This is a genomic window from Stenotrophomonas sp. HMSC10F06, assembly GCF_001807865.1.
GTDB classification, from domain to species: domain Bacteria; phylum Pseudomonadota; class Gammaproteobacteria; order Xanthomonadales; family Xanthomonadaceae; genus Stenotrophomonas; species Stenotrophomonas bentonitica_A.
In genome coordinates this window covers 174,617-271,707 of sequence record NZ_KV791261.1, presented here as the reverse complement: position 1 = coordinate 271,707, position 97,091 = coordinate 174,617, and the positions used below count along the sequence as shown (strand labels likewise).

The following is a 97,091-nucleotide window of genomic DNA, read 5'->3' as shown; positions in this document are numbered from 1 at the left end:
TGGGGAGCCGGCCAGCGGCCGGCACTACCCGGTCAGAGGCGGGGCAGAGCGGAGCCGGCCAGTGGCCGGCATTACCGGGTCAGGGGCCGGGCAACGCCCTACGCTATGCGTGACGGATCCACCAGAGCGTGGTCAGGCCGGCCAGCAGGATCACCCCGCCCCACGCACGCAGGGCGCTGCTGCGCAGCATCAACAGCTGCTCGGCCATGCGCTTCCAGGCCAACGGGGCGGCGAACAGGAACAGGCCTTCCAGCACGGCGACCAGGCACAGCGCCGAGAACAACTCTTTCATGACATCTCCACAAACAAAACGGGGACCCGGTCTGCACCGGGTCCCCGTGGATGACTACCGCCTGCGGCCTCAGCGATCGCTCTTGAGGTACTGCAGGAACGGGTCGTTCTTGTCGAGCACGATCACGCCGTTGCCGTCGGTCATGGAGCCACGGTAGGCCTCCAGGCTGCGGTAGAAGGCGTAGAACGACGGGTCGGCCGAGCCGGCCTTGCCGTAGATGCGGGCGGCATCGGCATCGCCGGCACCGCGCAGCTGCTGGGCGTCGCGCTCGGCTTCGGCCACGATCACGGTGCTCTCGCGGTCGGCCTGGGCACGGATGGTCAGCGACTGCTCTTCACCCTCGGCGCGCAGCTTGGCTGCTTCCTGCTTGCGCTGGGCGCGCATGCGCTCGTACACATCGTTGATCACCTGGCTGTCGGTCGGCAGGTCGATCTGCTTGATGCGCAGGTCGATGATCTGCATGCCGAGCGCCTTGACCGACTCGTTGATGCCGGTCAGCTGGTTGGCGATCAGTTCGCTGCGATCCCCGGAGACCAGCTGCTGCAACGAACGCGAGTTGATCTGGTTGCGCAGCGAGTCGGTGATGATCGGGGCCAGACGGGCGTTGGCCACGCGGGCATCGCCGCCGGTCGCACGGAAGTACGCGCGCACGTCGGAGATGTAACCGATGGCGAAGAAGTCGACGCTGACGTCCTTCTGCTCGGCGGTGAAGTAACGCGCCGGGGCGGTATCGAGCACCTGGAAGCGGCGATCGAACACGCGCACCGTCTCCACCAGCGGCACCTTGAAGTGCAGGCCCGGCTTGATGTCCGCACGGACCACCTTGCCCAGGTTCAGCACCATCGCGGTCTGGTCCTCACGGACCACGTAGACCGAACCCAGCAGGCCGAGCAGGACCGCTACGGCCAGACCAATCCACAGTGAACTTCTCATCGGCTGCCCTCCTCACGACCGGTCGGGCGCGTCGTCGGACGCTCCGCATTGCGAACGCCATCCACGGCCGTGCTGGCAGGCAGCGACGGCAGCATGACTTCCGGGGTCACCGCCGGAGCGGCGTTGGTGCTGGTGCGGGTGTCGCCCGGCATCGGCACGTAGATCAGCTGGCGGCCATCGCCGCCGATGATCTTGCGGTTCTCCGAGAGCACCGTCTGCACCGTTTCCAGCCACAGGCGCTTGCGGGTGACTTCCGGGGCGTCCTTGTACTGGGCCTGCAGCAGGCTGAAGCGCTCGGCATCACCCTCGGCCTTGGCAACCACGGCCTGCTTGTAGCCTTCAGCGGTGGTCCGGGCCCGCGAGGCCTGGCCGCGCGCTTCCGGGACCACCTTGGCCGCATAAGCCTGGGCTTCGTTGATCAGACGCTCCTTGACCTGCTGGGCACCGTTGACCTCGTCAAAGGCCGGCTTGACCTCCTCGGGCGGGCGGGCATCGGGCAGGGTCAGGCCGGTCACCGACAGACCGGTGCGGTAGATGCCGAGCGAGGCCTGCAGGCGCTCTTCGGCGGCCACGGCCAGCGGGCCACGGTTGTTGAGCACGTTGTTGAGGTCGGCACGACCCACCTGCTCACGCACCGCGCTCTGCGCGGTCTGCTCCAGCACCTGGTCGGCATCGACCGAGCCGAACAGGTACAGGCGCGGATCATCGATGCGGTACTGGACGTTGAGCGAGACGTTGACGATGTTCTCGTCGCGGGTCAGGACCGGCACCTGGCTGCTGAACGTCTTGATCTCGGTGGCATTGACCTTGGTGACCGATTCCAGCGGCCAGGGCAGCTTGAAGTTGGGGCCAGGCTGCAGGATGCGATGGAACTGGCCGAAGCGCAGGACCACACCGCGTTGCTGTTCGCCGATCAGCTGGAAGCTGGAGAACAGCAGCAGCAACACCGCAGCCACCGCGACCCAGCGCAGGATGCCGCCATCGAACAGGTCTTTCAACGGACCGGGCAAACCGCCCCAACCGCCGCCATTGCCGCCACCGCGAGGACCGAACGGCCCACGTCGATTCTCGTCGGGGCCTTGTCCGCCCTTGTTGCCGCCGGGTGTATTCCAGGCCATGCACGCTCCATCAAGGTAAGGTTGCCTGCGGGCCACTCCCGCACCGTCAACCGTTAAAACGTTGTCGATTCTACTAGATGGGGCAGATCGACAGGATTGGAAGGGGTCACGCATCTCCGGGAACGATTCATAACCGCAGCGGGTAAGGTAGTGGTTTCCCCCCGTCAGGCATCTTCATGGCAATTCCCGACCGGTTCAACGCCTTCCGCATCCACCAGGACGATACCGGCTACCACGCCGGGCTGGAACCGATCGGGCTGGCGCAGCTCAACCCGGGCGAGGTGGTGATCCGCGCGCACTGGTCCTCGGTCAACTATAAAGATGCGTTGGCTGGCACCGGCAAGGGCAGGATCCTGCGGCGTTTCCCGCTGGTCGGCGGCATCGACGTGGCAGGCACGGTGGTCGCCTCGACCGATCCGGCCTGCCGCGAGGGTGATGCGGTGCTCGCCACCGGCTGCGGGCTGAGCGAGACCCGCGATGGCGGCTACAGCCCGTATGTGCGCCTGGCCGCCAGCGCGGTGATCCGGCAACCGACGGGACTGACCCCGCGCGAGGCGATGATCCTGGGCACGGCCGGCTTCACCGCCGCACTGGCCCTGGTGCGGATGCTGGACAACCGGCAGACCCCTGCCCACGGGCCGCTGGCCGTGACCGGGGCCACCGGCGGGGTCGGCTCGCTGGCGGTGGACATCTTTACCCGGGCGGGCTTCGAGGTGCATGCGATCAGTGGCAAGCCCGACCAGGCCGACTACCTGCGTGGCCTGGGTGCGCGCGAGGTCCTGCCGCGTGAGGTGCTGGCAACCACCCGCCCGATGGAGTCGGCGCGCTTCGGCGGTGGGCTGGACAACGCGGGTGGCGCGATGCTGACCAGCCTGCTGGCCCAGACCGTGCCTTACGGGTCCGTGGTCAGTGCCGGCCTGGCCGCCAGCGCGGAGCTGGAGATGACGGTGATGCCTTTCATCATCCGCGGCGTGTCGCTGATCGGGGTGTCTTCCTCCAGTGCACCGCGCGAGCTGCGCGAAGCGGTCTGGGAGAAGCTGGGTGGTGCGTGGAAGCCGGCGCATCTGGACGCGATCTGTACGGGCGAAATCGGGCTGGATGGCCTGCCGGCGGCGTTCGATACCCTGCTTGCGGGCGGCAACCACGGCCGCACGGTGGTACGAATCGACTGAGCGTGGCAGCCGGGCGACGGACGGCACGCCCGGCGCTTCACGACGGCGCGATGCCCGCACTACACTGCGGGCATCACACGGGGAACACCATGGCACGCATTCTGATCGTCGACGATTCACCGTCGCAGCTGTTGGGGATACAGCGGATCGTCGAGAAACTCGGGCACCAGATCCTGACCGCCACCGACGGCGCGGCCGGGGTGGAAGCGGCCAAGGCCGAGCTGCCCGATCTGGTGCTGATGGACGTGGTGATGCCCAACCTCAACGGTTTCCAGGCGACCCGGACGCTGGCCCGCGACGCCTCGACCAGGCACATTCCGGTGATCCTGGTGACCACCAAGGACCAGGACACCGACCGCATGTGGGGCATGCGGCAGGGGGCGAAGGCCTACATCACCAAGCCGTTCTCCGAAGACGAGCTGTCGGAGGTGCTGGAGCGCGTTTTCAGCCACCAGGAACCGCCGACGGCGTGATGCCGATGCCTCACACCTTGTCGCCGAAGGCCTTGGCCAGCGCCTTGTAGGCCTTCTTCTGCGCCTCATCGGTGGGCGCCGGTGCGATGATTTCCAGCTCCACGATCTGATCGCCATCCGGGTTGCCCGGCAGGCCACGGCCACGCAGGCGCAGCTTGCGCCCGGCATCGGACTCTGCCGGCACCTTCAGGTCCACCGCACCGCCCAGGGTCGGCACGCTGATGCTGGTGCCCAGCGCCGCCTGCCACGGGGTCACCTGCAGGGTGTACAGGATGTTGCGGCCATCCACCTCGAACTGCGGGTGCTCGGCGTACTCCACTTCCAGCAGCAGGTTGCCGCCACCGGTGCCCTGCCCGGTCAGGCGGATCACCTGGCCCGGGCGGATGCCCTTGGGCACGCGCACATCCAGCTGCTTGCCGTTGACGTTGATGCGCAGGCTGTCGCCCTGATAGGCGGCCTCCAGCGGGACCGACAGCTTGGCGCGGGTGTCGCGGGTCGGCTGCGGGCCCTGGCTGGCACCGCCGAAACCGCTGGCACGCCCGCCGCCACCGCCGCGCTGGCGCGCGAACAGACTTTCGAAGAAATCGCTGAAGCCGCCGCCACCGGCGCCGCCGCCGAACACCTCCTCGAAATCATAGCCTTGCCCACCGCCGTAGTTCGGCGGGGTATGGAACTCCTCGCCGGGCCGGTAGCCCTGCGCCTTGAGCTGGTCATAGGCCGCGCGCTTCTGCGGATCGCGCAGCGCCTCATACGCCTCGTTGACCGCCTTGAATTTGTCCTCGGCCCCGGCTTCCTTGCTCACATCCGGGTGGTACTTGCGCGCCAGGCGGCGGTAAGCGGTCTTGATCTCAGCATCGCCCGCGGTGGGTTCCACCCCGAGCGTGGCGTAGTAATCCTTGAATTCCATCCAAACACCTCGACTAAGTTCGGCCACCCGCGTGGGCGGGCGCCGTCCGCGCAATTCTAGCTGCTGCGGGTCGGCCCACCGTGACGCCGGGGGCGAATGATCCTGCGCAATGCGGCGGACATCCAGGGCGGCTACGCTGCCCCCGTGGCCCGCCTTTCCCGCTGAAGATGGGTCTGCACGGCCGGTTTTCAACATGTTGACATGGCCATCCCATGCCCCTCACTACCCTGCCTGTGTCCAAGGAGTCCGCATGACCATCCACGTTGGCGACCGCATTCCCGAAGTCACCCTCAAGCGCATCCGCGAGGGCATGGAGACCATCGATACCCATGCCCTGTTCGATTCGCGCAAGGCGGTGCTGTTCGGCGTGCCCGGCGCATTCACCCCGACCTGTTCGGCCCGGCACCTGCCCGGCTTCATCGAGCAGTTCCCCGAATTCCGCCACCGCGGCATCGAGGTGTTCTGCATGGCGGTCAACGACCCGTTTGTCATGAAGGCCTGGGGCGAGAGCCAACAGGTCCCCGAGGGGCTGCAGATGCTGTCCGACGGCAATGGTGAATTCACCCGGGCGCTGGGCCTGGAAATGGATGCCAGCAGTTCGGGCATGGGCACGCGCTCGCGTCGCTTCGCGCTGTATGTGGAAGACGGTGTCGTGCGCGAAACCTTCATCGAGGAACCCGGAAAATTCGAGGTGTCTTCAGCGCAGTACGTGCTGGAGCATCTCCCCCGCTAGACCCACGCAACAAAGGAAACCGGCCAGCCATGTCCAAGCCAGCCAACAAGCAACACAACGCCGCTCCCGACAACGCCCGTCCGCCGGGCATCAGCGACACCGCGACCCTGCGCGCCAAGGCCCGCAAGGATATCGAAGATGGCGCGATCACCGACAGCTACAGCGCCGACCGCAAGGCGGTGATCAAGCTGCTCAACGATGCGCTCGCCACCGAGTACGTCTGCGTGCTGCGCTACTACCGCCATTACTTCATGGCCAAGGGCATGCTCGCCGATTCGATCAAGGCCGAGTTCCTGGAACACGCACAGCAGGAACAGGCGCATGCCGGCAAGCTGGCCGAACGCATCGTGCAGCTGGGCGGCGAGCCGGATCTGAACCCGGATACGCTCACCGCGCGCTCGCATGCCGAGTACAAGGAAGGCAGCGACCTGCGCGACATGGTCCGCGAGAACCTGATTGCCGAGCGCATCGCGATCGACAGCTACCGCGAGATGATCAACTTCGTCGGCGACAAGGACACCACGACCAAGCGCATCCTCGAAGAGATCCTCGCGCAGGAAGAAGAGCACGCCGACGAATTCGCCGATCTGCTGGACGGCTGGATCGGCGAGTAACCCCGGCCACGTACCGGCTCCGCGCAGGATCCGAACAGACGTGTAGTGCCGGCCGCTGGCCGGCTCCGCACAGGATTCGAACGCACTGCAATGCCGGCCAGCGGCCGGCACTACCGTTGATGGGATGATGCCGGCCAGCGGCCGGCACTACCCGATCGCGGGCAGCAACCCGTCAGTGCAGGATGCGGAACCGCACCTGCGTCCAGGCACCGTCGGCAGCCAACGCGGTCAACGTGTGCTCGCCCACCTCGTCGAAATCACGCTGGAACAGTCGCGCGCCTTCGGTGCGGGCGATCCAGCGGTCGTCCAGCAACCAATCGACCGTGGTCTCGTTGCCCAATGCGCGCAGTTGCAGGCGCACGCCGTGTTCGGCATTCGGTGCGCGTGCGAGGGTGGCCCGGTCGTTCAACCCTTCGATGTGCAGGGTGCCACCGCTCTCACGCCCATCGTCGCTGCAATCCGGCGACAGGGCCGGCAACTGCGAGGCCTGGCGCTGGGCCTGCGGCAGCCACGGTGACAACAGCGCCGGCCAGCGCGCGATCTCACGCGACTCCGCCGCATGCGGTCGGCTGCACTCCGGCGACAGCCGCAGCCCCGTGCGCGCATCCACCTGGAACCGCTGCAGACCCGGCTGCCACAGCCGCGCCTCGCGCTCGGCGAAGGTCGGCGGCACCGCCCCATCGAGCACGAACGCCGGCATCCGCCGCTGGCACAGCGCGGGCGCCATCTGCTCGGCCAGACCACCGGTCGGCCAGCAGATATCGGCCTGCGCCACGCTCGCCGGCATCGGCGCCGCACGGGCATCGCCGGCCTGGCGCGGCAGACTGTCGACCACCTCGAACATCAGCGGCAACGCGGTCACCGCGCCGTACTGCCCGGGCAGCGGCGTGCCATCCGGGCGCCCCACCCACACACCTACCGTGTAATGGCGCGTCGTGCCGATCGCCCAGGCATCGCGGTAGCCGTAGCTGGTGCCGGTCTTCCAGGCCACACGTGGGCGGCCGGTGACATCGAAGGTGCCGGTGCCGTAGCCCGGGCGGGGATTGGACTCGAGCACCTCGCGGGTGATCCACGCCGCGCCGGGGGACATCAGGCGGCGCTCGATCACCGCATCCCCGGCGGTATAACGCACCCGCCCGGCGATACCGTTGCGGTTGAACGCGGCGAAGGTGCCGACCAGATCCTCCAGCCGCGCGCCGGTGCCGCCGAGAATCAGCGAGAGATTGGGCGCACTGCCGTGCGGAAAGCGCAGATTGATGCCCGCATGCGACAGGCGTGCCGCGAAGCGCGCCGAGCCGACGCGATCCAGCAGGTCCACCGCCGGCACATTGAGTGACAGCCGCAGCGCCGTGGCGGCACTGACCGGCCCGTTGAAGGCCGCATCGAAGTTGCCCGGCCGATACCCGCCGAAGCTCTGCGGCGCATCCACCATCAGGCTTTCCGAATGGATCAGGCCATCATCCAGCGCCATGCCGTACAGGAACGGTTTCAGCGTTGAGCCCGGTGAGCGCCACGCCTGCACCATGTCCACATGGCCGAGCCGCTGTTTGTCGCCGAACGCCACCGAACCGACGTAGGCACGTGCCTCCAGTGTGCGGTTGTCCACCACCAGCAACGCCGCCGAGGTGCGCTCGGGCAGCTGTGAAAAGTAGGACGACACACGCTCTTCCAGCGTGCGCTGCAGGCCGATATCCAGCGTGCTCTCGATCCGCGCCGCCCGCGGCTGCGCCGAGCGCAGGCGCTGCGCCAACAACGCCGCATGCAGCGGGGGCTGCAGGGCGCGGGTGACCACCGGCTCGATGCGCGCATCGTCGACCTCCTCGCGTGACCACACACCGAGTGACACCATGCGTTCGAGCACCTTGTCACGCGCCCGCTGTGCCGCCTCCGGATGGCGGTCCGGACGCAACCGGCTGGGCGACTGCGGCAGCACCGCCAGCAACGCCGCCTCGGCATGCGACAACTGCGAGGCTGGCTTGCCCAGATAGGCCCAGCTCGCCGCCTCCACGCCTTCGATGGTGCCCCCATAGGGCGCACGTTCCAGATACAGCGCCAGGATCTGCGCCTTGCTCAGGTGCAGTTCCAGCTGCACCGCGCGCAGCAGCTGCTTGGCTTTGCCCCACGGCGTGCGCGTATGCGGATCGAGGATTCGCGCAACCTGCATGGTCAGCGTTGAACCACCGGAGACGATCCGCTGCTCGAACAGCCATTGCTTGCCCGCGCGCAGCAGGCCCCACGGGTTGATGCCGGGATGCCGCCAGAACCAGCGGTCTTCGTAGTTCAGCAGCGCCTGCAGATACAGCGGCGAGACGCTGTCGGCGGAGGCCGGGTAGCGCCACACCCCGTCCGCATCGGCGAACGCACGCAGCGGCGTGCCATCGCGCGCAACGACCAGGGTACTGGTGTCGCGTTGCCTGGGCAGCGGCGGCGGAAACGCGAGATCCAGCACCAGCAGCAGCGTGAGCACCGCAGCCGTACCCCAACGCAGGTAAGGCAGCACACTGCGCACCGCCGACGCCCACCACCGCTTGGAAAAAAGAGACGTCATGTCAGGTCAGCAACGAGGCAGGCGGGCCGTCACGCGGACGGCCCGCCCTGCGATCAGGGCTGCACCACGGTCAGCGATGCCGGGAGGCTGCGCCCTACGCCGCGCAGGTCCGGACGGTACATGTCCTCCACCAGCGGTGGCGGCACGCGGTAGGTGCCCGGCGTGACCGCACGTACCAGGTAGAACACCTTGGCGGTGCTGCCACGGGAGAGTTTCAGCGCGGCCACATAGCGATCGTCTCGGAACTCTTCGTGCTTGATGTTGGCCGCATCGCCGCGGTCGTTGACGCTCAACCCATCGACCACCACATCGGCCCACTGCTTGGCATCGCCCAGGTTGAAGTTCTCGATCTCCAACCCGGCCGGCAGCAGATCGGTCAGCAGTGCATCGGGCATGTCCACGTTCGGGGTGACGCTGACGCGTACGATCAGGGCCTCGCCTTCCTTCAGCGGCCGCGGCGTCCACGGCTTGCCGTCGGTGGTGTACCAGCTGCGCTCCACGCCCAGCGTGCGGCTGTCCGGTTCGGGCGGGTTGCGCGGAATGCCGGCCACTTCCAGGCTGGCGAACATCGGCGGCTCCCCCTGCGGGGTGAAGCGCACGCCCTTGGCCAGCGCGGCGTAGTCGACGCTGCGGCCGAACATGCGGCGCGCCGAGATGCTCTCGCTTTCGCCACCGACCACCAGTTCACCGGATACCAGCTTCTTCTGGTTGGCCGACAGCGCCTTGCCCATCCGCGCCAGCGCCACCTGCTCCTGGGTGCTCAGCCACATCCAGCCACTGTTGCGGCGGGCGTCCAGCGCGCGGCCGAGATCGACCGCACGTGCATCGTAGCCCGGCTTGGACAGCTTGCGCTCGTGCAGCAGCGCGATCATCAGCGCGTCATCGCGCACCGCGCTGCCGTAATCGCCGAAGTAGGCCGGGCGGTCGTCGGCGCGCTTGGCAAAGCCGGCGGCAATGGCCGCATCGCCGCGCTTGTGATCGCCCTGCAGCGACAGCGCGATGCCCAGGTGCACCAGCGACAGGCCGGTCAGCGACTTGCTGCGTTCATTGTCGTACAGCGCGCGCAGGGTACCCAGCGGTGCACGGTTGACCCGGGCCAGCACGTAGCCCGAATACGCCTGGTTGGCGAACTTCAGGTTCTCGCGGCGGTCCTCGCCGTAGAACTGGTTGCCACCGGACAGCAGATCTTCACTCAGGCGGTTCAGCGCTTTCTGCAGCACGTTGTCCGGTACGGCGAAGCCGGCGTCCTTGGCGTCGAGCAGGAACTCGGCGATATACGGCGTCAGCCACGGATTGATGTAGCCGTCGTCGCCCCACATCGAGAAGTTGCCGTTGGCGACCTGCATCGAGGCCAGGCGGCCGAAGGCACCTTCCATGCGCTCGCGGCGGGTCTTGGCATCCAGCCCGTCCGCACCCAGCATGGCCGAGGTCGCTTCATCCAGCATCAGCGCGGCATAGCCCTTGCTGGTGGTCTGCTCGGCGCAGCCATACGGATAGTTGAGCGCGCCATTCAAGGCACTGGCGAACGGAATCGGCGGCAGCGCGCTGACCAGCATGCGTGCGGTCACCGAGTCGTTCATCAGACCATCGGCCAGGCCGGCGTCCATCGTGACGGCGGCCAGCGGATCCAGCGTGCGGGTCTGTGCGCGCAGCACCTGCGGCCACGCCGCGCGCACCGGCAGGTCATAGCGGCGATCGACCTTGAAGCCGTTGCCGTCCACGCGCACGCGGACCTTGGCTACCGTGTAGCCCTCGCGGGCGGTCAGCGGGAAGCTCAGCGTGCTCTTGGCGTCGGCGTTGAGCTTGAGCGTGCGGCTGGCGTCGCCCAGGGTCAGCGGCCCGATGCCATCGACCTGCACCTTGAACTCGCCCGGCGTGCCGGTGAAGTTCTGCACATCCAGGGTGACCGTGCTGGTATCCCCGGGCGCCATCACGCGCGGCATGCTGGCTTCGGCCAGGATCGGCGCGCGCACCACGGTCTCCACATCGCGCTTGCCGTACTGGTCATCGGCGTACACCAGCGCCGAGACGCGCAGGGTGCCGTTGAAATCCGGCACCTTCAGCGCGATCCGCGCGATGCCCTTGGCATCGAGTTTCACCGGGCCGGAGAACAGGTCCACCGTCTGCACCCGCGCGGTCGGGCGCTTGGCCTGCGGCATCGCGGCCAGCGCCATGTCGCCACCGAACTTCAGCTTGCCGCTGCTGCCGTCGAAGCTTTCGATCACGCGGCTGTAGATGTCATACGCATCCACGCCCAGACGACGCTGCGCGAAGAAGTGCGCAGCGGCATCGGGCACCGGGAAGCGGGTGATGTTGAGGATGCCCACATCCACCGCCGAGACGGTCACATGTGCGACCTTGCCGGCCAGCTGCGGGGCGCTCACGGTGACCGGCAGCGTCTGCTCCGGGCGCATCTGCTTGGGGGCCACCAGGCCCACTGCGATCTGCCGCGCCTTGCGGTCCATCGGCACATGCACCACGCCGACCGCACGGGCCGGGGTGATCTTGCTCGGGGCACTGCCGCCACGGAACACCAGCGCCGTGATGTAGACGTCGTGACGTTCCCATTCGGCCGTGACCGGAATGTCGTAGGTGCTGCCCGGCTTGGCGTCGATATCCTGGACGTAGAGCATCTTGTCGCTCTCGACCATCAGCACGCCCTTGCCGGCATGCGGCGGGGTCACGGTGACGCGCACGGTATCGCCGGCCTTGTAGCCGGTCTTGTCCAGCGCCAGCTTGACCTTGTCCGGGCGTGCATCCAGGCCGCGGTTGTCGTCGTTCCAGCTCCAGCCGGCGTTGAACGGATAGCGGCTGGTCAGCCCGGTGGCCGGGTCGAACACCTCCAGCCGGTACTCGCCCCACTCCACCGGGAAATCAACACCGACCGCGGCACTGCCGGCGTCGACGGTACGGGTGTCCTTGTTCTCGAAGCGACGGGTGAAGTCGTAATCCCAGCGGTTGTCGTTGAAGGTCCAGTGGTAATCGCGCAGTTCGCGCACCAGCGTGACCTTCAGGCCCTTGGCCGGCTGCGGCTTGCCTGCCGCGTCCACGCGCATCAGTTCGAAACGCGCATTGCTGTTGGCATCGGCGCCGTCCTTGGGATCGAACAGCGGGCGTACACCCACCAACGCCGTGGCCGGCCACATCACCCGCTTCAGGGTGCGGGTCACGGTGCGGCCACCGGTTTCATACACGCTGCCGGAGAGCACCACGGCGATCGGTGCGGTCGGCTTGACCTCGGCCGGCAGCTCCACGTCCTGGCGCAGTTTGCCGTCGGCCGGGAATTCGGTATCGATGACGTCGCGCGCCTCGCGCGGCAGCGCGGTGGTCGGGTCGCCGAAGAAGTAGCCCGGCAGCGACTCGACCGGCGACTGCTCGGCCGCTACGGCCAATCGCGCGGTGAAGCGGTTGCCATCGGCCGGCGCACCGTACAGATACGCCGCATCGGCCTGCAGCTTGAGCGGCTCGCCCGGCTTGAGCGTCTTCTGCGCGCTGTCCAGGTCCAGCTTCATGCGCTCGGGCAGGAACTCCTCGATCCGCAGGGTCATACCCTGGATCGCTTCCTTGCTGGCCGGGTTGGTGCGGAACTCCACCTGCCAGCGCCCGGTCGGGGCCTCGGCGGGGATCAGCTGCTCGAAGCTGAAGTAACCCTGCTCGCCCGGGGTCAGGCGGGTCTCGCGGAAGGTCTTGCCGTCCGGCTGCTTCAGGCGCAGGAAGACGGGCTGCGGCTTCACCGGCTTGCCGTCGTTGTCGCGCAGCAGTGCGGAAATGCGCACGGTCTCGCCGGGACGGTACAGGTCGCGGCCCGACCAGGTGAACACGTCGAACCAGGCGTTGTCGCGCCCGGCCACGGCGAACTCGCTCAGGTCCAGCGCGGGCTGGTTGAACGGCAGCATCGAGGTATCGCCGCCACTGCTGGCGATCAGCACATGGCTGGCATCCAACGTGTAATTGAGCAGCGCATTGCCGTTGCCGTCGGTTGCGCCCTTGAGCACCACCTCACCCTTGCCATCGAGGATGCGCAGCTCGATCTTCTTCAGCGACGCCCCGCTCTGCAGCGAGGCGGTGTGCACGAACAGCTTGTCCTTGTAGGCACGCGTATGCAGGCCGATGTCGCTGACGGTGAAGAAGGCGGTGTCGTACTCGCCTTCGAACGAACCGCTGCGCTTCATCACCGCGAAATACAGGCCGGGCTGCTGCAGCTCCTTGATGTCCTGGGTCGGCAGGTAGGTGAGCACGCGCTCGTTCTGCTTGCCGCCGATCACGAAGCGGTTGACGTACACCGGCTCGGCCAACTGCGACATCGGCGTCTTGTCGCCGTAGTCGCTGTCCAGCTCCCAGCTGCCGCGGCGCCCGCCGCGCTGGTACTGGCTGAAGAAGTTCGGCAGTTCCTTCTCGCGCACGCGCAGGAACTCCACGTCCACTTCCGGCACGTTGACCGAGACCACCGGCAGGCCGCGGCTGTCCTTGGCGGGCAGCACGCTGCCCTGCGAGGCGAACCCGGCCACCGGCTTGAGCTCGCCGGTGAAGACCTTCTGGCGCAGCTCCTTGCCGATCCGGCTGCCATCGGCGGCGAGCAGATCGGGCGAAACGATCAGCGAATATTCCTTGGCCGCCTCCACGAACGGATAGCGCAGGGTCTTGCCGTCATCGGACAGCGACCAGCTGCTGTCCTCGGTGCCGACCTTCTCGGCGAAGCGGACCAGTGCATCGAAATCCTGGGTGCCGACCAGCGGGCGCGAGAACTCCAGCGCCAGCGACAGGCCGTCGCTCTTCTGATCGGGGTAGGCCCGGACCAGGGTGAACTCGGTGACCGCCTCGGCCTTGGCCGTGATCGGCGCGCCGGACGGGGCTGGTAGCTGGCCGCTGTCGTTGCGCTTGCAGCCCCCGACGCCGATGGCCAGGCCGGCGACCAGCGCCAGGCCCGCGATTCCCTTCCAGCTCCACTGCCCGAACCGACTGCGGCTAGCCATGACGTCACTCCTTGAACAAGGCGGCCAGTATACGGGCCGTCCCCGTCCGTTCACGGGCGACCCCGGGCGATCCGGGCGTCATGGGTGACCGGAAGGGCCACCGCCAAGGGCAGCCGCCAAGAGCCATCGCTAAGGGCAGCCGACCAACGGTCGGCTCTACCCGGCGACGTAGAGGTCGACGTACTCGTGCACCGGCATCGCTTCCAGCGCGACCGGGTCCAGCGACGCCTCGATGATCCGGCGCTGCTGCACGGTCGGGAACACCCCGGCCAGGTGTCGGCGGAACTTGTCCTCCAGCAGCGGGATGCCCTCGGCCCGGCGCCGCGCGTGGCCCAGCGGATACTCGACCACGGCCTCCATCGTGCTGCCATCGGCGAACGTCACGTGCAGCGCGTTGGCGATGCTGCGCTTGTCCGGGTCCAGGTAGTCGGCCGTGAACTGCGGCTCTTCCACGCAGGTGATCGTCGCCCGCAGCGGATCGATGCGCGGATCGGCCGCCACGTCGTCCTCGTAGTCCTCGGCAACCAGCCGGCCGAAGATCAGGCCGATCGCCACCATGTACTGCACGCAGTGATCGCGGTCGGCCGGGTTATGCAGCGGGCCGGGTTTGTCGATGATGCGCAGGCAGGCCTGCTGGGTGCGCAGGGTGATCTGCGCGATGTCTTCGCTGCGTTTGCCGCTGGCGCGCATCTGCGCATGCACCTGCATCGCCGCTTCGACCGCCGTCTGGCCATGGAACTCGGCCGGATAGCTGATCTTGAACAGCACGTTCTCCATCACGTAGCTGCCGTACGGCCGCTGGAAGCGGAACGGCTGCCCGCCGAAGGAGACATCGTAGAAGCCCCAGGTCGGCGCGGTCAGCGCGCTGGGATAGCCCATCTCACCGGCCGCGGCCATCAGCGACAGGCGCACCGCACGGCTGGTGGCATCACCGGCCGCCCAGCTCTTGCGCGAGCCGGTGTTGGGCGCGTGCCGGTAGGTGCGCAGCGACTGCCCATCCACCCAGGCCAGCGACAGCGCATTGAGCATGCGCTCACGATCCAGACCAAGCAGGTGTGACACCACCGCGGTGGAGGCGACCTTGACCAGCACCACATGATCCAGCCCGACCCGGTTGAACGCATTCTCCAACGCCAGGCAACCCTGGATTTCATGCGCCTTGATCATCGCCTCCAGCACATCGCGCATGGTCAGTGGCGCCCGGCGCAGCGCCTCGGCATTGCGGCTGAGCCAATCGGCGGTAGCCAGGATGCCGCCGAGGTTGTCGGAGGGATGCCCCCACTCCGCGGCCAGCCAGGTGTCGTTGAAATCCAGCCAGCGGATCATCGCGCCGATGTTGAAGGCGCCCTGCACCGGATCCAGCTCGAAGCGCGTCCCTGGCACCCGGGCGCCGTTGATCACCTGCATGCCGGGCACCAGCGGCCCGAGCAGCTTGCTGCAGGCCGGGAACGATAGCGCCGCCAACCCGCAGCCCAGCGTATCGATCAGGCAGTGCCGCGCGGTGGTGTACGCCAGCGGCGAGCTGACCGGGTAGTCGCGGACGTAATCGACGATGTCGGTCAGGACCGTGTCCCATGGCGGGCGCTGGTTGCTGTGGCTGTCATGACCGGACATCGCGATTCTCCTGTTGGGACTTACAAGGTGGCGGCAGGCACCCTTACCGCACCGTCCATCAAGACGCGGGCACTGCGGCTCATGATGGCCTTGGTGACCGTCCACTGACCGTCAACGAGCGCCGCCTGCGCGCCCACGCGCAACGTGCCGGAGGGATGACCGAAGCTCACCGATTCACGCTCACCGCCACCGGCGGCCAGGTTCACCAGCGTGCCCGGGATCGCGGCGGCAGTGCCGATGGCGACTGCGGCGGTGCCCATCATCGCGTGGTGCAGCTTGCCCATGGACAGCGCGCGCGCGTGCAGGTCGATCTCGCCCGCGGCGATCTGCTTGCCACTGGAGGACACGTAGTCCTGCGCCGGGGCGACGAAGGCGACCTTCGGTGTGTGCTGACGGGTCGCGGCCTGCTCGATGGTCTCGATCAGCCCCATGCGCACCGCGCCGTGCGCGCGGATCGCTTCGAAACGCGCCAGGGCGGCCTTGTCCTCGTTGATCGCCGGCTGCAGTTCGGTGCCGGTGTAGCCCAGATCAGCCGCCTTGAGGAAGATGGTGGGAATGCCGGCGGTGATCATCGTGGCCTGGAAGCTGCCCACGCCGGGCACGTCGAGCGTGTCGACCAGATTACCGGTGGGGAACATCGCCCCGCCCTCGCCATCATCGGAGGGATCCAGGAACTCCAGCTGGATCTCCGCGGCCGGGAAGGTCACGCCATCGAGGTCGAAATCGCCGTCCTCCTGCACCTGGCCCTCCACGATCGGCACGTGCGCCAGGATGGTCTTGCCGATGTTGGCCTGCCAGATCCGCACGGTGCACAGGCCGTTGTGCGGAATCCGCGCCGGATCGATCATTCCGTTGCTGATCGCGAACGGGCCCACCGCCGTGCTGAGGTTGCCGCAGTTGCCACTCCAGTCGACAAATGCCGTCTCGATCGCCACCTGGCCGTACAGATAATCCACGTCGTGCTCCGGCACCGACGGCGCGGAGATGATCACGCACTTGCTGGTGCTGGAGGTCGCGCCGCCCATGCCATCGGTGTGCTTGGCATACGGGTCGGGCGAGCCGATCACGCGCATCAGCAGCGCATCGCGGGCCGGGCCCGGCACCTGCGCGGCGGCAGGCAGGTCGCTCAGCTTGAAGAACACACCCTTGCTGGTGCCACCGCGCAGGTAGGTGGCGGGAATGCGGAGCTGGGGGAGATGGGTCATGAAATCATGTCCGTGCAGGATGGATGGGGACGAGCGGATGCGTCATCCGCTTGAATGGCGCTGCGTGCACCGGAGGACGGTCATGGCGTCTGATCCATCAATGCATCGAGCCCGCGCGAGGTATCCCAGACGCGAAGGATGTCAACGCGGTCCGGAAGGTCAAGGTAATAGATCAAATAGCGATCAAAGATGGGCAAGATCACGAATCGCAGTGGGACCGGCAGGTCATCGCTGACCCAAGCGTGCCGAGCGGACCCTGCCCCAGGAAATGCCGCGATCCGCAGCAGTGTGGCATCCACCGTCGCGATGAACCGTTCGCCCAGCGCCAACCCTCCCTGACGCGCGAACCAGAGCGCAGCGTCGGCCACGTCCTGTTCCGCGCGTGGCCGCCACTCAATCCGCTTCACGGTCCAACCGCTCTGCCAGGTCACGGCGCATCCGCTCGAAAGTTGCCGAGGTGACCGGCGCACTTGGGCCAGACGCCAAGCCCTCCGCAATCAACCTGCGCAGCAGCTCTTCGGCCTTTTGCCGCTGGCGCTGGCGGATCAGGTCGCGCACGTAGTCGGACGTACTGGAGTACCCCCCCTGGCTGACTTCCTCATCGACAAACTGCTTGAGCGGATCGGTGAGCGAGATGTTCATCGTGGCCATGATCAGACCTCTTTGGCAATTTTTGCCATAAAAGTGTGCACCTACATCTCATTGATCGCAACTCCGCCCCGTTCATCCCGCCGCTCCGCTGTTTCGGCTCCCGCGCTACGACGCTCCCAGCGGAACAGCCACAGGATCATCAGCTTGGTGCTCCCGCTGACCACGGCCAGCAGCAGCAACGGCCAGCCCAGACGCAGGCCCATTGCGAAGGCGAACAAGATGGTGGAGATGTCCAACAGCAGGATCAGCTGGCTCATCCGCAGCGACACCGCGCCCGTGCGGCCGGAGCGCCAGATCAGCAGGATCTGGTGCGCATAGCCCTGGGCCAGCAGCGCGGTAACGGCCACGATCATCGCCGAGGCGAGCACGCGGCCCTCATCCACGTGACGCTGCCCCCACACCAGGCCCAGCAGTGCGCACAACAGCGCCACGCACGCCACGACAAGGCTGGCGGTCGCAGCGCGGCTGCGCCGGTCCGTCCAGATCTCTCTCAGGATCAGCAGCACAAGCACCGAGGCAAGCAGGCGCGGCCACACGATGAAGTGGTTGAACGGCTGGATGCTGTAGCCGTAGACGAAGAACGACAGGTAGGCGAGGAAACCGACCGTGAACTGGTTGAGCGACAGGATATCGGTGGCGACTGCGCCCGCCGTCGCGCTCGCGCGGCGCTGCCACACCTTGCGCAGCTGGGCCCACACACCCACCAGGCTCAGCAGGATGAAGGCGGTATTGATCGCGCCCGCCACGGTGTAAAACATGTCGCCGCCTGTCCCGGTTATTGTGGAACCTACGCGCCGATGGCCCCATGCCAGCGACGCGCCAGGCCCGCACCTCGCGGGCGGGCCTGGCATACCGTCACATCACCTGCGCCGATTCCAGGAAGTCCTGGGCGAACCGCTGCAGCACGCCGCCGGCCTCGTAGATCGAGACTTCTTCAGCGGTATCCAAGCGGCAGGTGACCGGCACCCGCAGCTGTTCACCGTTGCGGCGGTGGATGACCAGGGTCAGCTCGGCACGCGGCACACGCTCGCCGAGCACGTCAAAGGTTTCGGTGCCATCGATGCCCAGCGTCTTGCGGTTCACGCCTTCCTTGAACTCCAGCGGCAGCACGCCCATGCCGATCAGGTTGGTGCGGTGGATGCGCTCGAAGCCTTCGGCCGCGATCGCTTCCACACCGGCCAGGCGCACGCCCTTGGCGGCCCAGTCACGCGAGCTGCCCTGGCCGTAGTCGGCACCGGCGATGATGATCAGCGGCTGCTTGCGGTCCATGTAGGTTTCGATCGCTTCCCACATGCGGGTGACCTCGCCTTCCGGCTCCACGCGCGCCAGCGACCCCTGCTTGACCTGGCCATCAACCACGGCCATTTCGTTGATCAGCTTCGGGTTGGCGAACGTCGCACGCTGCGCGGTGAGATGGTCGCCGCGGTGGGTCGCGTAGGAATTGAAGTCTTCCTCGGGCAGGCCCATCTTGGCCAGGTATTCACCGGCCGCGCTGCTGGCCATGATCGCGTTGGACGGCGACAGATGGTCTGTCGTGATGTTGTCGCCCAGCACCGCCAGCGGGCGCATGCCGGTGAGGCTGCGGGCACCGGCCAGCGCGCCTTCCCAATACGGCGGGCGGCGGATGTAGGTGCTCTGGGGGCGCCAGTCGTACAGCGGGCTGATCGGTGCACCGTGTTCCACCTTGAAGGTGAACATCGGGTCGTAGACCTTGCGGAACTGCTCCGGCTTGACGCAGGCCTTGACCACCGCGTCGATCTCGGCATCGCTCGGCCACAGGTCCTTCAGCGTGATCGGGTTGCCATCGGCATCGTGGCCGAGCGCATCCTTTTCGATATCGAAGCGCACCGTGCCGGCGATCGCGTACGCCACCACCAGCGGCGGCGAGGCCAGGAACGCCTGCTTGGCGTACGGGTGGATGCGGCCGTCGAAGTTGCGGTTGCCCGAAAGCACGGCGGTGGCATACAGGTCGCGGTCGATCACTTCCTGCTGGATCTTCGGGTCCAGCGCGCCGCTCATGCCGTTGCAGGTGGTGCAGGCGAAGCCCACGATGCCAAAGCCCATCTGCTCCAGTTCGGTCAGCAGGCCGGCTTCTTCCAGATACAGCTGCACGGCCTTGGAGCCGGGCGCCAGCGAGCTTTTCACCCACGGCTTGCGGGTCAGCCCGGCGCGGTTGGCATGGCGGGCCAGCAAGGCGGCGGAGATGACGTTGCGCGGGTTGCTGGTGTTGGTGCAACTGGTGATCGCGGCGATGATCACGGCGCCATCGGGCATCAGGCCATCGGCCTGTTCCTGCTTGCCCGAGGCGAGCTTGCCTTCGTCGGCGATGCCGCGGGCGGCCAGGTCGGTGGTTGCCACACGCTTGTGCGGGTTCGACGGGCCGGCCATGTTGCGCACCACGCTGGACAGGTCGAACTGCAGCACGCGCTCGTACTGCGCGGTGACCAGATCATCGGCCCACAGGCCGGTGGCCTTGGCATAGGTTTCCACGAGTGCGACCTGGTCGTCCTCGCGGCCGGTCAGGCGCAGGTAATCCAGGGTCTGCTGGTCGATGTAGAACATCGCCGCGGTGGCGCCGAACTCCGGCGTCATGTTGGAAATGGTGGCGCGGTCGCCGATGGTCAGCGCGTTGGCGCCCTCGCCGTAGAACTCGATCCACGCACCGACCACGCGCTCCTTGCGCAGGAACTCGGTCAGCGCCAGCACCACGTCGGTGCAGGTGATGCCCGGCTGCGGGCAACCGGTGAGTTCCACGCCGATGATGTCGGGCAGGCGCATCCACGAGGCACGGCCGAGCATCACGCTCTCCGCTTCCAGGCCGCCCACGCCGATCGCGATCACGCCCAGCGCGTCCACGTGCGGGGTGTGGCTGTCGGTGCCCACGCAGGTATCGGGGAAGGCCACCCCGTCGCGCACCTGCACGACCGGCGACATTTTCTCCAGATTGATCTGATGCATGATCCCGTTGCCCGGCGGAATCACGTCGACGTTCTTGAACGCCTTCTTGGTCCAGTTGATGAAGTGGAACCGGTCTTCATTGCGGCGGTCTTCGACGGCGCGGTTCTTCTCGAACGCGGCCTTGTCGAAGCCCGGGAATTCCACCGCCAGCGAGTGATCCACGATCAGCTGGGTCGGCACCACCGGGTTGATCTGCGCCGGGTCACCGCCGGCATCGGCGATGGCATCGCGCAGGCCGGCCAGATCGACCAGGGCGGTCTGGCCGAGAATGTCATGGCACACCACGCGCGCAGGGAACCACGGGAAATCCAGGTCCTGGCGGCGCTCGATCAGCTGGCGCAGCGAGGCCTCCAGCGTGGCCGGGTCGCAGCGGCGCACCAGGTTTTCGGCCAGCACGCGCGAGGTATACGGCAGCGTGGCATAGGCACCGGGCTGGATCGCATCGACCGCGGCACGGGTATCGAAATAGTCCAGCGCGGTGCCGGGGAGGTTCTTGCGGTACTGAGTATTCATGGCTGGCGATAGCTGCTTGTTGGCGGGCCGGGGCGTCGTGACACCGGCGAAGAAGGAGTAGCGACGCCGCAACGGAGCAGACCGGCATCGCGCCGGCCTGTTCCGCAAAGCACCCGCGAACGGGTGCGGTACGTCGGTCTTACTTGCGCTGGTCGATCGGCACGAAGGCCTGGTCTTCCGGGCCGGTGTAGTTCGCACTCGGGCGGATGATCTTGCCGTCGATGCGCTGTTCGATGATGTGCGCGCTCCAACCGGAGGTACGCGCGATTACGAACAGCGGGGTGAACATCGCCGTCGGCACGCCCATCATGTGATAGCTGACCGCGCTGAACCAATCCAGGTTCGGGAACATCTTCTTGATGTCCCACATCACCGATTCCAGACGCTCGGCGATGTCGTACATCTTGACGTTCTGCTGCTCGGCGGACAGGTCGCGCGCGACCTCCTTGATGATGTTGTTGCGCGGGTCGCTGACGGTATAGACCGGGTGGCCGAAACCGATCACGACTTCCTTGCGCTCCACGCGGGCCTTGATGTCGGCCTCGGCATCATCCGGGCTGTCGTAGCGCTTCTGCACTTCGAAGGCCACTTCATTGGCGCCGCCGTGCTTGGGACCGCGCAGGGCACCGATACCGCCGGTGATCGCACTGTACATGTCGCTGCCGGTGCCGGCGATGACACGGCAGGCGAAGGTGGAGGCGTTGAACTCGTGCTCGGCGTACAGGATCAGCGAGGTGTGCATCGCCTTGACCCACGAATCCTGCGGCTTCTCACCGTGCAGCAGGTGCAGGAAGTGACCACCGATGGAGTCATCGTCGGTTTCCACGTCGATCGCACGACCGTTGTGGCTCCAGTGGTACCAGTACAGCAGCATCGAGCCCAGGCAGGCCATCAGCTTGTCGGCGATGTCGCGCGCGCCCGGATGGTTGTGGTCATCCTTCTCCGGCGACACGCAGCCCAGCACGGAGACGCCGGTGCGCATCACGTCCATCGGGTGCGCCGACGGCGGCAGTTCTTCCAGCGCGGCCTTGACCGCGGCCGGGATGCCCCGCAGCGACTTCAGCTTGGTCTTGTAGGCCACCAGCTCGGCGCGGGTCGGCAGTTTGCCGTGAACCAGCAGATGCGCGATTTCCTCGAACTCGCTGGTGTTGGCCAGATCGGCGATGTCATACCCGCGGTAGTGCAGGTCATTGCCGCTGAGGCCGACGGTGCACAGCGCGGTGTTGCCGGCGGCGGTGCCCGACAGGGCGACGGATTTCTTCGGCTTGAAGCCGGGGGCGGTAGTGGTGTCGCTCATGATCCCTCCAGAAAACTAGTGTGCGGTCTTACTTCTTGGCGGCGAACAACGCATCGAGCTGCTGCTCGAAGGCGTGGTAACCGATACGGTCGTAAAGTTCCTCGCGGGTCTGCATCGCCTCCACCACATTACGCTGGTGGCCCTCGCGGCGAATGGTCTCATACACGTTCTCGGCCGCCTTGTTGGCAGCACGGAACGCGGACAGCGGGAACAGCTGGATGGCGACGCCGGCCGAAGCCAGTTCATCGCGGCTGAACAGCGGCGTGGCACCGAACTCGGTGATGTTGGCCAGCACCGGCACCTTCACCGCATCGACGAAACGGCGATAGGTGTCCAGATCGTAGGCGGCCTCGGCGAAGATGCCGTCGGCACCGGCCTCGACGCAGGCGATGGCGCGCTCGATCGCGGCATCCACACCGTCCACCTGGATGGCATCGGTGCGCGCGATCAGGAAGAAGTCCGGATAGGTCTTGGCATCGGCGGCGGCCTTGACCCGGTCCACCATCTCCCCCTGCGACACGATCTCCTTGCCCGGCCGGTGACCGCAGCGCTTGGCGCCGACCTGGTCTTCGATATGGCAGGCAGCCGCGCCGGCCTTGATCAGCGACTTGACGGTGCGCGCGATGTTGAACGCGCTCGGGCCGAACCCGGTGTCGATGTCCACCATCAGCGGCAGGTCGCACACATCGGTGATGCGGCGCACGTCGATCAGCACGTCTTCCAGCGTGTTGATGCCCAGGTCCGGCAGGCCCAGCGAGCCGGCCGCGACGCCGCCGCCGGACAGGTAGATGGCCCGGTAACCGGCACGCTTGGCCAGCAGCGCGTGGTTGGCGTTGATTGCACCGATCACCTGCAACGGGGATTCGGCGGCCAGTGCGGCGCGGAAACGGGCGCCAGCGGAGGAAACAGGGGTGCTCATGCGGCATTCCATCGTGGTTGACCGGTGGATAAGCGCAAGGGCCGTGCCAGCTCGCAAGTAACTGATTTCATTGATTCAACACCGGGACGAGGATGTTTCACCTTGAAACATTGAAACACCTGTAACATGGCTGGAACTGAAACACTGAAACACGCCCATGTCGATCAGCCTGCCCCGCCACCGCTCCCGCCTGTCTGATCCGGAGGCCGGCCAGCTGCCGGTGATATGGACGGTCAGCGTGTCGCGCTTGACCGGCCTGCTCGGCGATGTGATCCCGGAGTTCGACCGCCGCGCCCGCATCGTGCCCATCAACCTCGGCTTCGAGGAGGCGGTGGATGTGATCGGCCAGCGCCTGCGCCGCGAACACTGCGACGTGGTGATCGCCGGCGGCTCGAATGCGGCCTACCTGCGCAGCCGGCTGGAGGTGCCGCTGGTCCCGATCCAGGCCAACGGCTTCGACCTGATGGAAGCGCTGGCGCGCGCACGCCGGATCGCCCCCAGGATCGGCCTGGTCACCCATGCCACCGATGTGCCGACCTTCGGCAGTTTCCAGCACAGCTTCGGGCTGGACATCGAGCATCGCCGCTTCGTCACCCGCGAGGACGCGCGCGACTGCATCGCGGACATGCGCGCCAATGGCATCGAGGTCATCGTCGGCACCGGCATGGCGATCGACCATGCCGAGCAGGTCGGGCTGCCCGGCGTGCTGCTGTACTCGGCCGACTCGGTACGACAGGCCTTCGAACATGCGCTGGAGCTGACCCAGACCCTGGCCCGCTCCGGTGCGTCCTCGTTGCGGCGGCGGGCACCGCCCAAGCGACGCGATGCCGAGCATGCCCTGCTCGGCGACAGTGCCGCGATTCAGCAGGTGCGCGAGCACATCGCACTGTATGCGCCCTACGACAGCACGGTGCTGATCACCGGCGCCACCGGCACCGGCAAGGAACTGGTGGCCCGGCAACTGCACAGCGCCAGCGGCCGGCGTGGCCGCTTCGTCGCGCTGAACTGCGGGGCGATCAGCGAATCCCTGCTCGAAGCCGAGCTGTTCGGTTACAACGAAGGGGCGTTCACCGGCGCCCGCCGCGGCGGTCGCGTGGGCCTGGTGGAAGCGGCCGACGGCGGCACCCTGTTCCTGGATGAAATCGGCGAACTGCCGTTGCCGCTGCAGACCCGGTTGCTGCGCGTTCTGGAAGAGCGCGAAGTGTTGCGCGTGGGCGCCACCGAGCCGACGCCGGTGGACGTACGCGTGGTCGCCGCCACCCTGCAGACGCTGGAATCGCTGGTGGACACACAACGTTTCCGCCGCGATCTCTACTACCGCCTGGCCGCACTGCGCATCGCGCTGCCGATGCTGCACGAACGGCGAGAGGATGTCCCCTTGCTGGTGAGCCACTTCTTCCGGCAGCTCGCAGGTACGGACGCCCCGCTCTCCGCCGAGGCACTGGCGCGGCTGCGCGACTACCCGTGGCCCGGCAATGTACGTGAACTTCGCAACATGGTGGACCGGCTGCGCATCCACTGGCAGCAGCAGCCGGGTGAGCTGTCGTTGCCGCAGATGCTGCACTGGCTGCCGGAGCTGCATGCAGTGCACACCGTGCCCGCGAGCCGAGCCACCACCCCACCCGGGGCACTCACCGCTGCAACGGCGGCGCGGCCGGATGCGGACGCACTACAGCAACTGCTGGCCGACTGCGGCGGCAACCGCGAGCAGGCCTGCGCACAGCTGGGGGTTTCGCGGACCACGCTGTGGCGATGGCTGCGCGAGGCGACGCCAGGGTGATTACGGGAACAGCATCCGCTTGCTCCACTGGCCATCGGCGCCGACCTCATAGCACCAGCGCTCGTGCAGGCGGAACTGCGCGCCGTACCAGAACTCGATCCGCTGCGGCACCACGCGCAGGCCGCTCCAGCCGTCCGGGCGCGGCACATCGCGGCCGTCGAAGCTGGCCTCGGTGGTCGCCACGCGTGCATCGAACTCCTCGCGTGAGGCCAGCGTCTTCGATTGCAGCGACGCCCACGCGCCAATCTGGCTCATGCGCGGGCGCGAGGCGAAGTACGCATCGGCCTCGGCATCGCTGACCTGCTCCACCCGCCCTTCGATGCGCACCTGGATGCCGGCCTCGCGCAGGCTGCGCCACAGGAACAGCAGCGCGGCCTGCGGATTGGCCTGCAGCTCACGGCCCTTGTGGCTGTCCAGGTGGGTGTAGAACACGAAACCGCGTTCGTCGAACGCCTTGAGCAGCACCGTGCGCGCCGAAGGCTGGCGGTTCTGGTCGGCCGTGGCCACCGTCATCGCATTGGGTTCGACTTCCCGGCTCGCCCTGGCTTCTTCAAACAGCCCGGCAAAGGTGGACAACGCTTCGGCATACAGATCGGTCATGGCGGTTTTCTTGTCACGCGGTTTGGGTTTATTGTCGCTGTATGCCTGCACCTGCGTACATGCCCCCGACAAAAGGTTTTCCGGATGCGCTGGTCGCGCAGGCGCTGGATGACGCATTGAGCTTCGGTGCGGCCATCCCAGTATTGGCGATCAGCGGCCTGCAGGGGAGTGGCAAATCGACGCTGGCCGCCCAGGTCGTGGCGCTGGCGGAAACGCGCGGCCTGCGCGCGGCCATGCTTTCCATCGATGATGTCTACCTGACCCGTGCCCAGCGCCAACGCCTGGCGCGGCAGGTCCACCCGCTGCTGCTGACCCGCGGCCCGCCGGGCACCCACGATCTGGCCTTGGCCCATGCCACGCTGGACGCGGTCGCCGCTGGTGGGCCGGTCGCCTTGCCCCGGTTCGACAAGCTTGCTGACGAGCGCCTGCCCGAGAAAGACTGGACACGCATCGACGGTCCCCTCGACCTGCTGGTGTTCGAAGGCTGGTTCCTTGGCACGCCTGCGCAGGGTGAGGCCGAATTGGAGCCACCGCTCAATGCACTCGAGCGCGAGGCCGATGTGGATGGCCGCTGGCGGCGCTGGTGCAATCAGGCACTGGCCGAGCAGTACCCCGCGCTGTGGCAGCGGTGCGACCGGCTGTGGTTCCTGCAGCCGCCGGATTTCTCGGTGATCCCGCGCTGGCGCTGGCAGCAGGAGCAGAACCTGCAGGCCGCCCAACCCGACCGCAGCAGCATGAGCCGCGCCCAGCTGGAGCGCTTCGTGCAGTACTACGAACGGGTCAGCCGCCAGGCCCTGCGCACCCTGCCGGAACGGGCGGACAAGGTGATCGCGCTGGACGAGCAGCGCCGGATCGTCGCCACGCGCTGACTGGCGCGGAAGCCGAGCCCGCGGCGATCAGCTGACCAGGAAGGTCACGCGCAGGTTCACCCGCCACTCGGTGATGTTGCCTTCGCCATCGGTCACCACCTTGGTTTCATTGATCCAGGCGCCCTGGATGCCTTTGACCGTCTCGGAGACCTTCTTCAGGCCGCTGCGCACGGCGTCTTCGACGCTGGTCTTGGACGAGGCGTTGATCTCGATGATCTTGGCGACAGACATGGTTCGCTCCGGTGGCGCGCGGGACAGTCCGCACCCGCCCACCATGGGGGCCGCCGCGTAAAGGCGATGGCACGGAGATGTTAGGATCGAGGGTAATGAATCCCGCTCCGAACCTGATCCTGATTGGCCCGATGGGCGCCGGCAAAACCTGCATCGGGCGCCGGCTGGCCGAGCGCTTCACGCTGGACTTCGTGGATGCCGACCAGGCCATCGTGGACAGCACCGGGGCCAGCATTCCGGCGATCTTCGAACTCGCCGGGGAAGCCGGGTTCCGCCAGCACGAACGCCAGGTCCTGCACGCTCTGCTGGACGGCCATGGCCAGTTGATCTCCACCGGGGGGGGCGCGGTGCTGGACCCGGACAACCGCGCGGCCATCGCCCGGCGCGGCTTCGTGGTCTACCTGCGGGTCAGCGTGCCGGCCCAGCTGGAGCGGCTGGCCCGCGACCGCGGCCGCCCGCTGCTGCAGCGCCCGGACCGCGAGCAGGTGCTGCACGACATGGCCGCCGCCCGCGATCCGCTCTACCAGGGCCTGGCCGACCTCACGCTGGATACCGATCTCTACACGCCCGCCGAGGCCACTGCGCAGCTGGTGCTGCGCCTGGCCGCGCAGTGGCAGCGACAGGAAACACCCGAATGACCCCCGCCCCGCGTACCGTTGCCGTCAGCGGCGACACCCCCTACACCATCCACATCGGCCCCGGCCTGCTTGGCCAGGGAGAACTGCTGGCCCGCCATGTGCGTGGCCGCCACGTGCTGCTGCTCAGCGACTCCTCGGTCGCCCCGCTTTACCTGGCAGGGGTGAAGGCGGCGCTGCTGGCCACGCGCCCGGACCTGCTGATCGGCGAGCTGGTGCTGCCGGCCGGCGAAGCCTCCAAGACCCTGGCCCACTTCGGCGATGCGATCACCGCCCTGGCCGCCCTCGGCGCCACCCGCGATGCCTGCGTAATGGCCCTCGGCGGTGGCGTGGCCGGTGATCTGGCCGGCTTCGCCGCGGCCTGCTGGATGCGCGGCGTGGACTGCGTGCAGCTGCCCACCTCGCTGCTGGCGATGGTCGATTCCTCGGTCGGCGGCAAAACTGCGGTGGACATCCCCGAAGGCAAGAACCTGGTCGGGGCGTTCCACCCGCCGCGCGCCGTCATCGCCGATACCGCCGCCCTGCGCACCCTGCCGCCCCGCGAACTGCGCGCCGGCCTGGCCGAAGTGATCAAGTACGGCGCGATCCGCGATCCGCTGTTCTTCCAGTGGCTGCAGGCCGAGCATGCCGCGCTGCTGGCCGGCGATGACACCGCGCTGGCCCAGGCCATCGCGCGCAGCTGCGAGCACAAGGCCGAGATCGTCGCGCGCGATCCGCTGGAAAAGGGCGAACGCGCCCTGCTCAACCTCGGCCATACCTTCGGCCACGCGATCGAGACCGAACAGGGCTACGGCGCGCCGGGCAACGACAACCTCAACCACGGCGAAGCGGTCGCGGTCGGCATGGTGCTGGCCGCGCGCCTGTCGGCCCAGCTGGGCATGAGCGAGGAGGCAGACACCGAGCAGCTGCGCGAGCTGCTGCTGCGCTACGAACTGCCGGTGGCCATTCCGGCCGGCCTGGCGCCGGAGGCGCTGCTGGCCCGGATGCGGCTGGACAAGAAGAATGTCGCCGGCCGGTTGCGACTGGTGCTGTGGCGTGGCATCGGCCGCGCCGAAGTCGTCGCCGACGTCGACGAGGCCGACGTGCTGCGCGTGCTGGCCGCCGGCTGAGCGTGCGACGTTCCGCCGCACCTGCCCCGTTGCTGACGGCCGCCTCCGGCGTTCACGGCTACAATCGGGGCATGCGCGTCTTCCTGCACCAACATCCCCGCGGTGCCGATCCGGCCCGCTATCTCCAGCTCACCCTGCAACCGGACCTGTTCGGCGGCTGGGAGCTGCTGCTGGAGTCCGGCCCGATCGGCGGGCGCGGGCAACTGCGCCGCGAGCTGTACCTGCAGGAAGACGTGGCGCTGGCCGCGTTCGAAAAGGCACGCGATGCGCACCTGCACCGCGGCTACGAAGTGACCTACACCAGCAGCGACGCGCCGCACTGAGCGGCCACCGCCGCACTGACCCCATTCGGCCCCGCGCCACCAGATCCCAAGGAAGCGTTCCGTGACCAGCCCCTCCCGCCATGATCGCCTGCTGCGCGCCCTGCGCCGCGAACCGGTGGACTGCACCCCCGTCTGGCTGATGCGCCAGGCCGGTCGTTACCTGCCCGAGTACCGCGCCACCCGCGCCAAGGCCGGCAGCTTCCTGGCGATGGCCAAGAACCCGGACATCGCCTGCGAAGTCACCCTGCAGCCGCTGCGCCGCTTCGACCTCGACGCGGCGATCCTGTTCTCGGACATCCTGACCATCCCCGATGCGATGGGCCTGGAGCTGTATTTCGTCGAAGGCGAAGGCCCGAAGTTCCGCCACCCCGTCCGCGACGCGGCCGCCATCGCCAGACTGGCCGTGCCGGACATGGAAACCGAACTGCGCTACGTGATGGACGCCGTGCGCGTGATCCGCCGCGAACTGGACGGCAGCGTGCCCCTGATCGGCTTCTCCGGCAGCCCGTGGACGCTGGCCTGCTACATGGTTGAAGGCGGCGGCAGCAAGGACTTCGCCCGTATCAAGGCGATGGCCCTGAACGAAGCGGCCGCCCTGCACCAGCTGCTCTCGGTCGTCACCGATGCGGTGATCGCCTACCTCGCCGCCCAGCGCGCGGCTGGCGCCCAGGTCCTGCAGGTCTTCGACACCTGGGGCGGGGTACTCAGCCCGACCATGTACCGCGAATTCTCCCTGCGTTACCTGACCCGCATCGCCCAGGAACTCGAACGCGGTGAAGGCAGCGACCGCACCCCGCTGATCCTGTTCGGCAAAGGCAACGGCCTGCACCTCGGCGCCCTGGCCGACACCGGCGCCGACGCGCTCGGCGTGGACTGGACCCTGGACCTCGCCGACGCCGTCGCCCGCACGGGCGGCCGCGTCGCCCTCCAGGGCAACCTCGACCCGACCACGCTCTACGGCAATCCGGCCGCCATCGAACGCGCCGCCGGGCAAGTGCTCGACAGCTACGCCCAAGGCAACGGCGGCTCCCGCGAAGGCCATGTCTTCAACCTCGGCCACGGCATGTCCCCGGACATGAATCCCGAGCACGTGCAGGTGCTTGTGGAAGCCGTACATCGTTTGAGCCGACGCTGATCGCCATCGGCAGGTAGCCGGCCAGCGGCCGGCACTACACGGGCACGGCCGACGAAGCACGCGTTCTGCACCCAGGACGCGTGCTTTCGTTGTTGCACGCCCCAATGCTTCGGCTTCGGCTCTTGACCACACCCTGATCCCACATCGGCGATCATATCGCCCTCGTTGACGAAGGCCCCGCACCATGACGACCAGCAGCTACGCCTCGATCCGGCCCCTGTTGTGGCTCGTATCGCTGGCCATCTTCATGCAGATGCTGGACTCCACCATCGTCAACACCGCATTGCCCGCCATGGCCCGCAGCCTCGGCGAAAGCCCGCTGCAGATGCAGTCCGTCGTCTTCAGCTACGCCCTGGCCGTCGCCACCTTCATCCCCGCCTCCGGCTGGATCGCCGACCGCTTCGGCACACGACGCACTTTCCTCGTCGCGATCATCCTGTTCACTCTCGGCTCGCTCGCCTGCGCTCTCGCCCAGACCCTGCACCAGCTCGTCGGTGCGCGCGTCCTGCAGGGCATCGGCGGCGCCATGCTGCTGCCGGTCGGGCGCCTGGCCGTCATGCGCTCCGTCTCGCGCGAAGAATTCCTTCGCGCGATGAGTTTCATCGCCATCCCCGCCCTGATCGGCCCCCTGATCGGCCCGACCCTCGGTGGCTGGCTGGTCGAAGTCGCCTCCTGGCACTGGGTGTTCCTGATCAACCTCCCGATCGGCATCATCGGCTACGTCGCGGCGATGAAGATCATGCCGGACCACTACGCCGAACACCGCACCCGCTTCGACATCGCCGGCTACCTCATGCTTGCCTTCGGCATGGTCGTACTGTCCCTCGCGCTGGACGGCATCTCCGGCATGGCCACCCCGCATGCACTGGTCATGCTCATGACCGTCGCCGGCCTGGCCGCCCTCGTCGGTTACTGGCTGCACGCCGCCAACTCCACGGCACCGCTGTTCTCGCTGGCGCTGTTCCACGTGCCCAGCTACCGCATCGGCATCCTCGGCAATCTGTTCTCACGCATCGGCAGCAGCGCCATGCCGCTGCTGATTCCACTGCTGCTGCAGGTCGGCATGGGCATGAGCCCGATGAAGGCCGGCCTGTTGATGATCCCGGTCGCCGCGGCGGGCATGGTCTCCAAGCGCTACGCGGTCAAGCTCGTCGAGCGCTTCGGCTACCGTCGCGTGCTGATGGTCAACACCGTGCTGGTCGGCCTGGCGATGGCCAGTTTCATCTTCATGACGCCCGGCCAGCCGCTGTGGATCCGCATCATCCAGCTGGCCCTGTTCGGTGCGGTCAATTCACTGCAGTTCACCGTGATGAACACCGTGACCCTGCGCGATCTGGACCGCGACTTCGCCAGTGCCGGCAACAGTCTTCTTTCGATGGTGATGATGCTCGCGACCGGTTTCGGTGCGGCCGCGGCCGGCAGCCTGCTGGCCGCGTTCAATCATCTCGATGCGTCGCACGGCGCGACGGCCGCGCTGCACGCCACCTTCGTCTGCGTCGGCGCCATTACCCTGACCTCCACGCTGATCTTCTGGCAGCTGCCGGACACGCGGCCCTCGCCGCGCGATGTCGAGGAAGTCGCCGAGTAACCGCGGGCAGACGTCCTGCGGTCTGCGGTCTGCGGTCTGCGGTCTGCGGTCAGCTATAGGGACCGTCAGCGGACCAACGGTCCGCTGCTACCGGGAGCGTGCAGCACCCGCGCGATCGCCTCCACCAGCAGATCGCCGGTGACCGGCTTGCGCAGGAAGGCATCGAAGCCTGCGTCGCGGGCCTGCTGCTCGATCGATGGATCGGTGCGCGCCGTGACCGCGATCAGCGGCATCTCGAACCCTTGGCTGCGCAGATGCTCAGCCAATGCGATGCCGCCCAGCCCGGGCAGATCCAGATCCATCAGCACCACTTCGAACGGCGCCTCGCTGACCTCGCGCAGCGCCGACAACGCGTGCTCGGCATGCACCACCTGGTGGCCACGCGCCGACAGCAGGCCGCTGACCACCTCGGCCACGGTCAGATCGTCCTCCACCAGCAGGATGCGCAGTGGCGGCAACACCCACTGCTCGCCCTCGGCCGCACCCGGCACGCCGGTGGTTCCCTGCTCCAGGGGCAACGGCAGGGTCACCGTGAAACGCGTTCCCACGCCGAGCTGGCTCTGCACGCCGATCTGCCCCTGCATCGCCAGTGCCAGTTCGCGGCAGATCGCCAGGCCCAGCCCGCTGCCCCCGTACTGCGCGGCGGTGCGGGCGCCATCGGCCTGCTCGAAGCGGCGGAACAATCGCTCCTGCTGATCGGTGCTGATGCCCGGCCCGGTATCGGATACCTCGATGTGCAACCCGCGGCCGGCCGTGATCGCGCGCAACGTCAACCGTACTTCGCCGTGGCTGGTGAACTTGACGGCGTTGCCCAGCAGGTTCAGCAGGATCTGGCGCACGCGCAGCTCGTCACCGACCGTGCGGGTGCCGGCCGGCAAGGTGTTGTCGACCACGAACCGCAGCCCCTTCTGCCCGGCCAGCGCGGCCATCAACGCACAGACATCGTCGATCGGTCGCTGCAGCTGGAACGGCTGCGCCTGCAGTTCCAGGCGCCCCGACTCGATCCGGGCCAGGTCCAGCGCGTCGTTGACCAGATGCAGCAGGTGCTCGCCGGCGTGGCGGATCGACTCGGTATAGCCACGCTGCTTGGGGTTCAATGGCGAGGACAAGAGCAGCTCGCTCATGCCCAGCACCCCGGTCATCGGCGTGCGCACCTCATGGCCCAGGTTCGCCAGGAAACGGGTCTTGGCCGCCGAAGCCTGCTCGGCCAGTTCCTGCTTCTGCAGGGCCAACTGGTAAGCATGCCGGCGCTGCAGCCGGCGCCGGTACAACCAGGCGAACAGACTGAGCAGCAGCAACACGGCCGAGGTCAGCAGCAGCAGGCCCGACAGGCTCCGCCACCAGGGCGGCAGCACCCGGAACTCCAGCACCTGTACCCGCGACCAGATGTGGTCGGCCGAGCGGGCCTGCACTTCCAGCCGGTAGCGGCCCGGCGGCAGGCGCGAGAACAGGCGTTCGCCGCCGGGTCCCACTTCCACCCAATCCGGGTCGTAGCCGGCCAGCCGGTAACGGTAGTTGTTCGAGGTGGAATCGGCGAAGGACAGCAGCCGCGCGACGATCCGCAGGTCGCGGTCGCCGTCGGCGATGTCCAGCGGCACCGCATGGGTCAGGTCCAGGACACGCTCGCCACGGCGCACCTCGACCCGCTCGATCACCAGGGGCGCGCGTCGCGTCGCCGGCTTGACCTGTGCCGGATCGAACACCACCACGCCGGCCGGCGTGCCACCCACGATGCGACCACTCGGGGTCAGCGTCAGCGTGCGGCGGCGGAATTCCTGGCTGGGCAGGCCATCATGGACGCCGTACTGGCGCACGCTGCCGGCTTCCGGATCGACACGCACCAGGCCGCGTGCATTCGCTGCCCAGACCACCCCCTGGCGGTCCACCACCAGACCGGTGGCGGTGATCGCGGGGTAGCCGGCACTGCTGCCGACCACTTCCTGCAGGGTCAGCCGATCGCCCTGCCAGCCGTAGTGCGAGAGCTTGCCTTCTTCGGAAAGCCAGACACTGTCATCGCCGGCCAGCGCCATCGCATGCACGCTCGCCGCGGGGCCACCGGGCAGCGGCTCGAAACGCGAGCGCGCCGCGACCCACTGCAGCAGTCCCTGCCCGGTGGCCACCCACAGGCGGTCCTGGGGACCGCACCGGATATCGAGCGCGTTCTGGCCCGCGCTCAATCCAGCGTGGCCCAGCGCGATGCGATGCAGGACGCGTCCATCGAGATCGCGCTGCTGCAGCCCGGTGGCCGACGCTGTCCACAGGCGCTGCCCGTCGCACAGCGCCAATGATTCGATCGCGCCCTCCATCGTGGCGTCCACCGCCGCGTCGCTGCCCCAGCGCCGCATCCGCTTCTGCCGGGGGTCATAGCGCAGCAGCGCGTCCCAGGAGCCGATCCAGACCTGGCCGCGCGGATCCTCCAGCACCGACTGCAGCCATTGCGTGCCGTCCACCCAGGTCCGGTGCTGTTCGATTTTCCCGCTGACCGGGTCGAACTTGTCCAGGGCGCCGTGCGTGCCCACCGTCCACACACCGCCGTCGGCGGCCGCGCCCATGCCCAGCACATACGCATTGCGCAGCGAGGCCGGGTCATCTTCCAACCGCGACAGCACCGAGAACTGCCACCATCGCGGCAGCAGATGCCACAGGCCGCCGTTGGTGCTGGCCAGCCAGATGCCACCCTCGCGATCTTCGTAGGCGCCGGTCCAGTTCGGCCGCACCTGCCCGCGCGCGATCGCGCTGTACAGCGGCACCTGCTGGAACTGGCCGTCCATCGCACGGCCCAGGCCCGAGCGGGTATCCAACCAATACCCGCCCTGCTCGTCGCGCAGCATCATGCCCAGGATCTGATCGCCATCGGCAACGGCCCAGGGCGCCGGTTCGAAGCGGCCATCCGGGCGGCGCACCGCCACCCCGACATTGCTGCTGATCCACAGGCTGCCATCGGCCTCGGCGGTGAGGCCGTTGATGACGCGCGCCGACAACTGGGCACTGGGCACCGGTTCGAAATCGTGTCCGGTCCAGCGCGCCAGGCCGGCTTTGGATCCGATCCACAAGGTGCCATCCAGGGTGGTGGCCAGATTGCCGACCGATGCCGCCGGCAGGCTGCGCGGGTTGCCCGGCTCGGGCATGAAGCGGGTCAGCGTGCCATCACGCTCCAGCCGGTGCAGGCCGCCCTGGTAAGTGCCGAACCAGATCGCACCGTCCGGGGTGGACGCCACGCTCCAGATCGTGTTGCTGCCGATTTCCGGATGGCTGTCGCGATCGTAGAAGCGGATCTCGCGGCGATCGGCCGACATCATCGCCAGGCCGGCGTTCTCCGTGCCGATCCACAGCTGATTGCGCGCATCCATGTGCACGCTCCAGACGTGGTTGTCGCGCAGGCCGTCCTCGGCACGCCAGATGCGGTAGTTGCGGCCGTCGTAACGGGCCAGGCCATCATTGGTGGCAATCCACAGATAGCCGTAGCGATCCTCGGCCATGCGATTGACGGTGTTGGATGGCAGGCCATCGAACACGGTGAGCTGCCGCGGCGTCGGCGGTACCGGCTGGGCCGACGCAAGCGCCGGCCAGAGCACACACAGGCCGATCAGCAACGGCCACAGCACACGCAACACCAATGGCTCTCCCGGGTCTGTCCCTCGATTCACTGCCGTCGCCCGAAACGGGCCTGTCACCCCTGACCACCCCGGTCGTCGGGCAACGCCCCGCATAGTAAACCGTTCCCTGCGCCGGCACGATCCACGCGCGGCAAGGCGAGCCGTTGTATCGCCGCGTGCAGCACATCGCCCTGCAGCGGCTTGTGCACCACACCGTCCGCCCCTGCGGCGATGACCTGCATCTCCAGGTCCGGCTCCCGTCTCGCCGTGAGCACCAGTACCGGCAGGCGTTGGCCCTGCTGACGCAGCAGGCGCAGCAATGACAGCCCGTCCATGCCCGGCAGGTCCAGATCCAACAGCATCAGCTGTGTGCCGGGGCGGGCCAGCGCGGTCAGTGCCGCCAGCGCGTGCGCGGCATGCACGACGGTGTGACCGCGCAGCCGCAGCAGTGCGCCGACCACCTCGGCCACCAGCGGATCATCTTCCACCAGCATGACCTGAAGGGCATCGAGCGCATCGCCCTGCGGTGCGGTCGCGTGGGGCCCGATCGCCTGGCAGCCTTCCAGCGGGACACTCAGCATCCCCTGCCAACGATGGTCAGGCAACCGCGACACGCGCAGGTGCCCGTGCATCGCGCCGATCAGCACGTCGACATCGGCCAAGGCCTCGCGTACCTGCAACGGCGCTGGGGACGGACAGGCCCCCGGTTCGGCGAGCACATCCAGCAGCAGGCCACTGCGGCCCGGCCGCCAAGCGATGCGCAGGGTCAACCGGACAGCCCCGGTCTGCTCTGCCAACCCGCACGCGAGCAGTTCCACGGCTTGTCGCAACCGGTCCGGGTCGCCCACGGCGCTGGCACCGGGTTGCAATGGCGGGGCCAACACGAGGCGGCAGCCACCCGCCTCCAGACCCCCGGCCACGGCGGCATGTACCTCGTCCCACCACGGACCGATGGCAAAGCCCCGTGGATGCAGCATCACCTTGCCGGCCTGCAGCCTGGCCATCTCCAACGCCTCGTCCACCACCTGCAGCAATGCACGCCCGCCCTGCTGGATATGCAGCACCTGCTCGCGCGCGCCTGCGGGTAACGGCGTGGCCAACAGCAGTTCGCTCATGCCAAGCACGCCGGTGAGCGGTGTCCGGACTTCATGCCCCAGCGTGGCCATGTAGCGCGCCTTGGCCTGCGCGGCCTGCTCGGCACGTGCCTGGCGGCGCGTGGCCGCCCGCCAGGCGAGCGCGCGCTGCCGCCGCTGCCTCAGCGTCCACACCAGCAACGTGCCTGCACTGGCGGCGAGCAGCCACAGCAACGCCCACGCCCCGGGATGCGCCCAACCGTTGTAGGCCACGTGCAGGTGCACCTGCTGCAGGGCCGACCATTGCCCATCCACGTCACGTGCCTGGAATTCCAGTACATGCTCGCCGGCCGGCAGGCGGGGGAAGCCGCGCGCGCCGCGTCGCCCGGCGCGGACCCATTCGGGGTCTTCGCCCCGCAGCCGGAATCGATACCCGCTCACACCGTCGGGCCGGCCGCTCAGCAGGCGCGCCGACAACTGGATGTCGCGATCATCGGCGTTGAGCTGCAGTGGATCGGTGGAAGGCAGCTCGACCCAGCGCCGTTGTCGACGCACCTTCACCCGGTCGATCACCAGCGATGCCGGCGTCGTGGCGTCGACCATGCCCGCCGGATGCAATGCGAGCACATCGCCGTTGGCTTCCAGGGCGAGCAGATGCGCTCCGGCAGCAACCAGGCCAGTATCGAACACCATCAGCGGCAGGCCATCATCGGCGGTGTACAGCCGCGCACTGCCGCGCTCCGGGGCCAGGCGCACCACCCCGCGCGCCGTGGTGGCCCATAAGGCACCATCCGGGGCGCCGCTCAATCCGCGTGGCAACGCGGCCGGTACTCCCTGCGCCGCGTCAACCCGTTGGCTGTGAGGCGGGCGGCCGGGCGCATGCTGGTAGGCCGACCAGCCCTCCGCATCGGCTGCCCACAGCCACCCATCGGAGGCCAGATGCAGCGCGCCGATCTCCCGCCGGCCGCTGCCCGGCACCGGGAGAAAACGGCTGGCCGCCACGTGCCACTGTTTGAGACCCTCGCCGTCCCCCAACCATACCTCTCCGCCAGGGCTGCACTGGAGCGCGAACTCCGCCACGCCCGGGCGCAGGCCCGCCGCCGCGTAGGCAGCACTGGCCAGAACGCTGCCATCGCCCGCACGCTGCTCCACGCGACCATTGCCGGCCAGCCACACGCGATCGCCACAGGCCAGCAACGCGGCCTGCGGCGACGTGCCCGGCGACACACTGGCCGCCCCCACCTGCCAGCGCTGCCGACGCCGGCGCAGCTGATCGATCCGGGTCAGCCACGGCGCCGCGAAGACCCACACCACGCCCTGCGGATCTTCAACCACCACGTGGCGATCGGCACGTGCTGGATCCTGTGCATAGGACCACCGCGCGGGGGAGAAGCCCTGCTCCGGCGAGAGACGGGCGAGCGTGCCGCCGCGTGCCCACCATGCGTGTGCGTCTGCCGCCGGGGCCAGGCTGCCTGCCGCACCGGCGATGGGTCCGGCCGGTGCGGCGAAACGCTCGAAGTGCCGCCACTGGGCGCCGAGTCGCCATACGCCCTGGCGGCTTCCCGACAACCAGACCCGCCCCTGCCGGTCCTCGAACGCCTGCCCGATGCGCGACACCTCGCGCCCGTGCGGCCGGGGCAGTTGGAGTGCGTGGTGGTTCCGGCCGTGCTGATCCTGCCACCACACCTGGTCGCCATTGCCGAACCAGTCCCCGCCACGCCGCGCCGCGCCGAGCCAACGGGCCGGTGTGCGATGCCCGGAAACGGGTTGCAAGGACGGCAGCTGCCGCACCCGCGAACCCTCGGCCGTGCTGGAATGCAACCGCCCCTGCGAATCCAGGCCGAGCGCGGTCACCGGCCGAGCGGAAGCGCCGAGCATCGCAGGCGTCTGGAACCGGTCGTGCTGCCACCTCGCCAGCCCGGCGGCACTGCCGATCCACAGGCCGCCGTGCGGATCGGACACGAGCCGCTCCACCCGTGCCGACGGCAAACCACCACCGCCAGCGGCCGGCAGGTGCTGACGCAGGAAGTGATCGCGGTCGAGCCGGAACAGACCGGCATCGCGGGTACCAAACCAGACGCTGCCATCGTCCATGGGTTGGATCGCCAGGATCGGGCTGGCCGCCACCGTGGGTACCGCCGGCCCCGCCCACCGGGCGAACTGCTGGCGGTCAGCGGAAAGACGCTGCAGATAACCGTTGCCGGTGCCGATCCATAGCTGGTCACGAGCATCGAGGGCCAGGCTGCGCACCACGTTGTCGGCCAGGCCGTGTTCCATGCGCCAGATCCGGAACCCGCTGCCGTCATAGCGCGCCAGGCCGTCGCCCGTCGCGAACCAGAGATAGCCCTTACGGTCCTCCACGATCTGATGCACCACGTTGGACGGCAATCCGTCGACGGTCGTCATCCGTACGCCATGGCTGGGCAGCGCCAGCACCGGAAACGCCTGCAGCAGCCAGACCAGCAGCCCCCACCGCCCCCATCGGCACCCGCGGTGCGGCGTGCCGCTCATGCGCTGCGCCGGCATCTGGCCAGTCCATCGCCCAACGCCGCCCGGCTCACGGGCAGGCGCAGGAACAGCTCGAAGCCGGCCGCGATCGCCTCGCGCTGCGCAGCGGCATCCGCACGCGCAGTCAGTGCTACCCGTGGCACCCCCGGCCACCGCCGCGACAGCCGTGCCCCCACGCGTTCGCCATCCACCCTAAGGGCGGGATCGACCACGATGACGTCCCAACCCGCACCGTCCGCGGCGGTGGGCGGCAGTGCATCCGCGCCGGGAAAGTGGGTGGGCAGATGGCCCAGGGAGGCCAGCATGGCCAGCAGCACCTCGGCAACGACCGCTGAGGGATACACCACCAGCACCCGCAGTGCGCCGGCCGCAGCCGGCCCCGGCAGCGCACACGCTGCAACGATGCCGGTGGGGAGCTCACCGCGCGGCAAGGGCAGCGCCACCTGGAAACAGGTGCCCTGGCCGGGAACGCTGGTCACGGTGATATCACCGCCCATGGCCACTGCCAGATCGCGTGAGATCGACAATCCCAGCCCACTGCCGCCGTAACGGGCCGCGGTCTGCGCGCCATCGGCCTGTTCAAAGCGCTGGAACAGGCGCTGGCACTGCGCCGGCGTCATGCCCGGCCCGGTATCGCACACCCGCAGCACGATCCCTTGGCCATCGTGTCCGCCGTGCGCTTCCAGCCGCACCGTTCCCTGCGCGGTGAACTTCAGCGCGTTGCCGAGCAGGTTGAGCAGGATCTGGCGCAGGCGACGCGCATCGCCGATGACGCACGCCGAGGCCGGCAGCGTGCTGTGCCACTCCAACGCAAGCGCCTTGCCCTGCGCCACCGGCAGCAGCAGCGCGTGCAGTGCTTCGATCATCCGCTGCAGCACGAATGGTGCCGGCTGCAACTGCAGTTCCCCTGATTCGATGCTGGCCAGATCCAGTGCGTCATCCATCAGCCGCAGCAGGTGCTCACCGGCATGGTGCAGGCTGTTGACCCGGCTGCGCTGGGAGGGCGGAAGCGGTGAGCGCAGCAGCAGTTCGCTCCACCCCAGCACCGCGGTCATCGGTACCCGGATGCGGGTCCCCAGCGTGGTCAGGAAACGGGTGCGCTGCACGGATGCGCGCTCGGCATGCCCCTGCCGGGCACGCAGCCAGCGCCAGCGGCGCTGCCGACCGCGGCGTACGTGGAAGCGCCATCCCCAGAGCCACACCGCACCCAGCCCCGCGGCCGCGGCGGCCCACCGGGCCGGCGGCGCCTGCCACCATGCCGGGACCACCTGCAATGTCACCCGGCGCACCGGCGACCCCCGGCCGTTTCCCTGCCGGGCCTGCACCTCAAGCGTCTGCAGCCCCACCGGAAGTCGCTCGAACACGCGCAGGCCGGTGGCATCACTTTCCTCCCACTGGGCCTCGTGATCCTGCAGCCGGAAGCGATACTGCACGTGCGACGGCGCACCGCTGCTGAGCAGCCGCGCGGCAACGCGCACATGCCGATCAGCACCCGAGAGCGGCACCGGGCCGGCGCCGACCGGCAGCGTGATCTGCGCCTTGCCACGGCGAGCAGTGATCGCATGGATGACCAGGCCCGGGGCGCGCTCAGGGCCCGCGACACCGGCCGGATCAATCAGCAACAGCCCGCCTTCGCTGACCGCAGCGGCGAGCCGACCGTCGGCGGTGCGCACCAGCCCGTGCGGCAGCACGCCCTGCGCCGGCAGCCCCTCATCGCCGCCGAAGTGGCGCACGCCGCCGCCGTGCGGGTCGACCCGGACCAGGCCACGTGCATCGCCTGCCCACGCAACGCCCGCTGCGTCGACCACCAGTGCGCGTGCCAGCAGACGCGGATACCCGTGCGCAGGGCCGAAGCTGTGCGTCTTGCGCAGCTGCTGGCCATCCCAGCGGTAGCGCCGCAGTACCCCGAGGCTGCTGATCCAGTAGTGGCCATCCTCGCCGCGGGCGATCGCCCCCACTTCGCCGCGCGGCGCTCCCTCCACGACCGCGAAGCGTTCCTGCGCCGGCAGCCAGCGTTTGACGCCGCTGCGGTCGGTTGCCCACAGCCGGCCATCGTCATTGCACAGCAACTGGGGGCCATGGCTCGGCGGCACCAGCCCGAGGGTGTGCGGCGCGGCGGACAACTGCAGCACACCGTCGGCATCGCGTCGCTGGATGCGGTCGGCACGCCCGAGCCACAACGATCCATCGCTGCAGGCCTGCAGATCGACCCTCCCCGCGTCGCCGCCCACGCCCAGCAACCAGTGACGGCGGCCACCGCTGCCCGGCAGGTAGCGCGACAACGTATTGCCACTGGCCACCCATACCTGGCCGCGACGGTCTTCGGCGATGGCCACGGTGCCCGCACGCAGGTGATCGGGGCGGTAGTCGACGCCCAGGTCGCTGCGCCCGCTCACCGTGTCAACACGCTGCAGGCGCCCGCGATCGCCGGCGATCCACACCCGCCTGCCATGGGAGGGCGCCAGGGCCAGCACGTGGTCGCCATCGAGTCCGGGCCAACCATCACGGGCGGCCGCCAGCAGCGTGAACTGGCGCCACCGCGCGGGCAGGTGCCACAGGCCCTCGCCGCGGCCGACCCACCACAGGCCGCCGACCCGGTCCTCCAGGGCATGGCTGACCGCAGCCGTGCTCATCACGGCGCCGGCGTATCCACGCAGCGGCACCGGCTGCGGCGCCTGCCCGCGCGCGTGAAGTCGCAGTCCGCTTGCGCCGGCGCTCCAGAGGTCGCCCGCGGTACTGCGCAGCACCGGCATCGCCGTGCCCTCCGGCATCCGATGCAGCTCGCCATCGCGCCACCGGTGCACGCCCTGCGGTGTGTGCACCCACACCCCGCCGTCCGGATCGGGCCAGAGCACGTGCACGTCAACGTGCTGGTCATCGTGCAGCGGTACCTGGATGAAACGATGTTCCTCACGCCGCAGTGCCCCCGCCGGCGTCCCGATCCAGAGCCGTCCCTGGTGGTCGGTGACCAGGGCAGTCACCCGGCGCACCGGGCCACCGTGCAGCTGCAACGGCACGCGTTGCCAGCGGCCGTCCGGATGCCGTGCGAACAGGCCATCGTCGAGGGTACCCACCCACACCACACCGTCGGGGGTGCTGGTGATCTGCTCGACGCCGATGCGGGGCAGGACCACCGCGCCATTGCCCGGCATGCTCTGGATCACGCGGCGATCAGCAGACAGCGTCAGCAGGCCCTGCGAGGCGGTCGCCAGCCAGAGCTGGTCCTGCGCATCCAGATGCAGCGCGCGCACGTCCACATCCGGCAGCCCCTGCTCCCTTCGCCACGCGCTGAAACGATGACCATCAAAGCGCAGCAGTCCATCGTCGCTGGCGAACCACAGATAGCCGTCGCGGTCTTCCACGACCGCACGCAGCGCCGCAGTCGGCAACGCGTCTGCAGGGCCCAGCGGCCGGGGCCAGGGCGCCGTGACGGGATCGCCGGCCAGAACAGGGACCGGCAGCCAGAGCACGAGACCCAGCATCACCGCAGCCCAGCGATGGCCCATCGGTGCGGATCGGCCTCCCCCCACGCGTACCCCGACCGTCCTCTCCTGCATGAACAGCAAGGTATGCCAAAGCCACGCGAAGCGGGCTGGCAGGGTCTGGACCCGGTCACAGTCCGATCAATCAAATTTCAGATCAAAAAAGAAACTACGAGGCATGGCATTGATCGCACCGGTGCGCGCTGTGCTTCGGCTGATCAGTGTCGGGGCGACTTCCCGGCGCGCGCCTGCACGATCGCATCGATCAGCATGTCACCGGTCACCGGCTTGCGCAGGAAACCGTTGAATCCGGCCGCCAGCACCTGCTGCTCGGCGTAGGCATCCGAGCGTGCGGTCACCGCGATCAGGGGCAGCTCATAGCCCATCGCACGCAGTTGTCCCGCGATGGCGATGCCGTCCAGCGCCGGCAGGTCCAGGTCCAGCAGACCCACGTCGAAGCGGTCGGCCGCCACCTCGGACAACGCCGCCAGGCCGTGCAGCACGTGCACCACCTCGTGCCCGCGCGAGCGCAGCAGCCCGGCGATGACATCGGCCACGGTGGCATCGTCCTCGACCAGCAGGATGCGCAGCGGCGGCAGTTGCGTGCGCGTGTCATGGCCCGCCTCACGCGGCGTGCCGAGCGGCTGTACGGTCCAGGGCAACGGCAGCGATACGGTGAATCGGGCGCCATCGCCCAGCCGGCTGTCGATCTCGATCCGGCCACCCATCGCCACCGCCAGTTCCTGGCAGATCGCCAGGCCCAGGCCACTGCCACCGTAGCGCGATGCGGTCCGTGGGCCATCGGCCTGTTCAAAGCGATGGAACAACCGTTCCTGCTGGTCCTGGTTGATGCCCGGCCCCGTATCGGAGACCTCGAAAATGATCGCGCGACCCTCCTCGCCCAGTTCGACCCCCAGGCCGACATGGCCATGCTCGGTGAACTTGATCGCATTGCCGAGCAGGTTCATCAGGATCTGCCGCACACGCATCTCATCGCCGCTGACCTGCACTGGACCCGGCAGGTTGAAGCTGCGTTCGAACGCCAGCCCACGGTGGTGGGCCATCGGTTCCATCAGGGCTTCCACCTGCTCCAGCAACGACATCAGATCGAACGGACGCAGATCCAGCTCCAGTCGCCCTGCCTCGATGCGGGCCAGATCCAGCGCGTCGTTGACCAGCCGCAGCAGATGTTTGCCGGCATGCTGGATCGAGCCGGCATACCCCCGCTGCACCTCATCCAGTGGGGTCGACAGCAGCAGTTCGCTCATGCCCAGCACGCCGGTCATCGGTGTGCGCACTTCGTGCCCGAGCGTGGCCAGGAAGCGGCTCTTGGCCTGTGACGCCTGCTCGGCCAACTGTTGTTTGTGCACCGTCAGCTGCCATTGCTGGCGACGGCGCAGGCGCGCACGTGCGACGTACGCCAGCGCGGCGATCCCGATCAGGCCCAGCAGCACATAGCCCACGATCGCCCAGCCACTGCGCCACCATGGCGGGCGCACCTCCAGGTCCAGCGTGCTGGGCGGCGTCCACGCGCCCTGCGGCGTCGCGGCCTGCACCTCGATGCGATAGTGCCCGGCGGGCAGGCGCGACAACAGGCGCTCGCCATCGGCCGCCTGCATCACCCAGTTCTGGTCATAGCCGGACACCCGGTAGCGGTAGCGGTTGCCATGCGGGTTGGCGAACGACAGCAGGCGCGCGGACACGATCAGGTCGCGGTCCTGCGGGCCCAGCACGATCGGTGCCTGCGGAGGCAGCATCTGCTGGCCCTCGGCATCGTCACGACGCACCTGCACGCTGTCGATCACCAGCTGCGATGGCGGCAGCACCATGTCCGCCGCGTCCGGATCGAAACCAACCAGCCCGGTCGCGGTCACTGCCAGCACCCGGCCGTCGCGTGTCTGCACGGGCGGGCGATTGCTGAACTCCACATCGGGCAAGCCGTCGCGTTCGCCATACAGCCGCAATCGACGTTCGCTGCCCTGCCAGCACACCAAGCCGCGTGGCGTGGTCGCCCATACCTGCCCGTGGCTGCCCAGCGCGAGCCCGCCCATCGACACCGCCGGCATCCCTTCGGCCGCGCCGACGCGTTCGCGCAGGCTCATGCTGAGCCCGTCCCAGCGGTACCGTTCCAGCGCGCCTTGGCGCGCCAGCCAGAGTTCATCCGGGCCGGTCCAGGCGGCATCGTAGATGCTGCCGCGGGAAATCCCGGGCACCTGTTCGAAACGGTCGTTGCGCCACCGCATCAGCCCCATCTGGTCGCCCATCACCCAGAGCTGCCCGCGCGGATCGAACACCATCTGCTCGACCGGATTTTCGGTCAGCCCGCGGTTCTGGTCGTTGCGGATCGTATCGAGCACGTTGCCGCGGGCGTCGCGGCGCTGGATGCCGAAGTTCATGATCGACAGCCACAGCTCGCCATCCGGTGCCTGCCGGATCAGATCGATGCGCTGGCGTACATCGGCGCCACCGCCGATCTTCCATTCGCGCAGTGTGCCGGTGGCCGGCTGGTACAGATTCAGACGGCCCGCGCGACCGATCCACACGGCGCCGTCCTCGCGGGGCAACAGCGACCACGCCGCGCCCACCCCGATCTGTTTGTCGTCGGCGATCTGGCGCAGCTGCCCCTGCACATCGAGACGGTAGAGCCCGTGCGCGCCGGAAATGTAGAAGTCGTCCCCCGCCGCTGCCGCGCCCAGCAGGTACACACTGTCCAACGGCTTGCCGTCAAGCTGGTACCAGCTGGAGAAACGCTTCCAGTCCGGTGGGAGGTAGGCCAGTCCCTGGGTCAGCATCGCCACCCACAGGCCGCCTTCATGATCCTGCAGCATGTCCAGCACGCCACTGCGCGCGGTCAGGAAGCCACTGCCGGCATCACCGGCGAGCAGCCGCGCGGTGCTGGCATCGCCGCGGTACAGACCATCGGCCGTGCCCAGCCAATAGCCGCCGTTGCGGTCGTGGATCACCGTGGCCGCACGTACATCGGCGCTGAGCTTCCAGGGCGCCGGACGGGCCTGGTCATCGGCACCGATCTCGAACAGCCCGCCTTCGGTGCCCGCCCAGACCGTGCCATCGGGCTCGCGGGTCAGGCGGAACACGCTCTTGCCGCCCAGCAGGGCCGGCGCGATCCGGGTGAAACCGTCGCCATCCCAGCGGGCGACACCGTTGGAGGTCCCCACCCAGACCCGCCCCTGCGGATCGGCCAACAGGGTGTAGATGGTGTTGTCGGGCAGACTGCGCGGATCGCTCGGGTCGGCCTGGTACCTGACCAGCGCCCCGTCTTCGCTGCGCCGGCATATGCCGTGCTGGTTGGTGCCGATCCACAGCGATTGGGCGGCATAGGCCAGCGACCAGAACTGGCCCTCGCACGCGGCATTGAGCTCGGGGAACCGCGCGAACGCGCTGCGGTCGGGGCCGAGCATGCTCAGGCCAACCCCATTGCTGCCCACCCAGACCCGGTCCTGCGGATCGATGAGCAGGGTTTCCACTTCGTTGCCGGGCAGCGAGCCGGGCGCGTCCGGATCATGCCGCCACACCCGCAGGCCAACGCCGTCCACGCGGGCCAGGCCATCATCGGTACCGGCCCAGATATAGCCCTGGCGATCCTGGGCCAGCGCCAGCACCATGCGCGACGGCATGCCCTCGGCCGCGCCCAGACGGCGCAAGCGTGGCGTTTCTGCCGATGTCCCTGCGGCTTCCAACACTGGCGGCACTGCGCACAACCACAGCCCCAACAGCACGATGCCTGCACCCCAGCGGCGCGTGCTCATCGATCCGGTCTCCCTGTTGGTGCGGATTGTCACACAGCGATCAGGACGGTGTCCGCATTCTGAGTCGGCTGCCGTGGATGGAACGGGCTGTTTCCGTCCTGCACAGGGAACACGGCACGGGCGCCCCGTGCTGTTGTCGGCCGCACCACGATCTGTTGCAGCCATGACGCTGCATCCCATGACACGGCTGTGCGTATGATCGCCCCAGACCCTCATGGAGCCAGCGCCTTGCTCAAGCGCCTGACCCTTTCGCTGCTGTTGTCGGCCCTGCCGCTGCTCGCCATCGCCGCCCCCGACAGCTACCGCCTCGACCCGGTGCATACCCGCGTGCTGTTCGCGGTGGAGCATGCCGGCTTCTCCCACGCACTGGGCACCGTGTCCGGCAGCGAAGGCGTGCTGTTGTTCGACCCGGACGACTGGCGCACGGCACGCCTGGAGGTCAGCGTGCCGATCCAGCGCCTGGACCTGGGCGATGACAAATGGAACAAGGCCACGCTGGCGCGCAATCTGCTCGACGGTGAGCGTTTCCCGCAAGCGCGGTTCGTCTCGACCCGGGTCGAACCGATCGATCCCACCCACGCCAACGTGATCGGCCAGCTCACCGTGCGCGGGGTGACCCGCGAGGTCACGCTGGCGGTCACCCTCAACGCGCTCAAGCGTCATCCGCTGCCGCCGTTCCGCCGCACCGCCGGCTTCTCGGCCACCGCCACACTCAGCCGCAGTGCCTTCGGCGTGGATGGCTGGGCCTCGATGATCGGCGATGAGGTGCTGCTGCGGATCGAAGCGGAGGCCGTGCGCGATCGCAGCGCGAGCGACCCGGGCGATCCTGCCCCTGCCGATGTGCCGGGAACTCCGGCCCCGCCGATCGACTCAGATACCCCACAGCCGGTCCAGGAGACTACGCCATGACCGCCAAGAACACCCCGACCCGCTGGGGCGGCGTCAGCCAGACCCTGCACTGGCTCATCGCCGTACTGATCCTCGGCCTGGGCATCGTCGGGCTGACCATGGGCGAACTGCCCAAAACCCCGAAGTACTTCTGGGTCTACACCATGCACAAATCGATCGGCATCACCGTGCTGGCGCTGGTGGTGACCCGGCTGCTGTGGCGGCTGTACGCCGGCGCCCCGCAACCGGTGCCGGGCACGCCAACCTGGCAGGAACGCATCGCCTCGGCCACGCACTGGCTGCTGTACGTGCTGATGTTCGCCATTCCGCTGTCAGGCTGGCTGTACGACTCCGCCAGCGGCCTGCGCCCGTTCCGTTGGTTCGGCCTGGTCGATGTGCCCAAACTCAGCCCGCCCGATGAACGTGTCACCCAGATCTCCCACGCCATCCACGAGTGGGGCTTCTGGCTGCTGATCGCGGTGGTCGTGGCCCATGCCAGTGCTGCGCTTTACCACCATTTTTACCAACGCGATGCCACGCTTGCGCGCATGCTCCCGCAGCGCTGGCTTGCCTCCCCCCAGAAGGATTGACCATGAACATCAAGCTCACCTCTCCCGCCGCGGTCGCCGCCGCCCTGGCCGGTCTGCTGGCCACCGCCCCGGTGCTGGCCGCCGATTACGTGCAGGCGCCCGGCTCGGTGCTGGCCTTTGCCACCAAGTACGACGGTGAAGTGTTTACCGGCACCTTCCCCGGCTTCGACACCAGGATCAGCTTCGATCCGGCCAAGCTGGACGATGCCAAGCTGGAAGTGACCATTCCGCTGGCCAGCGCCAAGAGTGGCAACAGCGACCGCGATTCCACGCTGCAGGGCGCGGACTTCTTCAACGTGGGCAAGTTCGCCCAGGCCAAGTACAGCGCCACCAAGTTCCGTTCGCTGGGCAACAACCAGTACGCCGCAGACGGCACCCTGGAGCTGCGCGGCGTGAGCAAGCCGGTCACGCTCACCTTCACCTGGACCCCGGGCGCGCAGCCGGTGCTGGCCGGCAAGGCGACGGTCAAGCGCCTGGACTTCGGTGTGGGCGGCGGCGACTGGGCCGACACCAAGACCATCCCGAACGAGACTGCGATCAGCACCAAGGTCGTACTGAAAGCAAAATAAGCCGCGCCGGCTACAGGTAGAGCCGACCGTTGGTCGGCTGCCGCAACGATGATCCCCCGGGCGGCCGACCAACGGTCGGCTCTACCGGATCCAGGCGTCTACCGCCGCCACATCGAACGGCCAGTCCAGCTCGCGGCCCCGCGCATCGCGCAACACCGGCACCCTCAGCCCGTAGCGGGCCTCCAGCGCGGGGGCGTCATCGATGAACACACTGTCCAGATCGGCCACCCGGGCCTGCGCCAGCACCGCCAAGGCCTGGTCGCACAAATGGCAGTCATCACGCTGGAACAAGGTAAACACCGGGCCACCCACCTTGGGAAATGTTGCGCCGCACTCAAGGCTGGCGCCTGCGACAGCATAGAATAGCGCTCCATCCGATACCCGCAGTTTGGCAATCATGGCTGTCAGCACGTTCGACGTTTTCAAGATCGGCATTGGCCCGAGTTCTTCGCACACCGTAGGACCGATGAAGGCTGCCGAACGTTTCGTGCACCGCTGGCTGCTCGATCCGGGCCATCTGCAGGACGTGGTGCGCATCCGCGCCGACGTCTATGGCTCGCTGGCCCTGACCGGCCGTGGCCATGGCACCGACAAGGCCGTGCTGCTCGGGCTGGAAGGCCAGCGCCCGAACCTGATCGATCCGGACATCATCCCCGAAACGCTGGACCGTATCCGCAGCAGCAAGCGCATCCGCCTGATGGGCCAGCACGAGATCGCCTTCGACGAGAAGCGCGACCTGGGCCTGAACAAGCGCCAGAAGCTGCCGTACCACACCAACGGCATGCGCTTCACGGCCTACGGTGCGGACGAGCAGGTGATCGCCACGCGCGATTACTACTCCGTCGGCGGTGGTTTCGTGGTCAACCAGGATGACGCGGCCGATGACCGCATCGTGCCCGATGAAACCCCGCTCCCCTACCCGTTCAAGAGCGGCGATGAGCTGCTCGCGCAGACCGCCCGCAGTGGCCTGAGCATCGCCCAGATGATGTTCGAGAACGAGAAGTGCTGGCGTTCCGAAGACGAGATCCGCGAGAGCCTGCGTGAAATCTGGGGGGCCATGCAGGCCTGCGTGGCACGCGGCATCCGCCAGGAAGGCACCCTGCCCGGCGGCCTGCATGTCTCCCGCCGCGCACCGGCGCTGTACCGCGAGCTGTCCTCCAAGCCCGAAGCGGCGATGCGCGACCCGTTGACCACCCTGGACTGGGTCAACCTGTACGCGCTGGCAGTGAACGAAGAAAACGCCGCCGGTGGCCGCGTGGTCACCGCCCCGACCAACGGCGCCGCCGGCGTGCTGCCGGCCGTGCTGCATTACTTCGACCGCTTCTGCCCCGGTGCCAACGAACAGCGCGTGTTCGATTTCCTGCTGACCTCGGCGGCGATCGGCATCCTGTACAAGGAAAACGCCTCGATCTCCGGTGCCGAAGTAGGCTGCCAGGGTGAAGTGGGCGTGGCCTGCTCGATGGCCGCCGGCGGCCTGGTCGCCGCGCTCGGCGGCAACCCGAGCCAGATCGAGAATGCCGCCGAGATCGGCATGGAACACAACCTCGGCCTGACCTGCGATCCAATCGGTGGCCTGGTGCAGATCCCCTGCATCGAACGCAACGCGATGGGCGCGGTCAAGGCGATCAACGCCTCGCGCATGGCGATGCGCGGCGATGGCAAGCACAAGGTCTCGCTGGACAAGGTCATCAAGACCATGCGCGACACCGGCCGCGACATGCAGGACAAGTACAAGGAAACCAGCCGCGGCGGGCTGGCGGTCAACGTCATCGAGTGCTGATCCACCGCCCCCGGCGGTAGAGCCGACCGTTGGTCGGCTGCTCCCGGTGGCCTCATCGGCACGCCCGCATACCGCCCGGATGTTCGGCACCCCTGCACATCGCTCGGATGTAGAGCCGACCGTTGGTCGGCTGCTCCCGGTGGCATCGTCGGCACGCCTGCACGGCCACTCCGGTACAGTCAGGACTTCCCCCGATGGAGACCGCCATGCGCATCCTGGCCGCCGCCCTGCTCGCCTGCCTGCCGCTGACCACCCTCGCCGCCGATACCTACGGCCCGCGGCTGGAAGGCTTCGACTACCCCTATCCGGTCAAGATCTTCCGGTTCGAGTCCCAGCGCCAGCCGCTGGAGATGGCGTACATCGACGTGCCCGCCGGCGGCAAAGGGTTCGCCGGTACGGTCGTGCTGCTGCATGGGAAGAACTTCTGCGCGGCCACCTGGAAGGACACCATCGCCGCACTGAGCGCGGCCGGCTACCGGGTGATCGCCCCGGACCAGATCGGCTTCTGCAAATCGAGTAAGCCCGAACGCTACCAGTACTCGTTCGGCCAGCTGGCCGCCAATACCGAAGCGCTGCTGGAGCATCTGGGCTACGGCGAGGGCAAGCTGCACATCGTCGGCCATTCAATGGGCGGCATGTTGGCGGCACGCTTCGCGTTGATGTATCCCCAGCGCGCGCTCAGCCTGTCACTGGTCAACCCGATCGGACTGGAAGACTGGAAGGCCAAGGGCGTGCCGTGGCGCAGTATCGATGCCTGGTACGCAGGCGAGCTGAAGACCAGCTTCGACAGCATCAGGAAGTACCAGCTCGACGTTTATTACAACGGGCAGTGGAAGCCCGAGTACGAGCAGTGGGTGCGCATGCAGTCGCGCATGTACGACGGCCCCGGCAAACAGGCAGTGGCGTGGAGCCAGGCGCTTACCTCGGACATGGTGTTCAACCAGCCCGTCGTCTATGAACTGCCGAAACTCACGGTCCCGACCACCTTGTTCATCGGCCAGACCGACCGCACCGCGATCGGCCGTGACCTGGCGCCGCCCGCCCTGAAAGCGACGCTGGGCAACTACCCTGCGCTGGGCAAGGCGGCGGCCGCGGCGATTCCCGGCGCCACCCTGGTGAGCTTCGAGGACCTGGGCCACTCGCCGCAGGTGCAGGACCCTGCGCGATTCAATGCGGCACTGCTGAAGGCAATCTCACCACACGACTGACCTGCCCACCACCCCGGTACTGCCACGCCATGCGTGGCAGCAGCCGTCCTCACCATTATCCGCCGACGCAGCCAACCACCCTGGCGCTACCGCGTGCCTTGGGGGGATCGCGCGGCAATCAGCGCCGCACGATCGCCAGCACGTCGTCCAGCAATGCGGCGGCGGTGACTTCCGCGCCGGCGCCCGGCCCCTGGATCAACAGCGGCTGGGCGTGATACCGATCGCTATGAATCGCCACCCGGTTGTCGGTCTGCGCGCCGCCCGCCAGCGGATGGTCGCGCGGCAGTACACGCAGCCCGACCGACGCACCGTCGTGATCGAAGCCACCGACGAAGCGCAGGCATCCACCCTGCTCGTTGGCCTGCTGCCAGTAGTGCTGCAGCGGCGCATCCAACAGCGACAGGCGGGTCACCGCATCCGCCGCCGGGAGCGCGGCGAGCGCATCCGGTACCAGCGAGGCGACCTGTACCTGCTCGGCGCGCAGTGCGATGCCGCTGGCGCGCGCCAGGATCAGCAGCTTGCGACGGACATCTTCACCGGAGAGATCCACGCGCGGGTCCGGCTCGGTGTAACCGGCGTCGGCGGCCTCACGCACATACGCGGAGAACGGACGTTGGCCATCGTAGTGATGGAACAGCCACGCCAGCGAACCGGACAGCACGCCTTCCACGCGGTGGATGCGGTCGCCACCGGCAACCAGTGCGCGCAGGCTGCTCAGCAACGGCAGGCCAGCACCGACCGTCGCACTGTCGCCGTAGCGCGCGTCGCCCTGCTGGCCGCTGTCGGCGATGGCCTGGGCACGGGCCAGCTGGGCCCCCTGGCCAAGCTTGTTGGCGGTCACCACATGCACGCCACGCGCCAGCCACTGCTCGTGCCAGTTGGCGACCTCGTCACTGGCCGTCGCATCGACCACCACGTCACCGCGCTGCAGGCCCTCGGCTTCCGCCCAGGGCTGCAGTGTCACCGCACCGCGTGTGGCCAGGTTGGCCTGGGCAAGTTCGTGCGCGGGGGCCTGTTCGCAGGTGCGCGCCGTGCGTGAATTGGCCAGCCAGGAAAACGACGGCAGCGTGACGCCACGGTGCTGCAACGAGGCATACCGTTCCACGAAAGCGGTGCCGACCGTGCCGGTGCCGAGCAGCGCCAGTTTCCGGTTGGCAACCAGCGGCAGATTCAGCACCGCGCTCATGCATCCACCTGTTTACGGCGCTGCACGTCGCGGTGCTGATCGATCACGACCTGGGCGCGTTCCAGCCCGGCCTGCAGATCGGCCACCAGGTCTTCCGGCGATTCAATGCCGACCGACAGGCGCAGCAGCCCTTCGCTGATGCCGGCATGCGCGCGCGCTTCCGGGGTCATCGCTGCATGGGTCATGGTCGCCGGGTGCGCGACCAGGCTCTCGACGCCGCCCAGCGATTCGGCCAGGGTGAAACAGCGCAGGCCATCGACGAAGGCGCGCACCGCCGCGTGCGGATCATCGCCCGGGCACGAGGCCAGTTCGAAGGACAGCATCGCACCGAAGCCGCTCTGCTGGCGCGCCGCGATGGCATGGCCGGGATGATCGGCCAGGCCGGGGTAGTACACGCTGGCCACCGCATCGCTGGCGGTGAGCAGATCGACCACGGCCACCGTGTTTTCCTGGTGCGCGCGCAGCCGTGCACCGAGCGTGCGCAGGCCACGCAGGGTCAGGAACGCATCGAACGGCGAGCCGGTCAGGCCCAGTGCGTTGGCCCACCACACCAGCTGCTCGTGCACCGCCGGATCGCGCGCGACCACCGCGCCGCCGACCACATCGCTGTGCCCGTTGATGTACTTGGTGGTGGAGTGCAGCACCAGGTCGGCACCGAAGCTGATCGGCTGCTGCAGCGCCGGCGACAGGAAGGTGTTGTCGACGACGACCTTGGCACCGGCCTTGTGCGCGGCGTCGATGACGAAGCGCAGATCGGTGATGCGCAGCAGCGGGTTGGACGGGGTTTCGATCAGCACCAGCGTCGGCGACTGCGCCAGCGCATCGGCCAGCGAACGCGGATCGGTCAGGTCGGCGGTGATCAGGCCGAAATGGCCCTTCTTCGCCAGCGCGTTGAACAGGCGCCAGCTGCCGCCGTACGCATCATGCGGCACCACCAGGGTATCGCCGGGCTGCAGCAGCGCATTGAGCACCAGGTTGATCGCGCCCATGCCGGTGGACGTGATCACGCCACCGGCGCCACCCTCCAGCTCGGCCAGCGCTTCACCCAGCAGATCACGGGTGGGGTTGCCGCTGCGCGTGTAATCGTACTGGCGCTTGTTGCCGAAGCCATCGAAGCTGAAGTTCGAGGACAGCACGATCGGCGGGGTCACCGCGCCATGGGCGGTGTCACGGTCGATGCCGGCACGCACGGCGGCGGTGACACGGCTACAGGACGGCTCGGTACCAGCGGAACGGCTCATGCGGTTTCTCCGGGGGATCGAAAAGCGGTGGCGAGGATCGCGTCGATGCGATCGGTTTCTTTCAGGAAGGCGTCGTGGCCATACGGCGAGCGCAGCACGCGCAGGCTGCCGCGCGGGCCCAGCCCTTCCACCAGACCGACGCAGTCGGCCAGCGGGACCAGGCGATCGCCTTCCACGGCAACCACGACGGTCGGCACCTGGATGGCGGCCGGGTCGATGCGGTGCAGGTCGATCGATTCGGACAGGCGCAGGTAGGCATCGACCGGGGTACGGGCGACGTACTGCGCACCGGCGGCATCCAGATAGTCTTCAGCGGCGACGCGCACGCGGCCATTGACCACTTCCGGCGCGGCGTCGAAGCGTTCGCCGAATTCTTCCGGCGTGCGGTAGCTGAGCATGGCGAACTGGCGCGCCAGCGACAGCCCGTGGCTTTCGGCGCACTGCAGCTGGCCCAGCGCGACCGCGCGACGCTGCAGCGCGCGCCAGGCGGCAGCATACGGATGCGGGCGGTGCGCGCCGCTCACCGCGATCAGCTTCTGCAGGCGCTGGCGGTGACGGAGCGCGAACTGCTGGCCAACCAGCGCACCGTAGGAGTAACCGACGAAGTACTGCAGGCGGGCGATGCCGAGATGATCGAGCAGCAGGGCCAGCGCGTCGGCCTGGTCGGCAGTATCGATCGGCAGGTCCAGCGCGCCGTCGGCACCAATGAAATCGAACGCCAGGATGCGCAGCGAGGCCGGATCCAGCGCGCGGCCCGGGGCCACCAGGCCTTCGGCCCAGCCCTTCTCCGGGAATTCGGCATTGGCCGCCACGTGGCGGTGGGCGGAGATGCCACCGGCCAGCACCACCACCGGCGCCTCGGCGCGGCCCACGATTTCGTAGCGCAGTCGCACCGGCCGCGGTCCACCGTGACGCATCGACAGCACCGCCGCGATATCGCCGCGCACGGCGTTCAGCCCGGCGTCGACGGGGACGCTGAGCGGGGCGAAAGTTTCGGTGGCAGCAGGGGCGGCGGTGGCGAAGCTCATGGCGGTATCCAAAGGAGGAAAACGGCCATCGAGCTTTCGCGGAGCTCGCGTTCGAAGCGCACGCACGGTGCACGGTTCGAACCATCTTTCGGAAGACACCAACGGTCTCCGCAGGATTTGGCACCTACGCAGGGTCGCTTTCGCGTCTGCGGGCTGCCCCGGCTTCAAAGGGCCTGTCCCTCTGCCGGTCTCGATGGTGCAGCCACGATGCCAGCGCTTTTGGCTGATGTCAATCCCTTCATCGGCATGAAGAGATATATATTCCAGATCATCATCAGTCACGCATACTCCAACTCCCCTGCTTACCGGCGAATGCCTTGCGCTGCCTGCGTCTGCCCGTACTGACCGTGTTGATCCTGCCGGCGCTGAACGCCTGGGCCGGGCCGGGCGCGAACTGGCGGGACGGCTGGCGGATCGACCGTCCAACGGCGGCCACCTCCGTCCAACCGGCCGGTGAGGCAGGTGCGCCGGCCTTGGCGGTGCTGACCCTGGAGGGGGAAGGCGACCGTTGGCAGGCACGCGTCGACAACCGCCTGGCGGGGCCGGTCCAGGTGGCACTGGCGTCCTCACCCGGTGCCCCCGCCCTGCCCGGGCTCCCCCTGCAGACCGTGGTGGCCGGTTCGGCTAGCGTCGTGGTGGTCCACGTGCAGCCGCCGGCCGGCACGACGACGATCCGGCTGGCGCTGACCGCCGTTCCCGGCGATCCCACCGCCCGCCCGCAGGACGTGGCCTACCAACTGCCGTTTGACGCCGCCCGCATCAAAGTCAGCCAGGCGCCGCAGGGCCGTTTCAGCCACGGCGACGCGGAAAACCGCGACGCCATCGACTTCGCGCTGCCCGAGGGCACGGCCGTGCTTGCGGCGCGGGCGGGAACCGTCATGCAGGTCCAGGCCGGTTTCCAGGGCAATGGGCAGGACCGCGACCACGATCTGGGCCGGGCCAACCTGGTGCGGGTGCTGCACGAGGACGGCAGCATGGCCGTGTACGCCCACCTGCAGCACAACGGCGCGCTGGTCCGCCAGGGCCAGCAGGTCCAGGCCGGGCAGCGCATCGGCCTCTCGGGCAACACCGGCTTCAGCGCCGCGCCGCACCTGCACTTCGCGGTCCAGGTCAATGCGGGGATGCGGCTGCGCTCGATTCCCGCCCGGATTGTCAGCCCGCAGGGCGAGCTGCACTTCGCCCGCACCGCCGATGAGACCGGGGCGTCCGCCCTGCCCTGACCCCGGCCACGCCCGCCCCCGCTATACTGGGCGGCTCATCTCCATGAAAAGCGCCCCGGGCGGGCGCGTCACGCCATGTCCGAAGTCGCTACCGAAGCTGCGCGCCGCCGCACCTTCGCCATCATTTCCCACCCTGACGCCGGCAAGACCACGCTGACCGAAAAGCTGCTGCTGTTCGGCGGTGCGATCCAGATGGCCGGTTCGGTCAAGGGACGCAAGGCCGCGCGCCATGCGACCTCCGACTGGATGGCGCTGGAAAAAGAGCGCGGCATCTCGGTGACCTCCTCGGTGATGCAGTTCCCGTACGAAGGCAAGATCGTCAACCTGCTCGACACCCCCGGCCACGCCGACTTCGGCGAGGACACCTACCGCGTGCTCACCGCGGTGGACTCGGCGCTGATGGTGATCGACGTCGCCAAGGGCGTGGAAGAGCGCACCATCAAGCTGATGGAAGTCTGCCGGCTGCGTGACACGCCGATCATGACCTTCATCAACAAGCTCGACCGCGAGGGCAAGGAGCCGATCGATCTGCTGGATGAAGTGGAAAGCGTGCTGGGCATCCAGTGCGCACCCGTGACCTGGCCGATCGGCATGGGCCAGCGCCTGAAGGGCGTGGTCCACCTGATCAGCGGCGAAGTGCACCTGTATGAGCAGGGCCGCAACTTCACCCGCCAGGATTCGACGATCTTCCCCTCGATCGATTCGCCCGGGCTGGCCGAGAAGATCGGTGAGCGCATGCTGGCCGATCTGCGCGACGAGCTGGAGCTGGTGCAGGGCGCCAGCCATCCCTTCGACGTGGAGGCCTACCTGGCCGGCAAGCAGACGCCGGTGTTCTTCGGTTCGGGCGTGAACAACTTCGGCGTGCAGCCGCTGCTGGACTTCTTCGTCGAGCACGCGCCCTCGCCGCAGCCGCGCGCCACCACCGGCCGGGTGATCGCGCCGGAGGAAAACAAGCTGACCGGTTTCGTGTTCAAGATCCAGGCGAACATGGACCCGCAGCACCGCGACCGCGTCGCGTTCATGCGGGTGTGCTCAGGCCGTTTCGTGGCCGGCATGAAGACCTTCCATGTGCGCACCGGCAAGGAAATGAAGCTGGCCAACGCGCTGACCTTCATGGCCAGCGACCGCGAGATCGCCGCCGAGGCCTGGCCGGGCGATGTGATCGGCATCCACAACCACGGCACGATCTCCATCGGTGACACCTTCACCGAAGGCGAAGCGGTCAGCTTCACGGGCATCCCGAACTTCGCGCCGGAACTGTTCCGCCGCGCACGCCTGCGCGATCCGCTCAAGCTCAAGCAGCTGCAGAAGGGCCTGGCGCAGCTGTCCGAAGAGGGTGCTACCCAGTTCTTCCGCCCGCTGATGAGCAACGACCTGATCCTGGGCGCGGTGGGTGTGCTGCAGTTCGATGTGGCGGCATACCGCCTGAAGGATGAGTACGGCGTGGAAGCGACCTTCGAGCCGGTCAGCGTGACCACGGCGCGCTGGGTCACCTGCAGCAACGAAAAGAAGCTGGAAGAGTTCCGCGAGAAGAACGCGGGCAACCTCAGCATCGACGCCGCCGGGCAGCTGGTGTACCTGGCACCGACCCGTGTCAATCTGCAGCTGGCGCAGGAACGTGCGCCGGACGTGCGCTTCGCGGCGACGCGCGAAGCGGCGCACAGCGTCTCGGTCGGCTGATCGCGCGACCGCGCTGCCGGCTGAACAGGCGCGCGTGCATGCGCGCGCCATCGCGGCGATGATAGGGGAGAGCGGGCTCCCCCTCCCCGCATCTCCCATCATCGCCATGACCTCTGTCGTTTCCGTTCGAGAAGAAATCGCCAGCGCCCTGACCCACGGGCTTGGCGCCGTCGCTGCACTGGCCGGTAGTGCGGTGCTGATCACCCTGGCCGCCATCTATGGCGACGGCTGGCAGTTGGCCAGCGCGATCGTGTTCGGGGTGGCATTGCTGCTGTTGTACACGGCCTCGACGCTCTACCACGCGATCCAGCATCCGATCGCGAAGGGCCGGCTGAAGGTGTTCGATCACTGTGCGATCTACCTGCTGATCGCCGGCACGTATACGCCGTTCACGCTGATCGGCCTGCGCGGCCCCTGGGGCTGGGGAATGTTCACCGCGATCTGGGCGCTGGCGCTGTTCGGGGTGGTCTTCAAGTTGTTCTATACGGGGCGGTTCAAGCTGCTGTCGACGATCATCTATATCGCGATGGGCTGGATGGTGATGGTGGCGATCAAGCCGATGTGGAACTCGCTGGATGCGTGGACGCTGGGATGGCTGCTGGCCGGCGGGGTGTTCTATACGTTGGGGACGGTGTTCTATCACCGGGAGTCGGTGCCGTATTCGCATGCGATCTGGCATCTGTTCGTGATCGGCGGGAGTGTGTGCCACTTCGTTGCGGTGACGGCGCAGATTCTCTGAGTGCTGTTTTCTGCCAGGCAAGTGCGACGGCACCCGGACCAGCGAGAGCACTAGCACTAGGACTAGCAATGGCAACGGCAACGGCAACAGCAACGGCAAGAGCAAGACCAAGAGCGACTCGGGCGTCAGGAATGCGCCAGGCGGGGTCGGCACGGGTGGGTCGGCGGGACACGCCGTGAATCCGTCCCTGGAGGCTCATGTCGCGCCATCCATGGCGCTCATGGTCCCGCCAACCCACCCGCACCGCCCCGCTCACCCTTGGCCGGTGGCCTGAGAAGGTCAGAATCCTGGTTGGACCGGATGCCAAGCATGGCCGACGCACCGCGCTTGGAGCAGTCATCGACAACGGCGGCGCCGACGGTCGACACGCCTCACCCTGACAGTACCCTTACCAATGCTTCGCGCTGCCTGCACGATGCAAGGGCAACCATGGGGATGTGAATACTGTGCCCTCCCCTGTTCCGTCCGATGCCTCTTCCCGTTCCCGCTGGCGCTGGCGTCGTCCTGGCAAGCGGGGGCAGCGGTGGTTGGCGATCCTGGTGTTTCTGTTCGCTGCGCTGTTGATCCTGATCGCATTGTGGGATTGGAACTGGTTCAAGGGACCGGTGGAGCGGGCGGTGCAGGCCAAGACCGGGCGTGAGTTCCATATCAATGGGAATCTGGATGTCGATCTGGGCCGGGTGACGACGGTGCGCGGTGATGGGCTGACCTTTGCCAATGCGACGTGGGCCAAGCAGCCGCAGATGGCGACGGCGGATCGGGCGGAGATCGATCTGCGGGTGTGGCCGCTGCTGCGTGGGCAGGTGCGGATTCCGGAGATCCGCTTGACGCGACCGGATCTGCTGCTGGAAACCGCGCCGGAGAAGAATCAGCCGGGCAACTGGGATTTCCTGGGCCCGAGCGACGGTGACCCGCCGGTGCTGCAACGGTTGCTGATCGAGGATGGGCGCCTGCAGTTCCAGGACACGGCCGGCAGGACGGATGTGCTGGTCTCGCTCAACAGCGGCAAGCCGCGGGACAAGGACAGTGGTCCGCCATTGCTGGTCAAGGGCAAGGGACGCTGGCAGGGCAATCCGTTCTCGCTGAATGGCAATACCGAGTCGCCGCTGGAGCTGACCAATACGGGGCATCCGTTCCGCATCCATCTGGATGGGCGCGCGGGGAACACGCATGCGATCGCCAGCGGCACGCTCACCAATCCCTTCCAGCTGCGGGTATTCGATCTGGAGCTGATGCTGAGCGGGCAGGACATGGAGGATCTGTTCCCGCTGATCGGCGTGGCAATGCCGTCCACGCCGCCGTACAAGCTCAAGGGCCGCTTGAAGCGCAACAACGCGGTCTGGCGCTATGAGTCGTTCACCGGCACCGCCGGCGACAGCGACCTGGGCGGGACCGCGCAGATCGATGTCAGTGGCGAGCGCCCATTCCTGACCGCGGATCTGGTCTCCAAGCGGCTGGACTTCGACGATCTGGCCGGCTTCATCGGGGCACCGCCGAAGACCGGTGCCGGCGAGTCGGCCAATGCCGAGCAGAAGGCCAAGGCGGCCGCGCTGGCGGCCAGTGCCAAGGTGTTGCCTGACACGCCTTACAACCTGTCCAAGCTGCGTGCGATGGACGCCGACGTGCGCTGGAAGGCGCAGCGCATCAATTCGCCGACGCTGCCGCTGGATGACATGGATGCCCACCTCAAGCTCAATGACGGGCTGCTGCGGCTGGAGCCGTTGAACTTCGGCGTGGCCGGCGGCGACATCCGCAGTACGATCCGCATGGATGCGCGCAAGCAGGCGATCTCCACGCAGTTGCAGGCCACCATCCGCAAGGTGCAGCTGGGCAAGCTGTTCCCTGATGCGAAGCTGGCCGAACAAGCCTCCGGCGGCATCAGTGGCGACGTCAAACTGACCGGCCAGGGCAACTCCGTCGCGGCGATGCTGGGCAGCTCCGATGGCACCGTGGCGGTCGGGATCGGCCGCGGCCATGTCGGCAATCTGATCATGGAACTGGCCGGCCTGGATGTCGCCGAATCACTGAAGTTCCTGTTCACCGGCGACAAGCAGATTCCGCTGCGCTGCGCGTGGGGCGACTTCGGTGTCGACAACGGCGTGATGCAGTCGCGCTCGCTGGCCTTCGATACCACCGATACGTTGATCCTCGGCGAAGGCAAGGTCGATCTGAAACAGGAGCAGCTGGACCTGCTGCTGCGCCCGCGCCCGAAGGACATGAGCATTCTGGCGCTGCGCTCGCCGCTGCGCATCGGCGGCACCTTCAAGGATCCCTCGTTCCGCCCGGACTTCAAGGCGCTGGGCATCCGCGGGGCGATCGCGCTGGCGCTGGGCAGCATCGCCCCGCCCGCCGCGCTGCTGGCCACCATCGAGACCGGCCCGGGCGAGGACAGCAACTGCGGCGGCCGTTACGCCAAGTAAGCGCGGGGCCATCCGGGCAGGGACCGACGCTGCGTCGGCCTGCCCCGCCGCGCGCGGCCACGCTCAACCGGCAACGATGTACTGCTGCAGTTGATCCAGTTTCTGCGCCTGCTCGTCGATGACCGCCTTGACCAGATCACCGATCGAGATCACCCCGAGCACACCCGTGCCATCGACCACCGGAAGGTGGCGGATGCGGTAATCGGTCACCAGTTGCAGGCAGTGCTCGACCTGCTCGCCAGGGGCGACGGTCACCACCTTGGGGGTCATGATCTCGCGGACTTCGGTCGTCCGGGACGAGCGTTCGTGCAGCACGATCTTGCGTGCGTAGTCGCGCTCGGAAAGGATGCCGACCAGTTGCCGGCCCTCCATCACCAGCACCGCGCCGATGCCCTTCTGGGCCATCAACCGGATGGCGTCGATCACCGCCGAGCTCGGGGTGACGGCGAATACCTCAGGGGACTTGCCTTCCAACAGCTGCCGTACCGTGGTCATCTCGCTGCTCTCCACCGATGGGATGCAGGGCCGAGTCTGCCACGAACGGGGCCTGCCAGGTGTCAATCAGGTACAGCGGGCGCTGCTTGGATTCCTCGTACAGCCGGCCCAGGTATTCACCAATCAGGCCCAGGGCGATCAGCTGTATGCCGCCCAGGAACAGGATCACCGCCATCATGGTCGGCCAGCCCGCAACGCGGTCGCCGTACAGCGCTGCCTTGGACACCACCACCAGCGCGAACACGAACGCGAACGTCGCTGCGGCCAGGCCCAGATAGGTGGTCACCCGCAGCGGCGCGGTGGAGAATCCGGTGATCCCTTCCAGGGCGAAATTCCATAGCCGCCAGAACCCGAATTTGCTCTCGCCCACCAGCCGCGCATGCCGATGGTAGGGCAAGGCCTTGCGGCGGAAACCCACCCAGCCGAACAGCCCTTTCATGAACCGGTGGCGCTCACGCAGCTGGCCCAGTGCCTGCACAGCGCGCGGCGACAGCAGCCGGAAATCACCGGTGTCGGCCGGGATCGGCGTTTTGGACAACCGCCCGATCACCCGATAGAACGCCTTGGCAGTGGAGCGCTTGAGCCAGCTCTCGCCATCGCGCGCCAGGCGCGTGCCATAGACGTTGTCATAGCCCTGCTGCCACAGCGCGACGAACTCGGGAATCAGTTCCGGCGGATCCTGGCCATCGGCGTCGAGGATCATCACCGCGCCGTCGTCGACGAAATCCAGCCCCGCCGTCAGCGCGGCCTCTTTGCCGAAGTTGCGCGACAACCGCAGTACGCCGACGCACGAATCCGCGGCGGCCAATGCCTGCATGACGGCCCAGGTGGTGTCCGTGCTGCCGTCATCCACATACAGCACGCGGCCGTCGATGCCCTCCAGCCCAGCCAGCACTGCGCGCAGGCGCGGGTGCAGCATCGGCAAGGCGAGCGCTTCGTTGTGGGCGGCGACGACGACGGTCAGGCGAGGGCTGGTCATGCGGCGATTGTAGCGTCAGCCAATTACATGCATGAATGCTCACTCCTCGCCGAGGTACGCCCCTCCCCCGAGCTGCCGGGCCTGCCGCTGGATCCAGGCGGCGCGGCGCTGCACGTACGGGCCGGGCTTGGCCGCGCTGTAACGGCGGGGCGACGGCAGCACCGCCGCGAGCCGCGCACTTTCGGCGGGGCTCAGCCGGGACGCGTCCTTGTTCCAATACTGCTGCGACGCGGCCTGCGCGCCATAGATCCCATCGCCGAACTCGGCGATGTTGGCGTACATCTCCAGGATCCGCGACTTCGGCCACAGCGCTTCGATCAGGACCGTGTACCAGACCTCCAGCCCCTTGCGGATCCAGCTGCGGCCCTGCCACAGGAACAGATTCTTGGCGACCTGCTGGCTGATCGTGCTGGCCCCGCGCAGCCGCCCGCCGCGCGCGTTGTGGTCACGCGCCTTTTCGATGGCCTGCAGGTCGAAACCATTGTGCTCCGGGAAACGCTGATCCTCGGCAGCCACCAGCGAAATCGGCAGGCTTGGCGCCATCTGGTCCAGATCGCGCCAGTGGTAATGCAACCGATAGCTCCAGTCACCCTCCCCCAGCGCCTCGCCGTAGCGCCACAGCATCACGCTGGAAACGGGCGGGTCGATGAAACGCAGGACCAGCACCTGCAGCACACTGAACCCGACGAACAGCACCGGCAGCCACAGCAGGCGGCGCCAGCGCCAGCGGCGCCGCGGTGACGGTTCCAGATCCGGTTCGACCTTGAGGTTGCTGCGCTCTGCCCCCATTACTGGTGCATCCTTTACTTGCACGGTTGTCGGCGCATTATCCGGCAACCGGCACTCCTTTCGCGCAGCCACCGAACCGATGACCGCCCAATCCGACTCCCTTGTCCGTTTCCTGCTCCCCGATGCCGGCGTCCGCGGCGTGCATGTGCACCTCGATGACACCTGGCGGGAGATCCTCTCGCATGCGGTCTACCCGCCGGGCGCCGCCGAGCTGCTCGGCGAGGCCAGCGTGGCCTCGGCGCTGTTCACCGGCCACACCAAGGTCGATGGCCGCCTGTCGATCCAGCTGCGCAGCAACACCGCGATGCGCACGCTGTTCGCCGAGTGCACCGCGGCCGGCACCCTGCGCGGCATCGTCCAGCTGGCCGAGGGCGGTGGCGATGCCCCGCGTGATCTGACCGCGCTGGGCGAGGATGCGCTGCTGGCGATCACCATCGAAAACCCCGGCCTGGATCCGCGCGAACCGCAGCGCTACCAGAGCCTGGTCGGCTTGACCGCAGCCGGCCTGGACGAAGCCTTCGAAGACTATTTCCGCCAGTCCGAGCAGTTGCCGACCCGTCTGCTGCTGGCCGCCGATGGCACCCGCGCCGCCGGCCTGCTGCTGCAGAAGCTGCCCGGCGATGAAGGCGACCAGGACGGCTGGTCGCGGGCCAGCGCACTGTTCGAGACCCTGGGCAAGCAGGAACTGCTCGAGGTGCCCGGCCACGATCTGCTGCACCGCCTCTTCCACGAAGAGACGCCGGAACTGCTGGGCGACAAGGCCCTGCGCTTTGCGTGCTCCTGCTCGCGTGAGCGGGTGGCAGGCATGCTGCAGTCCATTGGCGAAGAGGAGGCCCGCGCCGCCGCCGAGCCCACTGGCGCGGTGGAAGTGCGTTGCGAATTCTGTGGGCAGGAGTATCACTTCCCGTTGACGGAATTCGACATACTGTTCCGCGAGATGGATGTATCCTCGCCGGCACCTGAACGGCTTCAGTAAACTTGGCAAGCGTTTTGTTCTGGGGAGAACCAAGACTTGTTAAGAAATCATAAACGCCCTAGGATCAATGTCCCGCTTCGGCGGGAACTTGTGTTCACTGCGCTTGTCTGAGAGTTCCCATGCATCCCCTTCTGCGTCTACCGCTGGCCCTGATGATCGCCCTAGGCGCGATCCCGGGCGCGCATGCGCAGGCCAAGGGCAAGCAGGACGGCACGGTGCTGCCGGTCTGGAACAAAGGCAGTGGCAAGGTCGAAGCGTTGCTCTACCTGGAACCGACCGGCGAGCAGGCCGCAGGGGCCCGCTGGCATTTCGGTCGCAGTTCGCTGGACGCGGCCTTCGGCCTGTCCTCGGGTGACTCGCTGGGCCTGCTGTGCAACAGCAGCCGCGGCACCAGCATCAGCGGATTGGCCAGCCATTGCATGCTGGCCACCTTGGGCGATGAAGAAGACAACACGCTCAGCCGTCGGGTCAGCGGCACCGCCGCGTTCAACCGCCCCGGCGGCCGCGTGGGCATCACCGCCGGCAGCGGCCGTGACACCCTGCCGGCCTGGCTGGCCGGCCCGAACAAATCGCCCTCGCTGCGCGCCGAACAGAACGATCTGACCGTCTTCGGGCAGAAGAACATCGGCCGCGAAGGCTTCGTCTCCATCGGTGGCACCTATGCCAAGGCGCGTCTGGTGCCCATCGCGGACGCTTCGCCGGCGATCGTCGACCGCTGGGACAGCAAGAGCCTCACCATCGGTGCCGGCTATGGCAACTTCAGCGGCAACATCATTGGCCGCGTGGTCGATGTTCCCGGCCAGCCGGGCAAGTGGGAAGGCCTGGGGGTGGGCCTGACCTGGCGCACGCCGTGGAGCGGTCAGCTCACCGTGGGCGCCGAGAACGTGGTCACCCGCGGCAAGAACCCGTTCGCCCCCCGCAACGAGAGCACTGACGAGGGCACCGTGCCCTACGTCCGGTACGAGCAGGATCTCTGACCTGTCTTTGCGACGACCCGTCAATACACGTCACCCGAAGGGCGCCTCCATGAGGCGCCCTTTTTCGTTTGGGCTGGGTGTCAAGGGCGCGCACAGCCCATTCAGGGTGAATTTTTTTTAACAAAGATCTTAACAAATGAGACGTTTTAGACTGCAGGTATCGCTTAAAGCCTTGTATCGCAAAGGCTTTGCCGAATTTCACCTAAATCACATGGAACATTAACGGCTCTTTAATTTTTAGTTGCACGTGGTTACTATCGAGTCAGCTTCACGGATTGGGAACGCCTTTCGTCCCCGCGCTGAAGCCCATCCCAACACGTTGCACCCAAGTCAACTTGGAGAGAGAGCCCAATGAACCGCAACAGCAACAAACTGCGCGACGCCGTCGTCCTCGCGCTGATCGCCAGCGCTGCCGGCACCGGCAGCGCCGTCGCTCAGGAAGCCACTGGCACCACCAATCTGGACCGCATCTCGGTCACCGGTTCGCGCATCCGCCAGGTTGACGTGGAAACCGCCCAGCCGGTGCTGACCATCTCGCGTGCGGATATCCAGAACCAGGGCTTCAGCTCGGTCGGCGATATCCTGCAGAACATCTCCGCCGCCGGTAGCCCGAACTTCAGCCGCGCCTCGCCGCTGACCTCCAACCAGGAAGCCGGTGGTCAGTACATCGACCTGCGCAACCTCGGCGCACAGCGCACGCTGGTGCTGGTCAATGGCAAGCGCCTGGGCATCAGCCCGGATGGTTACCAGGACATCTCGATCATCCCGACCTCGATGGTCGAGCGCATCGACGTGCTGAAGGACGGCGCCTCGTCGATCTACGGCTCGGACGCAATGGCCGGCGTGATCAACATCATCACCCGCAAGAACTTCGATGGTCTGGAAGCCAACGTCTACAAGGGCCAGTACAGCCAGGGCGACGGCGAGAAGGAAACCTACGACTTCGTCATGGGCTTCTCTGGTGACCGCGGCTCGCTGACCGTCGGCGCCGAGTACCACAAGGAAGAAGGCGTGTGGGCCAAGGATCGTCCGTTCACGGCCGACACCTACCCGGATTGGGATCCGGCTTCCTCGCTGACCCCGGTCGGCCAGTACGGTAACTACAACCGCTTTGCCAACCAGTTCAACCGCAACGCCGCGGGCGCACTGGTGCTGAACGCCCAGGGCAACCCGGTCCGTCGCAGCGCCGCCTGGTCGGTCGCCAACCAGGGCAGCGATGCCATCGGTGCCAACGACTTCCACCCGCAGACCGCTGCGGACCAGAGCCGTTCGTCCGATCAGATGCACCTGCTGACCCCGCTGGAGCGTCGTTCGCTGTTCGTCAGCGGCAACTACGACATCACCGACAACGTCCGCTTCACCACGGACCTGTCCTACACCAAGCGCCAGTCGCAGCGTCAGATCGCCGGTTATCCGCTGCAGTCGTCCGCCTTCGGCGTGCCGATGGCCGGCGCGGTCTACCAGACCAACCCGGATGGCAGCCGCACCCTGGTCAGCAACGGCAGCTACTTCAACCCGAACGGCAATCGTGACTTCTACCAGGCCGACGTTGCGAGCTACGTCGATGCCAATGGCGACCCGCTGTTCCTGCAGACCAACGACGTCGACTTCCGTCGCCGTGGCTGGGAAGTTCCGCGTACCACCGATTCGACCCTGACCACCTGGCGTTTCGCCGCGGCACTGGAAGGTTCGTTCGAAATCGGTGACCGCTTCTTCAACTGGGATGTCGGCGCGCTGTACAACGAAAACGACAGCCTGCTGATCAACAACGGCAACTTCTACATCCCGGCCGTCGCCGCGGCTGTGGGTCCGTCGTTCCTCAACGCCGCCGGTCAGGTCGTCTGCGGCACCCCGGGCAACGAGATCGCCGGCTGCGTGCCGTGGAACCCGTATGCCGGCTACGGCGCAGGCAGCGACCAGTACTCGCTGGGCGATCCGAACGTGCAGAACTACCTGTTCCGCGAAGAGCACGCCACGGGCAAGACCAGCACCCACAACTACTTCGCCAACCTGTCCGGCACCATCGTGCCGCTGCCGGCCGGCGATCTGGGCTTCGCGATCGGTTACGAATACCGCAAGGAAAGCGGCGCCTTCAACCCGGATGCGATCGCCCAGTCGGGTGACTCGACCAACCTGGCGTCCGGTCCGACCAAGGGTTCCTATGCCCTGGATGAGTTCTACCTGGAATTGAACATCCCGATCCTGGCGGATCTGGCGTTCGCCAAGGAACTGACCCTGGACGTGGCCACCCGTTACTCGGACTTCACCAGCTTCGGTGACACCACCAACAACAAGTTCGGCCTGAAGTGGCGTCCGATCGACGACCTGCTGGTCCGTGCCACCTATGCCGAGGGCTTCCGCGCCCCGACCATCGGTGACCTGTACGGCGGCACCTCGCAGACCTTCCCGACCAACTTCGTCGATCCGTGCGACAGCGTCTACGGCGACGTCCGCGGCAGCGCACGCTGCGTCCAGGATGTCGGCCAGGGCTACCGCCAGCTGTCGCAGGGCTTTGTCCCGACGACCGGCCGTGCCGCACAGAGCCCGGTGCCGTTCAACTCCGGCTCGAACCCGAACCTGACCCCGGAAACCTCCGAGTCCAAGACGGTCGGCTTCGTGTACAGCCCGAGCTACGTCACCGGCCTGAGCGTGGGTGTGGATTGGTGGAGCATCCGCATCGACAACACGATCGTCAGCGACAGCCCGAACCTGATCATGGAAGACTGCTATGTCCGCCTGATCGAATCGCGCTGCTCGATGTTCAGCCGTGACCCGAACAACGGCAACATCGTGGGCACCCTGAACTACGGCAACCGCAACGCCGGTTACACCGAAACCGAAGGCTTCGACTTCGACATCAGCTACAGCCGTGATACCGATTTCGGCCGCTTCTCGGCCAAGTCGTCGACCACGTACGTGGGCAAGTACGAAGAGAAGTCCACGGACGATGCCGACGCCGTGCCGTCGCAGAACAATGGCTTCGGTGCATTCTTCCGCGTGCGCTCGAACCTGGGCCTGGGCTGGAGCATGAACGACCTGTCGGTCAACTGGAACGTGCGTTACTTCTCCGGCACCAAGGAAAGCTGCCGCTTCGCCACGCGTTGCACCCTGCCCACCTACAGCGCACCGGACACTCTGGGCGTGATCTCGCCGCAGACCGAGCTGGGCGCAGTGACCTTCCACGACGTGCAGGTGTCCTATGCCACCCCGTGGAATGCCACCGTCGCCGTGGGCGCCAACAACGTGTTCAACAAGGTCGGCCCGATGATGACCTCGCAGCCGAGCTCGAACTTCTCGTACTACGGCGGCTACGACATCGGTCGCTTCCTGTACATGAAGTACTCGCAGAAGTTCTGATCGATCCACTGATCAACAACGTCTGATCCAACGGCCCCGAAAGGGGCCGTTGTTTTTTGTGGTGGTGCCCGCGTCCGGCAAACGGCGCGCACAGAAAAGGCCGCGTTTCCGCGGCCTTCTGCATGCCTGTCACGGGCCGGTCAACCGAGCGGAATCAACGTCTCGATCACGTGCTCCACATAGGCTTCGAAATCCTCGCGGGCCTGCTTGGGCTGCTGCAGCTGCAGCGACAACTGCAGGAAACCCACATAGGCGGCGTAGGCCAACCGCGCACGGTGCTGCGCATCGGTACGGCTCAGGCCCGCCTGGCGGAACGAGGCGACCAGATACTCCAGGCGCCGGTGCGAAACACGGTCGATGACCGGGCGCACCATCGGGTGATCGAGCGCCTTGAGCAGTTCGCTGTAGATGATGTGCGGCTGCACTTCATGCGCGACCACCTGGAACAGCTGGCGCAGGCGCACGCGCGGATCGGTGACATCGGCCAGGCTGCCGAAGACCTGCTCCTGCTCGAACAGCTCCCAACGCTCCAGCGCCGCCTGCAGCAACGCGTCGCGCGAGGGGAAGTGCCAGTAGAAGCTGCCCTTGGTGACGCCGAGACGCCGCGCCAGCGGCTCCACCGCGACCGCGCCCACGCCTTGTTCGGCAATCAGATCCAGTGCGGCCTGGGCCCAGTCTTCGGCACTGAGGCGGCTGTTGCGGCCGGCACGTGGCTCGCCGGCGGAAGCTTCGGGTTCATTCATAGGTGGATTTAACCATACGCCGGGGTTGGTTGCAGTATGTGAATCGGTGAAACGCCGCTTCACGCCTGCTGGCACAAGGGATACACACACCATACTCCTAAGTATTGACATCGCACAGGGCAGGTCCATACTAGCGAGTATGGTCACTCCTTCTTCCTCTACCCTGCCGCGTTTTGACGATGAGCGACTGACCGGTGCACATGACGCCGTGCTCGCCGCGACCCGCTCACCCCCGGGACGCCGCGGCACCGTGATGTTCGCCCATGGCTTCGGGCAGACCCGGCACGCCTGGAACGCCACCGCGAGCGCTCTGGTCGAGGCCGGTTACCAGACCCTGGCGTACGACGCACGCGGCCACGGCGATTCGGACTGGAACCCGGCCGACCTTGCCTACCACGGCGAACAGTTCGCCGATGATCTGATCGTGCTGGCCGGCGAACAGCCACAGCCGCCGATCCTGATCGCCGCGTCGATGGGCGGCCTGTTCGGCCTGCTCGCCGAGTCGCGCTGGCCCGGCCTGTTCTCGGCGATGGTGCTGGTCGATATCACCCCGCGCTGGGATACCGCCGGGGTCGAAAAGATCCTGATGTTCATGACCGCGCACCCGGACGGCTTCGCCTCGCTGTCGCAGGCGGCCGATGTGATTTCCGCCTACGTGCCGCACCGTCCGCGCAAGTCCGAAGATTCCCTGCGCGCATTGCTGCGCGAGGACGGCCACGGCCGTTGGCGCTGGCATTGGGACCCGCGCCTGGTCGCCGAACTGGCGCGTGACAGCGAACAACACCAGGACGCGCTTGCCGACGCGGCGCGCCAGGTGAAATGCCCATTGCTGCTGGTCAGCGGTGGCCGCAGTACCCTCGTCACCCCGCAGACGGTGGCCGAGTTCCTCGCGTTGGTGCCACACGCACGTCACGTGCAGCTGCCGGAGGCCACGCACATGGTCGCCGGTGATGACAACAACGCCTTTACCGCTACTGTGTTGGACTATCTGGACGTGTTGCCCTCGGCCTCCGCCGTCGCATCGTCCGCCATTACCGAGCACGTCACCGGAGCACGCTCATGAGCATTGTCGTTCCCTTCCTCGCGATCCTCCTGGCAGGTGCGTTCGTCGCCTACCACCGGATGCGCCTGATCACCTGGACGATCATCAGCCTGGTGCTGCTGGCCGCCTGCTGGTTCATCCCGTACGTCAACCAGACCGCCACGATCGTGGCCGCGGCCATCGTCGCCGTGATCGCCGTGCCGCTGCTGCTGCCCTTCATCCGCAAGCCGCTGCTGACCGCACCGATGATGAAGGTGTTCCGCAAGGTGCTGCCGCCGCTGTCGCAGACCGAGCGCATCGCGCTGGAAACCGGCTCGGTCGGTTTCGAAGGCGAGCTGTTCACCGGTGACCCGGACTGGAACATCCTGCTCAACTATCCCAAGCCGCAGCTCACCGCCGAAGAACAGGCCTTCCTGGATGGCCCGGTGGAAGAGCTGTGCAAGATGGTCAACGACTGGGAAATCACCCACGTTTACGCCGACCTGCCGCCGGAGCTGTGGAGCTTCATCAAGAAGAACAAGTTCTTCGGCATGATCATTCCGAAGGAATACGGTGGCCTGGGCTTCAGCGCGCTGGCCCACCACAAGGTGATCCAGAAGCTGGCCTCGGTGTCGAGCGTGGTCAGCTCCACCGTCGGCGTGCCCAACTCGCTGGGCCCGGGTGAACTGCTCAACCATTACGGCACCCAGGAACAGAAGGACCAGTACCTGCCGCGTCTGGCCGATGGCCGTGAAGTGCCCTGCTTCGGCCTGACCGGTCCGTTCGCCGGTTCGGATGCCACCTCGATTCCCGATTACGGCATCGTCTGCAAGGGCGAGTGGAACGGCGAGCAGGTGCTCGGCGTCAAGCTCACCTTCGACAAGCGCTACATCACGCTGGCCCCGGTGGCCACGCTGATCGGCCTGGCGTTCCGCATGTACGATCCGGACGGTTTGATCGGCAGCACCCGCGACATCGGCATCACCCTGGCGCTGCTGCCGCGTGATACCGCCGGTGTGGAAATCGGCCGCCGCCACTTCCCGCTCAACTCGACCTTCCAGAACGGCCCGATCCGCGGCAAAGATGTCTTCATCCCGCTGACCCAGCTGATCGGCGGCGCCGAGAAGGCCGGCAAGGGCTGGAACATGCTCAACGAGTGCCTGGCCGTGGGCCGCTCGATCACCCTGCCCTCCACCGCCAGCGGTGGTGCCAAGGCCGGTGCGGTGGTGACCGGTGCCTATGCGCGCATCCGCAAGCAGTTTGGCCTGTCGGTCGGCCGCTTCGAGGGCGTGGAAGAAGCGCTGGCCCGCATCGGTGGCAAGGCGTACGCGATCAGCGCGCTGTGCCAGGCCACGGCCGCTGCGGTGGACCGCGGCGACGTGCCGTCAGTGCCGTCGGCGATCGCCAAGTACCACTGCACGACCATGAGCCGTGAAGTGATCTCGGACGTGATGGACGTGATCGGCGGCAAGGGCATCATCCTGGGGCCGCGCAACTTCGCCGGCCGCAGCTGGCAGGCCGCGCCGATCGCGATCACGGTCGAAGGCGCCAACATCATGACCCGCAGCCTGCTGATCTTCGGCCAGGGTGCGATCCTGTGCCACCCGTGGGTGCTGAAGGAAATGAAGGCCGCGCAGGATCCGGACACCCGTGCCGGCCTGCAGGAATTCGACCGCAGCCTGTTCGGCCACATCCGCTACGGCATCTCCAACGCCGTGCGTTCGTTCTGGTTCGGCCTCACCGGCGCCCGCTTCGGTGCCGCCCCGGGCGATGCCTACACCCGCCGTTACTTCCGCAAGCTGGACCGCTACTCGGCCAACCTGGCGCTGATGGCCGACATCTCGATGATGACCCTCGGCGGCAAGCTGAAGTTCAAGGAATCGCTGTCCGGCCGCCTGGGCGATGTGCTGAGCCACATCTACATGACCAGCGCCATGCTCAAGCGTTACCACGACGAGGGCGCGCCGGCGGCCGACCAGCCGCTGCTGGCCTGGGCTTTCCATGACAGCGTGCACAAGATCGAAGAATCGCTGTCGGCGGCGCTGCGCAACTTCCCGATCCGTCCGATCGGTTGGCTGATGTGGGCGCTGATCTTCCCGTTCGGCCGCCGTGCCGAGGCGCCGGGCGACCGCCTGGGCCACCGCGTGGCCGCGCTGCTGATGGCGCCCAACGAAGCCCGTGACCGCCTGGCCAGTGGCGTGTTCCTGACGCCGTGCGAGAACAACCCGGGTGGCCGCATCAACAGCTACCTGTCCAAGGCGATCATGGCCGAGCCGGTCGAGCGCAAGTTCATCAAGGCGCTCAAGACCAAGGGCATCGAAGCGCTGGACTTCGCCACCCAGCTGGACGAGGCCGTGGCCGAAGGCGTGATCACCCAGGATGAGCGCACCCTGCTCGAAGAGCTGCGCACGCTCACCCTGGAAACCATCACGGTGGACGACTTCGATCCGGAAGAACTGCGCTCGGCGGGCTACTACAAGCGCCAGCAGACGGACGCACAGTCCCAGGCCGCGTGATCCCGGCCACCAGGTAAACGACAACGGCGGACTTCGGTCCGCCGTTTTTTTAGGAGACTCCCGATGTCCGCTCCCCTGCTCACGCTTTACCGCCGCATGCAGCGCTGGCCCGCCGGCGGCTGGCTGTTCTCGCGCGCGGTGTGCTTCAAGGCGCCCTACTTCGCCAGCATCGCCCCGCGCATCACCGTGCTCGAGCCGGGCCGCTGCGAAGGGCGCATCGCGCACCGGCGCAAGGTCACCAACCACCTCGGCACGGTGCATGCGATCGCGCTGTGCAACCTGGCCGAACTCACTGCGGGGCTGATGGTGGACGCTTCGCTGCCCAAGGGCATGCGCTGGATCCCGAAGAGCATGGAGGTGCAGTACCTGGCCAAGGCGACCGGCACCCAGCACGCCATCGCCACCCCGGAGCAGCCGATCGTGGCGGCCGAGGCAGGTTACGCGCTGCCGGTGAAGGTGCAGGTGCGCGATGACGCCGGCACGGTGGTGTTCCAGGCGCGGATCGCGATGTGGGTGTCGCCGGTCAGGCGATGAGCATTGGGCAGCCACCCATGGGGTGGCTCTACGTTCAATCCGTCTGTCGCAGGGTAGCGCCACGCCGTGCGTGGCTGGCGCCTGTCAGGCCGGCACCATCCACCATGCCGCCACGGCCAGGATCGCCGGCACGGCCTGGATGAAGAAGATCCGCTTGTTGACGCTGTAGGCGCCGTAGCAGCCGGCCACGATCACGCAGCCGAGCATGAAGTTCACCAGCATCGGCAGGTGATCGAACAGCCCCCACAACAGGCCGGCAGCGAGGAAGCCGTTGTACAGGCCCTGGTTGGCCGCCAGCACGCGCGTGGTCTCGGCCTTCTCCGGCGTGTTGCGGAAGGTCTTCAGGCCCAGCGGCCGGGTCCACAGGAACATTTCCAGGACCAGGAAGTACACGTGCAGCAGGGCGACCAGCAAGGTCAATGACAGCGCGATCCAATACATGGGCCAAGGTTCCTGGAAGACTCCGGAGAGCTTACTCCGGTCGCTCGCCGGGCAGCTTCTTTTCTTCGCGCAGCAGGCCCAGCGCGGCAATCGTCATCGCCCCGGCCACCACCAGCCCACCGACGAAGACAATGTGCGAACCGAACAGGGACAGCCCCTTGTGCACCCAGGCGAACGTCAGGTCGCCGCCACGGTAGACCACGGTGTCGATCGCCGCGCCGGCCTTGTAGCGCCACTGGCGGTCCACACGGGTGTAGATGGTCTCGCGCGCGGGCTTGGCCAGCGAGAATTCGCTGGCGCGGGTCATCACCTGCACCATCGCCACCATCAGCGGCAGCGGCGATGCGGCCAGTATCGAAAACCCGATGATGATGGCGACACCCGGGATCAGCAGCGCCGGGGCGATGCCGTACCGCGACAGCAACCAGCGGGTGAAGCCGAGCTGCACGATCAGGGTCAGCGTGTTCACCGCCAGGTCCACCCGCGAGAAGAAGGCCGTGCTGGCCGCGGCGTCGGGATACAGGCGGCGCACGATCGAGGCCTGCTCGTTGTAGAGCATCGTGCCCACGCCCACGCCGAACAGCACCAGCACAGCCAGCCAGCGCAACAGCGGCTCACGCACGATCAGCTTCAGGCCGTCGAGCACGCTGCCGCCCATCGGGGTTTCACCCGACACCAACTTCTGCTCCTGCTCCCGTGCCACCGCCCACAACCGCAGCCGCCAGATGCAGACCAGGCAGGCACTCAGAAAGCCGGCCGAGACCAGCATCAGGTTGGCAATACCCACCCGCTCCACCAGCGCCGCCGTGATGATCGGTCCCAGGAACGCACCGAGCGTGCCTGCCGCGCCGATGTAGCCGTATACCTCGCGTGCCTGGGCGTTGGAGAACACGTCCGCCATGAAGCTCCAGAACACCGCCACCGCAAAGAGGTTGAACACGGCGGCCCAGAAGAAGAACGCCATGCCGCGCCCAGGCACGCCACTGTCGAACAGCAGGTAGAAACCCAGCAGGGAGATGATGAAGAAGACATACACCGCGGGCAGGAATACCCGCCGCGCATAGCGGCTGACCAGCGCGCCGTACAGCGGCTGCAACACCAGCATGATGAAGAACACCCCGGTGAACAGAAACTGCAGCACGAAGTCCTGCACCGCAATGCCATGCGCGCTGAACCAGTCGATCAGCACGGGCGGGAACACCGCCTTGGCGTCGGCCGAGGCAGCCATTGCCTCGCGCACCGGGCGCAGTACGTAGTAGCCGCTCAGCAGGCAGAAGAAGTACAGGCACGCCCAGATCAGGGGCGGCGACTGGCGCAGCGCCCCGCGCAGGCCCGATTGCACCGGTGCTGTTGCGACAGCACTCATCGCACCCACTCCCGGCTTGGGCGGCGTGACAACGGCGGCATCGTGGAAACTCCGGGCAGGGAAGCGCGCAAGGTAAACGATGCACCGCAACATCGCCAGCGTTGGGCGCGGCCACCTGCGCAACGCTGCGTGGCCGATGCTGCAGCCCCTGCGCGGGGCAACCTGCCTTATGCTCGGCGGGCACCCCGTCCAGGAGCGGCATGTACGACTACATCGTCATTGGTGCCGGCTCGGCCGGCTGCGTGCTGGCCAACCGGCTCAGCGTAGACCCTGCCTGCCGGGTGCTGCTGCTGGAAGCCGGCCCGCGCGACACCAACCCGTTCATCCACATGCCGGCCGGGTTGGCGCGGCTGGTCAACAACCGCCGCATCAACTGGAACCTGGACACCGAGGCCGAGCCCGCGCTCGGCGGCCGTCGCCTGTGGTGGCCACGCGGCAAGGTGCTGGGCGGCTCCAGCTCGATCAATGCGATGTGCTACGTGCGTGGCGTACCAGCCGACTACGATGGCTGGGAGGCCGCCGGTGCCACCGGCTGGGGCTGGGAGCAGGTGCTGCCCTGGTTCGTGCAGGGCGAGCGCAACAGCCGCGGTGCCAGCGCGCTGCACGGCGATGCCGGTCCGCTGTCGGTGTCCGACCTGCGCCACCACAACCCTCTCTCGGCTGCCTTCATCGCGGCCGCGCAGCAGGCCGGCCACGCCCATAACCCCGACTTCAATGGCCACCAGCAGCTCGGTGTGGGGCTGTACCAGGTCACCCAGCGCGAAGGCGCGCGCTGCTCGAGCGCGGACGCCTACCTGCGCCCGGCGCGCCACCGGCGCAACCTGACGGTGCTGACCGGCGCCCACGCCGTCGCGCTGAGCTTCGACGGCACCACCGCCACCGGCGTGCACTATCGGCGTGGCGGGCAGCACCTGCATGCACGCGCCGGTACCGAGGTGATCCTCAGCGCCGGCGCCATCCATTCCCCGCACCTGCTGATGCTGTCCGGCATCGGCGAGGCGGACACGTTGCGCTGCCACGGCATCACGCCGCGCGTGGACCTGCCCGGGGTCGGCCGCAACCTGCAGGACCACCTGGACATCTGCACCGTCGTGCACACCGGCCCAGGCGTCAGCTACGACCGCAGCAGCGAACTGCGCATCGCCATCGACTACTTCCTGCGTGGCCATCGCGGCGCCGGCACCAGCAACCTGGCCGAGGCCGGTGGTTTCGTGCGCTCATCGCTGGCCACCGATGCCCGCGCCGACGTGCAGTTCCATTTCGTCCCGGCAATGCTCGACAACCACGGCCGCCACCGCCTTCCCGGCGACGGCTACACCCTGCATGCGTGCCCGCTGCACCCCCGCAGCCGCGGCCGCTTGCGGCTGCGCGACGCCGACGCACGCTCAGCGCCCCGCATCCATGCCAACTACCTGGGCGATACGGGTGGCCATGACCTGAAGATGATGCTCGAATGCGCGCGCCTGGCGCGCACGATCCTGGCCCAGCCCGCCTTCGACCGTTGGCGCGGCACGCCCGTGTTTCCGTCGCACAGCAATCTAGATGACACCGCGCTCGAGGCGTTCATCCGGGCCAAGGCCGAGACCCTCTATCACCCGGTCGGCACCTGCGCGATGGGGCAGCATGCCCAGGCCGTGGTCGACCCGACCCTGCGCGTGCACGGCACCCGGCGGCTGCGGGTAGTGGACGCTTCGGTGATGCCCACCCTGATCAGCGGCAATACCAACGCGCCGACGATGATGATCGCCGAGCGGGCCGCCCACTGGATCCGGACCGCCGCGGCAGGCTGAACAGGGGTGCGCTGGCCGCCCTCCCGTGCCCGCGACCGACCGGGACCGGGATCGGTAAAACCCGCACGTTTTCAATGCGATACGCATTCATCTTCGATTCGTTTGTGCAATCACGAAAAGCGGCGCTAGAATCGGTCACAGCAGTCGCGCACGGGCACCCATACGATGAACCAGAACAACAGGCGCCGACCGATCCGTTCGGCGGCAACCGGGTTGTTGGGCATGTTGATGCCCATCGCCATGTCTTCCACCGCGCAGACCCCTGTCGCCTCGCCCGCCGCGTTGCCGGTCAACATCGAGGAGTCGGCGCCGACCGCGGCACCGCACACCCAGCCTGCAGCGTACCGCACGACCCCGGCCGGCCTGAAGGTGCAGCCGCCCGCGCCGGGCTTCAACGTCGCTTCGATCGAATCGATGGCGCAGCAGCTCACCTACGGCGAGCGCGTGCCCGGGATGGCCGTGGCCATCGTCCAGGGCGGCCGCGTGCTGAGCGCGCGCGGCTACGGCGTCACCGACGTCAACAACCCGCAGCAGGTCGATGCCCACACCGTGTTCCGCCTGGCCTCGCTGTCCAAGGCCTTCGCCGGCACGATGGCCGGACTGCTGGTCAACGACGGCACGCTGCGCTGGGACAGCAAGGTCACCGACTACGTGCCCGGCTTCCAGCTCAGCACGCCCGAGGCGACCGAGCGCCTGACCGTGGCCGATCTGCTCAGCCATCGCGTCGGCCTGCCCTACAACGCCTACGACCGCGACGTTGAAGCCAACGCCGAGTACTACACCCTCACCCACAAGCTGGCCGCCACCTCGCTCAAGTGCCTGCCCGGCGACTGCTATGCGTACCAGAACGTGGCCTTCAGCCTGATCGGCGATGTCGTCTACGCCGCCTCCGGCAGCTTCTACGAACAGTCCGTCGAGCGCCGCCTGTTCAAGCCGCTCGGCATGGACGATGCCAGCCTCGGCCTGGCCGGCATCCAGGCCAGCTCGCGCTGGGCCCGCCCGCACGTGCGCAGCCGCAACGGCTGGGTCGCGCTCACGCCCAAGCCGACGTATTACCGCCTTGCTCCGGCCGCCGGCGTCAACGCCAGTGCCAGCGACATGGCGCAGTGGTTGCTGGCCCACACCGGCCACCGCCCTGACGTGCTGCCGGCCCCCTTGCTGGCCACGCTGCACGCCAGCCTGATCAGCACCCCCGGCGAAATGCGCTCGGGCTGGCGCCGCGAGCGCCTCAACTCGGCCGGCTACGCCCTCGGCTGGCGCACCTTCGATTACGCCGGCCACGAAGTGATCTTCCATGCCGGTGCCGTCCAGGGCTATCGCGGCCTGGTCGCCCTCGTGCCGGAACGTGACCTCGGCATCGCCATCATGTGGAACGGCGAGAGCAGCCTGCCCAGCGGCCTGCTGCCGACCGTGCTCGACCAGGCGATGGGCCTGCCGACCCAGCGCTGGCTGGACGTGGACACCGATTTCGGCAGCGACAACCTCATGGCCGAAGACGCCGCCACGCAGGGCAAGCGCAAGGGCGTCTCGTCAAACCGCGCCGTCGCCTCCCCGCGCTGATCCGCGCGCACAGTGGCATCGAAAAAGGCGGCCGGATGGCCGCCTTTTTCATGGTTTCTGTTTGCCTTGCCCATAAAAAAACTCCTTCCCCGCTGGGCTGCCAGGGAAGGAGTCTCAGGTACGGCTATCGGGAAAAACTCAGATCAGCGGTGCCGGGGTTGCCGGCAGAGCGACCGGTGCGGCCTTCTTCTTGCGAACGGCCGGCTTCCGCTTTGCAACCTTCTTCACCGCCTTCTTCGCCGATGCCTTCTTGGCCGGAGCCTTGCGGGCAGTTGCCTTCTTGGCGGTGGCCTTCTTGGCTACCTTGCGGGTGGCCTTCTTGGCGGTCTTCTTGGCAGCCTTCTTCGGAGCGGCTTTCTTGGCTACCTTGCGGGTCGCCTTCTTGGCCGTCTTCTTTACCGCCTTTTTCGCGGTCTTCTTGGTGGCTGCCTTCTTTGCAGTCTTCTTGGCGGCCTTCTTCGCCGTCTTCTTCACTGCCTTCTTCGCGGTCTTCTTGGTCGCAGCCTTCTTTGCCGTCTTCTTCACGGCCTTCTTCGCCGTCTTCTTCACGGCTGCCTTGCGGGCGGTCGCCTTCTTGGCCGCCTTCTTCACCGTCTTCTTGGCAGCAGCTTTCTTGGCTACCTTCTTGACGGCCTTCTTGGCAGTGGCCTTCTTAGCGACCTTCTTGGCTGCCTTTTTGGCGGCCGGCTTTTTCTTCGCAGCTTTCTTGGTTGCCATGGGATGGCTCCTCGTCAGTGATCTATGGAGTGGAAACGCCCAGGTAAAGCAAACCCGCCGTTGCTGCGTTGCGGGGACCGCCGTCGCGTCATGCGCGTCGTGACGGATACGGTGACACCCGCCGCATGTGGCCAGGCAGGTATCGAAGAGGAAAGGAACTTGCGGTTCGCCGGGGGAAGCGAAGCCATCTCCACCGTCATGGGACGCGAGGTGGATGTCCAGGTTGTGCTTCGCGACTTGATGTCGATTCTGCTCACTCTGTTCGCAGGCAAGGTCTGCTGAGGCGAAACCTAATCACGCTTTTTTTGACTGTCAACAACCCCGGCGAAAAATTTTCACACCGGCGCCTTGCCTCGCCCCCCCTCGCTGCGCCCGCCTGCGACCTGCCGAACGCACGCTGCCGCCGCCGGCGCGAACGCCCTGCGCCCGCACACGCTGACAGCACTGAAAAGAAAAACACTTAAAAGAAGCACTTTCGTGTCGCGACATCGCAACATCGCGGTGCATGCCATTGCGTGCCCGCGCGTGCAGCCTGCTCGACCACGCACCTCGCCAGCCTCCCCGTGCGCCCCTTAAACAGACCGGAAAACTTTTCACATCTGCGCGCACTTTTTTCGACCCGATTCGCGCAACTGCGCAAACTTTTGACCGCCCTGGCACCGGCGCGTCCGTCCGCGATGATCGACTTCGAGCGTCCGTGCGCGTCCATATCGATGCCATATCGGTGCGCGATCGGGTGCGCGGCGCGGACCAGATCACCGACATGCATCGGCACCGAATCGATCGTCATGAGCCCATGGTCGCGATCGCGTGCCGCCGCGCGCGCACTGCAATCCTCACGTACTGCTAACGCCGTTCGCGCGCGCCCGGCGAACGGGCAAAAAAAACGGCCGCACCAGGCGGCCGTTCTTCAGCGGCGGCGACGATCAGTGATCGTCGTTTTCCAGCAGCTCGGCGTAGTCGTCCGGACCCAGCAGGTCGTTGACTTCTTCCAGGCCGGCCACTTCGACGACATAGATCCAGCCCTCGCCGTAGGCGTCTTCGTTGATGGTTTCCGGCTTGTCGCTCAGGGCCGAATTGACCTCGACCACCGTGCCGGTGATCGGGCTGTACACGTCCGAGGCGGCCTTGACCGACTCGACCACGGCAGCCTGCTCGCCGGCCTTGACCTCCTGGCCAACCTCCGGCAGTTCAACGTAGACCAGGTCGCCGAGCAGGCCCTGGGCGTGGTCGGAAATACCGACGGTGACGCGGCCATTGCCTTCAACGCGCGCCCACTCGTGGGACTTGAGGAATTTGAGGTCGCCGGGGATCTCGCTCATGGGACTGCTCCGAGGAATATCAGGGGGGTCAAGAAACGGGGGTAGTGTAACCAACCGGCGCGGATGCGGAGGCATCCGCACCGGGTAAAGCACGGCATCAGCCGTCGATCAGCACACCGGGCTGGGGCTGGCCTTCGCGCACGAACGGGAACTTCACCACGCGCACCGGAACCTGCTTGCCGCGGATATCCACGCGGACCTCGCCCAGTTCGCCGCCCGGCACGCGGGCGAACGCGATGCCCTTGCCCAGGGTCGGCGAGAAGGTGCCGGACAGGATCTCGCCCTCGCCGCCGGCGGTGAGTACCACCTGGCCGTGGCGCAGTACACCCTTCTCGTCCATCACCAGGCCGATCAGCTGGCGGGCGTTGCCGGCCGCCTTCTGCGCTTCGAGCACGTCGCGACCGATGAAGTCGCGACCTTCGTCCAGCGCCACGGTCCAGGCCAGGCCGGCTTCGTACGGGGTGATCTCTTCGTCCATGTCCTGGCCGTAGAGGTTCATGCCGGCTTCCAGGCGCAGCGTGTCGCGCGCACCCAGGCCAGCCGGACGCACGCCGGCGGCGCTCAGGGCATTCCAGAAGGCGACCACGGCGCTCTGCGGCAACAGGATCTCGAAACCATCCTCACCGGTGTACCCGGTGCGGGCCACGAACAGCGCGGTGCCATCGGCGGTGGTGGTTTCCAGCGCGGCGAAACGGCCCAGCTTCTCCAGCGCGGCGCGGTCGCCCTCGCCGAGCAGGCTGATCACGCGCTCGCGCGCGGTCGGCCCCTGCACCGCGATGATGGCCAGGTCTTCGCGCTCGATGACCTCCACGTTGAATGCCGCGGCCTGCTGGCGGATCCAGGCCAGGTCCTTTTCGCGGGTGGAGGCGTTGACCACCATGCGGAAGAAATCGTCGGCCATGTAGTAGACGATCAGGTCGTCGATCACGCCGCCGCGGGCATTGAGCATGCACGAGTACAGTGCCTTGCCGGTGGCCTTGAGCTTGTCCACCGAGTTGGCCAGCAGCGTGCGCAGGAACGGCTTGACCTGGTCACCGCGCAGGTCGACCACGGTCATGTGGCTGACGTCGAACATGCCGGCGTCGCTGCGCACCAGATGGTGCTCGTCCAGCTGCGAACCGTAATGAATGGGCATGTCCCAGCCACCGAAATCGACCATCTTGGCGCCGAGTGCGCGGTGGGTATCGTTGAGAAGCGTCTTCTGGGTCATGACCGGTTCCGGGGGAATGAAGGCAAGACATCCATTATCCCAGAACCGTCTTCACAACGCCTGCGGCGGTGCGGGAAAACCGCGGATCAGGCCTGCTGCACCTTCAGCGTCATCCCTTCCACCGCCACCACCCGTACCGGGCTGCCGGCGGGCAGGTCGGGACCTGCGACAACCCAGAAGGCATCGTCCACCTTGGCCCGGCCCTTGCCGGCGATGATGGCCTGGTCGAGCACGACCACCCGCCCGATCAGCTGTTCGGCGCGGCGGTTCAACAGCGGCTGGTCGCTCCGGCGATCGTGCGACCGGCCCCAGCGGCGGTAGCACTGGATCGAGACCACGCTGAGCACCACGAACGCGACAACCTGCCACAGCAGCGGGATCTCGGCGAACACCGCCACCAGCACGAACACCGCAGCCGCACCGATCCCGATCCACAACATGAAGGCACCGGGCGCGAGCGCCTCGGCGGCGAACAGCACCAGTGCCAGCGCGCCCCAGGCCACCACTTCCCAGCGCATGTCAGCCTCCGATCCGCGGCGGGACGCCGCGCGTGGCTTTCTTCTCTTCCTGCTTGGCGAACGCTTCGCGTGCCAGCTCGGCGACGCCGGCGATCGAGCCGATCACCCCGCTTGCCTCCATCGGCATCAGCACCAGCTTCTGGTTCGGCGAGGTCGCCAGTTCCTTGAAGGCTTCCACGTACTTCTGCGCGATGAAGTAGTTGATCGCCTGCACGTCGCCCTGGGCGATCGCCTCGGACACCATCGTGGTGGCCTTGGCTTCGGCCTCGGCCAGGCGTTCGCGCGCTTCGGCATCGCGGAAGGCGGCCTCCTTGCGTCCCTCGGCCTCGAGCACCGTGGCCTGCTTTTCGCCCTCGGCGCGCAGGATCTCGGACTGGCGCGAACCCTCGGCTTCCAGGATCTGCGCGCGCTTCTCGCGTTCGGCCTTCATCTGCCGCGCCATCGCATCAAGCAGGTCGCGCGGCGGCTGGATGTCGCGGATTTCGATGCGGTTGACCTTCACGCCCCACGGGTTGGTGGCATGGTCGACCACGCTCAGCAGCTGGGCGTTGATCACTTCGCGCTGGCTGAGCGATTCATCCAGGTCCATCGAGCCGATCACGGTACGGATGTTGGTCTGCACCAGGGCGATCATCGCCACCTCCAGGTTGGCGACCTCGTAGGCGGCCTTGGCGGCATCGAGCACCTGGAAAAACACCACGCCATCCACGCGCACGGCAGCGTTGTCCTTGGTGATCACTTCCTGGCTGGGCACATCCAGCACCTGCTCCATCATGTTCACCTTGCGCCCCACGCCGTAGACGATCGGGATCAGGAAATGCAGGCCCGGCGACATGGTGTGGGTGTAGCGGCCGAAGCGCTCCACGGTCCATTCGTAGCCCTGCGGCACCATGCGCACGGCCTTGAACAGGATGACAACGGCCACGAAGGCCAGCACCAGCGAGAACAGCATGGTCGGAAACATCAGGTCACTCCCTTTCCCCGGATTCGTAGCACCGAGTATAGCCACGCTGCCTTCACGCCGGCATCGGGGTGCCTGACGCGCCGCAGGTCAGGATCAGGCGCTGCGCGGGGCGAACATGATCACCATCATCCCGGCCAGGCACAGGCCGACGCCCAGCAGGTCCCAGCGGCTGGGGCGGATGCCGTCCACCAGCCACAACCACATCAGCGCGGTGCCGATGTAGACCCCGCCATAGGCCGCATAGACACGGCCGCTGGCGGCCGGGTGCAGGGTCAGCAGCCAGGCGAACACTGCCAGGCTGGCAGCGGCCGGCAGCAGTAGCCACGCGCTGCCCTCCCTGCGCAGCCACAGCCAGGGCAGGTAGCACCCGACAATCTCGGCCACGGCGGTCAGCACGAACAGCAGCAGCGTTTTCACGGCTTGGGCTCGTCCGCCTTGGCCTGCTGCCAGAGGGCTTCCTGCGCGTCCAGATCGAGCGCGGCCATGGTCTGCCCGGCCGCGTGGGCCTGGGCTTCCATCGCGCGGAAGCGGCGCTCGAACTTCTGGTTGGCCTGGCGCAGTGCGGCGCCGACATCGACCTTGGCGTGGCGGGCCAGATTGGCGCAGACGAACAGCAGGTCGCCGAGTTCTTCCTGCAGGCGCGCGTGGTTTTCCTCGACCGGGCCGCGCGCGAATTCAGCGGCGACCTCGTCCAGTTCCTCGCGTACTTTATCCATCACCGGGGCCGGGCCCGGCCAGTCGAAACCGGCCCGCGCCGCACGCGCCTGCAGCTTCACCGCCCGCTGCCATTCCGGCAGGCCGCGCGAGATCCCGGCCAGCGCCGAGGTATCGGTGTGGCCCTTGGCGGCGCGCTCGGCGCGTTTGATCGCCTCCCAGTTGCTGTTGACGTCCTCCGCACCGTTCACCTGGACCTGGGCGAACACATGCGGATGGCGACGCTCCATCTTGTCGCTGATCGCGCGGGCGACGTCGGCAAACCCGAATGCGCCCTGCTCCTGCGCCATCTGCGCATGGAAGACCACCTGGAGCAGCAGGTCGCCGAGTTCATCCTTCAGGTCATCCAGGTCACCCCGGTCGATCGCATCGGCGACCTCGTAGGCTTCCTCGATGGTGTACGGGGCGATGCTGGCGAAATCCTGCTGCAGGTCCCAGGGGCAGCCCTGCTGCGGGTCGCGCAGGCGCGCCATGATGCCCAGCAGGCGGTCCAGTTCGGGGGTGGCAGGCATCGTTGCTCCAGTCAGGTCAGGCGGGCAGCCACTCGCGCCACGGCAGGCGGGTATCGCCAAGCGCGATGAAGTCCCCGTTCAAGAGGGTCTCGCGGCGGTTGTAGCGGAATGGCTTGCCGGTCTCGGCCGAGAGCACCGCGCCACCGGCGGCATGCAGTACGCACTGACCGGCGGCGGTGTCCCATTCGGACGTCGGGCCCAGACGCGGGTAGACGTCCAGCGTGCCCTCGGCCAGCCGGCAGAATTTGAGCGAGGAGCCCTGCGCAAGCACCTCGATATCGCCCATGCGGTCCAGCAGCGCCTGGGTCTGCTCGCTTCGATGCGAGCGGCTGGCGGCGACCCGCAGCGGCGCCGAGGCCGGCGTGCGGGTGCGCAGTACCGAATCGCGCATGCCGTCGCGGCGATAGGCCAGCTCGCCGCGCATGGCGTGCCAGACCTGGCCGGTGGCCGGGGCCAGCACCACGCCGAAGGCGGGTGCGCCCTGGTAGATCAGCGCGATGTTGACGCTGAACTCGTCGTTGCGCTTGACGAATTCGCGGGTGCCGTCGAGCGGATCGACCAGCCAGTACGACCCCCAGTGCTGGCGGACCTCCCACGGTACCTGCGCCGATTCTTCGGAGAGGATCGGCAGGTCCGGGGTCAGCTGCGCTAGCCCGCGCTCGATCACCTGGTTGGCGCCGAGGTCGGCGGCGGTGACCGGACTGTGGTCGGACTTGATCTCCACATCGAACGGGGTGGCGTAGACGGCCATGATGGCGGCGGCCGCGTCCTGGGCGATGGCGATGACGGTTTCGCGCAGATCCGTCGTGAGTTTGATCATTCCTTCCGTCCCAGCCACTCGCGCGCGATGAACAGCGCCGCCAGCGATCGGCCCTCGGAGAAGTCCTCGCGCAGCATCAACTGGTCCAGGTCGGCCAGCTTCCACGGCACGACGTCCAGTTCCTCCGGCTCGTCGCCGGCCAGGCGCTCGGGGTACAGATCGCGCGCCACCACCAGCCACGACTGGTGGCTCATGTAGGTCGGCGCCAGCGTCATTGCGCGCAGCACATCGACCCGACGGGCACCGTAACCGGCCTCTTCCTTCAATTCGCGGTCGGCCGCCTGTTCGGGCGTCTCGCCGGCATCGATGCGCCCTTTCACCAGGCCCAGCTCGTAGCGATGCATGCCGGCGGCGTATTCACGCACCAGCAGCACGGTCTCGTCGTCGAGCATCGGCACCACCACCACGGCGCCATGGCCGCGGGTCACCAGCCGTTCGAAGCGGCGGCGTTCGCCATTGGAGAATTCCAGATCCAGATGCTGGCGCTGGAACGGCCCGCTTTCCTCGTCCGTGATCTGGTGGATGATGGGCAGGCGACGGCTCATGCGAGCATCTCTAGAATGGGTACTGGTGAAAACGTGTTCATGAGCCCGAAATGCTAGCAGACCCAGCCCCCCTCACGCTGGCCGATCAGTGGCGGCAACGCGATCTGGCCGTACTGTGGCACCCCTGCACGCAGATGCGCGAGCACCCCGACACCCTGCCCCTGCTGCCGATCGCCCGTGGCGAAGGCCCGTGGTTGATCGACCACGACGGCCATCGCTATCTGGACGCGGTGAGCAGCTGGTGGACCAATCTGTTCGGCCATGCGCAGCCGCGCATCGGCGCGGCCATCGCCCAGCAGGCCACGCAGCTGGAACAGGTGATGCTGGCCGGCTTCAGCCATGCGCCGGCGGTGCGGCTGGCCGAGCGCCTGCTGGCGATCGCGCCACGCCAGGCCGGGCGTGATCCGCTGGCCAAGGTGTTCTATGCCGACAACGGTTCGGCCGGGGTGGAAGTGGCGCTGAAGATGGCCTTCCACTATTTCCGCAACCGCGGGGAGAACCACCGCACCCGCTTCGTGGCATTGGAGAACGGCTACCACGGCGAAACCCTGGGTGCGCTGTCGGTCGGCGACATCCCGCTGTACCGGCGGGTATACGCGCCGCTGCTGACCGAGGCACTGTTCGCGCCCTCGCCCGACGCCTACCTGGCCGAACCCGGCCAGAGCGCGGCGCAGCGTGCGCACCAGGCGGCCGATGCGCTGGCCACGCTGTTCGACCAGCACCCGGGCGAGATCTGCGCGGTGATCCTGGAGCCGCGCCTGCAGTGCGCCGGCGGCATGCGCATGCATGACCCGGTCTATCTGCAGCGTGCGCGTGCGTTGTGCGATGCCAACGGTGCGTTCCTGATCGCCGATGAAATCGCCACCGGTTTCGGCCGCACCGGCACGATGTTCGCCTGCGAGCAGGCCGGGGTGATGCCCGACCTGCTGTGCCTGTCCAAGGGCCTGACCGGCGGCTTCCTGCCGCTCTCGGCGGTGCTGGCCACGCAGGCGCTGTACGACGCCTTCCTCGACGATTCGCGCGAGCGCGCGTTCCTGCATTCGCACAGTTACACCGGCAATCCACTGGCCTGCGCCGCTGCGCTGGCGACGCTGGACATCTTCGCCGGCGAGGACGTGATCGCCCGCAACCGCAGCACCGCTGAAGTGATGCGCACCCTGGCCGCACCGTTCGCCGACCACGCGCATGTCGCCGATGTGCGCCAGGCCGGGATGGTGGTGGCATTCGAACTGACCCGCAACGGCGACAAGCGTACGCCGTTCCCGGCCGAGGCCAGAATCGGGCTGCACGCCTACAAGGCCGCGCTCAAGCGCGGCGTGGTGCTGCGGCCACTGGGCAATGTGCTGTATTGGATGCCGCCGTACTGCGTGGAGGACGACCATCTGGATCTGCTTGCACTGACCACCCTGGCTGCCATCGACGAGGCCGTCGCATGCGCGTGACCCGGAGCTACATCGATCATCCGCTGACTGTCGGCCAGACCCTGTCGCTGCCCGAGGATGCGGCCAACCATCTGGTCCGCGTGATGCGCCTGCGCGAAGGCGATGGCTGCGTGCTGTTCAACGGTGATGGCCAGGACTACAGCGCGACCCTGGTGGTGGTGGGCAAGCGCGATGCGCAGGTGCGCATCGAGGCCGCCACCGCGCTGGACAACGAATCGCCGTTGCACATCACCCTGCTGCAGGGCATCGCCCGTGGCGAGAAGATGGACCTGATCCTGCAGAAGGCCACCGAACTGGGCGTGCAGGCCTTCGTGCCGGTCAATGCCGAGCGCACGGAAGTGAAGCTTGACGCGGCCCGCGCCGAGAAGCGCCTGGCGCACTGGCACAGCGTGGTGGTCTCGGCCTGTGGCCAATCCGGCCGCGCGCGCGTGCCAAGCGTGGTCGCGCCGCGATCGCTGCAGGACGCCGCCAACGCGATGCCGGCCGAGGCGTTGAAGCTGACCCTGGATCCACAGGGCGAGCATCGCTTGTCGACGCTCTCGGCCGCACCGGGCGGCGTGGTGATCGCGATCGGCCCGGAAGGCGGCTGGTCGCCGCGCGACCGCCAGGCGCTGGCCGCGGCGGGCTTCCAGGGATTGCAGTTGGGCCCGCGCGTGCTGCGTACCGAGACCGCAGGGCTGGCGGCGATTGCGGCGGTGCAGGCACGCCTGGGCGATCTGGGCTGACGATCGCGCTTGCCTGACGCCTCAGCCCCCTTGATTCATCGGGAGCGATTGCGCCCTTGAGTCCAGGGGGCACGCCGACAGGCGCGGGGACACTTCACCCCGCGACCGGGAAAGATTCGTCCAGCGCCGCTTCCAGGGCGTCCAGGTCCGGCAGCAGCGCACTCTGCTCACCCAGCAGCACGCGCATGTGTACGCCCTGCGGCAGGGTTTCTTCGGACGCGTCGGCGAGCAGGCCGTCGCGCGGCACCGCGATCAGCTGCGGGAACGTCTGGGTCAGCAGGGCGAAGTACGGGCGGCGCGGATTGCCGCCCAGTGCCTTGAGCACGACCACCTTGTTGTTGGTCACCACCGGCTCGTCGCCCTGCCCGGACAACCGGGCAAAGGACAGCAGCGGCACGTCCCAGCCGTGCCAGGCGATCTGCCCGACCAGCCAGGCCGGTGCGTCGGGCACGGTTTCGACCGGCACCTTGGACATCATTTCGGCGACGGTGGCATTGGGCAGCAGCACGCGTTCGTGCCCGGCCTGGATCAGGACACCGCGGATTTCGTCGTTGCTGGCGTAGCTCATGGAGATTCCTTCAAGGGTGCGTCGGCGCGCTTACGCGTCCACGCCCCAGCGTTCGGCGATGGTGGCGGCCAGCTGCGGCGGTTCACCGGCCTGCTGGCCGGCAGCGACCACGGCACTGGCCGCCGTCGGGTCGTAGCAGCCCTCCCCGATCTGACCGCCCACCCAGGCCCCGGCGGCCGCCAGGGCGAGCACGGCGTCCACCTGGGCGGCATCGGCGCCGCTGAGCAGGACCACGCCGCTGTGCAAGGCCGGCAGTGCCGCGATCTGGATGCCGGTGGGCTCGGCGATGAAATGCAGCGTGCCCTGGCGCACGACGATGCCGATGTCATCAGGCAGGATGTAGGCCTGCCCGGCTTCCACCGGCTGGGCGTCTTCGGCCAGCAGCACCGGCAGGGCGGACACCCGTGCCATCTGCTTGACCAGATTGCCGTAGCGGCCTCCGTCCAGGCGCATATGCACCAGCACCGCGGTGCTCAGCGATTCGGGCAGCGCGGCCAGCAGGCGGCGCAACGCATCCGGCCCGCCGATCCCGGCCAGGACCAGCACCGCACCCGTGCAGCCACCGGAGGCTCCCGGCTCGGGCTCAAGCTCGACCAGCGACAGACGTTCGATGTCGAAGCGCTCCGGCGCCGAGCCCGTGTGGGTGCTCGATGGTGAGCCAGTGACCACGGCGTCATCTTCGACCAGCGACCAGCGGCTGTGGTCCCCGATCGCGGCGATCGGGTCCACCGGCGCACTGCTCGCCGCATCGTCCACCTCCAGCGCGGCCAATGCCTCTTCCAGCGACACCGGCTCGCTCAGCTCCGCCGGCACCTGGTACAGGCCATCGGCAGGCACGTCGGACGCCGCATCCTCCGCTTCGCGCAGGTGGAACTCCAGCGGCGCATCGGCATGCAACTGCGCCGGGGTAACCGGCAGGCCCGGTTCGGGCTGCAGTTGCTGGTCCTGTTCCGAGCCCGGCGGCAGCACGTCCTGGTGACCGTGCAGCTTGGCCACCAGATGCCGCGCCCAGCGCTGCGCTTCCCAGCCATCGCGGCGCGCGGCCAGCTCGGCCTCGTCGAAGATCAGGGTCAGTGACGGCGAGCCCAGCACCGGCTCCAGCCGTTCCAGTGCGTCTTCGATCGCCGGCTCCAGCGCGATCAGCACCGCGCCGGGGTCGGCATCACGCAGGGCCTGCAGCTCGAGCGTGTTGGGGTCGTCCTCCAGCACCACGCGGGCGCCGGCATGGTCGAGCGCCTCGCGCAGCCGCTCACGCGCCGGCCCGGACCGGGCCAGCAGCGCCACCGACAACAGGGCGTGGACATCACTCGCGTGCACGGGCGATCCCCAGCAGGTCATACACGTTGCGCATCAGATCCAGCTCCTGGTACGGCTTGCCCAGGTAGCGCTGGACACCGAGTTCAAAGGCGCGCTGACGGTGCTTGTCGCCGCTGCGCGAGGTGATCATCACGATCGGCACGCCCTGGTAGCGTGGGTCGGCGCGCATGACACTGGCCAGCTCGTAGCCGTCCATGCGCGGCATCTCGATATCCAGCAGCATCAGGTCGGGCACGCGCTCGTCCAGCCGCTCCAGTGCTTCGATGCCGTCACGGGCAACCGTGACCTCGAAGTTGTGGCGCTCCAGGATGCGGCCGGTGACCTTGCGCATGGTCAGTGAATCGTCGACCACCATCACCAGCGGCACATCGCGGTCGCTGACCTTGGCGGTGGCGGTGATCGGCTTGTGCGGATTGGCCAGGTAACGACGCACCAGTGGCGCGACGTCCAGGATGACGACCACGCGGCCATCGCCGGTGATCGTCGCACCGTAGATGCCCGGTACCGAGGCGATCTGCAGGCCGACCGGCTTGACCACGATTTCGCGGTTGCCCAGCACCTGGTCGATCGCCACGGCCACGCGCAGGTCACCGGCGCGGACCAGCAGCAGCGGCACCTGGGCCTGGCCTTCGGCACGGGCCTGGGCCTGGCCGATCAGGGTGCCCAGATCGTGCAGCGCGAATTCCTCGCCACCGTAGTGGTAGCCGCCGTTGGCGGTTTCGAAACGCTCGCGCGAGATCCGGCCGATACCGCTGACCGAGGCCACCGGCACCGCGAAGGTGGTCTCGCCGATCTGTACGAACACCGCCTGGGTGACCGCCAGCGTCTGCGGCAGGCGCAGGGTGAAGGTCACGCCCTGGCCGCTGACCGAGTGGATGTCTACCGAGCCGCCGAGCTGGCGCACTTCGTTGTGGACCACGTCCATGCCCACGCCACGGCCGGCCAGCTGGCTGACCTGGTCGGCGGTGCTGAAGCCGGGCGAGAAGATCATCGCGTCCAGTTCGGCATCGCCCAGTACCGCATCGGCGGCGATCAGGCCACGCTGTTCGGCACGGCGACGGATCGCCCCGCGATCCAGGCCGACGCCGTCGTCGGCCACTTCCAGCACGATTTCCGAGCCTTCACGGCGCAGGCGGATGGCGATCTCGCCCTCTTCCGGCTTGCCGGCGGCACGGCGCTGTTCCGGGGTTTCCAGACCGTGCGCCACCGAGTTGCGCAGCATGTGTTCCAGCGGCGCGACCATGCGGTCGAGCACGTTGCGGTCCAGTTCGCCGTGGGTCCCTTCCAGGGTGACGTGAACCTGCTTGCCGGTGTCCTGTCCGGCCTGGCGAACCACCCGGCGCAGACGCGGCACGAGCCCATCGAAGGGCACCATGCGCGCGCGCATCAGGCCGTCCTGCAGTTCCGAGCTGACCCGGGACTGCTGCTGGAGCAGCACGTCGTACTGGCGCGACAGATCGTCCAGCACGCCCTGCAGGCCGCCCAGATCGGCGGCCGATTCGTTCAGCGCGCGGCTGAGCTGCTGCAGCGTGGAGAAGCGGTCCAGTTCCAGCGGATCGAACGTGTGGTGGGCCTGGTCCTGTTCGCGCTGGTAACGGGCCACGATCTGCGCTTCGGTTTCCAGGTCCAGCCGGCGCAGCTGGTCGCGCAGACGGGCATTGGTGCGGTCCAGTTCGCCCATGGCGCCGCGGAAGGCCCCGAGCTGCTGTTCCAGCCGCGAACGGTAGATCGCCACTTCACCGGCGTGGTTGACCAGGCGGTCGAGCAGATCGGCGCGCACGCGCACCTGTTCCTGCTGCGGCCGCGGCAGGCCATCCTCTTCGCTGACGGTTTCCAGCGGGACGGGTGCCGAGAGCGGCGCTGCGACAAGCGCGGCGATCGCCGCCTCGACCCTGGCATCGCCGGAGGGCAGCGCATCGTTGGCGGTGTCGGCCGGCGCCGGCGCGATGCGGCCCTGGGTGCGCTGCTCGAAGGCGGCGATCAGGTCGTCGGGCATGGCCACGGTGCGGTGCTGCCCGGTACGGGTCAGCAGCTGGTGCAGGCGATCGAACCCACGCTCCAGCAGGTGCACGTCGCTGCGGTCGATATCGGTGCGGTTGGCCGCCACGGCTTCCAGCAGCGACTCGATGCCGTGGCCCAGGTCGCCGATGGGATTGATCCCGGCCATGCGCGCGCCACCCTTCAGGGTGTGCAGATCGCGCTGCAGGCCAGCGATCACGTCGCGGTCCTGGGGCGCAGCGCGCAGCTCGCTGATCAGACCATCGCAGTGGTCAAGCAGGTCCTTGCCCTCCTCCACGAAGATATCGACCAGCTCCTGGTCGAGCTGGGTGAAGTCGAGTGCATCGCCCGGCCCGAGGTCGTCGCTGTCGGCCGACGCCGCCGCGAGGACGTCGGCCGGTTCCGGATCGTTGGTGAGGCTGGCCGCAGGCGCGTCTTCGAGTTCGAAGAAGCGGGCCGGGGTGGCCGCGTCGGCCGAAGTATCCGGCGCCGTGGTCTCGCTCACGTCGGCGAACGCGTCGGCTTCACCCGTGTTCTCGTCGGTGGCGTCCAGACCCAGCACCCGGGTGTCCAGCGCATCCGGCGCATCGACAACGGTCAGGCCGTCGTCCATCGCCTGCTGCGCGTCCACCACCTCGCCAAAGGCCGGCGGCGGTGGCAGGACGTCGGACAGCGCCTGCGCGTCCTCGTCGCTGTCTTCGTCGCTGCTCTGCTCGCCGACCTGCTCGCCGACCTGCTCGCCGTGCTGCTCGCTGTCCTGCTCGCCATCGCTCCAGTTGTCGTTGGCCGCGTCATCCACGGAGGCCGCGTAGACGCTGCCCGGCGCAGGAGCATCGGCAGAGGTGTCGGCAGCCGGACCGTCGGGGCCGACCGGGCGCGCCGCTGCCGGATCGGCCTGAGTGTCGGCCTGAGTGTCGGCCTGAGTGTCGGCCTGGGCGTCAGCGTCGGCCCTGGTTTCAGTATCGGCGTCGTCCTGGCTTGCCGGGGGGGTCGGCTCGGCGAGCTGATCGAAGTAGCGCGAGAGATCCTCGGCCGAGGTCAATTCGGCCGATTCCAGGCCCGCATGCATAGCGGCCGGATCGATGTCCTCGGCCACCGCATCGGACGCTGCCTGCGCATCGGCGGCATGCGTGCTATCGGGCAGTTCCGCATCGAAGTAGGCGGACAGGTCGTCCGTGCCGGTCAGCTCCATGGCGATGAGCGCATCATCGTCGTTGGCCGGCGCGACCGCGTGACTGGACTCGATCACGCTCAGGCCATCGGCGTCGATCTCGGCCTCCAGCTCGTCGATGCCGGTGGTGTCATCGGCGCGCGCCAACACCGGTGCGGCATCGTCCTCAACCTCATCGCCAATCACTTCGACCGCATCCGTCCGCGCATCGGCGACCGGGGCGAACTGCCCAGGCTCGGCGGCATACGCTTCAGCTGTTTCGCCGGCGTCGGTCGCTTCGTCCAATGCGTCCGTGCCGGCGGCGTCAGTCGCCTGGACGGGCAGTTCGTCGTGCACCAGGTCCAGATCGTCCTCGGCCAGGGCCGGCCAGCGCGCTTCGGGCAACGTATCGGCCAGGGCGACCAGACGGGCCGCCAAGGCGGTCTGCACGGGCACCCGCGGGGCCTCGTCCTGCAGGGCCGCCATGGTGGTGGTGATGGCGGCGCAGGTCTCGGCGAGCGCGTCCATGCCTGCCGCAGCCGGCAGCGCATCGGCCGCAAGCGAACGCTTGAGGTAACTTTCCGCCGCGCCGGTGACGGCCGTGATCTCCGGCACATCGGTCATGGCGAAAGCACCGTTCATCGTGTGCACGGCGCGCAGCAGGCCGTCGGTCACCGGCTGCGGAGCATCGGCAGCCGCATCCAGCCACGCCTGCAGCGTCGCCTGGTGCACCTCGACCTCGGCTTCCAGGATCTCGCGCAGCACGCTGTCGATGTTGGCCGGCGTACTCTCGATCACCGGCACAGCCTCGGCCGCAACGGTCTCCATGACCGTCGGCACCGCGGCGCTCGCCGCCCGCTGCAGCGGCACGTGGAAGGTCTCTTCGCCCGCGGCCACGCGATCGGCGATGGCCTGCATGGCCTGCAGATCGGCGGTGACACGACTGCCATCGCGCAGTGCCGCGTTGAGCTGCGGCAGCGCGTCGTAGGCCTGGCCGACCAGCGCAACCACGGCCGGCGAGGCCGGGCGGCTGCCATCGAGCACGCGGTTGAGCATGCCCTCGATCTTCCAGCTGAACTCGCCCAGGGTGCGCGCACCCACCAGCCGGCCACTGCCCTTGAGGGTATGGAACACGCGACGGATCGGGCGCAGGCGGTCCAGGTTGTCCGGCGCGGCGCGCCAGGCCGGAAGCAGGTTGCCCAGGTTCACCAGCTCTTCGTCGAACTCTTCGATGAACACCTCGCGGATGTCCTGGTCGATGTTCTCGCCATCGTCTTCGAAGCCCGCCTCGATGCTGATGTCATCGGCGGACGCGGCCACCGCCGGGCTCCCCGCTGCGGCGGCCGTCGGCACGGTCTCGGTGTCGGCGCCTTCCGGGCGGAACTGCGCCGCGGCGGCATCCAGCTCGGCCAGGAAGCGGGTAGCGGCATCGTCCAGCTCGATACGGCCGATCACCGCATCGCGCACCGTGGCGTTCGGCTGCGCTGCATCGGCTGCGGCCTCGGCGGCCGTGTCGACATCGTCGGCGAACGGGTCGAGCGGCGGCGCGGCGCTGTCCTGCGCCGATGCGACGGGAATCTCCTGCAGGAACGTCGGCAGCGCTTCCACATCCACCTCGCCCGGCGTGACGCTGGACGAAGCCGCGGCCCCTGCATCAATGCTGTCGCTGTCGCTGTCGCTGTCGGTATCAGTATCGGTACCGCTATGGGTATCGGTATCGATATCAGTACCGGTATCAGTATCGCTATCGATGTCAGCGTCATCGTCATCGACCTGCAGCGAGAGCACGTCATCGGCGTTGCGCAGGCCGTCATCGAAGGTGAATTCGATCGGCTCGTCGCTCAGCGCCAGCAGCTCGTGCTCGGCGGCCACCGGATCGAACCTGGCGCCGGTGGCCACGAAGGCCGGCATCTCCAGCGGGGCGTCGGCGACGTCGTCGCCCATGCGATCGGCCTGCAGCGCGGGCGGCAGCGAGGCCACCCCCCACGCAGCGCCGGGCGGCAGGTCGGCAATGACCGGGTCGAGATGGGCAAACGTCAGCCCTTCATCGGCGTCGTCCTGCTGGCCCAGCGTCCACTGCGGCGCATCGGCACTGACCGGCGCGGTGGAGGCATCGAACACCAGCGCCACCGGCGGCGGTGTCACGGGCGCGGCGGCCGCCGGCGGCGGATCGAAGGTGAAGTCCGGCAGCGGCGGCGGCAGGTTGGCCGGGCGCGGTACCTCGGCGGTCACCGCGAGCTCGATCGGCTCGGGGGCCGGCGCGTCCCACGGTGTCAGTTCGATGGGCTCGGGCGCAACCGGCAGCGATTCCGGGCCGGTGTCGGCGGTTGGCTGGTTCGCATCCGGCAGCGGCCAGTAACGCAGCGTTTCCAGGCTGCTGCGGGTGATGTCCAGGATGTCGTCGCGGCCCGGCCGGCGTTCGCGCAGGGCTTCCAGGTAGTACTCCAGGCTGGCCATGGCATCGGCCAGGGTATCCAGCTGGCGCCCACTGGGCACGCGCTGCTTGCCGAGCAGTTCCACCGCGATGTACTGGCGCACGCCCTGCAGGTAGTCGGCCGGGGCCGACAGATCGAGCATGCGCAGCGCGCCGGCCACCTCGCCGAGCAGGCGCGGCACTTCCTGCAGCTGCTGGTGATTCCAGTTGGTTTCGATGAAGGCGACGAAATGCTCACGCGCGGCAGCAAAATTGGCAATGGCTTCATGGGCCAGCACTTCCACCGTGCGGCGGTTCTCCACCGCGCTGGGATCGTCCTCGCCACTACCGCCGGCGCCCAGATGGGCGACCTGGTCGTCCAGCGAGGCATCCACGTACAGCAGCGCGCCGGCGATATCCAGCAACAGCGTTTCATCGATCTGCTGCACGCCCTCGACCACCTCGCGCAGCGCATCGCGCTGCTGCACGACCACGCCACGGGCCACGCCCAGGCCCATCATGCCCAGCGTATCGGCGACCGCGCCCAGCTCGTTGACCTGGGTCTGCAATTGCACCGGCTCGCCGCCGGTACGCAGGTGCAGGTCCAGCGCGTCCTTGATCCGCAGCAGCTCTTCCTTGACCGCGTTGCCGACCGTATCGAGCAGCTCGCGGTTGCGGCCGCTCAGGCTGCCACGCGCGTGGTCCAGCTCGGCCTCGGTGGCACTCGCGCTGTCCGGCGCGAAGGCGAACAGCACGCTTTCATTGATGCCCGGTGCCGCGCGTGCAGAGCGGATGTCGTTGAGCAGCGGCAGCAGCACGATCGGGATGTCGCGGTGGCCGTTCTGCAGGCGCTCCAGGTAATCGGGCAGCAGCACGCTGCCACGCATCAGCGTGGCGCAGGCTTCATCGCGGTCGGGTACGTCGCCGGCGCCGATCGCGTTGGCCAGCTGTTCCAGCTCCTCGGCCACCATCGCCGGGGCGTACAGCTCGACCATGCGCAGGGTGCCCTGCACCTGGTGCAGGTAGCCGGCGCAGAAGCGCATCCGGCTGCCGTCGGCAGGGTCTTCCACGTAGTACTCGACCTCGTTGCGCACCTGGCGCAGGGTCTCGTCCAGCTCCGGCTTGACCCAGCCCAGCGCAGCATGGCTCATGGCATCGCGCAGCGTGCTCATGCCAGGTCTCCCGGCAGCTCGGCGCACATGGCGTGCGGTGATTTCTCGCGATGCATCATCTGCTTGTTCCTTCCCTCTCCGCCCTGCCCGTGGCTCACGCCGGCAGCTTGAAGTCGGCAACCGAGCGGCGCAGGTCGGCCGCCAGCTGTGCCAGGTGGCCGATCGACTCGGCGGTCTGTCCCGCGCCCTGCGAGGTCTGGCCGGTAATCTGACGGATCACGCCCATGGTGCGGGTGATGTCCGATGCCGCGGCCGACTGCTGCTGGGCAGCGATCGAGATGTTCTTGATGAGGTTGTTCAGTGCATTGGAGACGCGCTCGATTTCGGTCAGCGCGGTACCGGCGTCTTCGGCCAGGCGCGCGCCGGAGACCACTTCGGCGGTGGTCTGCTCCATCGAACTGACCGCTTCGTTGGTATCGGCCTGAATGGCCTGGACCAGATTCTCGATCCGTCGGGTCGCACCGGAGGTACGCTCTGCCAGGCGCTGCACTTCGTCGGCCACCACGGCGAAACCGCGACCGGCCTCACCGGCCGAAGCGGCCTGCACGGCCGCGTTCAACGCCAGGATGTTGGTCTGCTCGGAAATGTCGTTGATCAGTTCCACGATCGAGCCGATTTCCTGCGAGGACTCACCCAGTCGCTTGATGCGCTTGGAGGTTTCCTGGATCTGGTCGCGGATCTGGTCCATGCCCTGGATCGTCTCGCGCACCACACCGGCACCTTCGGCGGCGATGATCACCGAGCGCTGCGCCACGTCGGCAGACTCGGCCGAGTTGCGCGACACCTGCTCGATGCTCGATGCGATTTCGCCGATCCGGTCCGAGGCGGAGGTGATCTGGTTGGCCTGGTGGCCGGCTGCTTCGGCCAGCTGCATTGCAGTGGCCTGGGTTTCTTGGGTCGACACGGCGACCTTGGCCGAAGTGTCGTTGATCGTGGTCACCAGATGGCGCAGCTCATCCACGGCGTAGTTGATGGCGTCGGCGATGGCGCCGGTCATGTCCTCGGTCACCGAGGCCTTCACTGTCAGGTCGCCTTCACCCAGCGAGCTGATTTCATCCAGCAGCCGCATGATGGCCTGCTGGTTGCGGCTGTTGTATTCCACCTGGGTCTGGTAACGCAGTTCCTGCTCGCGCGAGCGGCTGCGCACGGTGCTGCCGACGAACCCGACGATGGCGATCAGCGAGAACGCGCCGGAGGCCACGCCCAGCCAGAAGTTCGGGAACAGGCGGGTATCGCGCAGCGAGCCGAACGAGGAGAACGCTTCGAACAGCTTCT

The 97,091-nt window shown here is 67.6% G+C and carries 74 protein-coding genes, 1 pseudogene and 1 riboswitch (1 of these 76 cut by a window edge); of the genes and pseudogenes, 32 read left to right on the top strand and 43 right to left on the bottom strand.

Annotated elements, in window-relative coordinates; all coding sequences use genetic code 11:
• Nucleotides 1-103: 103 nt before the first annotated feature.
• From HMPREF3113_RS05970 to hflK, 3 genes are all read right to left on the bottom strand, one after another.
• Entirely contained in the window at nt 104-292 is a 189-nt protein-coding gene (locus HMPREF3113_RS05970) for a DUF2065 domain-containing protein (protein WP_070471394.1), read from the bottom strand.
• A 69-nt stretch (nt 293-361) separates the two neighbouring features.
• Complete coding sequence (locus HMPREF3113_RS05965; protein ID WP_019186091.1) at nt 362-1,225, bottom strand: protease modulator HflC; 864 nt, start codon at nt 1,223-1,225, stop codon at nt 362-364.
• On the bottom strand, nt 1,222-2,343 hold the full coding sequence (gene hflK, locus HMPREF3113_RS05960; RefSeq protein WP_070471393.1) for an FtsH protease activity modulator HflK: 1,122 nt from the start codon (nt 2,341-2,343) through the stop codon (nt 1,222-1,224). The genes HMPREF3113_RS05965 and hflK overlap by 4 nt, the downstream gene beginning before the upstream one ends.
• A 176-nt stretch (nt 2,344-2,519) precedes the next feature.
• Here hflK and HMPREF3113_RS05955 point away from each other — a divergent pair, with 176 nt between their 5' ends.
• Both HMPREF3113_RS05955 and pilH read left to right on the top strand, forming a co-directional pair.
• The gene (locus HMPREF3113_RS05955) at nt 2,520-3,515 is read left to right on the top strand and encodes a YhdH/YhfP family quinone oxidoreductase (protein ID WP_070471391.1); all 996 of its coding nucleotides are present in this window, start codon (nt 2,520-2,522) and stop codon (nt 3,513-3,515) included.
• A gap of 89 nt (nt 3,516-3,604) precedes the next feature.
• Nucleotides 3,605-3,988, top strand: coding sequence for a twitching motility response regulator PilH (gene pilH, locus HMPREF3113_RS05950; protein ID WP_019186088.1), 384 nt, complete (start codon nt 3,605-3,607; stop codon nt 3,986-3,988).
• A 10-nt stretch (nt 3,989-3,998) separates the two neighbouring features.
• On the opposite strand, the gene HMPREF3113_RS05945 is transcribed toward pilH, so the two are convergent.
• On the bottom strand, nt 3,999-4,895 hold the full coding sequence (locus tag HMPREF3113_RS05945) for a DnaJ C-terminal domain-containing protein (protein ID WP_070471390.1): 897 nt from the start codon (nt 4,893-4,895) through the stop codon (nt 3,999-4,001).
• A gap of 250 nt (nt 4,896-5,145) precedes the next feature.
• Here HMPREF3113_RS05945 and HMPREF3113_RS05940 point away from each other — a divergent pair, with 250 nt between their 5' ends.
• Nucleotides 5,146-5,628, top strand: coding sequence for a peroxiredoxin (locus tag HMPREF3113_RS05940; RefSeq protein WP_019186086.1), 483 nt, complete (start codon nt 5,146-5,148; stop codon nt 5,626-5,628).
• Nucleotides 5,629-5,657: 29 nt separating this feature from the next.
• A complete protein-coding gene (locus HMPREF3113_RS05935; RefSeq protein WP_070471388.1) occupies nt 5,658-6,242 on the top strand; it encodes a ferritin-like domain-containing protein in 585 nt (194 codons plus the stop codon).
• A gap of 172 nt (nt 6,243-6,414) precedes the next feature.
• Here HMPREF3113_RS05935 and pbpC read toward each other — a convergent pair whose 3' ends face one another.
• From pbpC to prpB, 10 genes are all read right to left on the bottom strand, one after another.
• Nucleotides 6,415-8,790, bottom strand: coding sequence for a penicillin-binding protein 1C (pbpC, locus tag HMPREF3113_RS05930; protein WP_070471386.1), 2,376 nt, complete (start codon nt 8,788-8,790; stop codon nt 6,415-6,417).
• Between the two features lie 53 nt (nt 8,791-8,843).
• Entirely contained in the window at nt 8,844-13,763 is a 4,920-nt protein-coding gene (locus tag HMPREF3113_RS05925) for an alpha-2-macroglobulin family protein (protein WP_070471383.1), read from the bottom strand.
• Nucleotides 13,764-13,919: 156 nt separating this feature from the next.
• Complete coding sequence (locus HMPREF3113_RS05920; RefSeq protein ID WP_070471381.1) at nt 13,920-15,377, bottom strand: bifunctional 2-methylcitrate dehydratase/aconitate hydratase; 1,458 nt, start codon at nt 15,375-15,377, stop codon at nt 13,920-13,922.
• A 20-nt stretch (nt 15,378-15,397) separates the two neighbouring features.
• The gene (prpF, locus tag HMPREF3113_RS05915; RefSeq protein WP_070471378.1) at nt 15,398-16,582 is read right to left on the bottom strand and encodes a 2-methylaconitate cis-trans isomerase PrpF; all 1,185 of its coding nucleotides are present in this window, start codon (nt 16,580-16,582) and stop codon (nt 15,398-15,400) included.
• A gap of 80 nt (nt 16,583-16,662) precedes the next feature.
• The gene (locus HMPREF3113_RS05910; protein ID WP_254427760.1) at nt 16,663-17,013 is read right to left on the bottom strand and encodes a type II toxin-antitoxin system RelE/ParE family toxin; all 351 of its coding nucleotides are present in this window, start codon (nt 17,011-17,013) and stop codon (nt 16,663-16,665) included.
• Nucleotides 16,976-17,233, bottom strand: coding sequence for a type II toxin-antitoxin system ParD family antitoxin (locus HMPREF3113_RS05905; RefSeq protein ID WP_019186079.1), 258 nt, complete (start codon nt 17,231-17,233; stop codon nt 16,976-16,978). The genes HMPREF3113_RS05910 and HMPREF3113_RS05905 overlap by 38 nt, the downstream gene beginning before the upstream one ends.
• Nucleotides 17,234-17,274: 41 nt before the next feature.
• Entirely contained in the window at nt 17,275-17,991 is a 717-nt protein-coding gene (locus HMPREF3113_RS05900) for a hypothetical protein (RefSeq protein ID WP_070471374.1), read from the bottom strand.
• A 97-nt stretch (nt 17,992-18,088) separates the two neighbouring features.
• Nucleotides 18,089-20,704 (bottom strand): Fe/S-dependent 2-methylisocitrate dehydratase AcnD, encoded by a 2,616-nt coding sequence (acnD, locus tag HMPREF3113_RS05895; protein ID WP_070471372.1) that lies wholly within the window; start codon nt 20,702-20,704, stop codon nt 18,089-18,091.
• Between the two features lie 139 nt (nt 20,705-20,843).
• Nucleotides 20,844-22,001 carry a bifunctional 2-methylcitrate synthase/citrate synthase gene (prpC, locus tag HMPREF3113_RS05890; RefSeq protein WP_070471370.1) on the bottom strand — a complete coding sequence of 386 codons (1,158 nt, stop codon included), beginning with the start codon at nt 21,999-22,001 and terminating at the stop codon, nt 20,844-20,846.
• A 28-nt stretch (nt 22,002-22,029) separates the two neighbouring features.
• A complete protein-coding gene (gene prpB, locus HMPREF3113_RS05885; protein ID WP_070471368.1) occupies nt 22,030-22,920 on the bottom strand; it encodes a methylisocitrate lyase in 891 nt (296 codons plus the stop codon).
• 157 nt (nt 22,921-23,077) lie between these two features.
• Between prpB and prpR the strand changes: the two genes are divergently transcribed.
• The gene (prpR, locus tag HMPREF3113_RS05880; protein WP_139146297.1) at nt 23,078-24,700 is read left to right on the top strand and encodes a propionate catabolism operon regulatory protein PrpR; all 1,623 of its coding nucleotides are present in this window, start codon (nt 23,078-23,080) and stop codon (nt 24,698-24,700) included.
• Here prpR and pdxH read toward each other — a convergent pair whose 3' ends face one another.
• Entirely contained in the window at nt 24,701-25,300 is a 600-nt protein-coding gene (gene pdxH / locus HMPREF3113_RS05875) for a pyridoxamine 5'-phosphate oxidase (protein ID WP_070471366.1), read from the bottom strand.
• 41 nt (nt 25,301-25,341) lie between these two features.
• Here pdxH and HMPREF3113_RS05870 point away from each other — a divergent pair, with 41 nt between their 5' ends.
• Complete coding sequence (locus HMPREF3113_RS05870; protein ID WP_070471364.1) at nt 25,342-26,169, top strand: kinase; 828 nt, start codon at nt 25,342-25,344, stop codon at nt 26,167-26,169.
• A 27-nt stretch (nt 26,170-26,196) separates the two neighbouring features.
• Here HMPREF3113_RS05870 and HMPREF3113_RS05865 read toward each other — a convergent pair whose 3' ends face one another.
• A complete protein-coding gene (locus tag HMPREF3113_RS05865) occupies nt 26,197-26,400 on the bottom strand; it encodes a dodecin family protein (protein WP_019186071.1) in 204 nt (67 codons plus the stop codon).
• A 95-nt stretch (nt 26,401-26,495) separates the two neighbouring features.
• On the opposite strand from HMPREF3113_RS05865, the gene HMPREF3113_RS05860 reads away from it, so the two are divergent.
• The 5 genes from HMPREF3113_RS05860 to mdtD all read left to right on the top strand — a co-directional run bounded on the left by HMPREF3113_RS05860 (nt 26,496) and on the right by mdtD (nt 31,190).
• A complete protein-coding gene (locus HMPREF3113_RS05860) occupies nt 26,496-27,038 on the top strand; it encodes a shikimate kinase (protein WP_019186070.1) in 543 nt (180 codons plus the stop codon).
• On the top strand, nt 27,035-28,144 hold the full coding sequence (gene aroB, locus HMPREF3113_RS05855; RefSeq protein ID WP_046272697.1) for a 3-dehydroquinate synthase: 1,110 nt from the start codon (nt 27,035-27,037) through the stop codon (nt 28,142-28,144). Before HMPREF3113_RS05860 ends, aroB begins: the two co-directional genes overlap by 4 nt.
• Nucleotides 28,145-28,215: 71 nt before the next feature.
• The gene (locus HMPREF3113_RS05850) at nt 28,216-28,467 is read left to right on the top strand and encodes a WGR domain-containing protein (protein ID WP_070471362.1); all 252 of its coding nucleotides are present in this window, start codon (nt 28,216-28,218) and stop codon (nt 28,465-28,467) included.
• A 61-nt stretch (nt 28,468-28,528) separates the two neighbouring features.
• Nucleotides 28,529-29,602, top strand: coding sequence for a uroporphyrinogen decarboxylase (hemE, locus tag HMPREF3113_RS05845; protein WP_070471359.1), 1,074 nt, complete (start codon nt 28,529-28,531; stop codon nt 29,600-29,602).
• Nucleotides 29,603-29,786: 184 nt separating this feature from the next.
• Nucleotides 29,787-31,190, top strand: coding sequence for a multidrug transporter subunit MdtD (gene mdtD, locus HMPREF3113_RS05840; RefSeq protein WP_070425714.1), 1,404 nt, complete (start codon nt 29,787-29,789; stop codon nt 31,188-31,190).
• A 65-nt stretch (nt 31,191-31,255) separates the two neighbouring features.
• Here the strand turns inward: mdtD and HMPREF3113_RS05835 are convergent, their stop codons facing one another.
• The 4 genes from HMPREF3113_RS05835 to HMPREF3113_RS05820 form a co-directional block, all read right to left on the bottom strand.
• A complete protein-coding gene (locus tag HMPREF3113_RS05835) occupies nt 31,256-34,807 on the bottom strand; it encodes a sensor histidine kinase (protein ID WP_070471356.1) in 3,552 nt (1,183 codons plus the stop codon).
• Nucleotides 34,808-34,860: 53 nt separating this feature from the next.
• Complete coding sequence (locus HMPREF3113_RS05830) at nt 34,861-38,385, bottom strand: response regulator (protein WP_070471355.1); 3,525 nt, start codon at nt 38,383-38,385, stop codon at nt 34,861-34,863.
• Entirely contained in the window at nt 38,367-41,873 is a 3,507-nt protein-coding gene (locus HMPREF3113_RS05825; protein WP_070471352.1) for a sensor histidine kinase, read from the bottom strand. The genes HMPREF3113_RS05830 and HMPREF3113_RS05825 overlap by 19 nt, the downstream gene beginning before the upstream one ends.
• Nucleotides 41,874-42,067: 194 nt before the next feature.
• Nucleotides 42,068-45,616, bottom strand: coding sequence for a hybrid sensor histidine kinase/response regulator (locus HMPREF3113_RS05820; protein WP_070471351.1), 3,549 nt, complete (start codon nt 45,614-45,616; stop codon nt 42,068-42,070).
• Nucleotides 45,617-45,811: 195 nt separating this feature from the next.
• Between HMPREF3113_RS05820 and HMPREF3113_RS05815 the strand changes: the two genes are divergently transcribed.
• The 3 genes from HMPREF3113_RS05815 to HMPREF3113_RS05805 are packed head-to-tail and all read left to right on the top strand — an operon-like array spanning nt 45,812 to nt 47,663.
• Nucleotides 45,812-46,525, top strand: a complete 714-nt coding sequence (locus tag HMPREF3113_RS05815) for a YceI family protein (RefSeq protein ID WP_070471349.1) — start codon at nt 45,812-45,814, stop codon at nt 46,523-46,525.
• A complete protein-coding gene (locus HMPREF3113_RS05810; RefSeq protein WP_070471347.1) occupies nt 46,522-47,094 on the top strand; it encodes a cytochrome b in 573 nt (190 codons plus the stop codon). Before HMPREF3113_RS05815 ends, HMPREF3113_RS05810 begins: the two co-directional genes overlap by 4 nt.
• Nucleotides 47,095-47,096: 2 nt before the next feature.
• Nucleotides 47,097-47,663 carry a YceI family protein gene (locus HMPREF3113_RS05805; RefSeq protein WP_019186059.1) on the top strand — a complete coding sequence of 189 codons (567 nt, stop codon included), beginning with the start codon at nt 47,097-47,099 and terminating at the stop codon, nt 47,661-47,663.
• Nucleotides 47,664-47,744: 81 nt separating this feature from the next.
• On the opposite strand, the gene HMPREF3113_RS05800 is transcribed toward HMPREF3113_RS05805, so the two are convergent.
• On the bottom strand, nt 47,745-47,963 hold the full coding sequence (locus HMPREF3113_RS05800; RefSeq protein WP_070471416.1) for a glutaredoxin family protein: 219 nt from the start codon (nt 47,961-47,963) through the stop codon (nt 47,745-47,747).
• A gap of 97 nt (nt 47,964-48,060) precedes the next feature.
• Between HMPREF3113_RS05800 and HMPREF3113_RS05795 the strand changes: the two genes are divergently transcribed.
• Together HMPREF3113_RS05795 and HMPREF3113_RS05790 are read left to right on the top strand one after the other, a co-directional pair.
• Nucleotides 48,061-49,443 carry an L-serine ammonia-lyase gene (locus HMPREF3113_RS05795; RefSeq protein WP_070471345.1) on the top strand — a complete coding sequence of 461 codons (1,383 nt, stop codon included), beginning with the start codon at nt 48,061-48,063 and terminating at the stop codon, nt 49,441-49,443.
• Between the two features lie 206 nt (nt 49,444-49,649).
• Nucleotides 49,650-50,651 (top strand): alpha/beta fold hydrolase, encoded by a 1,002-nt coding sequence (locus tag HMPREF3113_RS05790; protein ID WP_070471414.1) that lies wholly within the window; start codon nt 49,650-49,652, stop codon nt 50,649-50,651.
• 118 nt (nt 50,652-50,769) lie between these two features.
• Here HMPREF3113_RS05790 and HMPREF3113_RS05785 read toward each other — a convergent pair whose 3' ends face one another.
• Genes HMPREF3113_RS05785 through HMPREF3113_RS05775 form a run of 3 tightly spaced genes read right to left on the bottom strand, consistent with a single transcriptional unit; the run spans nt 50,770 to nt 54,106 of the window.
• Nucleotides 50,770-51,837 carry a homoserine dehydrogenase family protein gene (locus HMPREF3113_RS05785; RefSeq protein ID WP_070471343.1) on the bottom strand — a complete coding sequence of 356 codons (1,068 nt, stop codon included), beginning with the start codon at nt 51,835-51,837 and terminating at the stop codon, nt 50,770-50,772.
• Complete coding sequence (locus tag HMPREF3113_RS05780) at nt 51,834-53,078, bottom strand: O-succinylhomoserine (thiol)-lyase (protein WP_070425724.1); 1,245 nt, start codon at nt 53,076-53,078, stop codon at nt 51,834-51,836. The genes HMPREF3113_RS05785 and HMPREF3113_RS05780 overlap by 4 nt, the downstream gene beginning before the upstream one ends.
• Nucleotides 53,075-54,106 (bottom strand): homoserine O-succinyltransferase MetX, encoded by a 1,032-nt coding sequence (locus tag HMPREF3113_RS05775; protein WP_070471341.1) that lies wholly within the window; start codon nt 54,104-54,106, stop codon nt 53,075-53,077. Before HMPREF3113_RS05775 ends, HMPREF3113_RS05780 begins: the two co-directional genes overlap by 4 nt.
• Before the next feature lie 78 nt (nt 54,107-54,184).
• Nucleotides 54,185-54,306: riboswitch (SAM riboswitch) on the bottom strand.
• Nucleotides 54,307-54,423: 117 nt separating this feature from the next.
• Between HMPREF3113_RS05775 and HMPREF3113_RS05770 the strand changes: the two genes are divergently transcribed.
• From HMPREF3113_RS05770 to HMPREF3113_RS05755, 4 genes are all read left to right on the top strand, one after another.
• Nucleotides 54,424-55,326, top strand: coding sequence for a M23 family metallopeptidase (locus HMPREF3113_RS05770; RefSeq protein ID WP_083298725.1), 903 nt, complete (start codon nt 54,424-54,426; stop codon nt 55,324-55,326).
• Nucleotides 55,327-55,401: 75 nt separating this feature from the next.
• Entirely contained in the window at nt 55,402-57,006 is a 1,605-nt protein-coding gene (locus tag HMPREF3113_RS05765) for a peptide chain release factor 3 (protein ID WP_070471339.1), read from the top strand.
• A 100-nt stretch (nt 57,007-57,106) separates the two neighbouring features.
• Nucleotides 57,107-57,745: a PAQR family membrane homeostasis protein TrhA gene (locus HMPREF3113_RS05760; RefSeq protein WP_026070085.1), complete on the top strand. Its 639-nt coding sequence runs from the start codon at nt 57,107-57,109 to the stop codon at nt 57,743-57,745.
• A gap of 539 nt (nt 57,746-58,284) precedes the next feature.
• Nucleotides 58,285-60,165, top strand: coding sequence for an AsmA family protein (locus tag HMPREF3113_RS05755; RefSeq protein WP_254665243.1), 1,881 nt, complete (start codon nt 58,285-58,287; stop codon nt 60,163-60,165).
• A 63-nt stretch (nt 60,166-60,228) separates the two neighbouring features.
• Here HMPREF3113_RS05755 and HMPREF3113_RS05750 read toward each other — a convergent pair whose 3' ends face one another.
• From HMPREF3113_RS05750 to mtgA, 3 genes are read right to left on the bottom strand one after another with little or no spacing between them, the layout of a single operon-like run.
• Nucleotides 60,229-60,660: a CBS domain-containing protein gene (locus HMPREF3113_RS05750; RefSeq protein ID WP_019185106.1), complete on the bottom strand. Its 432-nt coding sequence runs from the start codon at nt 60,658-60,660 to the stop codon at nt 60,229-60,231.
• A complete protein-coding gene (locus HMPREF3113_RS05745) occupies nt 60,620-61,639 on the bottom strand; it encodes a glycosyltransferase family 2 protein (RefSeq protein WP_070471336.1) in 1,020 nt (339 codons plus the stop codon). The genes HMPREF3113_RS05750 and HMPREF3113_RS05745 overlap by 41 nt, the downstream gene beginning before the upstream one ends.
• Before the next feature lie 39 nt (nt 61,640-61,678).
• A complete protein-coding gene (gene mtgA, locus HMPREF3113_RS05740) occupies nt 61,679-62,428 on the bottom strand; it encodes a monofunctional biosynthetic peptidoglycan transglycosylase (protein WP_019185108.1) in 750 nt (249 codons plus the stop codon).
• 79 nt (nt 62,429-62,507) lie between these two features.
• Here mtgA and HMPREF3113_RS05735 point away from each other — a divergent pair, with 79 nt between their 5' ends.
• The 3 genes from HMPREF3113_RS05735 to HMPREF3113_RS05725 all read left to right on the top strand — a co-directional run bounded on the left by HMPREF3113_RS05735 (nt 62,508) and on the right by HMPREF3113_RS05725 (nt 67,738).
• Complete coding sequence (locus tag HMPREF3113_RS05735; RefSeq protein ID WP_070425730.1) at nt 62,508-63,404, top strand: Hsp33 family molecular chaperone HslO; 897 nt, start codon at nt 62,508-62,510, stop codon at nt 63,402-63,404.
• A 152-nt stretch (nt 63,405-63,556) separates the two neighbouring features.
• On the top strand, nt 63,557-64,381 hold the full coding sequence (locus HMPREF3113_RS05730) for an XOO1806 family protein (protein ID WP_172838071.1): 825 nt from the start codon (nt 63,557-63,559) through the stop codon (nt 64,379-64,381).
• Nucleotides 64,382-64,732: 351 nt separating this feature from the next.
• Nucleotides 64,733-67,738 carry a TonB-dependent receptor domain-containing protein gene (locus tag HMPREF3113_RS05725; protein ID WP_070471334.1) on the top strand — a complete coding sequence of 1,002 codons (3,006 nt, stop codon included), beginning with the start codon at nt 64,733-64,735 and terminating at the stop codon, nt 67,736-67,738.
• Between the two features lie 140 nt (nt 67,739-67,878).
• Here HMPREF3113_RS05725 and HMPREF3113_RS05720 read toward each other — a convergent pair whose 3' ends face one another.
• Nucleotides 67,879-68,481: a TetR/AcrR family transcriptional regulator gene (locus HMPREF3113_RS05720; RefSeq protein ID WP_019185113.1), complete on the bottom strand. Its 603-nt coding sequence runs from the start codon at nt 68,479-68,481 to the stop codon at nt 67,879-67,881.
• Between the two features lie 139 nt (nt 68,482-68,620).
• On the opposite strand from HMPREF3113_RS05720, the gene HMPREF3113_RS05715 reads away from it, so the two are divergent.
• The 3 genes from HMPREF3113_RS05715 (at nt 68,621) to HMPREF3113_RS05705 (ending at nt 72,552) form a co-directional block, all read left to right on the top strand.
• The gene (locus HMPREF3113_RS05715; protein WP_070471333.1) at nt 68,621-69,544 is read left to right on the top strand and encodes an alpha/beta fold hydrolase; all 924 of its coding nucleotides are present in this window, start codon (nt 68,621-68,623) and stop codon (nt 69,542-69,544) included.
• Nucleotides 69,541-72,018, top strand: coding sequence for an acyl-CoA dehydrogenase (locus tag HMPREF3113_RS05710; RefSeq protein ID WP_070471332.1), 2,478 nt, complete (start codon nt 69,541-69,543; stop codon nt 72,016-72,018). The genes HMPREF3113_RS05715 and HMPREF3113_RS05710 overlap by 4 nt, the downstream gene beginning before the upstream one ends.
• Before the next feature lie 63 nt (nt 72,019-72,081).
• A complete protein-coding gene (locus tag HMPREF3113_RS05705; protein WP_070471330.1) occupies nt 72,082-72,552 on the top strand; it encodes a hotdog fold domain-containing protein in 471 nt (156 codons plus the stop codon).
• Between the two features lie 84 nt (nt 72,553-72,636).
• Here HMPREF3113_RS05705 and HMPREF3113_RS05700 read toward each other — a convergent pair whose 3' ends face one another.
• Both HMPREF3113_RS05700 and HMPREF3113_RS05695 read right to left on the bottom strand, forming a co-directional pair.
• Nucleotides 72,637-72,993 (bottom strand): DUF1304 domain-containing protein, encoded by a 357-nt coding sequence (locus HMPREF3113_RS05700; protein WP_019185117.1) that lies wholly within the window; start codon nt 72,991-72,993, stop codon nt 72,637-72,639.
• A gap of 31 nt (nt 72,994-73,024) precedes the next feature.
• Nucleotides 73,025-74,359, bottom strand: coding sequence for an NTP/NDP exchange transporter (locus tag HMPREF3113_RS05695; RefSeq protein ID WP_070471327.1), 1,335 nt, complete (start codon nt 74,357-74,359; stop codon nt 73,025-73,027).
• Nucleotides 74,360-74,559: 200 nt separating this feature from the next.
• Between HMPREF3113_RS05695 and HMPREF3113_RS05690 the strand changes: the two genes are divergently transcribed.
• The 4 genes and pseudogenes from HMPREF3113_RS05690 to HMPREF3113_RS18310 all read left to right on the top strand — a co-directional run bounded on the left by HMPREF3113_RS05690 (nt 74,560) and on the right by HMPREF3113_RS18310 (nt 78,708).
• Nucleotides 74,560-76,149: a GMC family oxidoreductase gene (locus HMPREF3113_RS05690; protein ID WP_070471325.1), complete on the top strand. Its 1,590-nt coding sequence runs from the start codon at nt 74,560-74,562 to the stop codon at nt 76,147-76,149.
• Nucleotides 76,150-76,314: 165 nt separating this feature from the next.
• A complete protein-coding gene (locus HMPREF3113_RS05685) occupies nt 76,315-77,709 on the top strand; it encodes a serine hydrolase domain-containing protein (RefSeq protein WP_070471323.1) in 1,395 nt (464 codons plus the stop codon).
• A 262-nt stretch (nt 77,710-77,971) separates the two neighbouring features.
• Nucleotides 77,972-78,427, top strand: a pseudogene (locus HMPREF3113_RS19125) (hypothetical protein); the annotation flags it as partial.
• Between the two features lie 89 nt (nt 78,428-78,516).
• Nucleotides 78,517-78,708 (top strand): hypothetical protein, encoded by a 192-nt coding sequence (locus HMPREF3113_RS18310; protein ID WP_020424295.1) that lies wholly within the window; start codon nt 78,517-78,519, stop codon nt 78,706-78,708.
• Between the two features lie 178 nt (nt 78,709-78,886).
• On the opposite strand, the gene HMPREF3113_RS18560 is transcribed toward HMPREF3113_RS18310, so the two are convergent.
• The 9 genes from HMPREF3113_RS18560 to nudE form a co-directional block, all read right to left on the bottom strand.
• Nucleotides 78,887-79,216 (bottom strand): hypothetical protein, encoded by a 330-nt coding sequence (locus HMPREF3113_RS18560; RefSeq protein ID WP_139146294.1) that lies wholly within the window; start codon nt 79,214-79,216, stop codon nt 78,887-78,889.
• Nucleotides 79,217-79,352: 136 nt separating this feature from the next.
• Entirely contained in the window at nt 79,353-79,748 is a 396-nt protein-coding gene (gene gcvH / locus HMPREF3113_RS05675; protein WP_070471319.1) for a glycine cleavage system protein GcvH, read from the bottom strand.
• Nucleotides 79,749-79,845: 97 nt separating this feature from the next.
• Complete coding sequence (gene gcvT, locus HMPREF3113_RS05670; protein ID WP_019185124.1) at nt 79,846-80,958, bottom strand: glycine cleavage system aminomethyltransferase GcvT; 1,113 nt, start codon at nt 80,956-80,958, stop codon at nt 79,846-79,848.
• Nucleotides 80,959-81,044: 86 nt separating this feature from the next.
• Nucleotides 81,045-81,476 (bottom strand): NfeD family protein, encoded by a 432-nt coding sequence (locus HMPREF3113_RS05665; RefSeq protein WP_070471316.1) that lies wholly within the window; start codon nt 81,474-81,476, stop codon nt 81,045-81,047.
• Between the two features lies 1 nt (nt 81,477).
• Nucleotides 81,478-82,440, bottom strand: coding sequence for an SPFH domain-containing protein (locus HMPREF3113_RS05660; protein ID WP_046272684.1), 963 nt, complete (start codon nt 82,438-82,440; stop codon nt 81,478-81,480).
• Between the two features lie 93 nt (nt 82,441-82,533).
• Nucleotides 82,534-82,857 carry a YnfA family protein gene (locus HMPREF3113_RS05655; protein ID WP_070425742.1) on the bottom strand — a complete coding sequence of 108 codons (324 nt, stop codon included), beginning with the start codon at nt 82,855-82,857 and terminating at the stop codon, nt 82,534-82,536.
• Complete coding sequence (gene mazG, locus HMPREF3113_RS05650; RefSeq protein ID WP_070471315.1) at nt 82,854-83,666, bottom strand: nucleoside triphosphate pyrophosphohydrolase; 813 nt, start codon at nt 83,664-83,666, stop codon at nt 82,854-82,856. Before mazG ends, HMPREF3113_RS05655 begins: the two co-directional genes overlap by 4 nt.
• A gap of 16 nt (nt 83,667-83,682) precedes the next feature.
• Nucleotides 83,683-84,486 carry a 3'(2'),5'-bisphosphate nucleotidase CysQ gene (cysQ, locus tag HMPREF3113_RS05645; RefSeq protein WP_070471313.1) on the bottom strand — a complete coding sequence of 268 codons (804 nt, stop codon included), beginning with the start codon at nt 84,484-84,486 and terminating at the stop codon, nt 83,683-83,685.
• Nucleotides 84,483-85,031, bottom strand: coding sequence for an ADP compounds hydrolase NudE (gene nudE / locus HMPREF3113_RS05640; protein WP_070425745.1), 549 nt, complete (start codon nt 85,029-85,031; stop codon nt 84,483-84,485). The genes cysQ and nudE overlap by 4 nt, the downstream gene beginning before the upstream one ends.
• Nucleotides 85,032-85,081: 50 nt before the next feature.
• On the opposite strand from nudE, the gene bioA reads away from it, so the two are divergent.
• A complete protein-coding gene (gene bioA, locus HMPREF3113_RS05635; RefSeq protein WP_046272683.1) occupies nt 85,082-86,473 on the top strand; it encodes an adenosylmethionine--8-amino-7-oxononanoate transaminase in 1,392 nt (463 codons plus the stop codon).
• Entirely contained in the window at nt 86,464-87,198 is a 735-nt protein-coding gene (locus HMPREF3113_RS05630; protein WP_070425747.1) for a 16S rRNA (uracil(1498)-N(3))-methyltransferase, read from the top strand. Before bioA ends, HMPREF3113_RS05630 begins: the two co-directional genes overlap by 10 nt.
• Nucleotides 87,199-87,292: 94 nt before the next feature.
• On the opposite strand, the gene HMPREF3113_RS05625 is transcribed toward HMPREF3113_RS05630, so the two are convergent.
• The 4 genes from HMPREF3113_RS05625 to HMPREF3113_RS05610 form a co-directional block, all read right to left on the bottom strand.
• Entirely contained in the window at nt 87,293-87,766 is a 474-nt protein-coding gene (locus HMPREF3113_RS05625; protein WP_019185133.1) for a chemotaxis protein CheW, read from the bottom strand.
• 30 nt (nt 87,767-87,796) lie between these two features.
• Nucleotides 87,797-89,104, bottom strand: a complete 1,308-nt coding sequence (locus tag HMPREF3113_RS05620; protein WP_070471311.1) for a chemotaxis protein CheB — start codon at nt 89,102-89,104, stop codon at nt 87,797-87,799.
• Nucleotides 89,070-95,816, bottom strand: coding sequence for an Hpt domain-containing protein (locus HMPREF3113_RS05615; RefSeq protein ID WP_070471310.1), 6,747 nt, complete (start codon nt 95,814-95,816; stop codon nt 89,070-89,072). The genes HMPREF3113_RS05620 and HMPREF3113_RS05615 overlap by 35 nt, the downstream gene beginning before the upstream one ends.
• 94 nt (nt 95,817-95,910) lie before the next feature.
• Nucleotides 95,911-97,091, bottom strand: the 3' portion of a protein-coding gene (locus HMPREF3113_RS05610) for a methyl-accepting chemotaxis protein (RefSeq protein ID WP_019185136.1). The gene runs 856 nt beyond the window's last position; 1,181 of the gene's 2,037 nt are visible here — the last part of the coding sequence; its start codon lies off the right edge, out of view; its stop codon occupies nt 95,911-95,913.

Bases quoted from the DNA above. Each gene is read 5' to 3' on its own strand.
- HMPREF3113_RS05935 (WP_070471388.1), top strand. From the start codon at position 5,658: ATGTCCAAGCCAGCCAACAAGCAACACAACGCCGCTCCCGACAACGCC.
- HMPREF3113_RS05805 (WP_019186059.1), top strand. From the start codon at position 47,097: ATGAACATCAAGCTCACCTCTCCCGCCGCGGTCGCCGCCGCCCTGGCC.
- prpC (WP_070471370.1), bottom strand. From the start codon at position 22,001: ATGAGCGACACCACTACCGCCCCCGGCTTCAAGCCGAAGAAATCCGTC.
- HMPREF3113_RS05630 (WP_070425747.1), top strand. From the start codon at position 86,464: ATGCGCGTGACCCGGAGCTACATCGATCATCCGCTGACTGTCGGCCAG.
- mdtD (WP_070425714.1), top strand. From the start codon at position 29,787: ATGACGACCAGCAGCTACGCCTCGATCCGGCCCCTGTTGTGGCTCGTA.
- prpR (WP_139146297.1), top strand. From the start codon at position 23,078: ATGTCGATCAGCCTGCCCCGCCACCGCTCCCGCCTGTCTGATCCGGAG.
- HMPREF3113_RS05945 (WP_070471390.1), bottom strand. From the start codon at position 4,895: ATGGAATTCAAGGATTACTACGCCACGCTCGGGGTGGAACCCACCGCG.
- prpB (WP_070471368.1), bottom strand. From the start codon at position 22,920: ATGAGCACCCCTGTTTCCTCCGCTGGCGCCCGTTTCCGCGCCGCACTG.
- HMPREF3113_RS05615 (WP_070471310.1), bottom strand. From the start codon at position 95,816: ATGAGCACGCTGCGCGATGCCATGAGCCATGCTGCGCTGGGCTGGGTC.
- HMPREF3113_RS05705 (WP_070471330.1), top strand. From the start codon at position 72,082: ATGTCCGCTCCCCTGCTCACGCTTTACCGCCGCATGCAGCGCTGGCCC.
- HMPREF3113_RS05865 (WP_019186071.1), bottom strand. From the start codon at position 26,400: ATGTCTGTCGCCAAGATCATCGAGATCAACGCCTCGTCCAAGACCAGC.
- HMPREF3113_RS05940 (WP_019186086.1), top strand. From the start codon at position 5,146: ATGACCATCCACGTTGGCGACCGCATTCCCGAAGTCACCCTCAAGCGC.
- HMPREF3113_RS05750 (WP_019185106.1), bottom strand. From the start codon at position 60,660: ATGACCACGGTACGGCAGCTGTTGGAAGGCAAGTCCCCTGAGGTATTC.
- HMPREF3113_RS05830 (WP_070471355.1), bottom strand. From the start codon at position 38,385: ATGCCGGCGCAGCGCATGAGCGGCACGCCGCACCGCGGGTGCCGATGG.
- gcvH (WP_070471319.1), bottom strand. From the start codon at position 79,748: ATGAGCGAGATCCCCGGCGACCTCAAATTCCTCAAGTCCCACGAGTGG.
- pdxH (WP_070471366.1), bottom strand. From the start codon at position 25,300: ATGACCGATCTGTATGCCGAAGCGTTGTCCACCTTTGCCGGGCTGTTT.
- HMPREF3113_RS05815 (WP_070471349.1), top strand. From the start codon at position 45,812: ATGATCGCCCCAGACCCTCATGGAGCCAGCGCCTTGCTCAAGCGCCTG.
- mtgA (WP_019185108.1), bottom strand. From the start codon at position 62,428: ATGGGGGCAGAGCGCAGCAACCTCAAGGTCGAACCGGATCTGGAACCG.
- bioA (WP_046272683.1), top strand. From the start codon at position 85,082: ATGCTAGCAGACCCAGCCCCCCTCACGCTGGCCGATCAGTGGCGGCAA.
- HMPREF3113_RS05850 (WP_070471362.1), top strand. From the start codon at position 28,216: ATGCGCGTCTTCCTGCACCAACATCCCCGCGGTGCCGATCCGGCCCGC.
- acnD (WP_070471372.1), bottom strand. From the start codon at position 20,704: ATGAATACTCAGTACCGCAAGAACCTCCCCGGCACCGCGCTGGACTAT.
- HMPREF3113_RS05735 (WP_070425730.1), top strand. From the start codon at position 62,508: ATGACCGCCCAATCCGACTCCCTTGTCCGTTTCCTGCTCCCCGATGCC.
- HMPREF3113_RS05730 (WP_172838071.1), top strand. From the start codon at position 63,557: ATGATCGCCCTAGGCGCGATCCCGGGCGCGCATGCGCAGGCCAAGGGC.
- HMPREF3113_RS05870 (WP_070471364.1), top strand. From the start codon at position 25,342: ATGCCTGCACCTGCGTACATGCCCCCGACAAAAGGTTTTCCGGATGCG.
- HMPREF3113_RS05785 (WP_070471343.1), bottom strand. From the start codon at position 51,837: ATGAGCGCGGTGCTGAATCTGCCGCTGGTTGCCAACCGGAAACTGGCG.
- HMPREF3113_RS05725 (WP_070471334.1), top strand. From the start codon at position 64,733: ATGAACCGCAACAGCAACAAACTGCGCGACGCCGTCGTCCTCGCGCTG.
- HMPREF3113_RS05925 (WP_070471383.1), bottom strand. From the start codon at position 13,763: ATGGCTAGCCGCAGTCGGTTCGGGCAGTGGAGCTGGAAGGGAATCGCG.
- HMPREF3113_RS05780 (WP_070425724.1), bottom strand. From the start codon at position 53,078: ATGAGCCGTTCCGCTGGTACCGAGCCGTCCTGTAGCCGTGTCACCGCC.
- nudE (WP_070425745.1), bottom strand. From the start codon at position 85,031: ATGAGCCGTCGCCTGCCCATCATCCACCAGATCACGGACGAGGAAAGC.
- pilH (WP_019186088.1), top strand. From the start codon at position 3,605: ATGGCACGCATTCTGATCGTCGACGATTCACCGTCGCAGCTGTTGGGG.
- HMPREF3113_RS05920 (WP_070471381.1), bottom strand. From the start codon at position 15,377: ATGTCCGGTCATGACAGCCACAGCAACCAGCGCCCGCCATGGGACACG.
- HMPREF3113_RS05620 (WP_070471311.1), bottom strand. From the start codon at position 89,104: ATGACCTGCTGGGGATCGCCCGTGCACGCGAGTGATGTCCACGCCCTG.
- HMPREF3113_RS05790 (WP_070471414.1), top strand. From the start codon at position 49,650: ATGCGCATCCTGGCCGCCGCCCTGCTCGCCTGCCTGCCGCTGACCACC.
- HMPREF3113_RS05690 (WP_070471325.1), top strand. From the start codon at position 74,560: ATGTACGACTACATCGTCATTGGTGCCGGCTCGGCCGGCTGCGTGCTG.
- HMPREF3113_RS05665 (WP_070471316.1), bottom strand. From the start codon at position 81,476: ATGCGCTGGGAAGTGGTGGCCTGGGGCGCGCTGGCACTGGTGCTGTTC.
- HMPREF3113_RS05775 (WP_070471341.1), bottom strand. From the start codon at position 54,106: ATGAGCTTCGCCACCGCCGCCCCTGCTGCCACCGAAACTTTCGCCCCG.
- HMPREF3113_RS05820 (WP_070471351.1), bottom strand. From the start codon at position 45,616: ATGAGCACGCGCCGCTGGGGTGCAGGCATCGTGCTGTTGGGGCTGTGG.
- aroB (WP_046272697.1), top strand. From the start codon at position 27,035: ATGACCCCCGCCCCGCGTACCGTTGCCGTCAGCGGCGACACCCCCTAC.
- hflK (WP_070471393.1), bottom strand. From the start codon at position 2,343: ATGGCCTGGAATACACCCGGCGGCAACAAGGGCGGACAAGGCCCCGAC.
- HMPREF3113_RS05710 (WP_070471332.1), top strand. From the start codon at position 69,541: ATGAGCATTGTCGTTCCCTTCCTCGCGATCCTCCTGGCAGGTGCGTTC.
- cysQ (WP_070471313.1), bottom strand. From the start codon at position 84,486: ATGATCAAACTCACGACGGATCTGCGCGAAACCGTCATCGCCATCGCC.
- HMPREF3113_RS05700 (WP_019185117.1), bottom strand. From the start codon at position 72,993: ATGTATTGGATCGCGCTGTCATTGACCTTGCTGGTCGCCCTGCTGCAC.
- prpF (WP_070471378.1), bottom strand. From the start codon at position 16,582: ATGACCCATCTCCCCCAGCTCCGCATTCCCGCCACCTACCTGCGCGGT.
- HMPREF3113_RS05900 (WP_070471374.1), bottom strand. From the start codon at position 17,991: ATGTTTTACACCGTGGCGGGCGCGATCAATACCGCCTTCATCCTGCTG.
- HMPREF3113_RS05955 (WP_070471391.1), top strand. From the start codon at position 2,520: ATGGCAATTCCCGACCGGTTCAACGCCTTCCGCATCCACCAGGACGAT.
- HMPREF3113_RS05745 (WP_070471336.1), bottom strand. From the start codon at position 61,639: ATGACCAGCCCTCGCCTGACCGTCGTCGTCGCCGCCCACAACGAAGCG.
- HMPREF3113_RS05625 (WP_019185133.1), bottom strand. From the start codon at position 87,766: ATGAGCTACGCCAGCAACGACGAAATCCGCGGTGTCCTGATCCAGGCC.
- gcvT (WP_019185124.1), bottom strand. From the start codon at position 80,958: ATGACCCAGAAGACGCTTCTCAACGATACCCACCGCGCACTCGGCGCC.
- HMPREF3113_RS05685 (WP_070471323.1), top strand. From the start codon at position 76,315: ATGAACCAGAACAACAGGCGCCGACCGATCCGTTCGGCGGCAACCGGG.
- HMPREF3113_RS05810 (WP_070471347.1), top strand. From the start codon at position 46,522: ATGACCGCCAAGAACACCCCGACCCGCTGGGGCGGCGTCAGCCAGACC.
- HMPREF3113_RS05660 (WP_046272684.1), bottom strand. From the start codon at position 82,440: ATGTTTCCGACCATGCTGTTCTCGCTGGTGCTGGCCTTCGTGGCCGTT.
- HMPREF3113_RS05860 (WP_019186070.1), top strand. From the start codon at position 26,496: ATGAATCCCGCTCCGAACCTGATCCTGATTGGCCCGATGGGCGCCGGC.
- HMPREF3113_RS05795 (WP_070471345.1), top strand. From the start codon at position 48,061: ATGGCTGTCAGCACGTTCGACGTTTTCAAGATCGGCATTGGCCCGAGT.
- HMPREF3113_RS18560 (WP_139146294.1), bottom strand. From the start codon at position 79,216: ATGACGATCGATTCGGTGCCGATGCATGTCGGTGATCTGGTCCGCGCC.
- pbpC (WP_070471386.1), bottom strand. From the start codon at position 8,790: ATGACGTCTCTTTTTTCCAAGCGGTGGTGGGCGTCGGCGGTGCGCAGT.
- HMPREF3113_RS05825 (WP_070471352.1), bottom strand. From the start codon at position 41,873: ATGGGCCATCGCTGGGCTGCGGTGATGCTGGGTCTCGTGCTCTGGCTG.
- HMPREF3113_RS05720 (WP_019185113.1), bottom strand. From the start codon at position 68,481: ATGAATGAACCCGAAGCTTCCGCCGGCGAGCCACGTGCCGGCCGCAAC.
- HMPREF3113_RS05695 (WP_070471327.1), bottom strand. From the start codon at position 74,359: ATGAGTGCTGTCGCAACAGCACCGGTGCAATCGGGCCTGCGCGGGGCG.
- HMPREF3113_RS05905 (WP_019186079.1), bottom strand. From the start codon at position 17,233: ATGGCCACGATGAACATCTCGCTCACCGATCCGCTCAAGCAGTTTGTC.
- HMPREF3113_RS05765 (WP_070471339.1), top strand. From the start codon at position 55,402: ATGTCCGAAGTCGCTACCGAAGCTGCGCGCCGCCGCACCTTCGCCATC.
- mazG (WP_070471315.1), bottom strand. From the start codon at position 83,666: ATGCCTGCCACCCCCGAACTGGACCGCCTGCTGGGCATCATGGCGCGC.
- HMPREF3113_RS18310 (WP_020424295.1), top strand. From the start codon at position 78,517: ATGCGCGTCGTGACGGATACGGTGACACCCGCCGCATGTGGCCAGGCA.
- HMPREF3113_RS05965 (WP_019186091.1), bottom strand. From the start codon at position 1,225: ATGAGAAGTTCACTGTGGATTGGTCTGGCCGTAGCGGTCCTGCTCGGC.
- HMPREF3113_RS05970 (WP_070471394.1), bottom strand. From the start codon at position 292: ATGAAAGAGTTGTTCTCGGCGCTGTGCCTGGTCGCCGTGCTGGAAGGC.
- HMPREF3113_RS05715 (WP_070471333.1), top strand. From the start codon at position 68,621: ATGGTCACTCCTTCTTCCTCTACCCTGCCGCGTTTTGACGATGAGCGA.